This is a genomic window from Winogradskyella litoriviva (assembly GCF_013249065.1).
Lineage (GTDB): Bacteria > Bacteroidota > Bacteroidia > Flavobacteriales > Flavobacteriaceae > Winogradskyella > Winogradskyella litoriviva.
In genome coordinates, this window is sequence record NZ_JABRWQ010000001.1 from 1 (window position 1) to 115,343 (window position 115,343).

At 32.6% G+C, this 115,343-nt stretch carries 96 protein-coding genes and 1 tRNA gene (1 of these 97 running past the window's edge); 38 read left to right on the forward strand and 59 right to left on the reverse strand.

The features are described 5' to 3' along the window. Positions 1-454 precede the first annotated feature (454 nt). The 5 genes from HNV10_RS00005 to HNV10_RS00025 form a co-directional block, all read right to left on the reverse strand. Complete coding sequence (locus HNV10_RS00005; protein ID WP_173299287.1) at positions 455-2,422, reverse strand: putative porin; 1,968 nt, start codon at positions 2,420-2,422, stop codon at positions 455-457. Positions 2,423-2,557: 135 nt separating this feature from the next. After that, complete coding sequence (locus HNV10_RS00010; RefSeq protein WP_173299288.1) at positions 2,558-4,510, reverse strand: S8 family serine peptidase; 1,953 nt, start codon at positions 4,508-4,510, stop codon at positions 2,558-2,560. Positions 4,511-4,635: 125 nt separating this feature from the next. Next, entirely contained in the window at positions 4,636-5,364 is a 729-nt protein-coding gene (locus HNV10_RS00015; RefSeq protein ID WP_173299289.1) for a hypothetical protein, read from the reverse strand. A gap of 15 nt (positions 5,365-5,379) precedes the next feature. Further along, positions 5,380-6,897, reverse strand: a complete 1,518-nt coding sequence (locus HNV10_RS00020) for a RagB/SusD family nutrient uptake outer membrane protein (RefSeq protein ID WP_173299290.1) — start codon at positions 6,895-6,897, stop codon at positions 5,380-5,382. Positions 6,898-6,909: 12 nt separating this feature from the next. Continuing rightward, positions 6,910-10,185 carry a SusC/RagA family TonB-linked outer membrane protein gene (locus tag HNV10_RS00025; protein WP_173299291.1) on the reverse strand — a complete coding sequence of 1,092 codons (3,276 nt, stop codon included), beginning with the start codon at positions 10,183-10,185 and terminating at the stop codon, positions 6,910-6,912. Between the two features lie 214 nt (positions 10,186-10,399). On the opposite strand from HNV10_RS00025, the gene HNV10_RS00030 reads away from it, so the two are divergent. The 5 genes from HNV10_RS00030 to HNV10_RS00050 all read left to right on the forward strand — a co-directional run bounded on the left by HNV10_RS00030 (position 10,400) and on the right by HNV10_RS00050 (position 15,929). Continuing rightward, the gene (locus HNV10_RS00030) at positions 10,400-11,002 is read left to right on the forward strand and encodes a ribonuclease HII (protein ID WP_173299292.1); all 603 of its coding nucleotides are present in this window, start codon (positions 10,400-10,402) and stop codon (positions 11,000-11,002) included. 35 nt (positions 11,003-11,037) lie between these two features. Then, positions 11,038-13,398, forward strand: coding sequence for a ribonuclease HII (locus HNV10_RS00035; RefSeq protein ID WP_173299293.1), 2,361 nt, complete (start codon positions 11,038-11,040; stop codon positions 13,396-13,398). Positions 13,399-13,487: 89 nt separating this feature from the next. Continuing rightward, a complete protein-coding gene (locus HNV10_RS00040) occupies positions 13,488-14,537 on the forward strand; it encodes a nucleoid-associated protein (protein WP_173299294.1) in 1,050 nt (349 codons plus the stop codon). Positions 14,538-14,600: 63 nt separating this feature from the next. Next, positions 14,601-15,044 (forward strand): hypothetical protein, encoded by a 444-nt coding sequence (locus HNV10_RS00045; RefSeq protein WP_173299295.1) that lies wholly within the window; start codon positions 14,601-14,603, stop codon positions 15,042-15,044. A gap of 144 nt (positions 15,045-15,188) precedes the next feature. After that, a complete protein-coding gene (locus HNV10_RS00050; RefSeq protein WP_173299296.1) occupies positions 15,189-15,929 on the forward strand; it encodes a YoaK family protein in 741 nt (246 codons plus the stop codon). Positions 15,930-15,947: 18 nt separating this feature from the next. On the opposite strand, the gene lipB is transcribed toward HNV10_RS00050, so the two are convergent. Genes lipB through HNV10_RS00065 form a run of 3 tightly spaced genes read right to left on the reverse strand, consistent with a single transcriptional unit; the run spans position 15,948 to position 17,657 of the window. Then, positions 15,948-16,646: a lipoyl(octanoyl) transferase LipB gene (gene lipB / locus HNV10_RS00055; RefSeq protein WP_173299297.1), complete on the reverse strand. Its 699-nt coding sequence runs from the start codon at positions 16,644-16,646 to the stop codon at positions 15,948-15,950. Continuing rightward, positions 16,639-17,445 (reverse strand): hypothetical protein, encoded by an 807-nt coding sequence (locus HNV10_RS00060; protein WP_173299298.1) that lies wholly within the window; start codon positions 17,443-17,445, stop codon positions 16,639-16,641. The genes lipB and HNV10_RS00060 overlap by 8 nt, the downstream gene beginning before the upstream one ends. 53 nt (positions 17,446-17,498) lie before the next feature. Beyond that, positions 17,499-17,657, reverse strand: a complete 159-nt coding sequence (locus HNV10_RS00065; protein WP_173299299.1) for a YqaE/Pmp3 family membrane protein — start codon at positions 17,655-17,657, stop codon at positions 17,499-17,501. Positions 17,658-17,767: 110 nt separating this feature from the next. Between HNV10_RS00065 and HNV10_RS00070 the strand changes: the two genes are divergently transcribed. The 6 genes from HNV10_RS00070 to HNV10_RS00095 all read left to right on the forward strand — a co-directional run bounded on the left by HNV10_RS00070 (position 17,768) and on the right by HNV10_RS00095 (position 26,044). Then, a complete protein-coding gene (locus HNV10_RS00070; protein ID WP_173299300.1) occupies positions 17,768-18,826 on the forward strand; it encodes a LuxR C-terminal-related transcriptional regulator in 1,059 nt (352 codons plus the stop codon). 109 nt (positions 18,827-18,935) lie between these two features. After that, positions 18,936-19,343, forward strand: a complete 408-nt coding sequence (locus tag HNV10_RS00075; RefSeq protein WP_173299301.1) for a DUF1573 domain-containing protein — start codon at positions 18,936-18,938, stop codon at positions 19,341-19,343. A 109-nt stretch (positions 19,344-19,452) separates the two neighbouring features. After that, on the forward strand, positions 19,453-21,141 hold the full coding sequence (gene lysS / locus HNV10_RS00080; RefSeq protein WP_173299302.1) for a lysine--tRNA ligase: 1,689 nt from the start codon (positions 19,453-19,455) through the stop codon (positions 21,139-21,141). 130 nt (positions 21,142-21,271) lie between these two features. After that, positions 21,272-22,393, forward strand: coding sequence for a T9SS type A sorting domain-containing protein (locus tag HNV10_RS00085; protein ID WP_173299303.1), 1,122 nt, complete (start codon positions 21,272-21,274; stop codon positions 22,391-22,393). Positions 22,394-22,469: 76 nt separating this feature from the next. Then, positions 22,470-23,465, forward strand: coding sequence for a hypothetical protein (locus HNV10_RS00090; RefSeq protein ID WP_194240995.1), 996 nt, complete (start codon positions 22,470-22,472; stop codon positions 23,463-23,465). Positions 23,466-23,557: 92 nt separating this feature from the next. Further along, on the forward strand, positions 23,558-26,044 hold the full coding sequence (locus HNV10_RS00095; protein ID WP_241695432.1) for a zinc-dependent metalloprotease: 2,487 nt from the start codon (positions 23,558-23,560) through the stop codon (positions 26,042-26,044). A 74-nt stretch (positions 26,045-26,118) separates the two neighbouring features. On the opposite strand, the gene HNV10_RS00100 is transcribed toward HNV10_RS00095, so the two are convergent. From HNV10_RS00100 to yiaA, 3 genes are all read right to left on the reverse strand, one after another. Beyond that, positions 26,119-26,691, reverse strand: a complete 573-nt coding sequence (locus HNV10_RS00100) for a GDYXXLXY domain-containing protein (RefSeq protein WP_173299304.1) — start codon at positions 26,689-26,691, stop codon at positions 26,119-26,121. A gap of 10 nt (positions 26,692-26,701) precedes the next feature. After that, a complete protein-coding gene (locus HNV10_RS00105; protein ID WP_173299305.1) occupies positions 26,702-27,997 on the reverse strand; it encodes a DUF2157 domain-containing protein in 1,296 nt (431 codons plus the stop codon). A gap of 95 nt (positions 27,998-28,092) precedes the next feature. Continuing rightward, on the reverse strand, positions 28,093-28,584 hold the full coding sequence (yiaA, locus tag HNV10_RS00110) for an inner membrane protein YiaA (RefSeq protein ID WP_173299306.1): 492 nt from the start codon (positions 28,582-28,584) through the stop codon (positions 28,093-28,095). A gap of 151 nt (positions 28,585-28,735) precedes the next feature. Between yiaA and HNV10_RS00115 the strand changes: the two genes are divergently transcribed. From HNV10_RS00115 to HNV10_RS00125, 3 genes are all read left to right on the forward strand, one after another. Continuing rightward, entirely contained in the window at positions 28,736-30,232 is a 1,497-nt protein-coding gene (locus tag HNV10_RS00115; RefSeq protein ID WP_173299307.1) for a hypothetical protein, read from the forward strand. A gap of 89 nt (positions 30,233-30,321) precedes the next feature. Beyond that, entirely contained in the window at positions 30,322-30,768 is a 447-nt protein-coding gene (locus HNV10_RS00120) for a hypothetical protein (protein ID WP_173299308.1), read from the forward strand. 100 nt (positions 30,769-30,868) lie between these two features. Continuing rightward, positions 30,869-31,210: a hypothetical protein gene (locus HNV10_RS00125; RefSeq protein ID WP_173299309.1), complete on the forward strand. Its 342-nt coding sequence runs from the start codon at positions 30,869-30,871 to the stop codon at positions 31,208-31,210. Between the two features lie 54 nt (positions 31,211-31,264). Here the strand turns inward: HNV10_RS00125 and hemL are convergent, their stop codons facing one another. From hemL to HNV10_RS00140, 3 genes are read right to left on the reverse strand one after another with little or no spacing between them, the layout of a single operon-like run. Beyond that, the gene (gene hemL / locus HNV10_RS00130; protein WP_173299310.1) at positions 31,265-32,551 is read right to left on the reverse strand and encodes a glutamate-1-semialdehyde 2,1-aminomutase; all 1,287 of its coding nucleotides are present in this window, start codon (positions 32,549-32,551) and stop codon (positions 31,265-31,267) included. Between the two features lie 3 nt (positions 32,552-32,554). Further along, the gene (locus HNV10_RS00135) at positions 32,555-33,394 is read right to left on the reverse strand and encodes a glucosaminidase domain-containing protein (RefSeq protein WP_173299311.1); all 840 of its coding nucleotides are present in this window, start codon (positions 33,392-33,394) and stop codon (positions 32,555-32,557) included. A 1-nt stretch (position 33,395) separates the two neighbouring features. Continuing rightward, positions 33,396-34,313, reverse strand: coding sequence for a 1-aminocyclopropane-1-carboxylate deaminase/D-cysteine desulfhydrase (locus HNV10_RS00140; RefSeq protein WP_394353340.1), 918 nt, complete (start codon positions 34,311-34,313; stop codon positions 33,396-33,398). Between the two features lie 233 nt (positions 34,314-34,546). Here HNV10_RS00140 and HNV10_RS00145 point away from each other — a divergent pair, with 233 nt between their 5' ends. From HNV10_RS00145 to HNV10_RS00170, 6 genes are all read left to right on the forward strand, one after another. Further along, entirely contained in the window at positions 34,547-38,626 is a 4,080-nt protein-coding gene (locus HNV10_RS00145; RefSeq protein ID WP_173299312.1) for a T9SS type A sorting domain-containing protein, read from the forward strand. A gap of 368 nt (positions 38,627-38,994) precedes the next feature. After that, a complete protein-coding gene (locus HNV10_RS00150) occupies positions 38,995-39,156 on the forward strand; it encodes a DUF5522 domain-containing protein (protein WP_173299313.1) in 162 nt (53 codons plus the stop codon). Continuing rightward, positions 39,156-41,156 carry a urocanate hydratase gene (locus HNV10_RS00155; RefSeq protein ID WP_173299314.1) on the forward strand — a complete coding sequence of 667 codons (2,001 nt, stop codon included), beginning with the start codon at positions 39,156-39,158 and terminating at the stop codon, positions 41,154-41,156. The genes HNV10_RS00150 and HNV10_RS00155 overlap by 1 nt, the downstream gene beginning before the upstream one ends. Positions 41,157-41,173: 17 nt before the next feature. After that, a complete protein-coding gene (locus tag HNV10_RS00160; RefSeq protein ID WP_173299315.1) occupies positions 41,174-41,725 on the forward strand; it encodes a DUF4136 domain-containing protein in 552 nt (183 codons plus the stop codon). A gap of 123 nt (positions 41,726-41,848) precedes the next feature. Continuing rightward, a complete protein-coding gene (locus tag HNV10_RS00165; protein ID WP_173299316.1) occupies positions 41,849-43,525 on the forward strand; it encodes a SulP family inorganic anion transporter in 1,677 nt (558 codons plus the stop codon). Between the two features lie 121 nt (positions 43,526-43,646). Next, entirely contained in the window at positions 43,647-43,838 is a 192-nt protein-coding gene (locus tag HNV10_RS00170) for a cold-shock protein (protein ID WP_020895249.1), read from the forward strand. 61 nt (positions 43,839-43,899) lie between these two features. Here the strand turns inward: HNV10_RS00170 and HNV10_RS00175 are convergent, their stop codons facing one another. The 3 genes from HNV10_RS00175 to HNV10_RS00185 all read right to left on the reverse strand — a co-directional run bounded on the left by HNV10_RS00175 (position 43,900) and on the right by HNV10_RS00185 (position 48,822). Next, on the reverse strand, positions 43,900-45,987 hold the full coding sequence (locus tag HNV10_RS00175; protein ID WP_173299317.1) for an alpha-ketoacid dehydrogenase subunit alpha/beta: 2,088 nt from the start codon (positions 45,985-45,987) through the stop codon (positions 43,900-43,902). 395 nt (positions 45,988-46,382) lie between these two features. Next, a complete protein-coding gene (locus HNV10_RS00180; RefSeq protein ID WP_173299318.1) occupies positions 46,383-47,450 on the reverse strand; it encodes a branched-chain amino acid aminotransferase in 1,068 nt (355 codons plus the stop codon). Between the two features lie 88 nt (positions 47,451-47,538). Next, positions 47,539-48,822: a dihydrolipoamide acetyltransferase family protein gene (locus HNV10_RS00185; protein WP_241695434.1), complete on the reverse strand. Its 1,284-nt coding sequence runs from the start codon at positions 48,820-48,822 to the stop codon at positions 47,539-47,541. A 194-nt stretch (positions 48,823-49,016) separates the two neighbouring features. On the opposite strand from HNV10_RS00185, the gene HNV10_RS00190 reads away from it, so the two are divergent. Continuing rightward, on the forward strand, positions 49,017-49,493 hold the full coding sequence (locus tag HNV10_RS00190) for an Lrp/AsnC family transcriptional regulator (RefSeq protein ID WP_173299319.1): 477 nt from the start codon (positions 49,017-49,019) through the stop codon (positions 49,491-49,493). 112 nt (positions 49,494-49,605) lie between these two features. On the opposite strand, the gene HNV10_RS00195 is transcribed toward HNV10_RS00190, so the two are convergent. From HNV10_RS00195 to HNV10_RS00265, 15 genes are all read right to left on the reverse strand, one after another. Beyond that, positions 49,606-50,202, reverse strand: coding sequence for an acyltransferase (locus HNV10_RS00195; protein WP_173299320.1), 597 nt, complete (start codon positions 50,200-50,202; stop codon positions 49,606-49,608). Positions 50,203-50,322: 120 nt separating this feature from the next. After that, on the reverse strand, positions 50,323-51,075 hold the full coding sequence (locus tag HNV10_RS00200) for an enoyl-CoA hydratase/isomerase family protein (RefSeq protein ID WP_173299321.1): 753 nt from the start codon (positions 51,073-51,075) through the stop codon (positions 50,323-50,325). Next, positions 51,072-52,577: a serine hydrolase domain-containing protein gene (locus HNV10_RS00205; RefSeq protein WP_173299322.1), complete on the reverse strand. Its 1,506-nt coding sequence runs from the start codon at positions 52,575-52,577 to the stop codon at positions 51,072-51,074. The genes HNV10_RS00200 and HNV10_RS00205 overlap by 4 nt, the downstream gene beginning before the upstream one ends. Positions 52,578-52,593: 16 nt before the next feature. Beyond that, the gene (gene paaZ / locus HNV10_RS00210; RefSeq protein ID WP_173299323.1) at positions 52,594-55,131 is read right to left on the reverse strand and encodes a phenylacetic acid degradation bifunctional protein PaaZ; all 2,538 of its coding nucleotides are present in this window, start codon (positions 55,129-55,131) and stop codon (positions 52,594-52,596) included. Positions 55,132-55,366: 235 nt separating this feature from the next. Beyond that, on the reverse strand, positions 55,367-56,578 hold the full coding sequence (pcaF, locus tag HNV10_RS00215; protein WP_173299324.1) for a 3-oxoadipyl-CoA thiolase: 1,212 nt from the start codon (positions 56,576-56,578) through the stop codon (positions 55,367-55,369). 208 nt (positions 56,579-56,786) lie between these two features. Next, entirely contained in the window at positions 56,787-57,191 is a 405-nt protein-coding gene (locus HNV10_RS00220; protein ID WP_173299325.1) for a hotdog fold thioesterase, read from the reverse strand. Beyond that, entirely contained in the window at positions 57,192-58,346 is a 1,155-nt protein-coding gene (locus tag HNV10_RS00225; protein WP_173299326.1) for a 3-hydroxyacyl-CoA dehydrogenase NAD-binding domain-containing protein, read from the reverse strand. 93 nt (positions 58,347-58,439) lie between these two features. Further along, positions 58,440-59,375 (reverse strand): threonine ammonia-lyase, encoded by a 936-nt coding sequence (locus tag HNV10_RS00230; protein WP_173299327.1) that lies wholly within the window; start codon positions 59,373-59,375, stop codon positions 58,440-58,442. 57 nt (positions 59,376-59,432) lie between these two features. After that, complete coding sequence (locus HNV10_RS00235) at positions 59,433-60,212, reverse strand: enoyl-CoA hydratase-related protein (RefSeq protein ID WP_173299328.1); 780 nt, start codon at positions 60,210-60,212, stop codon at positions 59,433-59,435. A gap of 162 nt (positions 60,213-60,374) precedes the next feature. Then, positions 60,375-60,929, reverse strand: coding sequence for a 1,2-phenylacetyl-CoA epoxidase subunit PaaD (paaD, locus tag HNV10_RS00240; protein WP_241695435.1), 555 nt, complete (start codon positions 60,927-60,929; stop codon positions 60,375-60,377). A 36-nt stretch (positions 60,930-60,965) separates the two neighbouring features. Further along, positions 60,966-61,718 carry a 1,2-phenylacetyl-CoA epoxidase subunit PaaC gene (gene paaC, locus HNV10_RS00245; protein WP_173299329.1) on the reverse strand — a complete coding sequence of 251 codons (753 nt, stop codon included), beginning with the start codon at positions 61,716-61,718 and terminating at the stop codon, positions 60,966-60,968. Positions 61,719-61,887: 169 nt separating this feature from the next. Beyond that, positions 61,888-62,175, reverse strand: coding sequence for a 1,2-phenylacetyl-CoA epoxidase subunit PaaB (gene paaB / locus HNV10_RS00250; RefSeq protein ID WP_173280079.1), 288 nt, complete (start codon positions 62,173-62,175; stop codon positions 61,888-61,890). A gap of 273 nt (positions 62,176-62,448) precedes the next feature. Continuing rightward, positions 62,449-63,405 (reverse strand): 1,2-phenylacetyl-CoA epoxidase subunit PaaA, encoded by a 957-nt coding sequence (paaA, locus tag HNV10_RS00255; RefSeq protein ID WP_173299330.1) that lies wholly within the window; start codon positions 63,403-63,405, stop codon positions 62,449-62,451. A 60-nt stretch (positions 63,406-63,465) separates the two neighbouring features. Further along, positions 63,466-64,539 (reverse strand): FAD-binding oxidoreductase, encoded by a 1,074-nt coding sequence (locus HNV10_RS00260; protein WP_173299331.1) that lies wholly within the window; start codon positions 64,537-64,539, stop codon positions 63,466-63,468. A gap of 106 nt (positions 64,540-64,645) precedes the next feature. Beyond that, a complete protein-coding gene (locus HNV10_RS00265) occupies positions 64,646-65,215 on the reverse strand; it encodes a TetR/AcrR family transcriptional regulator (RefSeq protein WP_173299332.1) in 570 nt (189 codons plus the stop codon). Between the two features lie 111 nt (positions 65,216-65,326). Here HNV10_RS00265 and HNV10_RS00270 point away from each other — a divergent pair, with 111 nt between their 5' ends. After that, a complete protein-coding gene (locus HNV10_RS00270) occupies positions 65,327-65,635 on the forward strand; it encodes a rhodanese-like domain-containing protein (RefSeq protein WP_173299333.1) in 309 nt (102 codons plus the stop codon). A gap of 3 nt (positions 65,636-65,638) precedes the next feature. Here HNV10_RS00270 and HNV10_RS00275 read toward each other — a convergent pair whose 3' ends face one another. Then, complete coding sequence (locus HNV10_RS00275; protein WP_173299334.1) at positions 65,639-66,262, reverse strand: DUF4230 domain-containing protein; 624 nt, start codon at positions 66,260-66,262, stop codon at positions 65,639-65,641. Positions 66,263-66,507: 245 nt separating this feature from the next. Here HNV10_RS00275 and HNV10_RS00280 point away from each other — a divergent pair, with 245 nt between their 5' ends. The 3 genes from HNV10_RS00280 (at position 66,508) to HNV10_RS00290 (ending at position 69,862) form a co-directional block, all read left to right on the forward strand. After that, the gene (locus HNV10_RS00280; protein ID WP_173299335.1) at positions 66,508-67,266 is read left to right on the forward strand and encodes a hypothetical protein; all 759 of its coding nucleotides are present in this window, start codon (positions 66,508-66,510) and stop codon (positions 67,264-67,266) included. Positions 67,267-67,583: 317 nt separating this feature from the next. Next, a complete protein-coding gene (locus HNV10_RS00285; protein ID WP_173299336.1) occupies positions 67,584-68,555 on the forward strand; it encodes a hypothetical protein in 972 nt (323 codons plus the stop codon). 488 nt (positions 68,556-69,043) lie between these two features. Further along, entirely contained in the window at positions 69,044-69,862 is an 819-nt protein-coding gene (locus HNV10_RS00290; RefSeq protein WP_173299337.1) for a hypothetical protein, read from the forward strand. Between the two features lie 16 nt (positions 69,863-69,878). On the opposite strand, the gene gldC is transcribed toward HNV10_RS00290, so the two are convergent. Together gldC and gldB are read right to left on the reverse strand one after the other, a co-directional pair. Beyond that, positions 69,879-70,214 (reverse strand): gliding motility protein GldC, encoded by a 336-nt coding sequence (gldC, locus tag HNV10_RS00295; protein ID WP_173299338.1) that lies wholly within the window; start codon positions 70,212-70,214, stop codon positions 69,879-69,881. Continuing rightward, positions 70,214-71,176: a gliding motility lipoprotein GldB gene (gene gldB, locus HNV10_RS00300; RefSeq protein WP_173299339.1), complete on the reverse strand. Its 963-nt coding sequence runs from the start codon at positions 71,174-71,176 to the stop codon at positions 70,214-70,216. Before gldB ends, gldC begins: the two co-directional genes overlap by 1 nt. Before the next feature lie 85 nt (positions 71,177-71,261). On the opposite strand from gldB, the gene nadE reads away from it, so the two are divergent. Then, positions 71,262-72,050 (forward strand): NAD(+) synthase, encoded by a 789-nt coding sequence (gene nadE, locus HNV10_RS00305; RefSeq protein ID WP_173299340.1) that lies wholly within the window; start codon positions 71,262-71,264, stop codon positions 72,048-72,050. A 135-nt stretch (positions 72,051-72,185) separates the two neighbouring features. After that, positions 72,186-72,815 (forward strand): response regulator, encoded by a 630-nt coding sequence (locus tag HNV10_RS00310; protein WP_173299341.1) that lies wholly within the window; start codon positions 72,186-72,188, stop codon positions 72,813-72,815. A gap of 65 nt (positions 72,816-72,880) precedes the next feature. Here HNV10_RS00310 and dnaG read toward each other — a convergent pair whose 3' ends face one another. Then, entirely contained in the window at positions 72,881-74,845 is a 1,965-nt protein-coding gene (gene dnaG, locus HNV10_RS00315) for a DNA primase (protein WP_173299342.1), read from the reverse strand. A 125-nt stretch (positions 74,846-74,970) separates the two neighbouring features. On the opposite strand from dnaG, the gene HNV10_RS00320 reads away from it, so the two are divergent. After that, positions 74,971-76,065, forward strand: coding sequence for a DUF748 domain-containing protein (locus tag HNV10_RS00320; RefSeq protein WP_173299343.1), 1,095 nt, complete (start codon positions 74,971-74,973; stop codon positions 76,063-76,065). A 59-nt stretch (positions 76,066-76,124) separates the two neighbouring features. Here HNV10_RS00320 and HNV10_RS00325 read toward each other — a convergent pair whose 3' ends face one another. The 4 genes from HNV10_RS00325 to HNV10_RS00340 all read right to left on the reverse strand — a co-directional run bounded on the left by HNV10_RS00325 (position 76,125) and on the right by HNV10_RS00340 (position 79,732). Continuing rightward, positions 76,125-77,225 carry a hypothetical protein gene (locus HNV10_RS00325; RefSeq protein WP_173299344.1) on the reverse strand — a complete coding sequence of 367 codons (1,101 nt, stop codon included), beginning with the start codon at positions 77,223-77,225 and terminating at the stop codon, positions 76,125-76,127. A gap of 62 nt (positions 77,226-77,287) precedes the next feature. Further along, positions 77,288-78,070 (reverse strand): hypothetical protein, encoded by a 783-nt coding sequence (locus tag HNV10_RS00330; RefSeq protein ID WP_173299345.1) that lies wholly within the window; start codon positions 78,068-78,070, stop codon positions 77,288-77,290. After that, on the reverse strand, positions 78,057-78,620 hold the full coding sequence (locus tag HNV10_RS00335; protein WP_173299346.1) for an RNA polymerase sigma factor: 564 nt from the start codon (positions 78,618-78,620) through the stop codon (positions 78,057-78,059). Before HNV10_RS00335 ends, HNV10_RS00330 begins: the two co-directional genes overlap by 14 nt. 134 nt (positions 78,621-78,754) lie before the next feature. Then, complete coding sequence (locus tag HNV10_RS00340) at positions 78,755-79,732, reverse strand: polyprenyl synthetase family protein (RefSeq protein WP_173299347.1); 978 nt, start codon at positions 79,730-79,732, stop codon at positions 78,755-78,757. A gap of 130 nt (positions 79,733-79,862) precedes the next feature. Between HNV10_RS00340 and HNV10_RS00345 the strand changes: the two genes are divergently transcribed. The 4 genes from HNV10_RS00345 (at position 79,863) to HNV10_RS00360 (ending at position 86,364) form a co-directional block, all read left to right on the forward strand. After that, a complete protein-coding gene (locus HNV10_RS00345; protein WP_173299348.1) occupies positions 79,863-81,323 on the forward strand; it encodes a T9SS type A sorting domain-containing protein in 1,461 nt (486 codons plus the stop codon). 211 nt (positions 81,324-81,534) lie between these two features. After that, a complete protein-coding gene (locus tag HNV10_RS00350; RefSeq protein WP_173299349.1) occupies positions 81,535-83,124 on the forward strand; it encodes an FMN-binding glutamate synthase family protein in 1,590 nt (529 codons plus the stop codon). A gap of 109 nt (positions 83,125-83,233) precedes the next feature. Continuing rightward, complete coding sequence (locus tag HNV10_RS00355) at positions 83,234-85,474, forward strand: FUSC family protein (RefSeq protein WP_317166870.1); 2,241 nt, start codon at positions 83,234-83,236, stop codon at positions 85,472-85,474. 5 nt (positions 85,475-85,479) lie between these two features. Beyond that, positions 85,480-86,364: an SdiA-regulated domain-containing protein gene (locus tag HNV10_RS00360; RefSeq protein ID WP_173299350.1), complete on the forward strand. Its 885-nt coding sequence runs from the start codon at positions 85,480-85,482 to the stop codon at positions 86,362-86,364. Between the two features lie 106 nt (positions 86,365-86,470). Here the strand turns inward: HNV10_RS00360 and HNV10_RS00365 are convergent. The 15 genes from HNV10_RS00365 to mraZ form a co-directional block, all read right to left on the reverse strand. Next, positions 86,471-86,544: transfer RNA gene (locus HNV10_RS00365), tRNA-Arg, on the reverse strand. A 32-nt stretch (positions 86,545-86,576) separates the two neighbouring features. Further along, complete coding sequence (locus HNV10_RS00370) at positions 86,577-87,026, reverse strand: GatB/YqeY domain-containing protein (RefSeq protein ID WP_173299351.1); 450 nt, start codon at positions 87,024-87,026, stop codon at positions 86,577-86,579. 163 nt (positions 87,027-87,189) lie between these two features. Next, entirely contained in the window at positions 87,190-89,136 is a 1,947-nt protein-coding gene (gene ftsZ / locus HNV10_RS00375; RefSeq protein WP_173299352.1) for a cell division protein FtsZ, read from the reverse strand. A 60-nt stretch (positions 89,137-89,196) separates the two neighbouring features. Beyond that, entirely contained in the window at positions 89,197-90,528 is a 1,332-nt protein-coding gene (gene ftsA / locus HNV10_RS00380; RefSeq protein ID WP_173299353.1) for a cell division protein FtsA, read from the reverse strand. Between the two features lie 3 nt (positions 90,529-90,531). Continuing rightward, positions 90,532-91,254, reverse strand: coding sequence for a cell division protein FtsQ/DivIB (locus tag HNV10_RS00385; RefSeq protein WP_194240996.1), 723 nt, complete (start codon positions 91,252-91,254; stop codon positions 90,532-90,534). After that, positions 91,241-92,647: a UDP-N-acetylmuramate--L-alanine ligase gene (gene murC / locus HNV10_RS00390; RefSeq protein ID WP_173299354.1), complete on the reverse strand. Its 1,407-nt coding sequence runs from the start codon at positions 92,645-92,647 to the stop codon at positions 91,241-91,243. The genes HNV10_RS00385 and murC overlap by 14 nt, the downstream gene beginning before the upstream one ends. Before the next feature lie 64 nt (positions 92,648-92,711). Continuing rightward, a complete protein-coding gene (murG, locus tag HNV10_RS00395) occupies positions 92,712-93,812 on the reverse strand; it encodes an undecaprenyldiphospho-muramoylpentapeptide beta-N-acetylglucosaminyltransferase (RefSeq protein ID WP_173299355.1) in 1,101 nt (366 codons plus the stop codon). A 184-nt stretch (positions 93,813-93,996) separates the two neighbouring features. Next, the gene (locus HNV10_RS00400; protein ID WP_173299356.1) at positions 93,997-95,184 is read right to left on the reverse strand and encodes an FtsW/RodA/SpoVE family cell cycle protein; all 1,188 of its coding nucleotides are present in this window, start codon (positions 95,182-95,184) and stop codon (positions 93,997-93,999) included. Between the two features lie 172 nt (positions 95,185-95,356). Next, entirely contained in the window at positions 95,357-96,754 is a 1,398-nt protein-coding gene (gene murD / locus HNV10_RS00405; protein ID WP_173299357.1) for a UDP-N-acetylmuramoyl-L-alanine--D-glutamate ligase, read from the reverse strand. A 93-nt stretch (positions 96,755-96,847) separates the two neighbouring features. Beyond that, the gene (mraY, locus tag HNV10_RS00410; RefSeq protein ID WP_173299358.1) at positions 96,848-98,089 is read right to left on the reverse strand and encodes a phospho-N-acetylmuramoyl-pentapeptide-transferase; all 1,242 of its coding nucleotides are present in this window, start codon (positions 98,087-98,089) and stop codon (positions 96,848-96,850) included. Positions 98,090-98,151: 62 nt separating this feature from the next. Then, positions 98,152-99,615, reverse strand: coding sequence for a UDP-N-acetylmuramoyl-L-alanyl-D-glutamate--2,6-diaminopimelate ligase (locus HNV10_RS00415; RefSeq protein WP_173299359.1), 1,464 nt, complete (start codon positions 99,613-99,615; stop codon positions 98,152-98,154). Continuing rightward, the gene (locus HNV10_RS00420) at positions 99,612-101,624 is read right to left on the reverse strand and encodes a penicillin-binding protein (RefSeq protein ID WP_173299360.1); all 2,013 of its coding nucleotides are present in this window, start codon (positions 101,622-101,624) and stop codon (positions 99,612-99,614) included. The genes HNV10_RS00415 and HNV10_RS00420 overlap by 4 nt, the downstream gene beginning before the upstream one ends. A gap of 10 nt (positions 101,625-101,634) precedes the next feature. After that, complete coding sequence (locus HNV10_RS00425) at positions 101,635-101,958, reverse strand: FtsL-like putative cell division protein (RefSeq protein WP_173299361.1); 324 nt, start codon at positions 101,956-101,958, stop codon at positions 101,635-101,637. Positions 101,959-101,986: 28 nt separating this feature from the next. Continuing rightward, positions 101,987-102,883 (reverse strand): 16S rRNA (cytosine(1402)-N(4))-methyltransferase RsmH, encoded by an 897-nt coding sequence (gene rsmH, locus HNV10_RS00430; RefSeq protein ID WP_173299362.1) that lies wholly within the window; start codon positions 102,881-102,883, stop codon positions 101,987-101,989. Then, positions 102,870-103,340: a division/cell wall cluster transcriptional repressor MraZ gene (mraZ, locus tag HNV10_RS00435; RefSeq protein ID WP_173299363.1), complete on the reverse strand. Its 471-nt coding sequence runs from the start codon at positions 103,338-103,340 to the stop codon at positions 102,870-102,872. The genes rsmH and mraZ overlap by 14 nt, the downstream gene beginning before the upstream one ends. 286 nt (positions 103,341-103,626) lie before the next feature. Here mraZ and HNV10_RS00440 point away from each other — a divergent pair, with 286 nt between their 5' ends. After that, positions 103,627-104,391: an alpha/beta fold hydrolase gene (locus HNV10_RS00440; protein ID WP_173299364.1), complete on the forward strand. Its 765-nt coding sequence runs from the start codon at positions 103,627-103,629 to the stop codon at positions 104,389-104,391. A 143-nt stretch (positions 104,392-104,534) separates the two neighbouring features. Continuing rightward, positions 104,535-105,149 (forward strand): ribosome biogenesis GTP-binding protein YihA/YsxC, encoded by a 615-nt coding sequence (gene yihA / locus HNV10_RS00445; protein WP_173299365.1) that lies wholly within the window; start codon positions 104,535-104,537, stop codon positions 105,147-105,149. Here yihA and HNV10_RS00450 read toward each other — a convergent pair. Further along, entirely contained in the window at positions 105,146-106,240 is a 1,095-nt protein-coding gene (locus tag HNV10_RS00450) for an ABC transporter permease (protein ID WP_173299366.1), read from the reverse strand. The genes yihA and HNV10_RS00450 overlap by 4 nt on opposite strands. A 5-nt stretch (positions 106,241-106,245) precedes the next feature. Then, positions 106,246-108,411 (reverse strand): carboxy terminal-processing peptidase, encoded by a 2,166-nt coding sequence (locus HNV10_RS00455; protein WP_173299367.1) that lies wholly within the window; start codon positions 108,409-108,411, stop codon positions 106,246-106,248. A 253-nt stretch (positions 108,412-108,664) separates the two neighbouring features. Between HNV10_RS00455 and surE the strand changes: the two genes are divergently transcribed. Genes surE through HNV10_RS00475 form a run of 4 tightly spaced genes read left to right on the forward strand, consistent with a single transcriptional unit; the run spans position 108,665 to position 113,168 of the window. Beyond that, the gene (surE, locus tag HNV10_RS00460) at positions 108,665-109,438 is read left to right on the forward strand and encodes a 5'/3'-nucleotidase SurE (RefSeq protein WP_173299368.1); all 774 of its coding nucleotides are present in this window, start codon (positions 108,665-108,667) and stop codon (positions 109,436-109,438) included. 17 nt (positions 109,439-109,455) lie between these two features. Next, a complete protein-coding gene (gene lpxB / locus HNV10_RS00465; protein WP_173299369.1) occupies positions 109,456-110,577 on the forward strand; it encodes a lipid-A-disaccharide synthase in 1,122 nt (373 codons plus the stop codon). An 18-nt stretch (positions 110,578-110,595) separates the two neighbouring features. Continuing rightward, on the forward strand, positions 110,596-111,105 hold the full coding sequence (locus tag HNV10_RS00470; RefSeq protein WP_173299370.1) for a C40 family peptidase: 510 nt from the start codon (positions 110,596-110,598) through the stop codon (positions 111,103-111,105). Positions 111,106-111,137: 32 nt separating this feature from the next. Then, positions 111,138-113,168 (forward strand): ComEC/Rec2 family competence protein, encoded by a 2,031-nt coding sequence (locus HNV10_RS00475; protein ID WP_173299371.1) that lies wholly within the window; start codon positions 111,138-111,140, stop codon positions 113,166-113,168. Positions 113,169-113,173: 5 nt separating this feature from the next. Here HNV10_RS00475 and HNV10_RS00480 read toward each other — a convergent pair whose 3' ends face one another. Then, positions 113,174-113,725 carry a thioredoxin family protein gene (locus HNV10_RS00480; protein WP_173299372.1) on the reverse strand — a complete coding sequence of 184 codons (552 nt, stop codon included), beginning with the start codon at positions 113,723-113,725 and terminating at the stop codon, positions 113,174-113,176. 84 nt (positions 113,726-113,809) lie between these two features. Further along, positions 113,810-115,343, reverse strand: partial view of a peptide MFS transporter gene (locus HNV10_RS00485; protein WP_173299373.1) — the 3' portion only. The gene runs 242 nt beyond the window's last position; only the last 1,534 of its 1,776 coding nucleotides appear in the window; its start codon lies off the right edge, out of view; it ends in the stop codon at positions 113,810-113,812.

Here is a 115,343-nt window from a genome sequence, read left to right on the forward strand (position 1 = left end):
GACTCGTTGTCTTTGTTTCGGGGTGCAAATATAAAACCCTTTTTTAATCCCACAACTACTTTTTTAATTTTATTTCTGCCTTTTTTTTAATACCCTTGAAACCACATACATATGAATGCGTTTTTTTCTAAAATACAGTAATTTCTATTACTCATCTGTACTAACTAATAATGAAATCATCAAATTTGTACTCTGCAAACAATACGAGAATAACATAATTAACATTACAAGGACTAAATAAAAGTATACATAGATTATCTACTAACTATACATAATGAATGACGCAGTGATACTATAGCATGCCTTACTCTAAATAACTAATGATTTAAATAATACAAGAATAATAAGTTTATCGCCATAACTGATATTGCAGCATCATGTTTTGAGTCTTAATATAGTATGCTAAAGACATATAATTATATTTCTATAACGTATAACAGGCAAATAAACTATATTACAGAAAGAAATCCCACACTAATCCAAATCGAATAGCGAAGTCTCTATATGGCTGATTAGGAGCGGAAAAATAATTATAACCCGTCATGGATGAATTAAAATGTTCCAATTTAAAAAATATACGTGTCTGCCTAACCTTTGCATTAATAAAAAAATCAAATCTCGGAAATCCACCTAACTCAGTTTCATTCTGTGTATAGAATTCCGCCAACAAAGGATCATAACCATTCATATTATATTTTGTAAAATAATTGAAAGTTACACCTGTTTGTAGCTTTAATGACTTTTTAAATAACTCATCAGTATAATAAAGTGTATTTCTAGTTATAACGGACGGGATGTTGAGAACATCTTCATCACTTACAACATTTTGATACATCAATGTATTATCTAATGCAAACTTTCCCGCTTTAAATTCTTTCTGGAACTTAACTCTAAAATATTGAAGTGGATTAGTATATTGTTTCGGCACAATATTATTGAAATCAACTATTGTTCCTTCATTATTAAAATACGTATAATTATCTATATTAGAAATATCTAAACTTGCATTTATCAAACTTTTTGAATACAAATTAAACCTTACTTGTTGTGTATTTACATTCTTAAAACGATCAACATTATTCCAATTATACTTGACATAATCACTTTGATATAATAGATAGTTATAATTTGGTAATCTCGTATTAATATATATACCACCTAATAGAGTTAAATCTTCATTCAATTTAAAACTTACTGTTCCATTTAAATAACTCCCAACAAATGTGTCTGAAAGATTAATTCCACCTTTACCAGAAATATTAAACCCTTTCAATTTTTTATTATATTCACCATCTAATCCAAAAAAATTGGCCTTCAATCTATTCGGTATTGTTTCACCTGACACCAACACAATTCCATTATATCCATAATTAATATCATTATAATTAAGGGCTAATTGAAGCTGTCCGATTAAATTATTGGAATATTTTAATCCCATAGAAGTATTAAAATACTCTAAAGTTACCTTGTCATTAATACTACTACTAAAATAATCACCAAAAAAATCACTTGCTGCTGATGTTTGAGTATATTGAAAATATTTGTCTTCGAATAAAACTTTATTAAAAATTATAAGATTATCATTGTTAATAGAATCATTCTTCTTTATTAAGTTATAAGAATGTTCAAAATAAAAACGTTTGCCTTTTAATATATTCTCAGCATTTTCAAAATTTGGATCAAATACAGATCTATCAATGAACTCTACATTTCCTGAAGTAAAATCTTCTAAATCCTCAGTTTGTAATCCACCATTTTCTTGATTTAATAGGTCTTGCATTACAATATAGCCTAGTGCATTATAACGTTTGTTTTTGGTTTTATAATTTGAAGTGAATCGAAAATTACCAGTACTCGTTAGTGCATTTTGATAATTACCTAAAGATCTAAGTCCCTTATATGCAATGGAGAAATTAAATTGCTTCGTTAAATTAATAGTAAAAAATGCATCTAAGACCTGTCCTTGCTCAAATGCCGTTTTATATGTTAACCGTGTCCAAGGTGTTGCTACTTCATAAAATTTTATATCATCATGCTCTAAATAATTAAAATGTCTTGATCTTGCACCGAATAATGGAATCATAGCATTATCTGCAGAATTAAAACTTAATGTGTTGTAAGTTTGTCCAATATTAGCAAATGGCATTAAACCGAAATTATCTTTTTGCAGGTAATTAAATTTATATTCTTTTTTTATTGAAATGGTAGTATCTATCTCTGTAGAATCTATGACATGATTAAATTCTACATACATATCTATAGTGGCTAATTTTTCGAAACCTTTTAATCTATTTGTTGAAGTAGAATCATTTTCTGAAGTATTACCACCCTTTGGCAGGTTTCTACCATTTAGTTTAGTTTGGGAAACTAAACTCGAGGTAATCAAACCGAAAAACAATATGCTAAAAAATCTAATATGCATTTATATAGTTCTAAATTTCAAACAAAGTAAACTCTATTTTATTGTATCTATGCACAATATTACAATTTAGTTAACATAAAAAAGACCAACAAGTATTTTTGTTGATCTTTAATATCACTGTTGAATAAATCTTATTTATTCTATTATAATTTTTTGAGAGGTTTTGTTATTTCCTTGAGTAATATTAACAATGTAAATCCCAGATTCAACTTCTCCTAAATTAATAGCAGCATTAAACTGTGTTGAGTTTTTAGAATATGTATTTTTATAAACAATACGTCCTCTTGTATCAATTACACTTACCTTTACACTATTATCAATGTTATTACCAAAATTAATAGTGAAATCACCTTTATTTGGATTAGGATAAATCACTAAATCTTCAGACAATGTGTTTTCATTTGTACTTAATGAAAGATTATTACCAGTAACTATGAGTGAATAGTCTTGAGTTTGAGGACCAAAAACAGGTATAGCGGTTCCTTTTAACGTCCCTTTATGTGTTACTGTTAATGTATAAACACCTGCAGTTGGTGCGTCAATCTCAATTTTTTCAACGTTATCTACTGTGTTATCTCCTTTGGAATTAGAAAAGCCTGTTGAAGAAGAATAATCTAATTTCCATGGGAAATATGTTGTACCATCTTTTGTTAATCTTAAATCTAAATCATTTACTAACCTAGGCGTAGCATCATTCAAAGTCCCATTAGAAATACTGTTGGCTGGCATATCTGTCCAACATAAAGTAGCAATTAATTTATCACCAGCTTGAGCGGAAAATGTATAAGTATACGTTTGATTTTGTGCCATATTTAATTCACTAATAACAGCATTGCTATTAGAAGCATCTAATATAGCTTCAGCCGAAGTTTTGGCATCTAAAAATCCCCATCCAAAAATAGGGTCAGGTCCCATTGTAGCAATATCATCAATAGAAGTATGACAAACCAAACCCTTTAAAGTCGAAGAGTTCATATAAGCGTTATTTAATTGAAAATAGTACTCTTGTAAAAGTAATAATGTACCAGCTGTATTAGGCGATGCCATTGATGTACCAGAATAAGTTGCATAACCATCTGTAGGTATTGGAGACAGTAGATTTGAACCATCGGCAGCTATATCTGGCTTAATTCTTAAATCATCTGTTGGCCCCTGACTACTACCTGTATTAATAACTAAATTAGTTAACTCATAATTGCCACTAAAAATAGGTTGTTCTCCTGTTGTAGGATTGGCATTAGCCACAACCAAATTATTTTTAGCATTTTTATCTGTTGTTAATTTGTCATAACCAGCATACAAACCACCAGTATAACTAACTGTACCAGAATTCCCAGCGGAAGTTACAATTAAATATTGAGGATTATTTTTAGCAATATTGTCAATATCATACGAATCTTGAGTGTATGCTCCCATCCACCAGGCATCTAATGTACCTTCGTCTTGTTCTACTGGAACTCCATAAGAATGATTAGAAATTATAATTGGATTGACCGCAGCAGTGACCGCACTAACCATTTCAGCTTCATCATTAGTCCAATCATAAGATTTAATATTTACATTTGGCGCCATACCAAGAGCGTTAGGGTTAACACCTTTAGCTCCAATAGTACCTGCCACATGAGTACCATGATCGCTAAATTCAGCACCACTATCTGACAATGTAATTCTTGTAGTTGTACCAGATGCATCGGCAAATTCAGGATGCGTGTCTTGAACTATTCCACCATCCCAGACTCCAACAGTCATTCCTGTGCCATCTAAATTTAAATTTAAACTACCGCCTGGTAGTAGTTGATTAGTTTTAGTTGCTCTACCTGCTTCTAGATTATCAGTTGATTTATAAATTGGTCGATTATCCACTATATCGTAAAGACGAGAGAACTTTAATTCATCCTTGTTAGTAATAACTGTATTAGGATTTAAAAGTAAATAAGATTGAATCCTAGCCAATCTGTTTTGCTCTTGTTGTTCTAACTCTTTTAATAGTTCCTTATTAGCATTTGTAAGATTATTGTTTTCTGAATTTTGCCCATGTGCAAAACTGCATATTGTTAAAAACGCAACTGACAGTAAAAAGTGCTTCATTTTTCTTTTTTATTAAATTTTTAATGCAATATACGGCAATTTTAATTTAATCCATAAACTATAAAACAATAAAAAACCACCTAATAAAAATTAGGTGGTTTAGATATAATTAAAAACTTTAATTATTAATTAATAGTAAAAGTAGCTGATGAATTTGAACCAGCTAATGTTGTTTCAGCCACTAATACACCATCAGCAGTTGAAACCGAGAACGTAGGTCCTCCATCACCATAAGAATCATAAACTACAATCCCGTATTCACCAGATTCTAAACAGAAGTTAAAAGACAATTCAGCAAAATCATCAGCAGGGTTAGCATACGGTCCGCCCGAACCAATTAAAGTTGCTCCACCTGTTAAACTATACATTTCCCATGTAGTTTCATCTGGCCAAGTATCTAAAGTTAGAAAAAGCGTTGTAACTGTATTTAAACATTCCTCAGTAAAATTGATAGTTAAATCATTACCGAAAGAAATTCCAACTTCTTCTTCAAAACTTAATACTAAAGTTTGATTTACATACTCTAAAGCTTCATCATCTGTTACGGTTACAGAAATTGTTCCAACATTACTATTTGCCGGAATCGTCACTGTACTAGGTACAGTATAAGAAGCAGCTAAAGTAGAAGACTCATCAACTGACACAGTATAGGTTCTATCTGTCCCAGAAACTTCACTTGCAGCTACAGTAACATCAATTGTTTCCGTAGCATTCTTTACAATTTCTATAACCTTTGGAGTTGGCTCAAATCCAACATGGTTAGATAATTTTGACTCCAAAATGTCATCTTGACTACAGTTCGTAAACAAACTAGATATAGCCAAAATGGTAAATATTTTTAAATAATTTTTCATAATACTAATTCAAATTTAATTTTGTACCGTAATAGCAGGATTATTATTCAACTCAGATTGTGGTATTTCAGGAGAAACATTATCTGCATCATATACTACGGTTGCACCTGGCTGAAAAGCGTGGTTTGTACCTCTAGTAATAGTTGCTTGATTACGTTTCAACGCAAAATAAGATTTACCTTCACCCCACATTTCTATACGCGTTTGTAAGTAAATAAAATCTAATAAATCCTGTCCAGTTAAAGGATCAACTAAAGCGGCAGCTTCCGTTGCACCCATTCTAATATTTAATAAATCTTTTAATCTAGTTTTCGCAGTCGTCTCATCACCAGTTTTAGCAGATGACTCAGCACTTAATAGATAAAACTCCTCAACTCTCATATAAACATAATCAGTAGTCATAGGATTTTGTGAAAACACTTGTCTACTAGGAGCAAAAAACTTGTTAATTGGCATTAAATGATTAGTTTCAGTAGGAGAATCTAAAAATTGTTGCTTTCTAATATCATTGTCTGGAATTTGAGCAAATAAAGCATCATCTATAGCTTTTCTATCTCCTGCAGCAGCATAACTATAAGAGTATAAATCAACTATTCCCCACCAACTAACTAAACCTATACCTAAATCTGCAGTAAGATCATAACCCCACATCCAAGCGCTTGAATTTACATCATTAAAACCAGACCCACTTCCAGGATAAGCCAACTCACCAGCTGTAAGCATAGAATACTCACCACTATTCACAATAGACTCAGATACAATTTTTGCATTTGGATAATCTCCCATTGCAGCATATGTATAAGCTAAAAGTCCTTGAGCTACTGACTTATTAATATAGTGTTTTAATGGTCTATTAAAACCATCTAACAACTCTACCGCACTAGTTAAGTCTGATAAAATTAAATCATAAACCTGTGAAGCTGGTACTTTAGCAAAACTAGTATCTTCAGGATCCGACGTGTAAAAAGGTAAAATCTCTTGATTAGGATCATATCCTCTTTGGAAAATCTGAGCTAAATAAAAATAACCATAAGCTCTTAACGCTTTAGATTGTCCTAAAATATATTTAGCTTCATCAGTTTCAGGTACAGCATCTTCTCCACCAGACTGAGCAATCAATAAATTAGCGGTATTAAGCACTCTATAAAGGTAATTCCACATTATTTCATTCTCATCGTCAGAAAAATTCGTAGTAAATACCATATTAGAGGTTCCTGCATACCAACTATATGTATTAGTAGACAATGCCATATCACCACAAAGCATATCTGTCCATACATCAATACCTTTATGTCCAATATCATAATGTCTTCCTGCATCATCACCTAGTGCGCCAAAACGTTGTATCATAAAGGAATAAATACCATTTAAAGATCCCTCTACCAAAGCAGGGTTTACTTCAATATTATCTGCAAAATCTGCATCTGTTAATTCAGATGTATCTCTTTGCGGTTCTAAAAAATCATCTCCACAACTCAGTGTGAAGGATGCTATTGCAAGTGCAAAAGCATAAAATAAAACATTTCTTTTCATCATTTCTTTTTTTTAAAATTGAATTTTTAATCCTAAACTATAAACTGTCATAGGTGGATATCTATAAATACTTGAATTTCCTGATTCTGAAGTTGCTGGATTAAAACCATCTCTATGAGTAAACAACAATAAATTGTCACCAGAAACATATACATTCAACCTAGAAATACCAGTATCTTTAAGTGCATTTTCTGTTAATGTGTAACCAAGTTGCAAATTGTTTAAAGATAAATAATCTGCTTTAGTTAAAAATCTTGAAGACGTTGAATCAAAATTAGCATCAGCACTATAATCGTCAGAAAGTCTAGGGATATTAGTTATATCACCAGGCTGTTGCCATCTATCTCTTACATCAGTATGCCAGTTATCAGAACCAACTTTACCATTACCCATTAAAGATCTATAATTAGAGTCATAAGCATAACCACCAATACTATAAGAAAACTGTGTTGCTAAACTAAAGTTTTTATAACCTAAATTTAATCTAAATGCACCTCTTAACTTAGGGATAGAACTTTTACCAATATACTTTTGCGTAGCTTCAGAATATACAGTAGTTGTTGTTTTATTTACGTTAGCATTCGCATTAGCTGCTTTGTAAAGAACCATATTAGTAATGGCAACATCTGTTGCTTCATTATAAATTCCATTACCATCAATATCGTCATAATACAAATTCCAAAGTCCAGAACCATTAGCGGCATCAACACCTGCCCACTCACGAGTAAAGAAGTCATAAACAGACTTACCTTCAGAGATTGCAAAAATACTACCACCTCTATCATCAAAAATCTTAACCTCACCAGTAATTTGGTCTATAGGCATTTCGGTAATTTCATTACTTAACATTTCTCCATTTACACCAAGACTTAAGCTAAAGTCACCACTGTTCTTAGGTTGTATAATATTAGCATTAATATCAAATTCTAAACCTTTGTTTGTTAACTTACCGTCATTAATGAAAGAAGATATAAATCCACTAGAACCAGGTAAACTTTGTTCAAAAAATAGATTTTCAGTATTAGCTATATAATAATCAACATTAACATCTAAAGTATTGTTAAACCATGTACTTTCAAATCCAAATGAAGTTATTTTCTTAGTCTCCCAAGTTAAGTCTGGGTTTGATCTCTCAGTATCTGGTGTAAATGAATACTCATCAGTGTTACCAATACCAAATATTTGCCAACCGTAACGTAGTCTATCTCCTTGATCTCCTATGACACCATAACTACCTTTAAGTTTAAAATAATCTATTGCATTTACTGAAGACATAAAATCTTCTTTACTCATTATCCATCCTGCACCAACAGACCAGAATGTTCCCCACTTATCATTTATAAAACGAGATGACCCATCACGTCTAATAGATGCCGTTAAATAATACTTATCATCTAGATCATAATTCATCTGACCAAAATAACTTTCTAACGTCCAACGAAGAGAATAAGAACCAGGCTTACCGATAGTAGTTGTATATTGATCCAAATCTAAAGTATTAGGCAATATAGCTCTACTTTTGTAAGCATACATTCTATTAAACTCATAAGAAGTTGCTTCATGAGCACCAAAAACTTCTAATGAGTGCTTATCATTAGCACCAAATGATGTTTTATACCTTAATAAGGTAAGAAAGTTATCATTAGTTCTAGTACTGATTCGCTTGAATAAACGACCATAAATATCTTCTGCAGCAGCAGCACCATAGTAAGGGTTGTCTCTATCACTATAATCAAAATTCTCCCTTTGCGTACCATATCTATTTTCTAAAGTTAAACCTTTAGCTAAATCGATATTAAAATAAACGTTACCAAACAAACTGTTATCATAACTTCTAGTTAGATTGTATGTTGCATCGGCAATACCGTTAGTTGCTGTAGAGAATCTTCTAGAGTTATCTCCTATACCATTGTTAAATTGGTTATCACCATAATCAAACTGAGATCCTCCAAAAATTGGATCATAAATTTTATTTCCATCTTGGTCTCTAAGAAAAATAGAATAAATTCTTGGAGAGGCATTAGCCATTAAAAAGATACTACCTGTATCGGTAGTCTGACCATTTTGCGTTGTTCTAGAACCTGTGTAAGTAACATTTGCTCCTACTTTTAACCAATCGTTAACTTCGTGATCCACATTAATTCTACCTGTATATCTTCTAAAGTCAGAATTTATTCCCGCCCCATCATCATTAAGAAAACCTAAAGACGTTGAATACGTAGTAGTTTCGTTACCACCAGACATTGAAATATTAGCCTCTTGTCTATAACCAGTACGAAAAGCATAATCCGCCCAGTTTTCAGGAGTATATCTTCTAGTAACACCAGAATTAAACTCTCCTGTCGTAGGGTTTATTAATTGGCTACCAGCAGTATCCCATAAATTATAATAAGGACTTATTCCATTAGTAGCATCAAACAAGTTATTACTTGCATATTGTGCAGGGTTAGAATTCCCACTTAACATAGCGTTAGTTCTAACAGCATCCCAAGAAAGTTCAATATACTCTTCTGGAGACTCAATTACATCATAAGTTGGTAATGAAAAAGAAGATACACTCGTTTTAAAATCAACATCTATAAACGATTTTGTTTTACTCCCTTTATTAGTTGTAATCAAAACTACACCATTTGCTCCTCTAGAACCATAAATTGATGTTGCAGCAGCATCTTTCAAAATAATTAAACTTTTAATATCATTTTGATTAATTGCATTAATTTGACCACCGTAAGGCACACCATCAACTACATATAATGGATCTCTATTACCATTTACTGATCCAAAACCTCTAATTCTAATAGTGGCACTTGTACCTGGCTGACCAGTTGTCTGAATAACGTTTACACCAGCTGCTTCCCCTCTTAATGCCTGAGAAACATTTGAAAACGTTTTAGCTTCAATTTCTTCAACATCAACTGTTGCCGCAGAACCTGTAAAAGCCTCCTTAGTTGTAGTACCATAACCTACAACTACAACTTCATCAAGTGCATTAGCATCTTCTAAAGCAACATTATAAGTGCTACCAGCACCTATTGTAACTTCTCCAGGCGTCATACCTACGTAAGAAATCACTAAAACATCTCCTTGATTAACTTTGATAGTAAATTTACCATCAAAATCTGTTTGTTGACCCTTTGAGGTCCCTTTTACAATTACACTAGCACCAGGAAGGGGTAAACCATCTGACTTCGTTGTAACTGTACCTGTGACAGTTTTCTCTTGTGCAAAAGAAAATTGCATCACGAACGCCATAAAAAGCGTTAATAACCATGTTAATTTTAATTTCATAAAACAATTATTTGAGTTAGTCTAGTTGCAAACATCTTAATTAAATATTAAATAAGCAAGGCTTTTTGCTAAAAAAATGTTAACATCGTTACGATATTGACAACAATCGATAACATCTAACTTTTGTATGGTTTTGCGGGTTAACTCATTAGTTAGATGTAAAAAGTGTAAAAGGGTTGCGTTAAAATTTTAACTTTGTTCAAAATTTAACATTTTGAGTTTAAAAATTAGTTATTCTTCTTTTGATTTTGAATGTGGAACAGATGAAGCTGGCAGAGGTTGTTTAGCTGGTCCTGTGACCGCAGCTGCAGTAATTTTGCCTTTAGATTTTAAAAATGAAATTTTAAACGACTCTAAACAACTCTCAGAGAAAAAACGATATTTACTCAGACCAATTATTGAAAATGAAAGTATCTGCGTAGGCATACACCATATTTTTGAATCTGAAATTGACACCATTAATATATTAAACGCTTCTATAAAAGCCATGCATGGCTCTATTTCTCAGCTAAAACCAATACCTCAACACATTATAGTAGATGGAAACAGGTTTAAGGCCTATAAAACAATTCCGCATCAAACTATTATTAAAGGTGATAGTAAATATTTAAGTATTGCAGCTGCTTCAATATTAGCAAAAACTTATAGAGACGACTATATGGAGAAAATACATGAGGAATTCCCCATGTACAACTGGAAACAAAACAAAGGCTATCCAACAAAAGAACATCGAGAAGCCATAAAAGAATACGGAATAACTAAATATCACAGAAAATCATTTAGATTATTACCCGAGCAATACAAATTGGATATATAACTTTTTATATTTGTAGTCTAATTTATTCTACATACATGAAACAGCTTGGTTTGCTATCTATTTTTTTGTTATTATTTTTAGGTTGTCAAAAAGACTACAATAAAACCAAGAACGCATATCAATTTATTCCAAATGGCTCGCAAACTGTTATACAAATCAATGAGCTTAGTGATTTTATAAATAGCTTAACCAACAACGACATCCTTTCTAACATTTATGATGACCAAATAAAAACAGTCTCTAAAACCCTTAAAAATTTAAATACAACTAAACAAGTTTATATTGCATTTACAGATTCTAGTAATTCCAATTATTTAATTCTAACTAAAAATGACAGTGCTTTGTTTGTTGTTGATAGTCTTAAAAATTACACTTCAGAAACATTATTAAACTCTAAAACGGAAAAAACTACAATTGATTCTACCACACTATACCATAATATAATTGGTAACACCTTTGTTGCATCAAATAACTTAAAACTGCTAAAGTCTATAAATTCTGAAAACGAAAACTTAGAACTCTCTAAATTAATAGAGACTGCAGACCGTAAATCGGTTGCTTCAGTAATATTTAAAAATAATACGCCTAATTATTCAAAATTATTGTTTACTAATATTAATAATAAGGACAACGCTAATCTAACCTTATTAGATTTTAACCAATTTGGCAAAAAACTCAGCTATAATGGTTTACTTACAACTAAAGATTCTAGCGTCAATTATCTTAATAGTTTTAAAAATACAATTCCACAAAAAACAAACAGCTTATCAATAGCACCGCAGACAACAAGTACATTATTAAGTATCGCCTTTGATGATTTTAAAGTATTTAAAAAAAACCTTGATAGCTTAAATAAAAAGACAGAAGAGCCAACTATCTCATACTTAAATTTAACCAATGAAATAGCATTAATAGATAACGCAATGGTACTTCATTCTTTAGACCCAAATCTAATTTTAGAATCCATTGAAGATAAAACTTTCAGTGAATCATTTAGAGATATTGACATTTATGAATATAATACACCCGAAATTTTCTCATCGCACTTAGAACCTTTTATAACATTTGAAGATGCTAACTATTTTTCTTTATTCAAAGACTTTATAATTTTTACACCTACACCAGATATTCTAAAATCTATTTTGACGGATGCCTTAAACGAAAACACGCTAGCAAAATCCGACGGTTTTATTACAATAAATGAGAATCTTAGCGATGAAGCTTCAGTATTTATATTTAAAGACTCAAAAGGTCTCACCAATGTTATGGGAAAAACCATGACAGGTTACAATGCAAATGCGGTTCAATTTATAAATGATAATAACTACACACACATTAATGGAATAATTCAAAAGTATAAGAAACGTGCAACATCCAATTCAGTAACAGAAGCCTTTACCACACAACTTGAAGCTTCTATTATAACTTCACCACAAACCGTAAAAAATCACATTACCAATGCTCAAGATATTGTAGTACAAGACCTTAATAACATCCTATATCTCGTTTCTAACTCTGGAAACATATTATGGAAAAAGCAACTACAAGGTAAAGTGCTTGGACAAATTGAGCAAATTGACATCTTCAAAAACGGAAGATTACAACTTGCCTTTGCAACAGAAAATAAAGTATATGTTTTAGACAGAAATGGAAATGACGTTAGTCCATTTCCTATGAGCTTCAATGATAAAATCACACAACCTTTATCCGTTTTTGATTATGATAAGAAAAAAGATTATAGACTTTTAGTAACCCAAGGGAATAATCTTTTAATGTATAACGCAAAAGGAAAACCTGTAAAGGGTTTTAAGTACAGCGGTAATTCTGCCATAAAAACACAACCAAAACACTACAGACTTGGAACAAAAGATTATATCGTTTTTGGAGCAGGCGAAAGTTTACAAATATTAAACAGACAAGGCAGCATAAGAGTTAACGTTAAAGATAAAATAAGATTTGCTGATAATGAGGTGTATCTATATCAAAATAAATTCACAACAACAAATACGTTAGGACAACTGGTTCAAATAGATACACGCGGAAAAGTAAACGTAACAAATCTTAATTTAACAGACAAACATAAGATTTTCACCACAAGTAAAACCTTAGTTAGTTTAAGAGAAAATCAACTTAAAATAAAATCTAGAATTTTAGATTTAGATTTTGGAGAATACACAGCTCCAAAAATTTTCTACTTAAATGATAAAATTTATGTAACCACAACAGATTTACAATCTAAAAAAGTTTATTTATTTGATAGCCAAGCAAAACCTATACCCAATTTCCCAGTATTTGGTACAGCACCAGCAGAACTTCAAAAATTAGATAATGAAAAAGGATTGGAACTAATTACCCAGAGCGACGATAACACAATTGTGGTGTATAAAATTCATTGAATAAAAACTTATTAAACTAGATTTTATAACTTTAAAATCTTATACTTTGTAATATTAAAAAACTTACATAGTAAGCCTAATTTTTCCTTATGATAAAAAGACATAAAGCATCAATCAAAAGTTGCATTATCCACAAAGTTGGAAATAAATTTAACGGTACTAAAAATGCATTTTCCGATGCAATTGTCCATTTTGATGAAGCGACATACAATTTAATGTTACCCTATCTCTTAAAACCATTTGTAAGTGTTGCAGAAAACTATAGATTTCATCATCACAGTGACGTTGGACTCAATGAAATTAACACCTACAGTGAGCAACTATTTAAAGATGATGTAGATTTTGTAGACATCTCTAAACATATTGTAACACACTTATTTGAGCAAAGTAATTCTGCACAAATTAAAACTGGAGACGTCCTTATTTGTCATTTTGAAAATATTCAATATGAAGATTTTTTTACAGACGCGATTGGCATCTTTAAAATTGAAAATAAAACCGAATTTTTTCAAACCTATTTAGAAGATAACAACTACGACATTTTAGTGCAAAAAGGCATTCAAGCAAAGAAAGTAGATAAGGGTTGTTTAATATTAAATACCTCTGACATGGAAGGCAAAATAGTCTTTAGTGTAGACAATAATACATACGATACGCAATACTGGATTAAAAGCTTCTTGAACATTAGATATCCAGACGATAGCAACCAACATACCAAAAATTGCATTGAATTATGCAGAGAGTTTTCTAAAGAAGTATTACAACCTAATTTTGGCGGCCAAGAGCAGAGTAATTTTTTAGCAAAAACGGTAGACTTTTTCAAAGAAAATGAAATCGTAAACATTGAAACTTTTAAAGAAGAAGTTTTTGATGAAGAAGACCATATTCAAATGTTTGAAGATTATAAAAAAAATTACGAAACAGACAATAAAGTTCTCATTAGAAACCAGTTTGATGTTTCTGAAATTGCACTAAAAAAGCAAAAACAAAAGATTAAAACAGAGATAAAATTAGACACCAATATTCAAATAAAACTAGATGTTGATGCACCAGATGCTTCTGCAGAATATCTAGAGCGTGGCTATGATGAAGAAAAGAAAATGCATTTCTACAAAGTGTTTTTTAATGATGAAACGTAATTTATCATCTAGAGGCAGTAATTATTCTTAAATTGTAAAGCAAATTAAAAAACAAACAAGAAAATGACCATAAAGAACTTAATTCTTACATTCCTATTCTCTGCCATAAGCATTAGTTTATTTGCACAAGAAAAACACCTCAAAACCGTTAAAGAAACTCAAGAACTATCAGACAAGGTGGTTTCATTGTTTTATCAAAACAAAATAACTGAAGCTTTTGATGCTTTAATTCCATATTGGCCAATGCCAGAAAACGAATTAATGGCTATTGAAGAGAAAACAATAAAATACCTTAACATCATAGAGCAAAGATTTGGCGAATCTATTGGAAACGTTAAAGTTAAAAATGAAACAATATCAGATATTGCAATTAGGGAAACTTATTTAATAAGATATAATAGTAGCGCCATTAGATTAATATTCACCTATTACAAAAATGATAATGGTTGGATTGTAAATGCCTTTAAATGGGATGATTCATTTTCTGAAGAATTTAAAGAAAACTAATATTATTTTTGTCGAATACATTGCTTTTGTTACACTATAAAAGATTCAAAATTAAACCATTACATGCACTTCATTGTCTTAATCTAAAACCTCATTATTAATAAAGGTTAAGATTGTTATCCATCCATACAAAATGTAAACACAATGTTTAGACACCAAGGTAAAAGCAGAACCTTAAAGCACAATCTGCAAATTGCAACAATACTATCCTTTGTTGCTGGTATAGTAAATGTTACAGGATTTTTAGCTTTCAGCCAATTAACAACGAATGTTACAGGTCATTTTGCGCTGTTTATAAGTGATGTTGCCAATTTTGAATTCTGGAAAGGAACTGTATATTTCCTATATATTTTTTCCTTTTTATTTGGCTCTTTTTTATCTAGTTTTTTAATTGAAAAATTTAGAGATAATAAAAAACTAAATGTGTTTTTTCTACCAACACTAATTGAATGTCTAATTTTAACATCAATTGGTCTATTTACAAATTTAGCAGAAACTCAATATTCAGACCTGATTGTGTGCTCGCTATTATTTGCCATGGGACTTCAAAACTCTTTAGTAACAAAAATTTCTAATGCTGTGGTAAGAACAACGCATTTAACAGGCTTATTCACCGATTTAGGGATTGAACTTTCACAATTATTCTTTCCTAAAACCCACCCAAATACAAAACACATAAAATCTACTATTAAACTTAGGATATATATTATTTGTTTCTTTTTTCTTGGTGGATTTATTGGTGGATTTCTATACTCGAGATTAGACTTTAAACTATATACGCTAATAATTGGAGCAATATTTTTACTTGCCAGTTTATTTTATGACGACATGAGGTATAGTTTAATTAGAACTAAAAGAAGATATAACCAAAGGAAAAATTATTAGGCTCTTATATTGCTTAATCTAGACAAATTCAGCTTCAAACAATACCTCAAAGTGCTTTAAAATCTTAGCTTTTACTTCGTCCTCATTAACTAAATCAACCTTTAATTCATTATTTAAAGTGGTCACTGCTTTTCCACGAATGCCACATGGAATAATATTATCAAAATAACCCAAATCTGCATTGACATTTAGCGCAAAACCATGCATAGTTACCCATCGACTTGCTCTTACTCCCATGGCACATATTTTTCGAGCAAAAGGTGTCCCAACATCTAACCAAACACCCGTTTCTCCAGGACTACGTTCTGTTTTTAAACCATATTCGGCCAAAGTAAGAATAATAACTTCTTCTAAAAATCGTAAGTATTTATGTATGTCGGTAAAAAAATTATCTAAATCTAAAATAGGATAACCAACAATTTGACCTGGACCATGGTAAGTAATATCTCCTCCTCTATTAATCTTATAAAAGGTAGCTCCTTTTTCGGCTAGTTGCGCCTCAGAAAGCAGTAGATTTGACAAATCGCCACTTTTTCCTAATGTATAAACATGTGGATGCTCTACAAACAGAAAATGATTATCGGTTATTAAACCAGCATCTTCCCTTCTGTTTTTAATTTTTGTATCTAAAATGGCTTTAAAAAGAGTTTCTTGGTAATCCCAAGTTTCTTTAAAATCTTTTGTTCCTAAATCTTTTAATTGAACGGTTTTATTCATCTACAAACTCTACATTTACATCTAATAACATCGGATTTTTTAAGTATTCTATCCAATTTGTTTTATAAGTCACTGTTTTTCTATCCTCAGAAAACTCAACATTCTCAATAGAAATAGTTTTTACAGCTTTAGGGAAAGTCAATTTTACGTTATAAAAAGCATTTTCAAAATAATCTAAAAACTCTTGGTTACTTTCATCTTCCTCATTAAACAACTTTTCTACAGACTCATCTCCATCTCCTTCCAAAACAGATACTTCTGTAACTCTACTAAATCCTGTATCGGTTAAAATATAACCCGTTTTATTATTTTCACTACCAAAGAAATTTCCTAATGGTGAATTTTCCTTCATAGAATCCATTTGATCTCCTTGAGAATTTAAGCTTTGCGCATTTCTAATTTTTTCATTAATATCTTTTAACTCTTCAATTGAATTAAAATTGAGACCAACTCCCATGTTCATAACACCTTCTTCTTCATTCATGTGCATATTCATAAACATATTTTTAACGGCTTCTAAAGCTAATTGCTTCTCTTTAGGCAGAGCTGCAACACTATCTTTATAAGTTTCCATAATGTCGGCAAAAACTATTGTAGTGTCCATTACTTTATTATCTTTTTCCTTTTCAGAATCAGCAGTATTTCCACCCATGGCTTGGGTCATGGCTTTTACAGCATCTCCCATTTCGTAAGTTATTAAAAACTGACCTGATCCATTTTCATTAAAAACAATTGATTCTGTAACATTACAACTTGTAAAAAATGCTATACAAGATATTAGTAAAATTATTTTTTTCATAATCAGAAACTTTATAGATTAATAAGATACAAAGGTAACGAAAAAGTAGGTTTTTAACGTTCTGGATTATTTAGAATAACCAATGCGGCAATTACGCCAGGAACCCATCCAAAAATCCATAAAATGAATGTAATTAGAATAGATCCACAACCTTTATCAAAAACCGCTAAAGGTGGAAATATAATGGAAAGAATAACACGCCAGATACTCATAGTTTATTTAATGATTTGATGTATAAATAGGACGTATCTTTATTTAAAATGTTACACTTTTTGTGAATTCCTCTCATTGAAATCAAAATAAAATTATGTAGTTTCGTTCTATGCGAATAAAAATTCTTCTCGTCTTTTTAGCCATATCTTCGGTTTGTAAGGCTCAATATTCTTTTTCGGGTTATACAAATCCAGAAGAATGGGATCGCTCTGTCTACCTCTCAATTGTAGAAGATTACAGAAAAATGTCTGGTGTCTATTCAGAACAAATCATTGCAAAAACAGTTGCAGATTCTACTGGTTATTTTGAATTTAAAGGCAATATTCTAGACAATGAAAACCGAATTTATCGCATACACGTAGATCGTTGTTCAGATATTCAACAAGAAATTAATCACTTTAATGGTCATTGTAGTGATAGCGAAGCACTTTTATTTATAGCTAAAAACACAGACTCTTTAAAACTACCGTTTTCTTTTGAAGACCAAGTATTTTGCCAAATAGAATCTAACAATCCAAAAGCCAGTGCATTTATAAAAATAGATTCATTAAAAAACGATATGCGTTTTGCTTATGGCGAATTTAGAAGCGAAGCGAACCGTAAACTGAATAACAAAAAGTGGTTTAAAACACTTCAAAACTTTGGAGAATCCTTAGACGAACCATTAGCAGAACTTTATATCTACACATATTTATCTGATAGAAGTAGTGACTTACATAGCTATTATGTAGAGGACTTAAAACGAAACAACTATTACGATAATCTTAAATTAAGATTACAAAACACTTACCCTAATGCAACATATACCAAGCAATATATTAACGAATTAGAAGCTGATCGATATATGTTAGCGGCTGCAAACGGAAAATACGCATATAATAATTGGAGTTTTTTACTTTATGCTTTTTTAGGACTTTCAGTATTAACAAACATTTACTTCTTTTATCAATCTTGGAAACGAAATTCTTCTAAAATTGAAGAATTAAAATCAAAATTATCGAAACAAGAACAAGTGGTTTTAGAGCATTTGTTATTAGATAAAACAAATAAAGATATTGCAGAAGCACTGTTTTTAAGTGTTAGTACTGTAAAAACACACACTAATAACATCTATAAAAAATTAAATGTGCAATCTCGAGACGATACAAAATCCCTGTTTAACAAGTAGTTAAAAAATTAGAACCAGGTACTAGTACCAATTTCCAACCATTGTTTTTTAGTATTTTCATTAAATTCCTAGATGTTTGCTTTCATATAAATCATAAAAACATTTTATCATGAAACGAACATTTAACATTGCAATCTTATTAGTTTTAACGCTAAGTTTTTTTAGCGTAGCACCAACCGAATATGGTAAATACAGTACCAAAGTCGCCATTGTAAAATTTAAAACCGAAGTTATAGACTACGGAACAATTACCCAACATTCAGATGGCACAAGACTTTTCTTATTCACAAATACAGGTGATGAGCCATTATTAATCACAAAGGTAAAAACAAGTTGCGGTTGCACAGTTCCAAGTTATTCAAAAGCACCTATCCAGCCAGGAGAAACTGGAGAATTAAGTATAAAATACGATACAAAAAGACTTGGCGCTTTTATTAAAACAATAACAGTAACTTCAAATTCAGAAGGAGGAAATAAAATTCTGAAAATTAAAGGTAAGATTGTTGCTGCAAAATAAGAGGTTAATTAACAAACTTAAAACTGCTAGGTCTCAATAAAACTTAGCAGTTTTCTTTGTTTTGTACTTAAAAGAAATAACGTAATTTTGCACTTCAAAAATAATAAGAATGCAACTTTCAGAACAAGAATTGGTAAGACGCCAAAAGTTAGAAAAGCTTAGAGCTTTAGGGATTAACCCTTATCCAGCGGATTTATTTCCCGTTAATCATACTTCTAAACAGATAAAATCTGACTTCGAAGAAGGTAAACAGGTAATCATTGCTGGTCGTTTAATGGCAATTAACATTCAAGGAAAAGCATCTTTTGCGCAATTGCAAGATAGCGAAGGTCGTATTCAAGTCTATTTTAATAGAGACGAAATCTGCGAAGGAGAAGACAAATCATTATACAATGATGTGTTTAAAAAATTACTAGATTTAGGTGATTTTGTTGGTATAGAAGGTACACTTTTCACAACGCAAGTTGGTGAAAAAACGGTTATGGTTAAAGATTTTAAACTCTTAAGCAAAGCTCTAAAACCATTACCAATACCAAAACAAAAAGACGGCAAAACCTATGATGCGTTTACCGATCCAGAACAAAGATATAGACAACGATATGCTGATTTAGTGGTAAATCCGCATGTAAAAGAAGTATTTATAAAGCGTACAAAATTGTTTAATGCCATGCGTCAGTTTTTTAATGATGCTGGTTATTTTGAAGTTGAAACGCCAGTTTTACAGCCTATTCCTGGAGGTGCAGCTGCTCGCCCATTTATTACTCACCATAACAGTTTAGACATTCCATTGTACATGAGAATTGCTAACGAGCTATACCTAAAACGATTAATCGTTGGTGGTTTTGATGGTGTTTATGAGTTTTCTAAAAACTTCAGAAATGAAGGTATGGATAGAACGCATAATCCGGAGTTTACAGCCATGGAAATCTATGTATCGTACAAAGATTACAACTGGATGATGGATTTCTGCGAGCAACTTTTAGAACATTGTGCAATTGCCGTTAATGGAACTTCTGAAGCTACTTTTGGAGAACACAAAATAAACTTTAAAGCACCATATAAGCGTATTACCATGCGCGATTCTATATTAGAATTCACTGGTTTTGATATTTACAATAAGTCTGAAGACGAAATAAGAGCAGCTGCAAAAGGCATGCATATTGAAGTTGATGAGACTATGGGTAAAGGGAAATTAATTGATGAAATTTTTGGTGAAAAATGTGAAGGCAACTACATACAACCAACCTTCATTACAGATTACCCTAAAGAAATGAGTCCTTTATGTAAAGAACATAGAGAAAACCCAGAATTAACTGAGCGTTTTGAGCTTATGGTTTGTGGTAAGGAAATTGCAAATGCATACTCTGAGCTTAACGACCCAATTGATCAGCGCGAACGTTTTGAGCATCAATTAAAACTAGCTCAAAAAGGTGATGACGAAGCTACTGAGTTTATAGATCACGACTTTTTACGTGCGCTAGAATACGGAATGCCTCCAACATCTGGAATGGGAATTGGTATGGATCGTCTAATTATGTTCTTAACCAATAACCAAAGTATACAAGAAGTATTATTCTTTCCACAGATGCGACCAGAAAAGAAAAAGGTAGACTTAAGCGATAATGAAAAAGCAATTCTTGAGGTTTTAAAAACTGAAAAACGAATGGATTTAGTAGCCTTAAAATCGCAATCTGGTTTAAGTAATAAAGGTTGGGACAAAGGGATTAAAGGCTTAGGCAAACACGGCTTAACTAAAGTTGAAAAAACCGATGATGGTTTGTTTGTAGAGTTAGTATAATCTACATTATATAATATTCTTAAGAAAAGGAATTATCAATTGGTAGTTCCTTTTTTTTTTAGGATTCAACCTATAATCTTAGTATATTTATTACCAACACTTTACATACCCAACTTCAATAACATAAAGTATGGTAAAAAACTACGTAACATTCGGCTTATTATTCTTTTTCGCATTAATCTTAAACTCACAGAACATCACAGGTAATTGGAACGTGATTTCTTTGGAATCTAACGGAAACACCATTAGTTTACCAGCAACTGTTACAACGCCTCCAAACATTAATTTTGATGTTTTTGATGCCAGTCCACCAGCAGGACCATACGATCCGTATTGGGGAAGGTATATTAACGGTAACGGTATTTGCAACTCATTTACGTCTTATTTCCATGAATTCACAACAGAATTTATTACGCTTATCCCTTATTTTGACTCAACGGATAATACCTGTACAACCACAGAAGAAACTGATTTCGAAAATTTATTCTTTGCAATTTTACAGCAGCCTGGTAGTTTAACTTATACATTTTCAAATAATTTATACAACCTAAGTTTCACCAATAGTCTAGGTGAGGTTATATACTTAGGACGGGAAAACGCTACGACCAACGTTTTAAGTGGCGAATGGTTTATACATTCCATTTGGGAATATGATCTTTTATTTGAAAACACTTTTGACCCAAGTTTAAGTATTACTTTTTCTGATGAAATTATAAACGGACAAAGTAACGTTTATGGCAGTTCAACTTGTAATGGATTCAATGCTTCATATAATAATCCCATACAGACCAATTCTATAGTTATAAGAAATATAGGTTGGACACTTTTAACTTGTAACACTACGGATGAGCAATATTTTGAATCCTCATACGCGTATTTTTTCCATAGATATAACGAGGATATTTATACATTTGAAATTGTAGGCACTGGCTCTGACTCCATATTATATCTTCATAATGGCTACTTAAGTACAATTACTTATGGTAGACAAGCCTTGTCAATTGAAGAAAATTTAAAACTAACAACCAAATTAGTAACCGATTCTGCAAACAACCAATTACATATTATTTCAGATACTATTTTAGAAAATTCTGAATATGCTATTTATGATGTTTCTGGCAGACAGATTAAATCTAATTATTTAGACACTTCCAATCGAATAGATTTAATAAATATATCCTCAGGAATTTATGTATTAACCATTAAAAATTCTAAAAATCAGTTAGAAAGTTTCAAATTTATAAAAGGTTGAGTTTCTTTTCAAAACGCTTAAAATTTATAGAATTATATCTTTTTTGTACATTAGCCACAAACCTGAACCTCAACCTATGCCTATTCAATTCAAAAATTTATTTAGTCTTCTAGTTGTTTTAGTATTTTTATTTTCATGTGAGGAAGACGACGCTATAACACCTGTTGTAACACCAGATGTGGTTGCTGAGTTTAAAACCAACTTATCTGAACTTAATCTTTTTGAAGGTAACCTAAATGAATTAGTCATATCCGAAAAAGCCTTTGAGTATAATATTAACACAACACTTTTTTCAGATTACGCACACAAACAACGGATTATTGCATTACCAGAAGGTACAAGTCTTCAATATAATGGAGACGGCTTACCAATCTTTCCGGATAATACAGTCATCGCAAAGACCTTTTATTACAATGTAGATGAACGCGATTTAACTTTAGGAAAAACCATCATTGAAACACGTATTCTTATAAAAATAAATAACAATTGGGAAACAGGAAATTATGTATGGAACGAAACGCAAACTGATGCTATTTTAGATTCTGAAGGCAGTACAGTGCCAATTACTTGGATTGATACAGACGGAAACGCCAACCCAACATCTTATAAAATTCCATCTAGTACAGACTGTTATACTTGCCACAGTAATAGCGATAGAATTTTACCAATAGGTCCAAAGTTAAGGTCTATGAATTTTAATGTAAACGGCGTAAATCAATTAGAACAATTTATAAATAACCAACAATTAACAGGTGTAATGAGTAGTAGTTCTGTTAGAAGTTTACCAAATTGGGAAGACCCCTCTCTTAGTTTAGAAACCAGAGCTAGAGCATACATAGATATTAATTGTGCCCATTGCCATATACCAGGTGGCACATGTGCAGATGAGTCTACACTAAATTTAGCTTTTGAAACCACATTAGAAGATAGTAAAATCTTAGAGCAGGTTGCGCTTATTGATTATAGAATTTCATTTTTCTTAGAAGGCATAAGCATGCCATACATCGGAACCTCTATGCGACATACAGAAGGTTTAGATTTAGTTCAAAGTTACTTAAACACCCTTAATTAATAGGCGTTAAATAAATACTAAAATCGGTTTTAAATTTAACAGATTCTTAATAGAATCCGTATTTTCATCCAAATTAATTAAAACCGACTAATTTGAAACATTTATCTATCAAACTACTCTTTGTAGTTTCTGCTTTTTTGGCATTTTCTTGCTCTACTGCAAAAAAAGCCGGAAAATCTAAAAAAGATGCCACAGCAATGGCAAAACCACCAGCAAAAAAACCTGGTAAAAACGACCCAAAACCTTATAACAAAGTCATTACTAAAGATGCAAAAAGTGATGCAGGTTTATTTACAGTTCATACTGTAGACGATAAATTTTATTACGAAATTCCAGATTCTCTGTTTAACCGTGAAATGTTGATGGTAACTCGTATTTCTAAAACTGCTGCTGGACTTGGATTTGGTGGAGGTAAACAAAATGAACAAGTTTTACGCTGGGAGAAAAAAGGCAAAAAGATTGTATTAAGAGTAGTATCTTACAATGTTGTAGCTGCAGATTCGCTTCCGGTTAAAGAAGCTGTTATGAATTCTAACTTCGAGCCTGTTCTATTTACTTTTCCTATTGCTGCATTTAGCAAAGATTCGTCAAATGTGGTAATTGACGCTACACCTCTATTTGAAAAGGATGTAAAGTCTTTAGGCTTACCACAATTTAGAAGAACACCATACAAAGTATCGCGTTTAGAAAGTGATAAATCATTTATTGAAACTATAAAAAGTTACCCTAGAAATATTGAAGCAAGACACGTAAAAACTTATGCTTCAGGAAGACCACCGTCAAATTCTAGTACAGGATCAATTTCTATTGAAATTAATAACTCAATGATTTTGTTACCAGACAACCCAATGAAACGTCGTTATTTTGATGAACGCGTTGGATGGTTTACCAGCAACCAAACAGATTACGGTTTAGAAGACCAAAAGAGTAAATCTGTAGTGTTTTTAGATCGTTGGAGATTAGAAGTTAAAGACGAGGATATTGAAAAATTTAAGCGTGGTGAACTAGTAGTTCCAAAAAAACAAATTGTTTATTACATTGATAGAGCTACACCAGAAAAATGGAGAAAATACTTAAAACAAGGTATTGAAGATTGGCAAGTTGCATTTGAAGCAGCAGGATTTAAAGATGCTATTATAGCTATGGATCCACCAACTGTAGAAGAAGACCCAGAATGGAGCCCAGAAGATGTTCGTTATTCTGTAGTACGTTATTTAGCGTCACCTATTCCTAATGCAAATGGACCACACGTAAGTGACCCAAGAACAGGAGAAATTTTAGAAAGTGACATCAATTGGTACCACAATGTAATGTCTTTATTACGCGGCTGGTTCTTTGTACAAACAGCAGCTATAAATCCAGATGCGCAGAGTCCTCAATTTAAGGATGAAGTTATGGGACGTTTAATTCGTTTTGTATCTGCTCACGAGGTTGGACACACCTTAGGTTTACCTCATAATATGGGAAGTAGTGTTGCCTACCCAGTTGAGAAATTAAGAGATGCGGAGTTTACTCAAAAAAATGGTACAGCACCATCTATTATGGATTATGCACGCTTTAATTATGTTGCACAACCAGGTGATGAAGGTGTTGCATTAATGCCAGACATTGGTACTTATGATAAGTATGCAATTGCTTGGGGTTACAGACCTATTTTAGACAAAACTGCTGAAGAAGAAAAACCAATTCTTAACCAGTGGATTATGGACCATGCAGGAGACCCAATGTACCGATTTGGTCACCAACAAGTTGGTGATATCCACGATCCAAGTTCTCAAACTGAAGATTTAGGTGACGATGCTATGTTAGCAAGTGAATACGGAATTAAAAACTTAAAACGTATTGTACCAAACTTAATAGAATGGACTACAGAAGCTGGCGAAGATTATGATGATTTAGAAGAAATGTATGGTCACGTAGTATCACAGTTTAACCGTTACATGGGACATGTTGCTAATAATATTGGTGGTGTTTATGAGATGTATAAAACTGCAGACCAAGAAGGTGCCGTTTATACCGCAGTACCAAAAGAACACCAGAAGAGAGCAATGGCCTTTTTACAAGAAAATATATTTGATACACCAACATGGTTATTAGATAAAACTATTTTTGACCGTATAGAATATTCTGGCTCTGTTGAGCGTATTAGAGCTTTACAAGCAAGAACATTGAATACTGTTTTAAGCTTAGGAAAAATGCAGCGATTAACAGAAGCTTATACTTATGACAATAAAGCTTATGCTTTAACAGATATGATGAAGGATCTTAGAACTGGTATTTGGAGCGAGTTAAGAACTGGTAAAAAAATAGATACATACCGTCGTAATTTGCAACGTGCTCACATTGACAGATTAGAGTTCTTAATGAACGCAGAGAATCAAAGAAAAGCACCAAATTTTGGAGGCTACCAAAAATCTACTGCTGTTAACACAAGTCAATCTGATATTAAAGCGGTTGTAAGAGCAGAATTAAAAACATTGCGCAGCCAATTACGTAATGCACGTGGAGGTGATTCTATGAGCAGAATACATATTGCTGATGCCATTGAAAGAATTAATCTTATTTTAGACCCTAAATAATTTTAGTTCCATATTGAAATACAAAAAGGCTTCAAGTTATCTTGAAGCCTTTTTTATTATTAAAACATTGCCTATTAATTTTCAGTTTCCTGTTCAATATAATAATGAATAGATTTATCATTGATATAAACATCTTTTAAGACTGCATCACCATTTTTAATCGCAACCAAAGCATATGTAACACTTAAAGAATCATTTCTTCTGTTGTATTTTCTATAGACATCTTCTGCTGGTTTTGCTTTAGTTTCTTCCATATAATATCGGTCAAAAGGCAAATTGAAATGCACCACTTTAGAGTAACTATCAAAATAATCTACTTCTACCTCAATATAATCCTCCTTAAGGTTTTCTTCGGACTTAGTTATACGTTTCACTTTCGCGTAGCCCAAGCTATCATTCTCTATAGCAATGAACACCTTATCTTTTCGTTGCCAAGTTGAATCTTCGGTTTGTAATGAGCGTAATTCATAATTCAGTGTTACATATTTCCCTCTAAAGGGATCATTAGGATCAATAGGCTGCGTTTTAAACTTATAGACGGTTCCTGTTTTAAGAACATCTTCTTTATCATAAATCATTTTTGCAGGCACTAATAATTGTATCAGTACTACTGCCATAAATATTAAAAATACATATATAGTTTTCATGTGTTAGATTTTAATTAATGTTTAGATGTTTTTTAGATTTTTGCTTTTTCAACATCATATAATTGGTTATAAAAAACCCAAGTCCTACTGCTACAAACAGTGCTCCTCTTAAAACAAAACTCATTTCTGTATCAAAAAAACGACACACAATAGCTGTTGCAATAATTAACAATCCATAATTTAGAATACTAAACCTTGATGCCTCTGCGCCTAATTTAACAGCGAATACTCCAAAAATTAGAATAATTAAATTAGTAGCAATTGTGCCTAATTTTGCATTTTTGCTTCCAACCGCAAATACAATTAAGAATAAAATAAATACAAACTGAAACACATTGAATTTAGGCGGATTCTTTTGCAAACGAGAATAAATTAATAAAGCTATAGCGGCTAAAAACAAACTTGCAGAAACCATCATTTCTTGAGAATTAAGATTTATTAGTTCTCTTTCAATCTCTTTCCAAATCATATTAAAACTTAATATCATTAGAATAACTATAGAACCCAAAGAACCAATTACTACAAAACTATTCCGTCTTAGTTTATGATTACTAAATACATTGAGTTGTCCTAAATTATAATACAATCCAAATAACATGGCATACATCACAAATCCTAATGACCAATCATTTTCTATAAATGCGCCTAATACAATAATTAAGCTTATTGCATACAACCAATTTAAAATTGCAGTTGCATTTGCTTTTACAGAATCCCTTAAAGCCTTAACATAAAAAGGAATTGTTGCTAATAGTAATAAGACATATAACCAAGGTGCATCACTGCCGTTTCCATAACTATAACCTAATTCACAAGCATAATAAGTTGAAAAAACTACAACTAACATAGCTACAGCTTTAGAGTTAAGCACATAAATTAAAGGAAGGCCTAATACAGTCCAGGTTAATAAATAACTACTTAAGTCACCAGGAATATTATAGACCTGACTCACCAAAGCAATTGAGGCTCCTATTGCAAAAAATAGAAATGTACCAGAAGACTCTTTCCAAGCCTGACTTTTCTTTTTAAGAATTGAATAACCCGAAACAATTTGCCCTAATACCAATGGAAAAAATGCAAACATCGTTTTTATGGATCTAGAAAAGTCGTCCCAATTATGAGCTAAGATTAATATAATACCTAAACCTACTAATGAAGAACCTAAAATGCCGAAAATAGTAAATAAAGGATTAGAATGGCTATTAGATTTAGATTCGTAATAATCAGAAATTTTTAATGCAACATCATGAGAAATTACATTATGATCTATAAGTTCTGTTAAGTCGTTTTTTAGTTTCGATTTCATAAGCTTTATATTTTATAAACTAGTTAATTTAAAACCTCACAACAATTTACAAATAGTTGTGAGGTTTGAGGTTATTAACTAACCCATCATCAAAACTAATCTTCGTCTGTTTTTGTTTCTAATTCGTTATTAATGTAAGCTACATCTCGCGTGTTTTTTTGTACAGCAATAGCTGCAAATAAACTTAAGATAAATGACATGGCGTAGAACCCTTTTTCACTTAACTCTAAGGTAGCATTCCAAAGTCCAATTGCTAATAAAACAATAGCCGCGATTGACGTAAACCAACTAATACCAAAATACATTTCGGTGACTTGTATACCTTCTAATTTATCTCTAACCGCTTTTTGGACTGAGATAACAGAAAATAAACCAAATAATAAGATGGTAAAATAATAGCCTTTTTCGTTGAGCTGTATTGTTGCGTTCCAAAGTCCAACACAATAAGCAACCATACCTATTAGTAAGGCAGACCATGATGCTCCAATAAAAGCAGGTGTAGGTTTATGATTATACATTTTCTTTTCTTTCTTTTTAGATTTTACGTTTTCTTCGTCTTTTAACGAAACTGTTGTTTGATAATTCATAATGTTTTGTTTTAATGATTATGATGCAAATTTCAGATAAAGAACAAGGTTCTGAAAACCACAATTTCATAAAAACTGACGATATAATTTTAAAATAATATTCAAATTACTTTATATTTAAGGCTATATTATAATAATTACTGACGAACAAATGATTGAAATAAATTCTATTATTAGTACATTTTCTTCGGAAGAGCATCAGAAATTTGTAAATTATCTTCAACAAAAGAACAAACGGAAGGACACTAAAAACGTTCAATTGTTTAAGTTAATTGCTGCTGGTATTGAAGACTCAAAATCTATTTGTAAAAAACTTTACAATACAGAAAAGAGTAATGCCTACCATGCACTTAGAAAACGATTGTTTCAATCGTTAATAGATTTTACCGCTAATAAAAATCTTGAAGACGAAAACTCAGTAGATATGCAAATTGTTAAATACATTTTAGCGTCGCGTACATTTTTACTTCAAAATAATTTTAAAATAGCCTATAAAATATTGGACAAAGCAGAACGCTTAGCCGATGAGCACTTATTGTTTCCTATGCTAAATGAGATCTACCATACTAAAATTCAATATGCTTCAAATTATCCTAAAATTGATTTAAATGAATTAATACTAAAACAAAAAGAGAACCAAAAGAAACATCAACTAGAAGACCAACTTAATATTGTATATGCCAAACTAAAATCAGTTTTAAATGAAATCACTTATCAAGGAAAAGTGATTGACTTTGAAGTAGAATTAGAAAAAATTCTCACAGAACACAACATAAAATTAGACTCCTCTTTGTCTTTTAAATCTTTGTATCAAATATTAGCAATTGCCCATTTCTCTGCATTAGTAACAACTAAATACTATAAAATTGAAGATTTTGTTTTAAAAAGCTACAATACTTTAAAGCTAAAAAAAGAAACAGACAAACAATTATTTTATCAAATACATATTGTATACATAATAGCTAACACACTATTTAGAAACAAAAATTTTGAGTCATCATTACTTTACATTAAAGAAATGGAACAATTGATGCAATCAAAACAACGCTATTATTACAAGCGTTTTATCTTAAAAAAAACTCTGGTAGAAGTTTTAAATCTCAATTATACCAACAGACAAGATGAAGCGATTTTATTAACCGAAAACATTTTACAAAAGAAGAATAACGACATAGAAACCTTACTAGATCTTCAGTTAACTTGTTTTATGTTCTATTTTCAAAAAGGCAACTATGATAAAGCCAAATCAATTTCTTCAAAATTTTACCATACTGACCAATGGTATAAAGAAAAAGCTGGCCTAGATTGGGTAATTAAAAAAAACGTAGCTGAACTCTTATTGTATATTGAACTACAGGAAGACGATTTATTCTTTTCGAGATTAAAAAGCTTTAGAAGAAGTTACACTAGCTACCTAAACCAAATTGAACAGACTAGAATTCTAACATTTTTAAAATTTGCAGAACAATATTATTTAAATCCAGAAAGTATAACCACTGAAGCTTTTAAAATACAATTAGAAAAATCCTTTGAGTGGATTACTATTCTTGAAGAAGACATCTTTGTAATCAGTTTTTATGCATGGTTAAAAAGTAAGATAAATCAAACAGATTTATACCAGACTACACTTCAACTTCTTAATCTGTAATGTTAAAATTCTTGTTAAAAATAAACTATCCATTAAACGTTATAACATTTAGATTGTCTAAACCCATATAACATAAAAACTTAAACAAAATGAAAAAATTATTAATTATTGCAATAGCATTAGTAACCTTTACTGGTTTTGCTCAACGAGAAGGACGTAAAGGTATGGACAAAGAAAACAGATCGGAGTTAAGAAAAGATATGACTCCAGAGGACATTGCAGATTTAAAATCTAAAAAGCTAACACTAAAATTAGATTTAACAGACAAACAACAAAAAGAAGTTAAAGCATTAATTTTAGATCAAGCCACAAAAAGAGAAAAATTCAGAAACGAACGTAAAGCAAAAGCTGAAGAGCAAAAAGAAAAGCCATCTAAGGAAGAATTTGTAAAAATGCAAAACCAAAGATTGGATGAGCAGATTGAAATGAAGCGTAAAATGAAAAATATTCTAACTGCAGAACAATACGCTAAGTTTGAAAAAATGAAGCCTCAGAAAAATAAAAAAGGAAGAAAAAACCATAAAGACCGTAAGTAAAAAAGATTTTTTTACAATAAAAAGTATCGCTTAGTCGATACTTTTTTATTTTATTGAATAAAATTGTTACTTTAGTGACCAATTTATTAAATAATCCATAATGAAAAAGGTAATTACTCTATGTTTATTTGCGTTTGCAATGTTAATTGGCAGCCAAACTTTGGTTGCACAAAACAGCAAATTAGAAACAATGAAAGAAATAAATGCTGAAGCTGCTAAAAAAACTGAAACTTTAAGGAAATATGTAAAATTCGATAACGATCAACGTGACGAAGTTTATGAAGCATTAAAACTTTACGGACAAAGCAGAGCTAATCTAGAAGGTAAAGATATTACTGATGAAGAGGATGCTAAAATAGAGAAACAATTAGATGATAAAATTAAATCTATTTTATCAGAACAACAATATGAGTCGTATAAAGCTTACGTCTTAGAAAACTAAAAAAAAGCCTCACAAATGTGAGGCTTTTTTTATTCCAATATTTTATATTTCAATCTACAAAGTCTGCGCTATTACCTCAACTGCTGCAATAGTTTCATTTAAATCTTCATATGTTAAAGCATCTGTAATAAACCAAGTTTCAAATGCGCTCGGAGCAATGTAAATGCCATGATTTAACATACCATGAAAAAATTTCTTAAAGGTTTCATTATTACCTTTAGCAGCTGAATCAAAATCTACAACTGCGCCTTCAGAAAAATGTACTGAAATCATAGAACCTATTCTATTAATAGTGTGTACTACATTATTCTTATTAAGAGCATCAGTAATTCCGTTATGTAAATATTTAGTCTTCTCTTCTAGCCTATTCATTAATCCTTTATCAGCATTCACTTCTTTTAGCATCGCTAAACCAGCAGCCATTGCTAATGGATTACCACTTAAAGTTCCGGCTTGGTATACAGGTCCTTGAGGAGCTAAATAGTCCATTATTTCATTTCTTGCAGCAAAAGCACCAACAGGCAATCCACCACCAACTACTTTACCAAAACAAACAATATCTGCATTAACACCTTTTAGTTCTTGTACACCTCCTTTTGCCAACCTAAAACCAGTCATTACCTCATCAAAAATTAACAAGATATCATTAGCATTGCAAACTAATCTTAAATTCTCTAGAAACCCATCAACTGGAGGAATACAACCCATATTACCAGCAACTGGTTCAATAATAATTGCAGCTATTTTTCCTTTGTTAGCTTCAATAAGTGCTTTTACGTTCTCTATATCATTATATCTTGCAAGTAAGGTATCTTTGGCTGTCCCTTCGGTAACACCAGGACTATTAGGTGTTCCAAAAGTAATTGCACCACTTCCTGCAGCAATTAAAAATGAATCACTATGACCATGATAACAGCCTGCAAATTTTATAATTTTATCTTTATTGGTAAATCCTCTTGCTAATCTAATAGCACTCATACAAGCTTCTGTTCCAGAATTTACAAAACGTATTTTATCTATATTAGGCACCATAGAAACCGCTAATTCAGCTATTTCTGTTTCTATTGCTGTTGGCATTCCAAAAGAAGTACCTTGCTTTGTTTTTTCTATAACAGCATCAACAACAGGAGGAAATGCATGACCCAACAACATTGGTCCCCAAGAATTTATATAATCTATAAAACGATTTCCGTCTTCATCATAAACATAAGCACCTTTTGCAGATTTAGCAAAAAGCGGAGTTCCACCTACAGCATTAAACGCTCTAACTGGTGAATTCACACCTCCTGGAATCACCTTTTTTGCTTCAGTAAATAAAGCACTACTTCTTTGATATAACATATTTTAATTAGGAATAATAAGTTGTTGACCTACAGAAAGATCATTAGATTTTAAATTATTTTTATCCTTAATGGCCTCAACAGATGTTTTATATAATCTTGAAAGTGAATACAAAGTATCACCTTTAGCTACAATGTGCTTTTTTAAAGTCACTGTCTTTTTTCTACCTTCAATTATAGTGGTAGAACTTCTTTTTCTTTTAGAATTAGTTTTACCTAAAACTTCAGCATCATATTTATAAAGTTCATAACGCTCAATTAAACTAATTAACTTTTGAGGATATTTTCTATCTGTGGCATAACCAGCAGCTCGTAAACCTTTTGCCCAACCTTTATAATCATCAGGCTTTAATTCAAATAGACTTGCATAGCGTTTCCTTCCTGTTAAAAACTCAGAATGATCCTCATAAGACATTTCTACCTTTTTGTACTTTCTGAAACATTCTTGTGAGCGATCGTCATCATGATATATCTTAGCACCTCTCCATCCATGGCACTTTATTCCAAAATGATTATTTGCCTTTACTGCTAATCGTCCTTTACCTACACCAGATTCTAAAACACCTTGTGCAAGGGTAATACTAGCCGGAATTTTATGATTCTGCATATTGTTTTTTGCGATATGCGCATATTGATCTATATAAATTTCTACAGCATTTCTAGGCCCTTTTTCTTTTTGGACAACAGGTTTTTCATTTACTTCAAATTGTTTCTCAGTATTTGATTCTTTTTCTACAATTACCTTTTTAGTTGTTGTTTCTTTCTTTTTAGTAACAATACCTTTTTTAGGACCACAGCTATACGCAGCGAGTATAATTACTAAAATAATATATTTAAATCTCATTCTATATTTCTATTAAAGGTTGGCCTTTTCGCTTCAACATTTCATTCATACCAGTAACTCCCTGTAAACCTCCTGTATGGATTGCTAGTATTTTAGAATTTTTAGAAAAAAACCCTTTATTTATTAAATCAAATATACCAAACATCATTTTTCCTGTGTAAACAGGGTCTAATGGAATATTGTGATTTCTTTTAAACTTATTTATAAACGAAATTAATTCAGGCTTTATTTTACCATAACCACCAAAATGATAGTCAGTTATTAATTTCCAATTATTTTGATTTGCAAATTTACAAATATCTTGTTGTAAAAAATCACCTTTTAATGCCGGAAAACCTAATATTTTTTGATGACTTTTAGAATTATTTATTAAACCAGAAATAGTACCTCCAGTTCCTACTGCGCAACAGATAAAATCATAATGATAATCTTCTTTAACCAAAATTTCTTCGCAACCTTTTATTGCAAGATTATTAGTACCTCCTTCTGGCACTAAATAAAACTCACCAAATTCAGTTCTTAATAGATTAATAAAATCTTGGCTTGTTTTCTGTCTATATGCAGCTCTCGAAACAAATTTAAATTCCATTCCGCAACTTTTAGCAAAAGTTAATGTTGGATTTAAAACCTGCATTGTTTCTAACTCATTCCCTCTAATAACCCCTATAGTTCTAAAACCATAAGATTTACCAGCAAAAGCAACTGCAGCTATATGATTTGAAAACGCACCTCCAAAAGTTAAAAGAGAAGTAGCACCTATTTCTTTTGCTCTTATTAAGTTATACTTTAATTTCCTGTATTTATTACCTGAAATAAATGGATGAATCAAATCTTCTCGTTTTATAACGACCTCAATAGAACCATCTAATTCTATCTTCTGATTTTCGACATTATAATTGATTAATTCTGTATTTTTCACAAAGACAAATATCGTATTTTAATCTTAATCTACCTATTTTTGAAAGTCAATTCGTACAAATTACAGTTTATCGATGTTTTTTGTCGTTTTATCGGTAAAAAATTATTTTTTATTCATATTTTTTATTACGTTTGACAAATTATTAAACACAATTAGTCCAAATTAATTAAAGATTTTAGCAACTAGTAAGACACTTAAAAAGTGATTTTATAGTTTTAAAAAACCTACTTATTATGAAGAATACTTTACATTCTCAGCAATTTATTAAGTTTAAGTCATATATAATCGCTTCCAAGAAACCATTACTTTTATTGGTTTTTTTATCATTTTTATTGAATAGTAATTTAGCATATGCTCAATTGCCTTTATTTGATAATTTTGAATCTGGCTGGGGAAATTGGAACGATGGAGGGAACGATTGCGCTAGAGTTACAAGCACACTTCTTAACGGCAATAGTAACGTTAGACTTAGGGATAATTCCGGTACTAATTCTTCAATGTACAGTGATAACGTCAACTTAACACCATATTCATCAGTTACATTTAGTTTTCTTTTTTATGCAAACAGCATGGAAAACGGAGAAAACTTCTATTTAGAATATAACGACGGAACTGGCTATACAACTATTGCTAATTATATTCGTGGCACAGATTTTAATAACGGAACCGTATATAATGAAACGATTACATTAACCTCAGGAGCTTATACTTTTAGTACAAATTCGAGATTTAGAATAGTTTGTGATGCTTCTGCTAATAATGACCAAATTTATATTGATGACATTAATATAACAGGAAGTGGAGTGACTAGCGGACCTCCTAACGATTCATGTACAGATGCAATTGAATTAACTCCAAGTATAACATGTAGCTCCACAACAGGCACAACAGTTGGCGCAACGCAATCTCTATCTGGCTGCGCTGGTGCTGCAGATGACGATGTCTGGTATTCTTTTGTTGCAACATCAACAGACCACACTATTACAGTTGAAGCAGGAACGATAAATGATATAGTTTTTCAAGTTTTTTCTGGTGGCTGTGGAGGAAGCTCTATAATTTGTAGAGACGGTACAGGAGGAGGATCAACAGAAACTACAACACTAACGGGACTTTCTATAGGAACTGAATATCATATTAGAGTTTATAGTTATTTTAGTGGCTCAGGTCAAACTGGAACTTTTGATATATGTGTTGAAGAACTACCAGTCACTAATCCACCACCTCCAAATGATGATTGTGCTAATGCTATATCGCTCACACCTTCTTTTATTTGTAATCCAGTAACAGGAACTACAATTGGAGGAACGCAGTCTTTCACAGGCTGTTCAGGCACAGCAGATGATGATGTTTGGTACTCTTTTGTAGCAACTAGACCTGAGCATGTAATAACAGTAGAGGCCATATCAATTAACAACATAGCTTTTGAAGTTTTTGTTGGAGGCTGTACTGGATCAGGAACCTCATTGGCTTGCGTGAATAATACTCTAAATTCAGCTCCTGAAACAACAACATTAACAGCACTTAATGTAGGAACCACATATCATGTGAGAGTTTATAGCAGACAGAATATTACCGCAGATAACGGGACTTTTACTATATGTATACAAGAAACATGTCAAATAACTACAGATTTAGGCACGGCTAGCTTAGCATGTCCATCGGTAAACGCAGGAGGTTTGGGGTCATCTGGCTCAGATGTTAATATAAATTGTTCCGTTGGAAGTACTATTCTAGAAGCTAGTTATTTAGAGTTAGGAGAAACATCAAGTTATAATGTTGAACCAATTGACTATAATCCACCTTATCAATTTGGATGCTTAGAGTATCCTGTAAGTGTTAATGTAGATGATGTTTTTTCACCTAAAATTAATTTACCTTTTAATTTTTGCTTTTATGGAAATACTTATGACTCTTGCGTTATAGGGTCTAACGGTGTTGTTTCATTTGATGCCGATAGACTACAAAACACGAATTCTGGATGGGCAATTACTCAAATCATTCCTAACTCAAGAAACGCCTCTAGTTACGATTTTGGAGCTAGACATTATTATTATGGACCTTCAGTATATGGTGTTCACCATGATGTTGACCCAAGTAAAGGAGGAGAAATAGGTTATCAATTGATTACATTAGATACTGGATGTCAAGCGTTAGTTACAGCCTGGAAAGATGTACCTATGTACGCTGACAATTCTAAATTATATACAGGAATGATGGTTTTCTATGAAGACACAAACATTATAGAAGTATATATACAAGAAAAAAATATTGATGGAAATTCATGGAATTCAGAAAGAGCTGTGGTAGGTATCCAAGGAGATTCTAATACAGCCACTGTAGCACCTGGAAGAAACTCCAATAATACAAGTTGGACTGCAACAAATGAAGCCTGGAGATTTACACCTTCTGGAAATTCTATTACAACTCTAAAATGGTACGAAAACTCAATTTCTGCAGCAAATGAAATAATTGACCCAGATAATGATGGACAAATTGAAGTGAGTCCTTTAGAAACTACAACTTATTATGCCGAAGTAACATATAATTTATGTAGTGGAGCAACATTAGTAGAATTAGATCCAACAACTGTAACTGTTGAAGGCAAGAAAACATGGAATGGCTCACAAAGCACTGCCTGGGAAAACGCAAATAACTGGACTCCTGTAGGAGTCCCAGTTGACACAAACTGTATTACAATACCTGACACAGCAAACGACCCAATAATGTTAAGTTCTACAGACGGCTATGGTTATAATTTAACAATTGAAGATGGTGCAACTTTAACTCAGCAGTCAGATGCTTCTTTAACAATTGAAGATGTTATTGCTATTGAACCAATGGGAGATTTACAAGTGAATACTGGCGCAAGTATTATTCAAATAATTGATGTTAATACTAATAAAAATACTGGTGACGCAAAAGTACGACGTAAGGTTGATGGTATTAACAATTTTGATTATGTTTATTGGTCATCTCCAGTCGATGTATTTGATGTAGAAGACATATCTCCAGGCACACCAAGTTTCGCTATTTACAAATGGATACCAACCGTAGCCAATGGAACCGCAGGTAATCATGGTAATTGGACAAACACCTTAGAAGACATGAGCCTAGGTAAAGGCTATATTGTTAGAGGTTTAACTGGAACTTCAATATCTAATACAGCGGAATTTATAGGCACATTAAATAATGGTAAAATTTCTTTACCAATAACTCGTGGAACTTATACTGGCGCAAATTATGCAGGTATTGGAAATACGGCTACCGATGAAGATGACAACTGGAATTTATTAGGTAACCCTTATCCTTCTGCCATATCCCTTAATGATTTTGTTTTAGCTAATCCTGCTATAGATGGTACATTATATTTTTGGCAACACCTTACACCAGCAAGTAGTGCTATCGACGATCCTTTTTATAACGGTTATGTTTATAATTATTCCGATAGCGAATATTTAGCAGCAAACAGTTTAGGTTCAACTCCTCCTGGCTTTAATGATTATATCGCAGCAGGACAAGGATTCTTTGCATTAATGTTAGATTCTGCACCAACAAATAGTAGTGTTACTTTTAGTAATACAATGAGAGGAAATTTCGCAAATGATGGATTCTACAGAAGCACAACAGTTACGGAAGACAAACATCGTATTTGGTTAGATTTAGTGAATGAAGATAACACCGCATTATCTACTTTAATTGGATTTACAAATGGTGCAACTGATGGTATAGACAGATTATATGATGGATATTTAATGAACCAAACAGGTAATCAATTTTATTCTTTAGCTAGCGATGAAAAATTAACTATACAAGGAAAAGGCCTTCCTTTTGTTGAAACAGAAACAATTCCATTAGGTTACAAGACAAACAATTCTGGAACGTTCACAATTTCAATTAATAAGTTAGATGGTTTATTTGCAAATGCAAGTCAAAATATTTTCCTAGAAGATACAGAACTGAATATTATACATAATTTAAGAACTAGTCAATACGTATTTAATACTGACGAAGGTGTTTTTAATAATCGATTCATTTTAAGATTCACTACGCAATCATTAAGTATAAAGGATCAAGAGATAGTTTCTGACTTAGAAATCAGAACTTTTAATGAAAGCGTTAATGCGACGTCACAATTAAGCACTATAAAATCATTTGAATTATTTGATGTAACAGGAAGAGTGATTCATAAAAATCTAAATGTAAATAATTCGGATTACAGGTTCCCAACAAATAATTTAAGTATAGGAACATACTTTGTAAAAGTGTCTTTAGAAACCGGAGCCATAGCAACAAAAAAAGTAATAATTAATTAAAGAAATTTAAAAAATTTAGATAAGGCCTTGATTTTAGATAATCAAGGTCTTTTTCATTTGTATAAGCTTCACGCTCAAACGAAATATTTCTATAGGCTAAACTCCAGTTTCTATATTTTACGAGTCGAATTAAAAATTCTAAAATATAAATAACAAAAAAGGGAATAATAAGCAATTCTAATTGTTGCCTAAGATGGATTTTTTCATGATTTAACAGTATTTCATTTCCCTTTAAACCTTTCGACTTTAAAAACATAAAAGGAAAAATAGTTATTCCAACATAACCTCTTGGAACAATATATTTAGAAATTAAGATCATAATTTATTCGTTTCAAAAATCACACCAAATTACATTATCTTTGTTTTATATGAAGAATTACGTCCCAATTGAAGATGGAGACTACTATCTCACACCAGAAGGATATCGTTGCTTTACAGAACAATATCATCTAAAGCGCGGCTATTGTTGCGAAAGTGGTTGTAGACATTGCCCATATGGATTCAATAAAAATACATTAAAAAAAAAGTAATGCAAGTATCAAAATTATCATTTAAAGATCAAATTCTAGAAGGCATTCCTAATATATTACCAGAACCAAAACCTTATGACACATCTATAAATCATGCTCCAAAACGTAAAGCAATTTTAACCAATGAAGAAGAAAAATTGGCATTAAAAAATGCGTTACGCTATTTTGATAAGAAGAATCATAAAACACTAATTTCTGAATTTAAAGATGAATTAAATACTTACGGTCGTATATACATGTATCGCCTGCGACCAGATTACAAAATGTACGCTAGACCAATAGAAGAATATCCTGCTAAATCTAAGCAAGCTGCAGCAATTATGTTAATGATTCAGAACAACCTAGATTATGCAGTAGCGCAACATCCTCACGAATTAATTACATATGGCGGGAATGGTGCTGTTTTCTCAAATTGGGCACAATATCGCTTAACTATGAAATATTTAGCGGAAATGAATAATGAGCAAACCTTAGTGATGTATTCTGGTCATCCAATGGGCTTATTTCCATCTCATAAAGAAGCACCAAGGGTTGTAGTAACTAACGGAATGATGATACCAAACTACTCCAAACCCGACGATTGGGAAAAATTTAATGCTTTAGGTGTTACTCAATATGGGCAAATGACAGCAGGAAGTTATATGTATATTGGACCTCAAGGCATTGTACATGGCACTACGATAACGGTTCTAAATGGTTTTAGAAGAATTCAAAAAGTGCCCAAAGGAAATCTATTTGTTACTTCTGGACTTGGCGGAATGTCTGGAGCACAACCAAAAGCAGGAAATATTGCTGGATGCATTACTGTTTGTGCAGAAGTAAATCCAAAAATCGCTCAGGTTAGATTAGACCAAGGTTGGATAGACGAAAAAATCACAGATTTAGATAAACTGGTAGAAAGAGTTCGCAAAGCAAAAGTTGAACAAGAAACAATTTCCATAGCTTATTTAGGAAACATTGTAGATGTATGGGAGAAATTTGACGAAGAGAATGTTCATATCGATTTAGGTAGTGACCAAACTTCGCTGCATAACCCATGGGCTGGAGGATATTACCCTGTTGATATTTCTTTTGAAGATGCCAACATTATGATGGCTAATAAGCCTAAATTATTCAAAGAAAAAGTTCAAGAAACACTACGTAGACATGCAGATGCTATTAATAAACATACCGCAAAAGGCACCTATTTTTTTGATTATGGAAATGCATTCTTATTAGAAGCATCTCGTGCAGGAGCAAATATTATGGCAGATAATGGAGTTGACTTTAAATATCCGAGTTATGTACAAGATATTATGGGACCTATGTGCTTTGATTATGGTTTTGGGCCATTCCGATGGGTTTGCGCGTCTGGTAAATCTGAAGATTTAGAAAAAACTGATAAAATAGCTTGTGATGTTTTAGAAGGAATTATGAAAAATTCCCCTGAAGAGATTAAACAACAAATGGCTGATAACATTCAATGGATTAAAGGCGCTCAAGAAAATAAACTAGTAGTCGGTTCGCAAGCAAGAATACTGTACGCTGATGCCGAAGGTCGAATGAAAATTGCTCAAGCATTCAATGAAGCTATTGAAAATAATGAAATAGGATATGTTATTCTTGGTCGCGATCACCACGACGTTTCTGGTACAGATTCACCATACAGAGAAACGAGCAATATTTATGATGGATCTAAATTCACAGCAGATATGGCAATCCAAAACGTTATTGGAGATAGTTTTAGAGGTGCTACGTGGGTCAGTATTCATAATGGAGGTGGTGTTGGCTGGGGAGAAGTTATTAATGGTGGTTTTGGTATGGTTCTTGATGGTAGTATAGAATCATCAAAGCGTTTAAAACAAATGCTTTTTTGGGATGTTAATAATGGGATTTCTAGGCGAAGTTGGGCTAGAAATGAAGGTGCTATTTTTGCCATTAAACGCGCTATGGAATTAGAACCAAATTTAAAAATAACATTACCAAATATCGTAGATGACAATTTATTAAACGAAGTTTAACTAAAAACAAAACCATTATGAACAAACTACTCAAATTTACTCCAATATTACTTTTACTAGTAATATTATCATCTTGTAGCTCAGTTAGAGTTGCGGCAGATTACGACAGAGAAACAAATTTTGACAATTACAAAACCTTCGCGTTCTTTAAACCTGGAATTGATAAGGCAGAAATAAATGATATTGATAAAAGACGAATACTAAGAGCTATTGAGGCAGAATTAATGGCTAAAGGTTACACCAAATCCGAAAATCCAGATATGCTTGTAAGCATATTCACCAAATCTAACCAACGCGTAGATGTTTACAACAATGCTTGGGGCTATGGAGCTTGGGGTTGGGGAGGTTATGGTGGTTGGGGCTGGCGTACTGGTTGGAACAATAACCAAGTATCAACTTCAACTGAAGGCGTTTTGTATATCGACTTAATAAATGCTGACAAAAAAGAATTAATTTGGCAAGGATCTGGAACTGGAAATCTTGAAATGAGAAATATAGAAAAGAAAGAAGCGCGTATCAAAGAATTTGTATCGAAGATGTTGATGCAATTTCCTCCAGGAGTAAAATAATAAGCACCTTAATATAATTTCAAAGCACTAGTGGTTAAACTAGTGCTTTTCTATTTCCTATACTATTTGATTAGGCTTTAAATCTAAATAATATATCTTTGCCGACTTTTAAGTACAATTATTATGATACTAGGCCAAACAACCAAAAATAACTTTACCCAAAACCCTAAGAACGATATTCTTTCAGGATTAACTGTAGCTTTAGCATTAGTGCCAGAAGCAGTAGCATTTGCTTTTGTTGCAGGTGTTGACCCATTAGTTGGATTGTATGGTGCTTTTATGATGGGCATTGTAACTGCTCTTTTTGGTGGACGACCAGGTATGATTTCTGGTGCAACAGGAGCTATGGCTGTGGTTATGGTACACCTTATACAAAAAGGAAATGAAGTTGGCTTAGGATTAGAAACACCAATTGAAAACCTAGGTCTCCAATGGCTATTTATCACATTACTATTTGTTGGTGCTATTCAAATTTTGGCAGGTGTTTTTAAACTAGGAAAATTTGTTCGTTTAATACCGCATCCTGTTATGATGGGATTTGTAAATGGTCTTGCAATAGTGATTTTCCTTTCACAATTAGGGTTATTTCCAAATGCAGTTCCAAAAGATATTTCCGTTTTAAACAATACTTCCGAATGGTTTTCGGCATTGTTTTCTAATACAACGTTTTGGAAAATGATTGGATTCATAGCCTTAACAATGGGTATAATGTATGGTTTACCTAAACTTACTAAAAAGATTCCAGCGGCATTAGTTGCAATAGTTGTGGTAGCATGTATTACTATATTTGGTGGTATAGAAGTAAGTACTGTTGGTTCATTTATCGCTGAAGGTGGTGGAAAAGGGTTAGAAGGAGGTTTACCAACTTTTCAAGATCAAATATTTAGTTTATTTGGCACATTAGCTGGGCATTGGGATATAATTATTTCTACAGCATTCATTTTAGCAGCTGTTGGTCTAATTGAGTCATTAATGACATTAAATTTGATTGATGACATGACAGAAACTAGAGGAAATGGAAACCGAGAATGTATTGCACAAGGTGGTGCCAATATGCTTAATGGATTGTTTGGAGGAATGGGAGGTTGCGCCATGATTGGTCAATCCATAATCAATGTAGATTCTGGTGGACGTGGACGTTTATCTGGTGCTATAGCAGCCATTGCATTACTCTGTTTTGTTTTGTTTGGTGCACCTTTAATAGAACAAATTCCAATCGCTGCATTAGTCGGTGTAATGTTTATGGTTGTTATTGGGACATTTGCATGGAGTAGCTTTAGAATTATTAGAAAAATACCATTATCGGATGCTATAGTTTTAATAGCGGTTTCTGCAATTACTGTTTGGAAAGATTTAGCTGTCGCTGTTATAGCTGGAGTTATTATTTCTGCATTGGTATTTGCTTGGAAAAACGCTACTATGATTAGAGCACGAAAACGTATTCAAGCTGATGGTACAAAAACGTATGAAATTTGGGGACCTTTGTTTTTTGGTTCTATTCAGAATTTCAATTCAAAATTCGATGTTAAAAACGACCCTCAGAATGTTGAAATAGATTTTGTTGAATCTCGTGTTGGCGACCATTCTGCCTTAGAAGCTATTTTTAATTTAGTTGAAAAATATGAAGCTGAAGGAAAATCTATTAAATTGAAGCATCTTAGTGAGGACTGTAAAATACTTTTAAGAAAAGCTAATCCAAAATTTGAAGAGGTAATTATTGAGGCTATTGATGACCCTCGATATCATTTAGCCGCAGATCCAGAAAAATTCACTAAGCCTTTATCTGAATATAACATGTAATTTTACGCTTATATATCCTAAGGATTAGGTCTTTACCTCAAAGTTTTAAATTAAGCTTATTAAAATAATTGACTTTCAACTAATTAGACTACCTTTGACACTTAATTTAATATATTTTAATATGAGTACTGGTACAGTAAAATTTTTTAATGACTCTAAAGGTTTTGGATTCATAACAGAAGAAGGAAACAACAAAGAGCATTTTGTACACATTTCTGGTTTAGTCGATGAGATTAGAGAAGGAGACAATGTAGAATTCGATTTAGCAGAAGGAAAAAAGGGATTAAATGCAGTAAATGTAAAAGTTATATAAGTATATACCTTACAATCTTTTTAAGAATAAAGCCTATCTTTTGGATAGGCTTTTTTTATGACTAATAATTAATTAACTGTTCTATTTTAGCTTTCACCTTTTCTGTTGAAGGAATCATGGTTTCTTCTAAGATTGAATTTAATGGAATCGCTGGCATATTCTCACTACCAATCGTCATAACTGGTGCATCCAAGTATTTAAAGCATTCTTCTTGAATTTTTCCTGCTAACGCTCTTGCAAAACTATTATTCGAAGGTTCTTCAGTTACCACTAGACACTTACCTGTTTTCTTGACAGATTTCATTATCGAATCTTCATCTAAAGGAAATAAAGTTCGTAAATCAATCACTTCAATTTGGTCTTGCATTCCTAATTCTTCTGAAGCATTCATTGCCCAATGCACACCCATTCCATAAGTGACAATGGTCATAGTTTCAACATCATCTTGTTTCCAGATTTCTTGTAAAACCCATGCTTTACCAAAAGGTAATATATAGTCTTCACTTGGCTCAACAGACGTTGAGCCTTGCGTTCCTTTTACTTTAGACCAATACAAGCCTTTGTGTTCTAAAATGACAACCGGATTGGGATCGTAATAAGCAGCTTTCATTAAACCTTTTAAATCAGCTCCATTGCTTGGATACGCTATTTTGACTCCACGGATATTTGTAATTACAGATTCGACTGAAGATGAATGATATGGTCCTCCACTTCCATAGGCTCCAATTGGAACTCGAAGAATCATACTTACTGGCCATTTTCCATTACTTAGATAGCAACTTCTACTGACTTCTGTAAATAATTGATTTAATCCTGGCCAAATATAATCGGCAAACTGAACCTCAACAATGGGTTTTAATCCCACGGCACTCATACCAACTGTAGAACCAACAATAAAGGCTTCTTGAATTGGTGTGTTAAACACGCGATCGTCTCCAAATTTTTGAGCTAACGTTGCTGCTTCTCTAAACACACCGCCTAATCGTCCACCAACATCTTGTCCATAAAGCAAACATTCTTTATGCTTTTTCATCAGCTCCTCTACGGCGAATAAAGCACAATCTACCATTACCACTTTTTCGGCTCCTTCTGGCGAGCGCGTTCCTTTTTCTTCGGTAATTGGTGTTGGCACAAAATCGTTTGTAAATAAATCTTCAGGTTTTGGATCTTCGGCTTTTAAAGCCTTTTCAAAATCGGATTGTACTTTTGCTTTTGCAGAACTTTCTATGTTTTCAACTTCTTGTTCTGAAAATCCTACGTCTAATAATTGTTGTTTTAAAACAGGGTAAGGATCGCGCGAACGTGCTTCATCCAAATCGTCGCGATACCACTCCATTCTTACTCCAGACGTGTGGTGATTTAATAACGGTACTTTGGCATGAACCAAAAACGGTCTTCGCTCTTCACGTATAGTCTTTATTACTTTTTCTAATGCTTCATAGCTTTCAGTGAAGTTTGCACCATCGATGGAAATAGCTTCTAAACCATGAAATCCTGCCGCATATTCTGCTGCATTTTGGGCTCTAGTTTCGGCTTCATTAGCCGAAATATCCCAACCGTTATCTTGTATTAAATATAAAATAGGCATTTGCTTTAAAGCTGCCATTTGGAAAGCCTCTGCTATTTCTCCTTCGGTTACTGAGGCGTCACCTAAACTACAAACTACAAGCCCATCCTCAGTCCTTCCCAAAGGGAAGGAAGCCACATCCTGATTACTCGTAACTGGATTTTTCAAACCTTGCTTTTCTAAATATTGCAGTCCCATTGCAACACCTGTTGCTGGAATGGCTTGCATACCTGTTGCTGAGGATTGATGTGGGATTTTGGGTTTATCATCATCCTTTAAACTTGGATGCGAATAATAGGTTCTTCCACCAGAAAACAGATCGTCTTTTTTGGCTAATAATTGCAACATTAAATCGTATGGCTCTAAACCGAAAGACAATAACATGGCGTCATCTCTGTAATATGGAAAGGCATAATCTTGAGGCAATAATTGCAATCCTAATGCAATTTGAATGGCTTCGTGTCCTCGAGATGTTGCGTGAACATATTTTGAAACTTGCTTAAAATTAGCTTCGTATAATTCTGTCATAGCTTTTGCTGTACAGAGTTTTGAAAATCCTTTTTTTAGTGTTTCTTTTTTCATCTATGTTGACCGTAAAAGCGGTTATTTTTTGTCATTCCTGCGTAGGCAGGAATCTATTTTTAAAATTCTCTAATATTTTGGATTCCTGCCTTCGCAGGAATGACAAACTTAAATTTTATTATTACTAAGAGTTTCACAGAGATTTTTCCCTTTGCTCTGTATGACAACTCTACGTCAGTTCGAGTGAAATTGCCTTTTCTGCAATTTTGTATCGAGAACTTTTTGATTAGCTTCTCAATACAATTTGCTCATGCTTCACAAATCGCTCGAAGTGACGTTATTTTCTGTTGGACCGTTACTTCTGCGTTAGCGATTGATGTGGCATCCTTTTTTGCCATTAAAAGCAAAAAAGATATAACGGAAAGCGCGACCCTTGTGGTAACGCCCAAATTATTTTAAACTAATTCGTTCTCTACTTTAACCATCCAATTAAATTTATCTTCAATCTTACCTGTTTTTATGGCGTTAAGAGTGTTATTCACCTCTAATCCAACAGGATGTTTATCTGAAACATGAATGGTTTTTTCTCCCATGGCAATTTCTTGAATATAAGCAATACCAACGGCTGTTCCAGTTCCGAAGGCTTCCTCTAAAGTACCATCTATTGAAGCATCTCGTATTTCTTGAATGGTAATTGCTCTTTCTGTCACCTCGAATCCTTTATCTCTTAAAATATCGATAACACTCATTCGGGTGATGCCATCTAAAATAGAACCATCGCGTTTTGGCGTGATGAATTTTCCATTGATTTTAAAGAAGATATTCATGGTGCCAACTTCTTGAATATAATTATGCTCAACAGCATCTAACCACAATACTTGGTCGTAACCTTTAGCTTTTGCTAATTCTGTTGGACGAATGGCTGCAGCATAGTTTCCTGCGGCTTTAGCTTCTCCTGTTCCACCTGAAGCTGCACGTATATATTTGTTTTCTGCCCATAATTTTATTGGTTTACTAAAAAATGGTCCTGCTGGCGACGCCATAATTATAAACTTAAAATGTGTTGCTGCTCGCATACCTATAAACGCTTCGTCTGCATACATGAACGGTCTTAAATATAAGGCGCTTCCGTCTGTTGGTGGAATCCAATTTCGTTCTAAATCGACTAATTGTTTTAAACCTTCTACAAATAAATCTTCGGGAAAAGATGGCATTCCCATTCTATCAGCACTAAAATTTAATCGAGATGCATTTTTTGATGGTCTAAATAGCATTGGGTTTCCATTGGTATCTACAGTGGCTTTCATCCCTTCGAAAATGGCTTGTCCATAATGCAAGGCCATGGCCGCAGGATGTGTAGGTATCATTCCCATAGGTTCTATTCTTGGATTTTCCCAAACTCCATTATTATAATCGCAAATAAACATGTGGTCTGTGAAGGTTGTGCCTAATGGTATGTTGTTGAAGTCTATGTTTTTGACTTTGGATTCGGTTACTTTGGTTATTGAAATGTTGTGTTTCATAATCTTATGCCCACGAAAGTGGGTATCTCATTAATTAAACTTAATTTTTTATTATGGATTCCTGCCTTCGCTGGAATGACAAAACGATTTATATTTTTCGGTTCACATCAAATTTCTCAAAATAGTCAGCCACTTTGCGGACAAAACTGCCTCCTAAAAAGCCATCTACAACACGATGATCGAATGATAATGATAAATACATCATACTTCTAATTGCAATTTCATCTCCTTTTTCAGTAGTAATAACTTCTGGTCGTTTTTTAATTATTCCTAAAGCTAAAATGGCAACTTCTGGTTGGTTGATGATTGGTGTTCCCATAACACTGCCAAAAGTTCCTACGTTTGAAATTGTGAAGGTGCTTCCCTTAATATCGTCACCTGCTAATTTGTTTTCTCTTGCTTTTCCTGCAAGTTCATTTACGTTTTCAGCTAATGTTTTTAAATCCTTAGTATCAGCATTTTTCACTACCGGAACTATTAAGTTTCCACTTGGTAAAGCCGTTGCCATACCAATATTTATATCTTTTTTTACGATGATGTTATTACCATCAACTGATGCGTTTATATTCGGGAAATCTTTAACTGCTTTTGCGACTGCTTCTATAAATAATGGTGTGAAGGTTAAACGTTCACCGTACTTTTCTTGAAATGCATTTTTATTGGCATTTCTCCAATTAACCATATTGGTTAAATCGGCTTCAACATAAGCTGTAACGTGAGGCGATGTGTGTTTTGAATACACCATATGGTCTGCAATCATTTGGCGCATACGGTCCATTTCAATAACCTTTCCTTTGCCTTTATCGAATTGCAATTGCGGAATACGATACGCTGTTGGGTCTTTAACTACAGGTTGTGCAAATTTATATGGTCGACCATCTTCTATATATTGAAACACGTCACTTTTTCGTAATCTACCTTCGTTTCCTGATGCTGGAATTCTTGCTAATTCTTCAAAACTGATATGATGTTCTTTTGCTATTTTGATGATTAATGGTGAAAAGAAAAGAGCCCCTTCTGACTTCCCCAAAGGGGAAGAAATACTGTTGACTTCTTCTTTTTGAGAAAGGTTTAATCTTGAATTAGGTTTTTGAGCTTTTTTCTTCGGAATTGATTTTTCATTTAAAATGACAGGTTTCTTAACTGAAGATTTTACTTCTTCTGAAATTTCAAGAATTGCGATAACTTCTCCAACAGGAACAACATCTTTAGCTTGAAACAATGTTTTTATCAATGTACCAGATGCTGGTGCAGGCACTTCATTATCTACTTTGTCTGTAGCTACTTCGAGGATAATATCGCCTTCGTCAAATACATCTCCTTCAGCTACTAACCAATTGATAATAGTCCCTTCTGTTATACTTTCGCCCATTTTGGGCATTCTTAATTCAAACTTCGTCAAAATTTTTAATTTTAAAGAATTAAAGATAATTAATATGAATGTTTTCAATTGATAAAATCTTAATACATAAATTTAAACAGCAAAATTTCCTTTTAAAAACAATTAAAAAAGAAAAATCATCTATTATTTAATATATTTGATATACGAAAAAAATTATTTTTCTTATGCCACATACACTCGATAAAATAGACACACAATTATTAGCTATACTTCAAAAAAACAGTAACCGAACAACAAAGAGTATTGCTGAAGAACTCGGAATGACAACATCACCAATATTTGAACGCATTAAAAAATTGGAAAAAGAAGGCTATATAGAGAACTATGTAGCTGTATTAAATAATAAAAAAATCGGTCTAAAACTGACTGTTTTTATAGGAATTACCTTGCAAGGGCATACCCGAAGTTATTTGGAAAAATTTGTAAAGGAAATTAACAACTTTCCTGAAGTTATAGAATGCCATCGCGTCAGCGGAAACTTTGATTATTTATTGAAATTGGTGGTTGAAGATATTGAAGCATATGAAACTTTTATCATTTCTAAATTGACATTGTTGCCTTATTTGGGTAATGTTCAGAGTTTGATTGCTTTATCGACGAGTAAAGAGACTAATGAGATAGATTTGAGTCGTGTGTTGTGAGTGACGTTATTGCGAAACGTTTTTCTAGCCATGGCAATCTGTCTTTTCGGATTCTTTAAACTAGTTCTTAAAACACCCCTAAAGTCCCCTCAAGGGGACAATCTACATAACATCATTTTTCAAAAGTTTCACGTAATGTCTGATAAACTTTATCTTGAACTTTCATGTTTTCTGGAACTTCACGAAGTGGTTCCACTTCTTTTAAAGTTTCATGGCAGTCTGCTGGTAATTGCTGATACAGCTGTGTGCCTTTTGTTTTCCATGCAATCATTTCATCGGTAACACCACGGATGATTTTAGCCGGATTACCAACTACTAAACTTCGATATGGAATCTTTGTTTCGGCTTTTACAAATGACATAGCTCCAACGATACATTCATCACCAATTTCGGCATCATCCATAATTACAGTATTCATTCCTATAAGACAGTTTTTGCCAAGATTAGCACCATGAATAATAGCTCCATGACCAACATGTGCACTTTCTTTAAGTGTAATCGATTTTCCTGGAAACATGTGAATGGTACAATTTTCTTGTACGTTGACGCCATCTTCTAAAATAATTTGTCCCCAATCACCACGAATTGCAGCTCCAGGACCTATGTAACAATTTTTTCCAATAATAACATTTCCAGTTACAGCTGCTAAGGGATGTACAAAACTGGATTGGTGTACTACTGGTATGTAGCCATTAAAACTGTAAATCATAAAGCAGCCCCTTTTAATTTCCCCAGAGGGAAAAAACACTTATGTGTTCTTACTGTTATATTCTTACTCATTTTTTCGTGAATTAGTTCCTTCCCTCTGGAAAGGTTAGGATGGGCTTTTTTATTTATATGTTTTTAATTTCTCTTTTGTAAAATCACTTAACACTAATCGTCCACTAGTTGCTGCGCGTTCTGCTAACAAAGTATCCCAATGGTCTGTACCTTGCCAAAATACTTTTTTCATTTCTAACATAGCTTCAGTATTATAGGTACATAAATGCTCTGCTGTTTGTTTTACAGCCTCGTCTAATTCTTCTGTTGTATCAAAAACATGTGTGTATAATCCTTTTTGTTTTGCAAATTCTGGTGAATAAAATGTGTTTGCATCTATGGCGATTTGCGACATAGCACTTAATCCCATTTTGCGCTCTATTGCTGGTCCAACTACAAATGGCCCAATACCAATATTTAGCTCACTAAGCTTAATGGCTGCAAATTTAGTTGCCATACAATAGTCGGTTGCAGCTGCTAAACCTACACCACCTCCAACGGTTTTTCCTTGTACACGTCCAATGATGAATTTTGGACATTTACGCATGGCATTTATCACATTAGCAAAACCCGAAAAGAATACTTTTCCTGTTGCTGCATCGTTGATGTTTATGAGTTCTTCGAAGCTTGCTCCTGCGCAAAAGGTTCTGTCTCCTCCACTTTTAAGGACGATTACTTTTATAGCATCATTAGTTCCTGCATCTGTTATTGTTTGTGCTAATTCTGCTAAAACATCTCCAGGTAATGAATTATGAGCAGGATGAAAAAATTCTATGTATCCTACTTCGTTTTTTATTTCTTGTTTTACGTATGGTTTTGTCATGATTTTTCTAAAATTAACTCCTCAATTTTATTAATATATTTTTTAGCGTTTTCGTTTTTAGGATCTAAAACTAAAGATTTTTTGTAGCTGTTTAACGCATTATTATAATCTTCAGTTATAAAATAGGCTTCACCTAAACTATCATAAAAATTAGCATTTTCAGGATACTCTTTTGTAAGATGCATAAAAAAGTCAACCGCTTTTTTTTGTTTATTTTCATTCAGCAATTGATATCCATAATTATTCAAGCTTCTTAAATTTATGAAATACTTTGCAGTATCTGTTTTCAACTCTCTAAATTCTTTAAAAGCATTTTCAGAATTTCTTAAAAAAGTCTGTTTCAATTTTGAAGCTAAATTAAGTTTAGGGTATTTTATTAAATCTGCTTCAATTTCGGTAAAAAACAAATTTGCCCAATCATTAAAAGCAGCGTCTGACACATTGTTGATAATTACTACAATTCCGTAATCGGAATCAGGACAAATTAACAAACCACTTTGTATACCTTTACTTGTACCAGTTTTTGAATAATAGTAACCTTCTTCTTCTCCAACACCAATATTTTGCCACAAGTAACCAATATTTTCATCGTCTTCTTTGTCTTCAAATAATGAACGTGATACTTCATTTACCCAAGGTTTATTTTTACTTTCAATAAGATATTGCATATATTTTGCCATGTCTGGCAAAGTTGAAATTGCACCACCAGCTGCACCATATAATGGACAATAATCAGTCATTGCAGGTTTACCATCACGATTTCCTTTAACTAAATTGGCTTTAAATTTTTCTGATTCGTTTAAAAATGTGTTGTTCATTCCAATCTCAGAAAGTAAATCTTTTATTTGAGTCTTAAAAGACTTTTTATTTACCTTTTCTAAAATATAAGCCAAAATTTCAGGCCCAATATTATTATACATAAACTTAGTTCCTGGCTTGTTTACGACCTCAACATTTTTTAAATCTTCTAATAAATCTTGAATCGTATACTCCGCATTTTCTTCACCGTTTTTTAATTGGTTGTAATAAGTTTGTAAACCTTTTGTTGTTTTACTTTCTAGACCTAAACTGTGAGTCAGTAAATGTTTAATTGTTATTGGTTGACCTTCAAATTCTAAATTCTTATAGTCGTCACCCAAATACTTGCGGATGTCATCGTCTAAACTAATTACACCAGACAGCACAGCTTTAGAAGCTAAGGCACCTGTGAAAGTTTTGGTAATAGATGCTATTTCATAAAGCGAACTATCACTAGGTATATTTTTTTTTCCATTTTCTATTTCGCCATAATAATTCTGATAAGTTTCACCATCTTTATAAACCGCTAATGCAATTGAATTTATGTTCCCTTTTTGCAACGTATTTTTAGCGTACCCATCTATTAATGAAGTTAATTTGCTAAAAGTTTTATCCTCGGAAATTTCAATCTTTTCCGCCGTTTCTTTTGAATTGTTACAGCTGAAAACTAAAATACTAATGATAATGAATTGAATTAATTTCATATTTCTAAATGATTTTTTAAATTAACTCGAACTGCTCGAAATGATGATTCAGATGCTTTCGTTCTAAAAGATACGCTTCATATTTATTCAATTCTCCGAAAACTAAATTCTTTAATCTAACCTCTGGATTTTCTTTATAAAATTCTAGATACTTCTTGCGTTGCTCTTTAAATTTTTCGATTGCTGTTTCTAAATCTACATGTTTTAAATCTTCTAACGTATCTTTTTCTAAATGTGGGAATTGAGAGTTTTCAGGAAACTTTCTATAATTATATAAACTATGATGCACTTTCTCTAAAATAGTTGAAGGTGTTGCAATCTCAAAATCTTGAATTTCTCCAGAAGCAATTTTATAGGTGTATTCTAAATGTTCAATCATATGTTGTGGCGTCATGATTCCCCATTTAGGTTTAGCATCTGCTTTTAAATTAGAAAGACATTCGTCAATTTTTTCTTCTGTCATTTCAATAAAAGTTTCTTGCTTTTTTTCTACCATCGTTAAAATGGTTGCAACAGCTACTAACGGACTATCTTTTTCAGTTTTCTGACTTTCTGGACGGTTTTCAAAATTAGCATCAAAAACCTCAACATGCCATTTTACAATACCACTTGGGTGTTCTGCAGAAGAAACATCTCTATCTACTTTTTCTTTACAGGTTAAACGTACATAAATGGTATCGTTATGATATAATGGTCGTAAAAAACGGATACTATCTAAACCATAATTAGCTGCTACAGGTCCTTTATTTGGATACACAAACAATCCTGCTGCTGCAGAAATAATAAAATATCCATGCGCTGTTCTCTTTTCGAAAATACTGCCATCTAACGAAGTAATATCAGTATGCGCATAAAAATGGTCCCAAGTTAAATTGGCAAAATTCTGAATGTCATTATCAGTAAGCGTACGTTTGTGGGTTTTTAGCGACATTCCTGGTTGAATATCTTCCCAATGGTATTGAAACGGATGCTTTTCTGCTTCTTTGTATTTCGCATTTTGTTGATAAATTCCAGTAATTTCGGTAATCGTAGTTGGCGAACCTTGAATGGCTGTACGTTGTAAATAATGCTTAATTCCACGCATGCCTCCCATTTCTTCGCCTCCACCAGCACGACCTGGACCACCATGTACTAAATATGGTAATGGCGAACCATGACCTGTACTTTGCTTGGCACTTTCTCTATTTAAAACTAAAATTCTACCATGATGACTTGCCGCATTTATCACATAATCTTTGGCAATTGTATCATCGTTAGTCGCGATAGAAGATACCAATGAGCCTTTACCCATTTGTGCTAAAGTAATGGCTTCATCTAAGTTTTTATAAGGCATTATGGTACTTACTGGTCCGAAAGCTTCACGTTCGTGAATGACTGTATTTTGAAATGGATTATCTGCTCGTAATAAAATCGGACTAATAAATGCACCTTTTTTGGCATCTGCTCCAATGGTATTAATTTCGTCTAAATTACCATACACAATTTGTGCTTCTTTTGACAAATCGTTGACCGAATCTCGAACTGCTTGTACTTGTTGATGACTGACTAAAGAACCCATTCTAACTTCTTTCAATCTTGGGTCTCCAATAGTTACTCTATCAAGCTGTTTTGCTAATGCAGTTTGCACATCGTCTACTAATTTCTCAGGAACAATGATTCGTCTAATGGCTGTACATTTTTGTCCAGCTTTAACCGTCATTTCTTTTCTAACTTCTTTAATAAACAAGTCGAATTCTAGTGTTCCAGGAACCGCATCTTCTCCTAAAATGGAAGCATTTAAAGAATCGGCTTCCATAGTAAAAGGCACAGATTCTTGAATTAATCTTGGATGCGCTTTTAGTAATCGTCCAGTTTGTGCAGAACCTGTAAAAGTCACTACATCTTGAGATTCTACGGTGTCTAGAATAGTTTTAACCGTTCCGTTTATGATTTGTAATGCCCCTTCTGGCAATATTCCAGAATCTATAATGGTTCTTGCAACGGCTTCTGCTAAATACGATGATGAAGGTGCAGGTAACACCACAGCAGGAACTCCTGCCATCCAGTTTACCGCACATTTTTCTAACATTCCCCAAACTGGGAAGTTAAATGCGTTGATGTGTACTGCAACGCCTTTTTTAGGCACCATAATATGATGCGCCATAAAGCGTCCTCCACGAGATAAATCGATAGCATCACCTTCAACGTGATAGGGTTGATTTGGAAACAATTTTCGTAACGACGCATTAGCAAATAAGTTCCCAAAACCACCTTCAATATCTATCCAACTGTCTACTTTGGTTGCTCCAGTTCTGTAGCTTAAATCGTAAAACGCATCTTTTCTTTTTGTAAGATATAATGCTAGTTTTTTAAGCATGTTTCCACGCTCTTGAAAGGTCATTTTACGAAGTACTTCTCCTCCTTTTGCTCGTCCGTAGTTTAAAATTTCAGGAACGTCTAATCCTTCTATTGCAACGCTAGTGAATGCTTCACCTGTTACTGCATCTAAGATTGGTGTTCCTTCTTCTTTTCCTGTTGTCCATTGTCCTTGGACGTAGTGTTCTACTTTTTTCATTTATTTCTTCTTTATGTTCATTTTGTCTTGAAACAAAACGAACCAAAAATTCAAGTTGAAATGAGGAATTTTTAAAACTTGTTCCACAGTTTTAAAACCTCAAAATGAAATCTAAATTTTTTCCAAGGATTCAAAAATTTTAAACGATTTCATTTTTTTATTCTGCATTTCAACGGTGACTATCAGCTATTTTGAGTCTAAAACCTATAACTGAATCGCCTATTTTCTAATTTCTTTATTCTACTCTTTCAATAATTGCTGCATAACCTTGTCCAACACCAATACACATGGTAACTAATGCATATTTTTTATTTTGCTCGTGTAATTCTAAAGCTGCTGAATATGCAACTCTTGCTCCTGTTACACCAAGCGGATGGCCAATTGCTATTGCTCCTCCGTTTGGATTAATTCTTGGGTCGTTATCTTCCAATCCCCAAGCACGAATGCAAGCCAATGCTTGTGCTGCAAAAGCTTCGTTAAGCTCGATAATATCTATATCATCCATGGTTAAACCTGCTTTTTCCAGTGCTTTATTTGAGGCTTGTACAGGTCCAATTCCCATGATTCTTGGCTCGACACCAACCACTGCAGAGCTTACTATTCTTGCCAATGGGTTAAGATTGTATTTTTTTACTGCATCTTCGGATGCTATGATAGTTGCTGCTGCTCCATCGTTTAATCCTGAAGAATTTCCTGCGGTTACGCTTCCGCCTTCTTTTTTAAAGGCTGCTCTTAGTTTTCCTAAAACTTCTAACGAGGTAGTTGGTTTTACAAATTCATCTTTTGAAAATTGTACTGGATCTTTTTTACGTTGTGGAATTTCTACAGTGACTATTTCTTTTGCTAAGCGACCATTTTCCTGTGCTTTGGTTGCCTTTTGTTGACTCCAAAGTGCAAATTTATCTTGGTCTTCACGAGAGATCTTATATTTTTCCACTAAGTTTTCTGCAGTCATTCCCATGCCGTCTGTACCATACATTTCTTGCATTTTCGGATTTATAAATCGCCATCCGAAAGTAGAATCATACATTTTAGAATCGCCTCCAAATGCGGATGATGGTTTTGCCATGACGTATGGTCCGCGTGTCATGTTTTCTACTCCGCCAGAAATAAACACATCTCCATCGCCAGCTTTTATGGCTCTGTTTGCGTGAATAATTGCAGATAGTCCTGAACTGCATAATCGGTTTACGGTTTCTCCAGGAACTGTAAATGGTAATCCTGCTAAAAGTGAAGACATACGCGCTATATTACGATTGTCTTCTCCTGCTTGATTTGCACAACCCATTATCACATCGTCGTATGCTTCTTTTGGAATGTTTGGGTTACGTTTTACAATTTCTTGAATTACTAATGCGCCTAAATCGTCTGTTCTAACTGCAGATAATGTGCCTTTGTAGTTTCCTATTGGTGTTCTAATTCCGTCTATTATGTATGCTTCTTTCATCTTAAATGCCTGCGAAAGCAGGTATCTTTTAATTATTACTATTCTTTTTGGCGTTACCTAAAGGTCGGGCTTTCGGCAGTCGCTTTTTTTGAGAAAAACAAAAAAGAGCTTCAACAAATGCCTCAATCCCTAACGCACTTACTTGTTATGTTTTTCCTTAGCCTAAGTTTATTTTCTTTTAACTAAGAGATTCCTGCCTTCGCAGGAATTAGTTCCAATCTTTTTGAGTTCTATAAACAACACCTTTAAAAAGCGCTACTAATTCATCTCCTCTTTTTACTTTAATAATATTGAAGCCTAATTTATTTTTTACGTTTTCTATAACAGATTCTGCGGTTAAATAATCACCTTCTTCTAAAGCCTCAATATGGTTAATGCTTGTTTCTATTGATACTGCATATTTACCATGTGTATTTGCTGCAAATCCGAATGCTGTATCCGCTAAGGAATAGCTAATACCTCCATGTGCTTTACCCATACTGTTTAGCATTTCTTTTCTTACAGTCATCGCAACTTTACATCTACCAATTTCGCATTCTAGAATTTCTATTCCTAGCCACGTGCTATACGCATCTTGGGAAAGCATTTTTTGTGGAATAGCTTCGCCTTTCATTTAAAAAAAGGTTTTATTTTCTCTGTTCATTCTACGTAATAAAGGACTACAACGGTATCTATCTTCATGGTATTCGTTATATAATTCGTCTAATTTAGACACACACCAATCGATACCTTTCTCGTCTGCCCAAGCCAATAATCCTTTAGGATAGTTGACACCTTTGGTCATAGCATTATCTATGTCTTCTGCTGAAGCAATATTTAAGAATAGTGCATCTGCTGCTTCGTTGATTAGCATGACTAAAACTCTGTTGAAAATAGTTTTAGATAATACTGCATCTTTTGTTGGTTCTGGTTTTACTGCTCCTTCAGAATAATCGTAATAACCTTTTCCTGATTTTCGTCCTAAATATCCTGCTTCACTTAATCGTTTCTGTGTAAAGCTTGGCTTGTATCTTGGGTCGAAATAAAAAGCGGTAAATACGGTTTCGGTTACTGTGTAATTGACATCGTTTCCTATAAAGTCCATCAACTCAAATGGTCCCATTCTGAAACCACCTAAACTTTTCAAACTGTAATCTATGGTTGCGAAATCTGCTAATCCTTCTTCGTAAATTCTTAGTGATTCGCCATAAAAAGGTCTTGCTACTCTGTTTACTATAAATCCTGGAGTGTCTTTAGCTACTGCTACTACTTTTTTCCAATCGGAAATCGTTTGTATTGACTTTTTAAGAACTTCTTTTGAGGTTTGGATGGCTGGAATAACTTCCACTAATTTCATTAAAGGTGCTGGATTGAAAAAATGAATTCCGACGCAGCGTTCTGGTTTTTCTAATGATGCAGCTATGGAAGCAATGGATAAACTAGACGTGTTTGAAGCGATGATACAATCGTCTGCAACATAACTTTCTAATTCTGAAAAAACTTTCTTTTTAATCTCTAAATTTTCAATTATTGCTTCAATTGTTAAGTTAGAATCTGCTAGATCCTTTAAAGTATCGACGTATGAAATATTAGATTGAATTCTGTTTTTTTCTTCAGTATCTATTCGTCCTTTTTCAATAAGACGATTTAAAATTTTCTCTAAATTTGCTTTAGCTTTATCCAATGCTGCTTGATTAGTATCGTATAATTTAACTGTACAACCAGAAGTTGCTGCGACTTGCGCGATGCCACTTCCCATGGTTCCTGAACCTATTATTCCTATGTTCATGTTTTTTACTTTTATTGTGGATTCCTGCCTTTGCAGGAATGACAAAACTGTTTCTTTTTTATAAGATCCTGAAACGAGTTCAGGATGACAAACCTAAAATGGTAGGTTTGTCACATCTACATTACCGCCAGACAAAATAATGCCGATGTTTTTATTTTTAAATTCTTCTTTGTTTTTTAAAACTGCTGCAAAAGGAACAGCGCATGAAGGTTCAATAATAATCTTCATGCGTTCCCAAATTAATTGCATAGCATTTATAATTTCATCTTCTTCAACACGAATAATCTTATCCACATATTTTTGAATAATCGGAAAATTACGATCACCTAAATGCGTTCTTAATCCATCAGCAACGGTATGAAAACTCTCGTTAGTTTCTATTTTACCTGAAATTAATGAGCGATAAGCATCATCTGCTTCCATAGGTTCTCCTCCAATCACTTTACAGTTGTTTGAAAAGTAGTGTGCTGCCAGCGCTGTGCCTGCAATTAATCCTCCTCCTCCAACTGGTGTTAAAATTAAATCTAAATTTGGTTGTTCTTCTAACAACTCAATTGCTGCTGTACTGTTTCCGTAAATGACCTCATCTTGATTTGATGGATGTAAAAATGTCGCTCCTTTTTCTTCTTTTATGCTATTAGCAGTTGCTTCTCTTGCTTGAGGTGTCGAATCACATTCTATGATTTCTCCTTCATACGTCCTAACACCATCTTTTTTGACTTGAGGTGCATTTTCTGGCATTACAATATAAGCTTTAACTCCTAGTTTTTTAGCTGCTAATGAAACTGCTTGCGCAAAATTACCAGAGGAATGTGTGACTACGCCTCGTTTCCTTTCTTCCTGAGAAAGCGATAGAATTGCGTTGGCTGCTCCACGCATTTTAAAGGCTCCCATTTTTTGGAAATTTTCACACTTAAAATACAAATTACAACCAGCTTTTTCATCTAATAATTGTGATGTTAACACAGGTGTTTTGTGAATAAATGGTTTTATTCGGTTGTGGGCTTGTATGAGAGTTTGTTTGTTCATATTTGTTCTCGATACAAAATTGCTAAAAAAAACAATTTCACTCGAACTAACGTTAATCTAGTTCCCTTTGAATTTTGGTTGACGTTTTTCTATAAATGCTGCCACGCCTTCTGCATAATCTTTGCTTTGTGCTGCTTCTATTTGTAATTTAGATTCTAAAGCTAATTGCGATTCTAAATCGTTTGTCATGGATTTATTGAATAATTCTTTAATTAAACCTAATGCTTTGGTTGGCATATTTGCTAGTTTTAAAGCTAGCTTATTAATTATTTCTTGGAATTCTTCAGTTGGAACACATTTATAAATCATTCCCATTTTCTCCGCTTCTTCAGCTCCAATTTTATCACCTAACATTGCTAGTGCTAATGCTTTTTGAAAACCAATAAGTCTTGGTAAAAAGAATGTTCCCGCACTATCTGGCACTAAACCAATTAAGCTAAAGGCTTGAATGAAGCTTACTTTTTCGTGAGCGACAACTACATCACAAGCTAAAGCGATATTGGCTCCTGCTCCTGCTGCTACACCATTGACTGCTGCAATAATTGGTTTTTTGATAGCACGAATTCTTGTGATGATTGGATTGTAATGCTCGTCTAATATTTTTTTGAATCCTGGATTTAAATCTGGATCTGTAACTTCTTTTAAATCTTGTCCAGCACAAAACGCTTTTCCGTTTCCTGTAAGCACAATTGCTCTTACTTCATCGTTTTTTTCGCAAGCGTCTAATGTATCGTGTAATAAAAATGCCATTTCACGATTGAAACTATTAAATACTTCTGTTCTATTTAGCGTGATATACGCTACTTTGTTTTCAATTTTAAGCTGAATGCTTTCCATATAATTTCTTTAATTGTGGATTCCTGCCTTCGCAGGAATGACAAAACACTGTTTTTATTTAGGTTCTCGATACAAAATTGCAAAAAAGCAATTTCACTCGAACTGACGTAACTTTCTAATTTTGATGAGATCCTGAAATCAGTTCAGGATGACAACAAGTTGTCATTTCAAACATTTAAAATAGTCAAAAGGTTCTTGGCAATCGTCACACTGAAATTGTGCTTTACATGCTGTGGAACCAAACTGACTTACTAATCTTGTATTTGTGGAACCACAATTAGTACATTTTACTAATCGTTTTCCATTTAATAGCACATCTTTATCTGCTTCTGCATTTAAAGGTGCTGCAATTCCGTAATCTTCTAATGCTTTACGACCTCTTGGTGTAATCCAATCGGTTGTCCAAGCTGGATGCAAAATCAAATCAATTTCGGATTCGTATCCTGCTTTTTTTAAAGCTGCTTTTATATCGTCTCCAATGACATCCATTGCTGGACAGCCACTATAGGTTGGTGTAATTTGAACTTTAACAATGTTATTTTCGATAACAGCAGAACGTACAACTCCCATATCCATGATGGATAATACTGGGATTTCTGGATCAGACACTTTTTCCAGAATTGGAATTAAAGACACATTTATTTCTGAAGCCCCTTCTAGCTTCCCCAAAGGGGAAGAACTCTTACTCGAATGTTGTATGTCTTTAACTTTATTCATAATCGTTTCTTCCCTTTGGGAAGATTAAGATGGGCTTTACCATTCCATATTTGGATAGGTACGTTGCATGTATTGTAAATCGCTCAATAAATATCCTAAATGTTCTGTATGAATGCCTTGTTTTCCACCTTTTTGGAAGTATTTAGATTCTGGTACTTCTAAAATAGACTCTAGCAATAAATCACTAACATTTTTATAATAGGCTTCTTTTAATTTGGTAACATCAACACCTATTCCTTCTTCAACCATTGCTTTATCTGCTTCTGTTTGATGAAACAATTCATCTGTATACGTCCACAAATCATTTATAGCTTCTTGCATTTTAGCTTTACTTTCTTCTGTTCCATCTCCTAAACGTTTTACCCAATCTGAAGAAAAACGTTCGTGATAACTCACTTCTTTTATACACTTATTAGCGATAGCTGATAAGGTTAAATCTGCACTTTTCTGTAATTCCTTTAAAAACGCTAAGTGATAAACATCGAATAAAAACTGACGTCCTAATGTGTAGGCAAAATTTGTATTAGGTTGTTCTACAAGTAATACGTTTTTATAATCGCGTTCTTTACGAAGCATTGCAATATCATCTTCTGTTCTTTCATCTCCTGCAATTTTTGCAGCATATTGAAAGTAGCTGCGTACTTGACCGAATAAGTCTAATGAAATATTTGTGCAAGCGATGTCTGTTTCTAGGCTTGGTCCATGACCTGTAAGTTCTCCTAATCTTTGACCGAGCATAAGACTGTTGTCTGCGATGCCTAGGATGTAATTGTATAAGTTTTGTTTCATCTTCAGTGCCCACGAAAGTAGGTATCTTTTTAATTACTTCTCGATACGATTTGCTCGTTCTCACAAATCACTCGAAGTGACGTTTTATTTATAGCTTTTGTAACTCTTCGACAAGCTCAGAGTGACATTTATGTTCAATTTGTGAGATTCCTTTTTTCAAAGGAATTTGTTACATATGTTTTACTTCGTCTGGTAAATCGTAAAATGTTGGATGACGATATACTTTGTCTTGAGCAGGCTCAAACATTTCGCCATTATTTTCAGGATTAGATGCTGTGATGTGCTTAGATTCTACCACCCAAATACTAACACCTTCACTTCGTCTTGTGTATACATCACGTGCATTTTCTAAAGCCATATCTTCATCTGCAGCGTGTAAACTTCCGCAGTGTCTGTGTTCTAATCCGTTTTTACTTCTTACGAAGACTTCCCATAAGGGCCAATTTTTTGTTGACATAATTTCTAATGCCTGTGAAAACAGGTATCTTGTTAATTATATTTCTTTTTTCTTTATGTTCATTTTGTCTTGAAACAAAACGAACCAAAAGTTCAAGTTGAAATGAGGAATTTTTAAAACTTCTTTTAGAGTTTTAAAACCTCAAAATGAAATCTAAATTTTTTCCAAGGCTTCAAAAATTCTTAACGATTTCATTTTTTTATTCTGCATTTCAACGTGGTGATTATTTACTAACTGATTTTTAAATCAAAAGTCATTGCCTTTTTAACTTTACTAAACTGCTTGTTTTTCTTTTCGTTCTTGTTTCTTTTCGGCGTGAGCCATTGCTGCATCTCTAATCCATTCGCCTTCTTCCCATGCATCTACTCTTGCTTTCATGCGTTCTTTGTTACAAGGTCCATGACCTTTTACAACTTGCCAGAACTCGTCCCAATCGATTGCTCCAAAATCGTAACTTTTTCTTTCTTCGTTCCATTTTAAATCTGGGTCTGGAATGGTGAGTCCAATTAATTCGGCTTGAGGTACTGTTTGATCTATAAACTGCTGACGCAAATCGTCGTTAGACTTACGTTTTAATTTCCATTTCATAGATTGTGCCGTATGCACAGAAACATCGTCTGTTGGTCCAAGCATCATTAAACTTGGCCACCACCAACGGTTTAACGCGTCTTGTGCCATTTCTTTTTGTTCTGGTGTTCCATTAGCCAATTTTATCATTATTTCATAGCCTTGACGTTGGTGAAAACTTTCTTCTTTACACACACGAATCATTGCTCTTGCATATGGTCCATAAGACGTATTACACAATGGTACTTGATTAATTATAGCTGCACCATCAACTAACCAACCAATGGCTCCCATATCTGCCCAAGTTATAGTTGGGTAATTAAAAATGGATGAATATTTTGCTTTTCCTGTATGCAATTGCTCGTACATTTCTTCTCTAGAAATCCCTAAAGTTTCGGTTGCAGAATATAAGTATAAACCATGCCCTGCTTCGTCTTGTACTTTTGCTAATAATGCGACTTTACGACGTAATGAAGGTGCTCTTGTTATCCAGTTTCCTTCAGGAAGCATTCCTACAATTTCAGAATGCGCATGCTGAGACATTTGCCTAATATGCGTTTTGCGATATTTTTCTGGCATCCAATCTTTTGGTTCGATTTTCTCGTCTCTTGCGATACGTGCTTCGAATTGTTTTTCTAAACTTTTTATTTGTTCTTCACTCATAATTTTTAGTATTTAGTGAATAGTTGTTAGTAATTATAGATTCCCACTTTCGTGGGAATGTTACACGTCGAAATCGACGATTACCTTATCTGTTGTTGGCACAGCTTGACAGCTTAATACCAAATTTTGAGATACTTCTTTATCGCTTAACGCGTAGTTTATTTTCATTTCTACGCTTCCTTCTTTGACTTCACATTTACAAGTACTGCAAACACCACCTTTACAAGCAAATGGTAAATCTGCTCCAGCTCGTAGTGCTGCATCTAAAATATTATCGTACTCTTTGGTCATTGTGAAAGCAAATTCTTTTCCTCCATCTACAATTATAACTTCAGTTCCTTCAACATCTTGTTGTGCTAAACGCTCTGCACGTTTTATATCTTCTTCCGATAAACCTGTTACGAATAACTCGAAATGCACTAATTCTTTTGGTAATCCTGCGTTTATTAAATACTCACTAACATAGTTTACCATTTTTTCTGGACCACAAAGAAACACTTCGTTTGTATCTGGAATATCTATAAATGTTTTTGTTAGCACTTGCATTTTTTCGTCATCAAAACGCCCATTAAACAACTCGATATCTCTTCGTTCTTTAGTTAAGAAATAATAGATTTCTAATCTACCGAAATATTTGTTTCTAAGCTGCTCTAGTTCTTCTTTAAAGATAATGGATTTTGCGGTTTTATTTACATAAAACAACTTACAAGTTGCATTAGGTTCTGCCGCTAAATGTGTTTTAATCATTGACAACACTGGTGTAATACCACTTCCTGCTGCAAAAAATAGATAGTTTTTTGATGATTTTGAGTTACACTCTACACCAAATGTACCACTTGGCGCCATGACTTCTAATTGGTCGCCAGCTTTTAATTTTTCGTTTATATAGGTCGAAAACTTTCCGCCAGGAATTAGCTTTACTGCTACTTGCCATTTATTATCAAGCGGACTTGAACATAATGAATAGGAACGACGGACGTCTTCTCCATTAATATCTGCTTTAAGGGTTAGATGTTGACCTTGACGGAAACGAAATTTTTCTTGTAATACAGAAGGTATATCAAAAGTTACCACAGAGGTATCTTCTGTTTCCTTATAAATGTCTTTTATTGTTAATTTATAAATATCTGCCATTAAACAGGATTATAATTAAATTATTCCGAAAACGATTTCGAAAAAATAGATTAAAAAAACTAACACTTGTTAGTTTCCATGACAAAGTTATAAAATAATATCTAAACTATTTGTTAATTCCTTTTATGAGGATTTGTGATAAGGAATGAGATAGTTCATCTAAATTGATGTCTTCCTTTTTTGGAATCCATAGATAGAGTGAACGCAAAGTGGTTAAAATTGAAAACATCATAACCTCTGGCTTAATGTTTATGATTTCTCCCGATGCTATTCCGGTTTCGAGAATTTTTCTAAAATCGTTTTCGTAATCATCTCTTAACTGCTGGTAATATTCAAGCTTTTCTTCGAGATGCATCCAATCGTTATTTAAAGATGCCATTCCGTATATATTCTGGTTAGAAATTTTAACATGAAGCTCTATAATTCTATTTAATTTACCAATGCAATTTTCATTAGAAGCCTGAATTTGCAGCATACCTTCTGTAAATTCTTCGGCAAGTGAAATAATTATGGTCTTTAAAATATCTTGTTTAGATTTTATATGATTGTAAAGACTAGCAGCCTTAATTCCCATTGCTTTGGCCAAATCTCGCATAGTGACTGCACTGTAACCCTTTTCTTTAAAAAGCTTTGCTGCTACTCTTATAATTTCTTCTTGCCTCGTTTCTATTTTCATGTTTAGCTAAAGTACTAAAATAAGAAGTTTTTATGCAACCAATTATATAATGTAACTTTGGTTACGCATTGTTCTAAATACATTATAGACTTTTGACAAAAAATAAATACTATGGGATTATTTAATGCTTTATTTGGAAAATCGACTAACAACGTTGCAGAATATATTGAAAAAGGTGCTGTGATATTAGATGTGAGAACCAAAAGCGAGTATCAAGGTGGACATATAAAAAATGCGCTCCACATTCCTGTTCAGGAATTAGGCAATAGAATTAATGAGGTTGTAAAGTTAAACAAACCTGTAATTGCATACTGTGCAAGCGGAATGCGTTCTGGTAGTGCAACAAGCTTATTAAAATCTAAAGGTGTAGATGCTATAAATGGTGGCGGAATTGGCAGTCTACAACGAAAATTGGGCTAAATCTTAATCTAAAAAATCTTCGAGATTATTAAGATGATTTAAACTTTCTATTGGCTTTTGATTATACTCTAAAGTCCAACCCAATGAATTAGTTAACATAAAGAATTTAGAAAGCTCACTGATTAAACGATTTTGAGCGTTAGATTTTAAATCTGACGCTTCAATCTTTTTCATAAGAGATTTACTAACAGTCTGTTTTATTTTATTATAGTCGCTAGCTTCAAATTGATTTAAATAATCTGCTTGTATATCGTAATATTCAAAATCTGGACTAATTTTAATTTCTTCTTCAGGAATATTTATAATCTGAAGTGTTTTAGTTGCTTCATCTATATTGTATTCAATCTTACTTAAATCATATGCTACAGTAACATCGGCATTAACTACAACTAATGCCTTTTTATCTGCAGACAGATAATCTCCAAAAATTGCTTTTGAATTTTTGTAACTAAATACTTCAGAAAAGTGCCCTTCTGTGACCACTAATTTTCCGACATTCTTAATTTGTTCTTGTATTAGAGCACTATGCTCTTCAATAACAGTTTTGTTTTCTTTTTTGTCTTCACAATACTTAAAAGTGAATAAGACAACTAATGTGATAACGACACCAAATAGTATTTTTCGCATAGGCTAATTTAACAAATTGCACTTTAATAGTCATTAATTAGGGCTTATTTAAATCTTGTTTTTTTGCTTTATATCGTAACTCTATGTGCATTAACTAAAAAAAATGCAAGATATCTTTATTATACAGAAGATTCAACACTAAGATATTAACTTAGTTATAGAATAAACTAAAAATAGAATAAACAAATATTTATGTTTTAAACATAAAATTTGAAGACGTCCCTCTAATCTCTAAAACAACTATTATGTTTAAAACTATAAGCATACTATTAATCCTACTATCAAGTATAACTTGTTATGGCCAGAAATTTACTTTAGTACAAAACACAAATCCTAAGGCCAGAGAATTAAAACATAGCTTAAACCAATCTAAAGACAGCCTATTATTAGAATGTGAACAGAAGATTATAAAAGTTGAGTTTTTTAATGAAGATTTTGACAAAATAGTAATTGTTGAAGACTTAAAAACAAAAATTTCACTTGAAGAATTCCCAATAGGTAAATTTATTATTGAAGCCCAATTGACAGATAAAATAATTCTTATTGATTTAATTAGACACGAAGAATATAAACCTAAAAACCTTACTAATATTAACGAGCCTGCTGAAGGTAAGGGAATGATGTTAGATGAAACATTGACCGTAATAAAAAACGCTCCTAACAAAAGTATTGCTTACATGCTAACACGCGATGATGCAAAACAAAAAAAAGTGTCTAATATAAAATTCTATTGGGTAATTTCTCAAACCAACAACAAAACTGGCTCCACTAAAACCATGAAGCTAGTAGACCAGAACTCTGTTGATAGATTAATTTTAAAGCACAAGGTAGAACTGAATAGTGATTGTGGCAGACTTAACGAATTAACTATTTGGGAAGTATACAATACAACGGAATTTATGGAAAACCAAGTATCCAATCCAGATTTTGTATATTCATCTACTACAGACTCCTTTAATAACATACCTTATTATTCCACCAATAATAGTGCTCAAGATTTATAATATAAACCATATTTTTAATTCTTAATAAACCTCTAAGAATTCTAACTAAGCTAATAAGTTTAATAAAAACTGCTCTTTTTTTGAGAGAAAATAGATTTTAAGGGCATCATACATCAGTAAAAACCAACGAGCATTTTACACTGGTTTTTACGCCTTACAACCTGAATATGTGTATTTTACCGATAGAAACTGGTAGACTATCTATTTTTTTACATCATTAATTTATTAACAAATACCTTTGTTATTAACTTTGAAATGCACATATTTGTCCATTATAGAGTTAAGATTGTTTCCCCAAAACAAAAACCTACTTAAACATGAAAATAATATACACAACTGTGTTCTTACTGTTGGCGTCCTTAGTTTATGGCCAAAAATCGACATTGTACCAAAATGTAAACGTAAGAGCAAAAGAACTTAAACACAACCTTAATAAAACTGGAGATAGCCTCATTTTAAAATGTGAGCGAACTATATACGAAGTCGTAATTTTTAATGATGATTTTGAGCGAGTTGTTTCCGTTAAAGATACCGAAATTACTATTCCAATAGCAGATGTACCCATTGGCAGATACATTGTTGAAGCTTTACTTAGTGACAAACTGATTGTAATTACTCTGCTACGAAACGAACCTTTTTCATTACCAGATACTGCTCCATTAATTACGGATACATCAGATTTATTTGGAACAAAAACAAAACCAAAAACTGAAGCAGTTGCAAGTGTCGAAAAACCTACGCAGCCAACTATTGAAGCCGAAATAAAAGTAACAGAAGTTGAAAAACCAGAACCAGAAGTGTCTGGGTCAGAAACAAATATATTAAAAACAGATATAGCCGTTGCCGGAAAAAAGGCCAAACCGAAGTTAACAAGAAAAGTTACTTACACAAAACCACAAAAACCAGCTGAAAGCAGCTTATCATTATTTAAGGCAGATAAAGTAGCTGCTAAAACTCAAAAAAGAAGCTCTAGAGAAGTTGATGCAGCTAGGGCTAATAGAATAGAAAGCACCTATTGGGTGGAATACAAAATTAATAATGGCCAGAGCTCACAGAAAATTCAAAAATTAGGTGACCAAGACACGGTTGATCGCATGATAAGGAAGATCGAAATTGATATGAAAACAAAAGCTGGTCGTTTAAACGAACTTATAATATGGACCGTCTATGATCCTCCAAAATTTGTAAAGCATAAGAAAGACCATAAAAACAACTTTACTTCAGTTCCTTCTGAAAGTTTTAAAATAGAACCATATTATAAAAAAGTTAATAACCCAGATAATTTATAACCCTACTTCTTTTTAAAATTATATTTTAAGACGAAATAATAAAAGCAACTGTAATTTATTGCTAATATTATTTCGTCTTTTAATTTATAAAAACAACTGCGTTTTTGATAAATTTACTATGATATTATACAATACTTTAATTCATCTTACTTTAAAAATCGATTACTAATTTTTATACATTTTCTAAATCACCTCCAATTAAAAAACTAACTGCATACGCTCATTTAAATACTAAATAACACATTCCTATTTCTTCCATAAAAAAAGGCTTTTTATATTTTAAATTTCACAGAAAAACAGCATAATCTTAATCTATATTTTCTGTATTATACCGAACACCAAAGCAGATTAACCCATAATAATGACGAGGTATCTAATTTAAAATTAAACTATAAAAAAAGCTCATAAATTTACACTTCACAACTAAACATTCTTAAAGAATTATTAGTGTGATAATTGTTTCCCCAAACAAAAAACACCTACTTATTATGAGACAATATTTCACTCTTGTGATACTATTATTGACCACTACAATTTATGGTCAGAAGTCTACGTTATACCAAAACATAAATTCTAGAGCGAAAGAACTTAAGCATAATCTTAATAAAACGGGTGACACACTAATTTTTAGTTGTGAGCGTACAATTTTTGAAGTTGTCATCTACAACGACGATTTTGAACGTGTTGTTAGAGTTAGAGGCAAGGGAGCAAAAATCCCAATAGCAGATATACCTGTAGGTAGATATCTTGTTGAAACCTTATTGAGAGACAAACTTATTGTCCTTACCTTAGTAAGAAACGAAGAAATAAAACAACAAAAACCAACTCCATTGATTACTGATGTAGCCACACCCTCAGAAATCCCAACAGTTAAGACTACTCAGCCTCAAAAATCCTTATTAAAGGAAAACAGTATTAATAAAAGTAATATCGTTGCAGCCGGTAAAAAAAAGCGACTTGTTCGTAATACGGCAATGACAGTAAAAAAGAAACCAGAAGTTAGGCGTATTAGAGAAAAGAAAGAGATTGCTACTTATTGGATTGTTTATATTATTAATAAAGGGACAAGTACTGAAAAGACACAAAAACTAGCAGATCAAGAAACCGTTGATTATTTAATACGAAAAATTAATATCGATATGAAAACATCAACAGGTCGCCAAAACGAACTCAGTATTTGGAAAGTTTATGACACTTCAGAATTTATGTTGCACAAAAGAAAAAACAAATCGGAATACATGAATATTGCTTCTGAAAGTTTTAACATGGAACCTTATTTCATCAAAGAAAACAAAACCGAATTATAGAAACTCAAAAAAATACCTATTTTTTAAGCTCTAACTTTTCAGCAAAATAATCACAAAAATCTTTCATTGTAGCAGTCATTTTCTCATCTTGAGTTGCCCTTAAAAACGTATCACTCATTGTAACTAAGGTTTGATGAAAAAACAACTTCATTTCATCCACAGGCATATCTTTGGTCCACAAATCTATTTTTAAAGTTTCTTGAGCATTACTATCCCATACAGATAGCATAACAGCTTTAGCTTCTTCATTGTTTACGCCTCCATCTTGAGCAGACCAATTAAGCTTTTCTGGCACCCGATTTTCATCGAGTTCTACATTTAATACAATCTTAGATTTTATAACTTTAGACATTATTTTCTTGGTTTAAAATTCGATTTTCTAAATATTTCTTCAGGCTCTGTTTGCATAATTTGCATTAAGTCTTTAGCTGTGTTCTCAGCATAAGCTTTTACAATCTGCCAACCTATATACTGCCCTAACCGTCCTGGTGAATCATTATCTAATTCTAGTCCAAATTTAGTGAATGGTGCATCTGCAATAAAACGACTTGGCAATTTGCCGTCTGTACTATATAATAACTCCTTTTCAATAAAATAACTCCAGATTTGACTTTCATTTGCTTCTGCCCATTTTAACTGAGCTTCAGAGTAGCCAATCTTTTCTGCATCTGTTTTAAACGGAATCATTAAATCTTTAAAATACAATAACTTTCCGAAAAAAATCATTTCATCTAACAGTGTTTTTCGTCTAGATTGAAACATATATTTTGCTGCATAACCATTTGCTACATCTGGTACAATTTGGGAGGATTTCATATTTGCAGTAATATACATGGGTATATTTTGGTAAAACTCATGGTTTGGCCCTAAATAATTATCTAACGCAATCAGCACCAAAGAATCATTAACAATTATTTTATCTCTGTAAGCGACGTCATTTGTTAAAGTAATTACTCTAGGTATTGTAAATGCTTTGTCGTAATATTTTAAATGCCGAAACAAACCGAATAAATCTTCTTTTGTTTCTTTAAAATTAGAAAACTCATTATTTACCTCTTCTAATAGTAGGTCTTGCAATGTATCGTTAATTCTATTAACCCATATAGAGTCTGGAGTATGTTTAGAAAACAGAAATGGATAAGCCATTTTTAATTGCCCCAAATCTGATGGTTTAGCTGCAGCAAATGCTCTATCAAATCGTTCTACATCAAAATCAACTTCAATTTTTGCAATTTCCTTTTCAACTTTAGACTCGTCATCACAAGAAAAAAGGAACAAACCCACTACTAATATTATAAAAAATCTTATCTGCATTTTATAAAACATTTTTAATCCTAACAGGATTGCATTATTTTTGTTGTGCAAAGGTACACTTCTTTGCAATAAAACTTCAAAAATTATGCAGACAGAAAAGATAGTAAATCATATTGTAGATTGGTTAAAGGACTATGCGACTAAGGCAGGCGTTAATGGTTTTGTTATAGGTATATCAGGAGGTATTGATTCTGCCGTTACCTCAACCTTATGTGCAAAAACTGGTTTAGATATTCTATGTATTGAAATGCCAATTCACCAAGCAGCAAGTCACGTCACTAGAGCGCAAGAACATATTGCACAGTTAAAAAAGCGTTTTCCAAATGTAAAAGACATAAGAGTTGATTTAACTCCAGTATTTGAAGAATTTAAAACGGAAATAAGTTTAGAAGGCAAACAAGCTACTGTAGATATGGCTTTAGCGAATACCAGAGCGCGTTTGCGAATGACAACGTTATACTATCACGCAGGACTTTTAGGGCTTTTAGTAGCAGGTACCGGAAATAAAGTTGAAGATTTCGGTGTAGGTTTTTATACTAAATATGGTGATGGAGGTGTGGATTTAAGTCCAATAGCAGACCTGTTAAAATCAGAAGTGTATGCACTTGGAGAATTCTTAAAAGTTCCGACATCTATTATGGAGGCAGCGCCAAGTGATGGTTTGTTTGGAGATGCACGAAGTGATGAAGACCAAATTGGAGCCTCGTACCCAGAATTAGAATGGGCAATGAAAATGAAAGACGACGGAAAAATAGCTTCTGATTTTGAAGGAAGACAACGCAAAGTTTTTGAAATTTTTACGAGATATAATAACTCTAATAAACACAAAATGATTGCCATTCCTGTTTGCGAAATTCCTAAAAATTTAAAATAAAAATTACACTAAACAGAATTAAATAGTGAATTTTATGAATTTTTAACTATTTTTACAACATTAAATCTACACATTGTATTAATAATAGCCTATTAATAGATAATAACCCTAACCTAAAAATTAAATACAATAGTAATGATACATATTTTACTTGTTGATAATCATCCCATAGTTAGAAAGGGATTAGAACTATTTTTAAACAGTAAGCCTGATCTTAAAGTTATAGGAAGTTTAGGGAGCGGAATTGAAATATTTGAATTTGTAAGACGTCATAAAGTTGATGTTATTATATCTGAAATTGACCTGCCAGAACTCAACGGAATTACAGCACTTAGAGCCATAAAAAAAGAATACAAATCTGTTAATGTTCTAATGTTTAGTCATCAACCTGAAGAAATTTATGCAATTAGTACATTAAAAGCAGGCGCTTCTGGTTATTTAAACAAAACTGCTGATATTGAAGAAATTGAAAAAGCTGTGAGAAAAATTCACAATGGTGAAACTTCATTAAGCGAAAAAATGGATAAACATTTGCGCTATGAAGATACTCGAAAAAGCAGAAGCAGAATGTTTAAAAAACTTTCTACCAGAGAAGTAGAAGTATTAAAACTGCTTTCTATTGGAAGAAAAAACAAAGAAATAGCTGAAGAGTTAGATATTAACGAAAAAACGGTAAGTACATACAAAGCACGTTTATATAAAAAACTCAACGTAACAAACATAGTAGATTTAATTCACCAAGCTAAACATCACAATTTAGCGTAGTTTAATTAAAAATCTAAATTAGATGCCACATAAAATTAATTTTATGTGGCATTTTTTTATCCTAATTAACCTATAACCTTACCTAGCTTTCTAGAAAGTAACATTTTAAGACCCAAATATTCTTTTACATCTTCCATAATGGTGCGTAAATCTGCCTCTTCCTTTAAAGTCTCATTTTTATATTGGGCAACTTTTTGATCAATTAAATAACACCGTAAACTTAATATAGTCTGACTTACTAATTGAGCCACAGAATCTCCCTTTTCCTTTGGCACAATTTGATTGCGCTCCCAATCATCTAAACTATATCTCTCGTCCTCCATTAAAATACTTGTTACAGTACTTGCAGCTTCTTGATCTAGCTGATTTACAAAATTTTTAGTCGAGAAATTTTCATCTTGATTTAGTTTATCAATTATAGAATAATAAAGTGTTTTAAATTGAGGGTTAGAAAACTGCATTTCATCCTCTTGTAAATCTAAATAGACTTTTTCAAAAACTCTAGTTTCTTGTTTTACAGGCTCTAAAACCAACTCTTTAGTCGCTTCATCCTCTTTTAACATTAAATCTTCAAATTGCTCAGTTCTATCACCATAAAGCATTAAAATCTCTATAATCTTTCGTTCTAATTCAAACTGAACATCTACTTTATTCTTTGCCTGTGGTTCGTTTTTTACAACCTGAAAGGCTTTCTGATTTTGTTGATGTGCTTTGTTGGCTTCAGCATTCTCTTTTTTATTAATCTGCGCTAAAGTACTAAACAGTACATTTTCGCTAATATCCATAATACGCGCACATTCTTGTATATAGATTTCACGTTTTATTTGATCCGGAATTTTAGCAATACTATTTACAATTTCTCTTATAGTTTCGGCTTTTTTTATTGGATCGTTATCCGCTTCTGTAACCAATAATGAGGCTTTAAACTGAATAAAATCTTTGGCATTTTTATTTAAATAATCTGTAAGTTCCTCTAAAGTATTTGATTTTGAAAAACTATCCGGATCTTCGCCATCTGGAAACGTACAAACCTTAACGTTAACGCCTTGTTCTAATATTAAATCTATACCTCTAATAGCCGCTCTTATACCTGCTGCATCACCATCAAAAAGTACCGTAATATTATTGGTAAGTCTATTAATTAATCTAATTTGATCCGATGACAAAGCCGTACCTGAGGACGAAACTACATTTTTAATACCAGTTTGATGAAACTGAATAACATCTGTATAACCCTCTACTAAATAACAATTATCTTCTTTGGCGATGCTTTGCTTAGCATGGTATAAGCCATAAAGCACTTTGCTTTTATGGTAAATTTCGCTTTCTGGAGAATTTAAGTATTTAGCGGCTTTTTTATCAGCTATTAAGATTCGTCCGCCAAAACCAAGTATTCGCCCACTCATACTATGAATAGGAAACATTACTCTGCCCTTAAATCTATCGAATCGTTTTTCACCTTTTACAATAGTTAAACCTGTCTGCTCAAGAAAATTAATATTATAACCTTTCCCCAAAGCATCATCTGTAAAAGCTTGCCACTCATCTAAGGAATAACCCAACTGAAATTTTTTAATTGTTTCTTCAGTAAAACCACGCTCTTTAAAATAACTTAAGCCTATTGCTTTTCCTTGATTTGTATTGTGCAGTATTTTCTGAAAATAGGTATTTGCGTACTCACTGACCAAATACAAGCTTTCTCTGGTATCTGCTTGTGCTTTTTCCTCGTCGGTACGTTCGGTTTCTTCTATTTCAATATTGTACTTTTTAGCTAGATATTTTATAGCTTCAGGATATGTAAAATGCTCATGCTCCATTAAAAAAGTGACTGCATTTCCGCCTTTACCACTAGAGAAGTCTTTCCAGATTTGTTTTACAGGTGACACCATAAAACTTGGCGAACGTTCCTCGCTAAACGGACTTAAACCCTTAAAATTACTTCCTGATTTTTTGAGTTGAACAAAATCGCCAATAACCTCTTCTACTCGAGCGGTTTCAAATACTTGTGCTATGGAATTTTGTGAAATCAAATTTTATAATTTATCTAGTTTGTAAATTTAAGACAAATCAACTATTCACGAAACTGCTGAATCATAAATGTTAAACATTAAATAATTACAATAGAGCATAATCGTTGTTTTATTAACTTTACAATATGAGCAAATCTTCTACCGCTATAAAAATATTCAAAAAAAAACGTTACTTAATTCCATTATTTATAATAACAATACTTATTGCTTTAAGACTTTATTTACCTAATTATGTAAAATCTAAAGTTAATGACATATTAGCTGAACTTCCTGGATATTATGGCGAAGTAGAAGAAGTAGATATTTCTTTAATACGTGGTGCATACGTAATTAAAGGTTTATATCTTAATAAAGTTAATGCTAAAACCCAAGTTCCTTTTTTAAATTTTCCACATACCGATATTTCTATAGAATGGAAGTCTTTATTTAATGGTAGAATAGTAAGTGAAATAATAATGAATAACCCAGAAGTTATTTATGTTATGGAAGATCAGCAAACCAATGGTGAAACACCAAATACTGACGATTGGACAAAAGCCTTAACAGACATAGTACCAATTGACATTAACAACTTTGAGATACACAACGGAAAATTTGCATTTGTAGAATTACAAGCTAATCCCAACATTGACCTTCACTTTAATCAATTAGAATTAATTGCTAAAAACTTAAGAAATGTATCCTCTAAAGATAGAACTTTACCATCACCAATACATGCAACTGCAACGTCTATTGGCAATGGAAAGATGACTGCAAACGGAAATATTAATCTAATTAAAGAAATACCAGATCTTAATATAGAGTTTGGATTAGAAAATGCAAATGTTACATCTTTAAATTCATTTACAAAACATTATGCTGGTATTGATTTTAAATCTGGGACTTTTGAATTATTTAGTGAAATAGCTATTGCAAATGGTTACATGAAAGGCTACATAAAACCATTGGTTACCAACTCTAAACTCATAAGTAAAGACGATCGTTTTTTAAGTATTTTATGGGAAGGTTTTGTTGGCTTTTTTAAGTTTATTTTAAAAAATCAGAAGACAGATACCTTAGCAACAAAAGTACCTATTGAAGGTGACCTAAACAATGTTGAAGCTGGTGTTTTACCAAGTGTAATTAACATTTTTGAAAACGCTTGGATTAAAGCATTTAAAAGTGCTGTAGATAATGAAATTGAATATGAGGATGCTTTTAAAGAAAAGAAAGAAGACTAAAAAAAGCCCAAATCAATAAGATAATTTAGGCTTTTCAAATTTGATTGATGATAATTTATTTAGTCCATATCAAATCGAAGTCCTACAGAAATGTTATTCTGCTCTACACTTTGATTTTTAAACAGTGGATTAAGATCGTATTTAACATACAGTGCTACTTCTCCAAGTGCTACATAACCACTTAATCCATATACAAATTCACTAACTTCAAATTGGTTACGTTGCTTATCCTTTTCATTATCTCCATTTTCTTTATATTTAATTTTTTGCATATCTCCAATATTTAATCCTGCGTAACCACCTAAACCTATTTTTAGTTTTTTATGAGTAGAATATCTAAAATAATCTTCTTTCTCTATTTTTTTAGATGGTCCAAATTCTAAATGCATCGGAAAAACCAAATTAGTTGTTCTAAATTTTATCTTTTTTGCATCTATAGGATACTCTTGTAAAGAGATATCTCCATTTGTATTTACAAAGTAATTATTATCCTTAAGCTTTAATTTATTCCATTGTATAGAGAAACCATATTTTAATCTCCAAAAATTAGTATTCTCAAAGATTCTAGTTTTCCAGGCATAACCTAATTCTATAAATCCAGATCCACCTATTTTATATGGCGTATCTTCAAAGTTTTGTCCATCGATTAAAGTATTATTAAAACCAAAAGCAAATACAAGATCTGAAGATGTTCTTAAATCATACTTTCTAGGTTTATCTTTTGAAGCTTCACCAACATATACAAATTTATCATCCTCACCAGCATCTCTACCAATTCTAAAAACAAAGCGCGAATCTTCATCTTTAGAATACTCATCGGAATCGTATCCATTTCGCTCCAATAAAGCAATTTGTTTATCAATAATAACAGTCCTATTTTCAATATTTAATACTGCCGTTTTAGCCGCTTCTTTTTTTAATGTTTCGGCTTCTGCTGCTGTTATTTCATCAGCATCTAATCTTTTGTTTATAATTTCAATTTTTAATTTTAAAATTGATTTCTCATCGTCTTCAATTTTAGCCCTTTCTACTTCTAACTGAGCAATTTTGTAATCTACCTTTTCTTTTCTAATGGAATCTAATTCTTGGGTTTGCGCTTGTAAATTTGAAAACGTAATGCTCAAAATTAAGCACACTAATAATTTTGTAATTGTAGTCATAACTGTTCGTTTTTTGATTAATGATAATTTTTGATTTGATGTATTATAAATGTATTCTCGATTTAATTATTTCGGTCTACAACCGCTGTTTTCACAGTTTTATAGCTATCCTTTAAAGCTTCAAACACCTTGGTTCTAAAAGACTGTCCCATTTCTTCCTCTACACTATTTAATAAAGCCTCTGCATCTGTAAGTTTATATGTTTCCTTCTGTAAATTTTCTTTAAACAATTCTTTACTTGCTAATTTTAATAAGGAGTCTATCTCCCTTTCACTTACTCCAGATTGCTCATCCTTTAACCCTTGTTTTGCAACAGCTAAAGCCTCTTTGATTAATGTTTTTTCAATAATATTCTGCTGTTCTATATTACTCTGGTTATTATTATTTGGCTGTGTATTTGGTTCCTTTACATTATCTTTATTAGCCAGCTTTATATTCTTTTTAGTTTTATCATTAATTACTTTTTTGTAATCTAAAATCTTTGGAGCTTCATTATTTGAAACAGCTATTTTCTCTTCTTCTACTATATTTTCTTGAGTCACCAATTCTAACGCCTTTTTAATTGGCTCTGCTTTTTCTGTTTTTAACTCTTCCTTTTTAACCTCTTCTTCAACAATTTGAGGTAGAATTTCTTCCGAATTATTATTGTTAAAAAACTGAATTGATATTGCCATCATAAGTATTAATCCTGCTGCAATACTTATCCACCAATACAATGGTTTTTTAGATTTTTTTTCGTCCTCATCTAATCGGTCAGATAATTTTGACCAAGCGTTTGATGAAGGAGACAAGGTTCGTCTCTCGAGCTTGTCTTTTATATTTTCTTCAAATTTAATTGGAGCCATAACTGCTATTATTTAATTCTTTAATTTTTTTCTGAAGCATTTGTCTTGCTTTAAACAATTGCGACTTTGAGGTGCCTTCAGAAATTTTTAATAGTTCGGCAATTTCTTGATGTTTATAACCTTCTATCGCATACATTACAAATACCATTCGGTAACCTTCTGGCAAACTATCAATGAGTAATTGTATTTCTGCAACTTCGATATTAGAATTTATATTGTTAGAAGCATCATGTTCTAAATAATCATCCTCTACAGCAAATTCTATATTCTTTTTTTTCCTTAAATACGAAATAGACTCGCGTACCATTATTCGTCTTATCCAACCTTCAAAACTACCTTCATTTTTAAATGACTTTAAATATTTAAACACTTTAAAAAAACCATTTAACATTACTTCCTCTGCCTGATACACATCTTTTATATAGTATCTGCACACGCTTAACATTTTTGGTGCATGCAACTCATATAAAACGTGTTGCGCTTCACGATTTTGTTTAGCAGCTCGTTCTATTAGTTTTTTTTCGTTTTTATGAAGTTGAATAACTTTCATGAGTTGTTTTAAGTTCTGAACACCTTAAGATTGCTTTCTATTTATAAAGACGTAATTTTGTAAATAATGGTTGCTTGGAAGGTAAAAAATAATCAAAATAAATTATAAAAAACTGAATATCAATTATTTATAATTTATTTTTTTCTTTCAATTACGTAATCTACCATAAGATTGAGCGATGCTTTGTAAGATGAATCTGGGTAATTTGCCAAAATATCTAAAGCTTCTTTTTGAAAGGCTTTCATTTTAGAAACAGCATAATCTAAACCACCATTATCTTTTACAAAATTAATCACAGCTTTAACTCTGGTTTTATCTTTATTATGATTTTTTACTGAATTGATTAACCAAGATTTCTCCTTTTTAGTGCAATTATTTAAGACATATATTAATGGTAAGGTCATTTTTTGTTCCTTAATATCAATACCAGTTGGTTTGCCAATGGATTCTTGTCCATAGTCAAATAAATCATCTTTAATCTGAAATGCCATACCTATTAACTCACCAAATTTGCGCATAGATTCTACTTCTGGAGAATTTGGCTTAACAGATGCAGCACCCAAACTGCAGCAAGCAGCGATAAGAGTTGCTGTTTTTTGTCTTATAATTTCGTAATAAACGGCTTCCGTAATATCTAGCTGTCTGGCTTTTTCAATCTGAAGTAATTCGCCCTCACTCATTTCTCTTACAGCTACCGAAATAATTTTTAGTAAATCAAAATCATTGTTATCAATGGAAAGCAACAGTCCTTTAGATAACAGAAAATCGCCTATGAGGACTGCTATTTTATTTTTCCAAAGGGCATTTATAGAGAAAAAACCTCTTCTTCTGTTACTGTCATCTACAACATCATCATGAACTAAAGTAGCTGTATGTATCAACTCTATAACCGAAGCACCTCTATAAGTACGTTCACTTACCTCACCATTATTCATCATTTTTGCTACCAAAAAAACAAACATTGGTCGCATTTGTTTTCCTTTTCGGTTAACAATATAATGTGTAATACGGTTTAATAACGCAACCTTACTTGCCATTGAAAGTTGAAACTTTTGTTCAAAAAGATCCATTTCGTAAGCTATAGGTTGTTTTATTTGTTCGGTTATCTTCATTATTGTTTTTAGAGCTGTAAAATTACAAATTCTATTAGTTTTTATATCTTAAAAATGAAATATAGCATTTTAACATTTACAGGTCAGAAATATTTGTAACTTTAGGCAATTAATCCAAAAAATAAAACACATGAAAAAAATTACTTTACTACTTACTCTTTTTTTTACTTCTTCCTTAATTTTTGGTCAAGTTGTATTAACTGAAGATTTTGAAGCTGGGACAACAATTCCTGCAGGTTGGACCAATAATGACATCGCTGGAGGTGGAGAAATATGGACAATTTCTTCTGGAGCAGACGCAATTGGTTTTACTGCTGGAAACGGATACAACTATAGCCTTGGGGAAATGGATGGAAATTTTGCCTTATTTGACAGTGACGGTTACGGAGGAACAATTGCGGAAAACGCTGCTATGGAAAGCCCTACTTTTGATTGTTCAAGCTTAGCATCAGTGACTTTAAGTTATAATCATTTTTTTACTTCAGGTTATTCTGCAGAAGGATATGTAGAAGTATCTACCGACGGAACAACTTGGACACAAGTAGCCTTTTATACTGGAGACGCTGCTGCGAATAGTTCTTTTGGTTTTGAATCAATTGACGTATCTACCGAATTGGCAGGTGCAGCTGCAGCGCAAGTAAGATTTAGATGGGTAGGAAACTATTCTTGGGCTTGGGCTTTTGATAACGTATCTGTTTTTCAATGTACGGTAGCCGCTCCTGACGCAGTTGCTACGGTAACAACACCAGCTGATGCTGCAACAGGTGTAGAGATTTTTTATGGTGCACCAGATAACTTAGGTCCTTTTGAATGGGTTGAACCTACTACAGGAGCTGCTATTGATAGCTATAATATTAATCTAGGAGAAACTGCTACAGGTGATGATATCGGTACAGTGGAAGGATTTGCTAATGGAAATTCAATAAATTTCGATTGGCAACCAAACACTACGTATTATTGGTCTATTGATGCAGTTAATTGTGCAGGTGTAACACCCGGTCCAATTTGGAGCTTTACTACTGCAGCATGTGCTGAAACAGCTGCTCCAGCTTTGGTAACTGCACCATATCCTTCGGACGCAGCTGCTGCAGTTGCTTTACAATCACCAGATTATTCAGCAGAATTTAGTTGGACTGCAGCTAACGCTGATGATACTTTTGTTTTAAATTTAGGTACAGAAAATCCACCAACACAATCATTTAACGATTTTGAAAATGGAGGAACAATTACTGGTCTAGCCTTAAGTACTACCTATTATTGGAGCGTAGATGTAATTAACTGTTTTGGTACAACAACAGGAACTGTTTGGAGTTTTACAACAGACGCAGCCTTAGGTGTTGAAGATAACTTTGACTCTATTAAAACTTTTAGTGTTTATCCTAATCCAACTTCTGGTACCTTAAATATTAAATCCGCTCAAGATGTTGATAATATTACTGTATTTAACCTATTAGGTCAAAATGTAGCTAGTTTCTCTAAAAATGAAATTACTAACTCATCAATTGATATGTCTAATTTATCAAAAGGACTGTATTTAGTAAAAATAACTTCTGGTGATAAAACTGAAACATTAAGAGTTACAAAAGAGTAAAACTTAATGATGTAATAAATTAAAAAAGCGGCAATAGCCGCTTTTTTTTATACCCTTTTAAAAAAACCTTACTATTTATTTCCGTCATTAGTATTTTCAGTTTTAGCTTTAGCTTTCTCAAATTTTAGATTCATATAATCATAATTATTACATTTACAGCAGATTTAAGCATTAGGTCTAAAATCCCATTCTTTTTATCAAAGTAAATTTTATGAAAGTACGCGAGCAGTTTATATTGATTTCTATAATAGCAGTTATAGCAATCATTGGTTTATCTTTTTTTTGGCATCCAATTTTATGGGCATTTTTATTAGTTGGTCCTCTAGTTATTATGGGATTTTTTGATATTATGCAAACTTCACATACCATAAGGCGTAACTATCCTTTATTAGGAAGATTTAGATACATGCTAGAATCTGTTAGACCAGAAATAATGCAATATTTTGTAGAAACGGACACGCAAGGAAGACCTTTAAATAGAATTTTTAGATCTTTAATTTATCGCAGAGCAAAAGGAGAAAATGACACAGAACCTTTTGGAACACAAATGGATTTATACCATTCTGGATACGAATGGTTAGAACATTCTATGTATGCAAAGAATAACCCAAAAGACATAGGTGAATTTCCTCGATTAATAATTGGCGGTAAAGATTGTAAACAACCTTACTCATCTAGCTTATTAAATATTTCTGCTATGAGCTTTGGATCACTGAGTAAAAACGCAGTACTTGCTTTAAACAAAGGTGCCAAAATGGGGAATTTTGCACACAATACAGGAGAAGGTGGTATTAGTAATTATCATTTAGAAAATGGTGGTGATTTAATTTGGCAAGTTGGTACAGGATATTTTGGCTGTAGAAAAGAAGATGGTACTTTTAACGAAGTTACCTTTAGAGAAAATGCCTTAAGACCAGAAGTAAAAATGATTGAGATTAAACTATCTCAAGGTGCTAAACCTGGACATGGAGGAATTTTACCTGCTTCTAAAAACACAGAAGAAATTGCAAAAATTAGACATGTAAAGCCAGGCATTGCTGTGCATTCTCCTCCTTCTCATTCAGCGTTTTCAAATCCAATTGAGTTTATGCATTTTATAAAAAAACTTAGAGATCTTTCAGATGGAAAACCAATAGGATTTAAATTATGTTTAGGAAGAAAACAAGAGTTTATGGATTTTTGTGAGGCTATGTTAGCTACCGGAATACTTCCAGATTTTATTACTGTAGATGGTGGTGAAGGAGGCACAGGTGCAGCACCTGTTGAATTTTCTAACTCGATGGGAATGCCGCTTCGTGAAGGTTTAATTTTTGTACACGATACTTTAGTTGGTTTCAACCTAAGAAAAGACATAAAAGTTATCGTTGCAGGAAAAATAATTACTGGTTTCCATATGGCAAGAGCTATCGCATTGGGTGCAGATGGCTGTAATAGCGCACGTGCCATGATGCTTTCTATTGGCTGTATACAAGCCTTACAATGTAATACTAATACATGTCCTGTAGGTGTTGCAACTCAAAATGCATCCTTGGTTAAAGGATTAGTTGTAGAAGATAAAGCACCAAGAGCAAACCGCTATCACGAAGCAACAATCCATAGTTTCTTAGAGTTAGTAGCTGCAGCTGGTTTAAACAGTCCTAGCGAATTAACGAGAGACCATATTAGTAAAAGATCGGGACTCTATGATGTTAAAACCTACCATGACATTTATCCTCCGATTAAGGAAGGCTCGCTATTAAATATTGATACTATTCCTGCGGACTACAAAAAATTCTTTCAAGTAACACGTATTATGAAATAAACTAAAAGACAATGTTGTATTTGGTCTTTAACTTATTTTAAATTGATCTAATTTAAACACAATTTTACATAGGTCTTAAGTTAAGTGTGCTTGTTCAAATTGTATCTTTGTGCTGAATAATAAAATACATCATCTCATTATAGATTTAATTTCAAAACACGCCAAAGAGTTATTAGAATTCTTTAAAAGCACAAGCTTTTCAAAAGCTGTATTGGTTAGTTTCGCTGTAACCACTCCAATAATTTTGGGAATTGCAACTAATCATTTAGAAATTGGGCTTGCGCTTTGTTTTGGAGCTATTTGGTGCTCACCAAGTGATGTTAGCGGAAGATTAAAACATAAGCAAATTGGTATTCTATATTCATCACTTTTGGTTGTTATAGTGAGTTTTATAGGTGGTTATCTTAAAGATTTAAATTACTTCCTTTTTCCTATTTTAGGTCTATTAACTTTTAGTATTGCTTTTATTTCAATTTACGGATTTAGAGCTTCTTTAATTAGCTTTTCTGGATTACTTGCATTAGTATTAAGCTTCGCTAACACTACAAATACACTAGAAAATTATACCTACGCTCTATTAATTGGTCTTGGTGGCATATGGTATTTATTACTTTCCACACTATGGTTTTATATTAATCCTAAAGCCCAAACCGAAGAAGCCATAATTAAAACTATTTTACTTACAGCAGATTTTATTGATATTAGAAAACAAATCATAGGAGAACAAGCTAATAGACAAAATTTACAAACTTCACTCATTAACTTACAAAGTGAACTCGCAGAACAACATGTAAGTTTGCGCGAAATATTATTATTATCTAGAAGAAGCTCTGGTAAATCTAATTATAAAAACAGACGTCTAATGGTATTTAGCCAATTAGTAGAAATCTTAGAAACTGCTAATGCAAATCCGGTAAATTACGACAAAATGGATGTCTTTTTTGAAATGCATCCGGAAACGAAAAAAAAATTTCAGAATCTCATTGCCGAATTATCTTATCAATTAAGAACTATAGCCAAAAATCTAAATCAAACTAATGAATTTTCATCAAACAAAATTCTATCTGATGCATTTAATAGTTTAGAAAAGGACATTTTAGAATTTAAAAACGAAAATAATTTTGAAGAATACGAACGTTATTTAATGCTTCAAAATTTCTTAGACTATCAAAAAAAGCAATTTGAAAAACTAAAAAAAATTAAATGGCTCTTAGGAAATCCTGAATTATCAACTGAAGATTATCATGACAACAACAAACTTAAACGGTTTATTGAAATACGAGATTATAACCCTAAAATAATACTCCGAAACTTTAGTTTTAGATCTACAATTTTTAAACATTCTTTGCGCTTATCTGTTGCTGTAATGTTAGGTTATGCTATTGGATTATTATTCGATTTTCAAAATCCGTATTGGATAATCCTTACCATAATCATTATAATGCGACCAAGTTATGGACTAACAAAAACACGGTCTAAAGACCGTATGATTGGCACACTCATTGGTGCGGTATTAGCAACCTGCTCAGTGTTTATAATTAATGATCCTTATATTTTTGGAGCGCTTGGTGTTTTATCCTTAGTCATTGCATTTTCTATGGTGCAAAAAAACTACAAAGCATCTGCAACTTTTATAACCTTAAGCGTTATATTAATTTACGCCATTTTAGAACCAAATATTTTTCAAGTAATACAATTTAGAGTAATTGATACATTAATTGGCGCAGCAATTTCATATTCCACTATGCGCTTAATCTGGCCTGCTTGGTCTATTGCAGAAATAAGCGACAATATTAAAGATAGTTTACAAGCCAACATAACTTTTTTTAAATCTATCAGTAACTTTTATCAAAAAAAAGGAGAAGTTCCGACTAGTTTAAAAATAAATAGAAAAGAAGCCTTTTTACAAATGTCTAACTTAAGTTCTGCTTTTCAGCGTATGGCTCAAGAGCCAGAATCTAAGCAAAAACATATTGATGAAATTTACGAACTTGTAGTACTTAACCATAGTTGTCTAACCTCTTTAGCTTCTTTGAGTACATACACCCAAAACAACAAAACGTCAAAAGCATCTAAAGATTTTATCTTAATTGCAGAACATATTATTAAGAATTTAGAGAAAGCTTGTGCAATGATAAAAGATGTTAACTTTAATGATTCTGAAATTAATAAATCTATCTTTATTCCAGAACCATATGATTTTCCTAAAAATTTAATAACTAGTGATAGTATATTAAAATCTGACAATGAGCTTACACACAAAGAGGCACATTTAGTTTGGGAACAACTATATTGGTTACATTCTTTGAGTGAAAAGATGCTAAAACTAACTTTTAAATTTTCGCGTTAAAATCTATGAAAAATATAAAATCAGCACTAATTATATCTGTCATAGTTATTGCAATATCTTTTTTTGCCTTTTACACTTTTACAAACCAAACACCTTTAGGTTCTAAAAAGGATATTGTTAAAGTTGAACAAAGGCTATCTTCAAAATATACTATTAAAAAAACCTTTAATTTACCTAAAATTCTAAACGAGATAAGTGGACTCGTTTGGCTCAATTATAATACGTTTGCCTGTATACAAGATGAATCTGGAACAATTTTTATATACAATACAGAAGAACACACTATTACAAATAGAATAAAATTTGCTGGTAAAGGTGATTACGAAGGACTTGCTATAAATAATTTAGACGCCTATGTTTTGCGAAGCGATGGTCTAATATATGAAGTAAAAAATTACAGCTCAGAAAATCTTGAAACCACAAAAATTAAAACCTCATTTAAAGGGTATAATAACATGGAGAGTTTAACTTTAGATAAAGAAAACAACCAGTTACTTATTACACCTAAAGATTATGATTTAGGAAAAAAACATATTAAAAGTATCTATAAAATCCCACTTACTACTAAGCTAATGGATGCCAATCCTGTTATTAATATTGATTTAAAAGCCGATATTTTAAAAGACTTTAGACGCAAAAAAATTCATGAAACTTTATGTCCATCTGATATTGCTATACACCCAAAAACTAAAGACATATATGTATTAGAAGGTAGAAATCCAAAACTCTTAATTTTGAATAATGCAGGAAAAATAAAAGATGTTTTTGAATTAGACAAACACAAATTTGCTCAACCAGAAGGTATTACATTTAGTGATGATGGTCGTTTATTTATCTCTAATGAAGCTAACAAAGAGAGAGCTAATATTCTAGAAGTAGAGTTGAAATAGCTTTACAGGATTGCTGCGCATCCTCTAAAACTCCGCTTTGAAAATAGTTTCAACAAAAAAACGCTCAAGCAAGCTTGGCGTTTTTTCTTTTGAAACTATTTATTCGTGACCTCGAGAGGATTCGAACCTCCAACCCTCAGAGCCGAAATCTGATATTCTATCCAGTTGAACTACGAGGCCTTATTTACCTAAAAAAATCAGGTATATTTCTTCTAAGTTAATTTGGATTTAACAATACTAGAAATAGTTTTACCATCAGCTTTACCTGCCAATGTTTTACTTACCATTCCCATTACCTTACCCATATCTTTCATGCCTTCTGCACCTGTGGCTGCAATTGTTTTCTCTACCTCAGCTGTAATCTCTTCTTCAGAAAGCTGCGTTGGCAAAAACTGGCTAATAATTTCTGCTTGTGCCAATTCTGGTTCAGCTAAATCATTACGATCTTGTTCTAAAAATATTGCAGCACTATCTTTTCGTTGCTTAACCATTTTTGATAAGATTTTTATTTCTTGTTCTTCGGAAATCTCTTCCTTAGACCCAGTAGCTGTTTGTGCTAATAATATTTCTGATTTTACAGCTCTTAAAGCAGCTAAAGCGGTTTGATCTTTTGCTTTCATTGCCGCCTTCATAGCAGTCATTATATCAACTTGTAAACTCATAACTTTATCCTTTTATTAAGAAGCGCAAAGATACTAAAAACTTTGGCTTGCTATACATAAACGGTATGCATTTAGCAAAGCTTAAAAAACAAAAAGCCCAAATAGCTGGAGGGACTATTTGGGCTTTAACTAAGTGTTTTTACACCATAAACATAACGCGATATTAATCCACGTTATCGTGTAAAAATGAATTATTGCTTCTTAACTGAATATCGTCGTTCTCATCAGTACCAACAGACATTCTTGAAGCTTTAGTTTCAGAAGAATGTTGAGCATCTTCTAAATTAACACCTTGTCTTTTGTAAGCAGGTTCTTTTTCAATTTCATCTATTTTAGCTGTATTAAACTTATAGTTGAAATCTTTCATTTTTCTTCTTCGCTCATCTGCACGAGCTATTAAAAGATCAGAAATCGGACTATTCATAGGATCAATTTCTTCTTCAAATATTTCCTTAGTTTCATCCATCGGAATCGTTTTCTTTTCAAAAACAATTTCCTCTTTTACTTCTGTTCTTTCTTGTTTGGTGTTTAAAGAAGATTCAAATGTTTCAAAATCATCTAAAGCATAACGTTTTTCACCTTGTTCATTAACTTCTGTAACAGAAATAATCTCAACAGGTTCATTAACCTTTATATCCTTAACATCTTCTTCTAATGTAAAGAACATCTTTTCCTCTTCGGCTTTTGGTTCTTCAACTTCTGGCTCAGTCTTTTTATTAGCTATTGGTAAATCGAAAGAAAAGGTTATTTGCTCTTCAATTGTTTCATCAATAGGTTCTTCAGCCTTATTTACAATTGGTGTAATAACAAAGTCATCTGGCTCTACTAAAGGTTCTGGTTTTGTATCTAAAACTTCATCATAAACAACATTCATGTTCTTTAAAAAATCTGTAGTAGCTATTAAATCAGTTTCGTTTTGTACTTCAGTTTTAACTTCAGCCTTAGGCTTTTCAACCTCGTCTTCTTCAATTAATGTATGACGAACAATTGGATCCTCCTTTTCAACTTCTAACACAATATCTGGAGTAATAATTGCCGGTTCTTTTTCTTTTGGACTTACTTCTGTAACCTCTTCTAAAGCATGTATTACTTTTTTAGTCTCTGTATTAGAAATTTCATTTTGCTGATCCAAATCAAATCCTGTAGCAATAATGGTTACAGAAATAGACTCTTGTAAGTCTTCATCTTCACCAACACCCATAATAATGTTAGCTCCAAATCCGGCTTCAGTTTGAATATGATCATTGATTTCACCAATCTCATCAATAGTAATTTCTTGAGAACCTGAAACGATTAGCAACAATACGTTTTTAGCTCCTGTAATTTTATTATCGTTTAGTAATGGCGAATCTAAAGCGCTCATAATAGCTTTTTGCGCTCTTGTTTGACCAGATGCTGTTGCAGAACCCATAATGGCTGTTCCACTATTGCTTAATACAGTTTTAGCATCACGTAAATCTATATTCTGTGTATAGTGATGTGTAATTACTTCTGCAATTCCTCTAGATGCGGTAGAAAGTACTTCATCTGCTTTAGAGAAACCTGCTTTAAAGCCAAGATTACCATAAACTTCACGAAGTTTATTGTTATTAATAACCACCAATGAATCTACATGAGCGCGCAATTTCTCAATACCACGTTGTGCTTGTGCATTACGCATTTTACCTTCAAACTGAAATGGCATAGTAACGATACCCACAGTAAGAATATCGAGTTCTTTTGCCATTTTTGCGATGATAGGCGCAGCACCAGTTCCTGTTCCTCCACCCATTCCTGCTGTGATAAATACCATTTTTGTATTGGTATCTAACATTCTGCGGATATCTTCTAAACTTTCTACTGCTGCTTCTTCTCCAACATCTGGATTGGCACCTGCACCTAATCCTTCTGTTAAATTAACTCCTAATTGAATTTTGTTTGGTACTCCACTGCTTTGAAGTGCCTGAGAATCTGTATTACAGATAACAAAATCAACGCCTTTGATCCCTTGCTGAAACATGTGATTTATGGCATTACTACCACCTCCACCTACACCAATTACCTTGATGACGTTAGATTGATTCTTGGGCAAATCAAATGAAATATTTCCAAATTCGTTGCTGTTACTCATTATATTATGGATTTACTATTATTCTATTATTTTATTATACTATACTGCAGATAACTAGAGCTACTCTGCATTATCTAAAAACTCTTTTACTCGTTCTGTTAATTTGTCTAAAAATGAACGGCGTTCTTTTTTTGGCTCTTCTGCTTTAACTTCTTCTTCTGGTTCTTCAATTTGCTCTGCTTCATTTTCAATTACAAAATCTTCTTCAATATGCTCCGCTTTTTTACGTTCTTGCCTTTTAAGGCCATCCATTACCAAACCAACTGCCGTTGCGTATAAAGGACTAGCAATATCTTCATCGCTATCTCCTGCCAAATGCTCATTTGGATAACCTATTCTGGTATCCATACCTGTGATATACTCAACTAATTGCTTTAAATGTTTTAATTGACTTCCACCACCTGTTAAAACTATACCACCAATTAATTTTTTCTTTTGCTCCTCGTGTCCGTAATTTTTAATTTCTACAAAAACTTGTTCTACAATTTCTACAACTCTAGCATGAATAATTTTAGACAAGTTTTTTAAGGTAATTTCTTTTGGTTCTCTTCCTCTTAATCCAGGAATAGACACAATCTCATTATCCTTATTTTCTCCTGGCCATGCAGACCCAAACTTTACTTTTAGAAGTTCTGCTTGCTTTTCAATAATTGAACAGCCTTCTTTTATATCTTCAGTTATTACATTTCCACCAAAAGGAATTACAGCTGTATGACGAATAATACCATCTTTAAACACTGCTAAATCCGTTGTTCCTCCTCCTATATCAATTAATGCAACACCAGCTTCTTTTTCTTCTCTACTTAATACTGCATTTGCAGAAGCTAAAGGTTCTAGTGTAATACCTTCTAATTCTAAACCAGAACTTTTAATACATCTACCAATATTTCTAATAGATGACACTTGACCAACTACAACATGAAAGTTAGCTTCTAGTCGACCACCATACATCCCTATTGGTTCTGTAATTTCTGCTTGACCATCAATCTTAAATTCTTGAGGTAATACATGAATAATTTCTTCACCAGGAAGCATTACTAATTTGTGTACCTGGTTGATTAATCTGTCTATGTCATCTTCATCAATAACAATATCAGAATTTGGACGTGTAATGTAATCACTATGCTGTAAACTGCGGATATGCTGACCAGCGATACCAACAGTTACTTCATTTATTTTTTCAGAAGCAGCTGCTTCAGCTTCTTGTACTGCTTGTTGTATAGATTGAATGGTTTGGGTAATATTATTTACCACACCACGATGCACACCCATACTTTTAGCTTTTCCTAAACCTAAAATCTCAACTTTATCATACTCGTTTTTGCGACCAATCATGGCCACAATTTTTGTGGTTCCTATATCTAGACCTACCGAAATGTTTTGTTTGTCCATAGTTTACTTTTTGGTGCAAATAACTTGTTTGTCAAATTTTAAATTTACTACTGCATAGCTATCTAAAATTTTGTCTTTAAAAGCTTTCTGATAAAAAGCTTTAAAATTGTTTATCTTTTTTTCGAGTTGCTTTAAAGTTCCAACATGAACTATAAAATCACTTTTTCGAATTTTAAAATCTATTGTGTTATCGTTGTTTTGACGAATCTCAATGACATATTTCTTTAAAAAATCATCTTCATCAACAGCTTTTGCGAATTGAAAGACGTTTTGAAGCTTATTTTTATCAATATTTCCAGTAACAAGTGGCACTCTTGCCGCATAATTGTAAGACAAAGGCATAAATCCACCTTCATCGTCTATATAATACGACGCATTTGTGTTCACTCTTGCGATAGGGCGTTTCTGTTCAATTTCTGCTGAAAGCCCACCATTTACTGACATAAACACTTGTGCTTCCTTTATCATTGGGTTAGAATTTAGGGCAAATTCTAATTCATTCAAATCTATAATTTCTTTAGGCTGTTTTGAAACAGGTTCTTGATTTACTATTAACAATTTACTAACATTTGTTTCTGTTATAAACAATTTGTTTTCACCTAAAAAATTAATACTAGGCTCGCCTACAATTCTATCTTTATTTCTATGATTAGAAAAAGCAAATAAAAAGCCTACTACACCAATTAAAATAATGACTTTTATATAGTTATAATTAATTTTTATCATGGAACGCTTCTTTAATAAATTTAACTTCAGCTCCAATATCTCCTGCACCAATTGTTAACACAATTTGGGCATCAGATTTCTTTATTTCACTAATTATTTCTGATTTTTGAATTCGTTTTTTATTTGGGTTTTTAATCTTTTCTAATAACCATTTTGAGGTTACACCTTCTATTGGTAATTCTCTTGCAGGATAAATGTCTAACAACAATAATTCATCGAATTTTGAAAGACTTTCTGCAAATTCATCTACAAAATCTTGTGTTCTACTAAACAAATGTGGTTGAAAAACGGCAAGCACTTTTTTGCCTGGATACATTTCTCTTATAGCTTGATGCACGGCTTTAATTTCCTCCGGATGATGCGCGTAGTCATCAATAAAAACAAAATTATCCGTTTTTATTTGATATGTAAATCTTCGTTTTACACCCTTATAAGTCTCTAATCCTATAGCCAAATCATTGATAGCACAACCGTATTCTATAGCCATTGCTAATGCCACTAGCGCGTTAGATAAATTATGTCGTCCTGGTAGACTAAATTTGAAACCTTTTTGAATGCCTTTTGGTGTTTTTACATCAAAAACATATCTACCATTTTCTATTGAAATATTCTGCGCACTATAATCTGCACCATCTTCAATACCGTAAGTAATGCCTTTTAATGGTAGACCATTTTTAACAAATAATTTTCCATCTGGTTTTATACAATCCGAAAAATCCTTGAAGGTTTTAACCAATTCATCTGCATTTCCGTAAATATCTAAATGGTCGGCATCCATTGACGTGATGCAAGCCAAATCTGGCGACAAGGTTAAAAACGAACGGTCAAATTCATCAGCTTCAACAACCGTAAGCTCTGTTCCGTTAAGAATTAAATTAGAGTTATAATTTTCACTAATTCCACCTAAAAACGCTGTAACAGGCGCATTACATGTATGTAACAAATGACCTAAAATACTAGTCGTAGTTGTTTTACCATGTGTACCAGCAACTGCCAAACAAACCGTTTGCTTTGTGATTTCACCTAAAACTGCAGAACGTTTTAAAACGTTAAAGCCATTATCTTTAAAATAATTTAATTCCGAATGACTTTTAGGAATAGCTGGCGTGTAAACAACCAATGTATTTTCAGGGTTTAAAAACTTTGAATTGATGTGCTCTATGTTATCTTCAAAATGAATTTGAACACCTAAAGCCTCAAGCACTTTAGTGATTTCAGTTGGTGTTTTATCATAACCAGCTACTTGCTTACCGTTAGCCACAAAATAACGCGCAATAGCACTCATTCCGATGCCTCCTATGCCGATGAAATAAACACTAGAAGCCCATCCCAAACCCTTCCCAAAAGGAAGAACTTTCTCACGGTTGCTAATATATTCGTTATTTATGTTCATTCTTGTCATTTCTATTTTTGACTCTTACATTTTAATGCGTCTCTGTTTCTTCCCTTTGGGAAGATTAAGATGGGCTTTTTAAAAGTTTTTCGACCTCATCCACAATATCATTTGTGGCATTAATTAGCGCTAAGGCTTCTATATTTTTACTTAATTCTTTTTGTTTTTCTTCGTTTGAAATCAATGTTGAAAATTCATTTTGAAAATCAGCATCTAAATCTTTTTCTCGTATTAAAATCGCTGCGTTTTTATCTGCAACGGATTTTGCATTTTTAGTTTGATGATCTTCCGCAACATTTGGCGACGGAATAAAAATTACCGGTTTACCAACAATGCATAATTCTGAAACCGAAATTGCTCCTGCTCTAGAAATTATAACATCTGCAGCTGCATAAGCCAAATCCATTTGATTTAAAAACGCATGTACTTGCACTCTATCTAAATCATTGTATTGCTTATACTGATCGTAATACAGTTTTCCGCATTGCCATATCACTTGGATATCTTGCGTTTCAAAAAACTCAATATTAGCTTCAATTAATTGATTGATACGTCTTGCGCCTAAACTTCCACCTAATACCAAAAGTGTTTTTTTATTATGCTTTAACGTAAAGGCATCTTTACCTTCTATCTGTTTATTTTTTACTTTTAATAAATCCTTTCGAATCGGGTTTCCTGTGAGCTTTACTTTCTCCTTCGGAAAAAATCGTTCTAAACCATCATAAGCTACACAAATAGTATTCACTTTTTTTCCAAGTAACTTATTTGTTATTCCAGGAAATGAATTCTGCTCCTGAATTAAACTCGGAATCCCTTTTGAAGAAGCTACGTACAATAATGGACCACTTGCAAAACCACCAGTTCCGATTACAGCATCTGGCTTGAATGTCTTTATGATTTTTCGAGATTTCAAAAGACTTGAAATCAATTTAAATGGAAAGGCTAAATTCTTTAACGTTAATTTTCGTTGAATTCCAGAAATCCATAAGCCTTCAATTTTATAACCAGCTTGAGGCACCTTATCCATTTCCATTCTATCTGAAGCACCAACAAAAAGAAACTCAGCATTAGGATAGCGCGACTTTAACTCGTCTGCAATAGCAACCGCAGGATAAATATGTCCTCCTGTTCCACCTCCTGATAATATGAATTTATATGACTTCAAATTTTATTTTCCTTTTATTTTTAATCGTTTTCTATAAAAATGTTTAATTATTAAAACACCCCTAAAGTCCCCTTAAGAGGACAATCACTCACTTCAAAATCAGTTTTAACTGATATCTTCTTTCTATCCTTTTAATCTTTGTTCTTGTTTCTATGTTCTAATCTCTTTTCTTTTTTGCCTCTGTCTAAATTGCTTCACTCAAAATAGCCAACGGATTATCTTCTGCATCTTCTTGTTCTTTTAATTCTTCACGTTTAGCACTTACACTAAGAATAATACCTATTGCCATACAGGTCATCCAAATTGATGTTCCACCACTACTAATTAACGGTAATGTCTGACCAGTAACTGGGAATAACTCCACAGCAACTGCCATATTTATTAAGGCCTGAAATACAATTGGCAACCCAACACCTAGCACTAATAATTTTCCGAAAATAGTATCTGATTTATGGCTAACCACCACAATTCTAAATAACAACCACATATATAAAAACAGAATAAATATGCCACCAAACAAACCGTATTCTTCAATAATTATGGCGAAAATAAAATCTGAAGACGATTGTGGTAAAAAGTTCTTTTGTATGCTTTTCCCTGGTCCTAATGGCGTAATTCCTGTTGCAATAGCAATCTTAGCTTTTTCAATTTGGTAATCCGCTTCCGTATCTTCTCCATTTGTAAAATTTTCAATTCTACTCATCCATGTATCTACTCTATTTGGCATAGCGTCTGGGAATGCTTTTGCAACTAAGATAAAAATGGCCAAAGCTGCAACACCAGATATTATCATTAACGCCAAATACTTTAATGGATAACCACCAATAAATGCCAACATCATAATCATTGTAAATATGATGGCTGTTGTTGAAAAGTTAGCAGGAAGTATTAAAATTAGAATCAGAAAGATTGGTGTCCAAAGAGGTAAAATAGTTTCCTGAAACTTTATTTCTTTGTCTCTTATTTTAGACAAATATCTTGCCACATAAACCATTAATACCACTGAGGCCAATGTTGATGTTTGAAAAGACATATTGACTATAGGAATCTGAATCCAACGACTTGCATTTGCACCATCGATAGTAGTGCCTTGAAGCATTGTTATCAGCAACAAAACAAACACAATAGGAATCATTACCATAGACAAGCCACGGAAATATTTATAAGGCACTTTGTGTACCCCAAACATAATAACAAAGCCCAATAACAAATGCATAAAGTGCTTTACCAACAAGGAAAATGTATTAGTATGCCCAGCATTAGCTAAGTTACTTGCAGCACTATAAACAGGCATAAACGAGAATATAGCCAACAACGCGACTATAGCCCAAATGGCCTTATCTCCTTTTATTTGTTTGAATATGTTTTGCATATAACAGCCCCTTTGTCTTCCAGACATTTCCCCATAAGGGGAAAATTTAATTAGTTATTTAGATACTTTTATCTACGCTTTCATTTTTTTTTGCAACACATTTTGTATTGCTCCTTAAGTTACAGTATGCCTCAACAGTTTCTTCCCCTTCGGGAAGAGTAAGATGGGCTTTTTATAAATTTCTAACCGCATTCTTAAATTGACGTCCTCTGTCTTCGTAATTTTCGAATAAATCGAAACTTGCACAAGCAGGTGACAACAATACATTATCGCCAGCATTAGCCAATTTGTATGCTATTTTTACAGCTTCATTCATATATTCAGTTTCAATAATAACATCTACCATTTTCCCAAATGCATCCATAAGTTTTGCATTATCAACTCCTAGGCAGATAATTGCTTTTACTTTTTCATTTACAAACGGAAACAACTCTTTATAATCGTTGCCTTTATCCACACCTCCAACAATCCAAACTGTAGGTGCATCCATACTTTCTAGAGCAAAATAAGTAGCATTAACATTGGTTGCCTTAGAATCGTTTATGTATTGCACTTTGTTTATTTTTAAAACATTTTCTAATCGATGCTCTACACCTTGAAAGTTCTCTAAACTTTCACGAATAGTTTGTTTTCTAATTTTAAGTAAATGCGCAACAGTAGAAGCTGCCATCGCATTCTTCACGTTGTGTTTTCCTTCTAATGCTAAATTTTTTGTTGGCATAGTGATTTTATTATTATCTATTGTTATTATTATATTGTTGTTGTCTAAATATGCGCCTTGTTCCATAACCTTAGTTAATGAAAAAGGCAGTTTTTTTGATTGAATTTGATGTGATTTCATATACTCTAAAATCACTTCATCATCTGCATCGTAAATGAAATAATCCTCTTCTGTTTGATTCTCTACCACTCTAAATTTTGAAGCGATATAGTTTTCAAACTTGTAATCGTATCTATCTAGATGGTCTGGCGTGATATTCGTTAGAATCGCAATTTTTGGTTTAAAATTGATGATATCATCCAGTTGAAAACTACTAATCTCCAAAACATAATTATCATGATTTTTTTCTAAAATTTGCTTCGCGAAACTGTCACCTATATTACCAGCTAAACCCACATCTAAATCTTGATGTAACAAGTGATGCGTTAGCGTTGCCGTTGTGGTTTTACCGTTACTTCCTGTAATTGCAACCAATGTTGCTTCTGTAAATTTTGAAGCAAATTCAATTTCTGAAACCACTGTTATTCCCGCTTCTCGAATCTGTTTTATCAAAGCCACTTTATCTGGAATACCAGGACTTTTCATGATGATGTCTGCATTCAGAATTTTTGATTCTGTATGTTGTTCATCTTCAAATTCAATCTCATTATTTAAAAGAACGTCTTTGTACTTGTCTTTAATTTTTCCTTTGTCTGATACAAAAACCTCATACCCTTTTGCTTTTCCTAAAAGCGCTGTTCCCACACCACTTTCTCCTCCGCCAAGTATTACTAATCGAAGCCCCTTCTTAAATCCTTCCCCAGAAGGGAAGGACTTCTTACTCTGCTGGTTATTTGTTGCTTCGTTCATTACTTTCCTTTTTGTCATTCCTGCGAAGGCAGGAATCTACTTTTATTCTACTCTTATTGTGGATTCCTGCCTACGAAGGAATGACAAACTCATCTATCTAATTTTCAATGTTACTATCGTTATAATCGCTAACAAGATTCCTACAATCCAAAATCGTGTTACTATCTTACTTTCGTGATAACCTGATTTTTGATAATGATGATGTAAAGGCGACATTTTAAAAATGCGTCGTCCTTCTCCAAATTTCTTTCTCGTGTATTTGAAATAACTTACTTGCATAACCACAGATAAATTTTCAGCTAGAAATATGCCGCACAGAATAGGAATTAACCATTCCTTACGTACTGCAATGGCAATTACTGCGATGATTCCACCAATAGTTAAACTACCAGTATCTCCCATAAACACTTGTGCTGGATACGTGTTATACCAAAGAAAACCAACTAATGCACCAACAAAGGCAGCTATATATATTGTGATTTCTTCAGCTCTTGGGATATACATAATATCTAAGTAACCCGAAAAAACGATGTTACTAGATACCCAAGCAAAAATCCCTAACGTCAATACAATTATAGCTGAAGTTCCTGCTGCGAGTCCATCAATTCCATCTGTTAAATTCGCGCCATTTGAAACTGCTGTTATTATAAAAATGCTGACTATTATAAATACAATCCATGTGTATTTTTCTAAGCTTGGACTTATCCATGTGATTAAATCGGAGTAATCAAACTCATTATCTTTTAAAAATGGAATCGTTGTTTTTGTGGACTTCTCCTCGGCTTTAAACAACTTAGTGGCTTGTACATTAGGATTCTCTGCTCGTAATTCATTTTGTTGAGCAATTGGCAACTTTTCCTTTAATGTTACATCTTGATGAAAATACAAGGTTAATCCGACTATAAGACCTAACCCAACTTGCCCAAGCACTTTAAATTTCCCTTTTAAACCCTCTTTATCGTTTTTGAATTTCTTGATATAATCATCAATGAACCCAATGGTTCCCATCCAAAGTGTAGTTACAATTAAAAGGATAATGTATATGTTCTCTAGTTTTGCTAATAATAACACAGGAACTAAAGTTGCTAGGATAATAATGATTCCACCCATTGTTGGTGTACCTGCTTTTTCAACTTGCCCTTCTAATCCTAAGTCTCTAATCGTCTCTCCTACTTGTTGCCTTTGTAAAAAACGAATAATTCGTTTACCAAAAATTGTAGAAATCAACAACGACAATATAATTGCCACAGCCGCTCTAAAGGTTATAAACCCAAAAAGTGAAGCTCCTGGTAATTGAAACTGTTGCTCTAAATATTCGAATAAGTAATACAGCATTATTAGTTGTTGTTTATTTTATTTTTAATACCTACAAGGTTTTTGAAACCTTGCAGGAAATACTATTTCTGTAATTGTTTTAAATAGTCTTGAACGATTTTATAATCATCAAAATCAAAGCGTTCGCCTTTAATTTCCTGGTAATTCTCATGGCCTTTTCCGGCAATTAGAATAATATCTTTTGGTCCTGCCATTTGGCAAGCTGTTTTAATCGCTTGCTTTCTATTGGTTATAGACAATGTCTTTTTAAAATTTTGAGGCTCTACGCCTTTTTCCATATCTTCAATAATCGTTTCTGGCACTTCGCTACGTGGATTATCACTAGTAAAAATGGCTTTTGTACTCAACGCTGAAGCGATATGCGCCATTTTTGGACGTTTGGTTTTATCTCTATCGCCTCCACAACCTACAACCGTAATTAATTCTTCGTTTTTAGTTCTGATATCGTTAATGGTTTGCAATACGTTTTTCAGAGCATCTGGTGTGTGTGCATAATCTACAATGGCAGTAATTTTTTCGTCTGAAATAAAATATTGAAAGCGTCCTGCTACGTTTTCAAGCTCACTAATCAATCTTAAAATCTCATCTTTTTCTAAGCCCAATAACTCGGCTGTTCCGTAAATTGCCAGAATATTGTAAGCGTTAAAACTTCCTATTAAGCGTGTCCATAATTCGTTATCATTCAACTTTAATAACAAACCACTAAATTCATTTTCTAAAATCTGCGCTCTAAAATCCGCGTAATTCTTTAAAGCGTAAGTGTATTTCTTGGCCAGCGTGTTTTGAAACATGAACAAGCCATTTTTATCATCGATGTTAGACAATGCAAATGCCTCTTTTGGCAATTGGTCAAAGAACTTTTTCTTAACATCTCTGTATTCAGCAAACGTTTCGTGATAATCTAAATGGTCGTGAGAGAGGTTTGTAAAAATTCCGCCTTCAAATTTTAAGCCTTCGGTTCTGCTTTGATGAATACCATGTGAACTCACTTCCATGAAGCAAAATTCTACACCTTCATCATTCATCATCTTCAAATATTTATTAATAGTTAAAGAATCTGGTGTGGTATGCGTTGCCTTATACATGGTATTATCCACCATAATTTTCACAGTAGACAATAAGCCAACTTTATAACCTGCTTTTTTAAATAGCTGATACAGTAAACTTGACACCGTTGTCTTTCCATTGGTTCCTGTAACACCAACCAGTTTTAAATTCTCAGACGGTTGACCATAGAAATTATTAGCCATAAAAGCCATCGCCTGATTAGAATTTGCTACTTCTATATATGTGATGTCATCTTGAAGATGTTCTGGTAACGCTTCACAAATAATGGCCGTTGCACCATCTTTAATCGCTTTCTCTATATAATTATGACCGTCTGTAATTGTCCCAGAAATAGCCACAAAAACATCATTAGTTTTTATTAGACGCGAATCGAATTCAATTTTACTAACCGTAATGCTTGTACTACCAACCACTGCGTTTATTGTAACCTTGTATAATATGTCTTTTAATACCATCATGATGCTTCTAAAATGATAGTTTGATTAGACTTTAATTTCTGATGTTTCTCTACAGACTGCTTCTTTACAATGCCACTTCCTGTTAGTTTTACACGTACATGTACTTGTAAATTTTCTAACAACGCAATAGCATCCATAGCTGGCATACCAACTACGCTTGGCATTAGTTCCTTGTATTTTTGAGCGTTATCATAATAACTTTCAAAATCTTCATTAACCAAGTTATTATTGAAATTAAGAGTTTCAACTTCATCTATAATTGGTGTATCTGTATAAATTTTTTGAGCAATTCTTTTAAAAACAGGACCTGAAACATCGGCTCCATAATACCCTACTTTTGTACTTGGTTTATGTATCACTACAATACAAGAGTACTTTGGGTTATCTGCAGGAAAATAGCCAGCAAAAGAAGACACATATTTTTTGTCTTTATACCATTTTTCTAAATCCGCATAATCCGTTCTCGCTGTTCCGGTTTTACCAGCCATAGAAAACGTTTCGGAATACATGCGTTTTCCTGTACCACGAATAACTACGTTCTTCAATATATCTTGAACCTCAGACAAGGTTTTATCTGAACATATTTTATCGATAATAACTTCTTTTTCAAAAACTTCAATATCCTTATCAAAAGACTTTACCGATTTAATAAAACGAGGCTTTATCATTTCGCCATCATTTGCAATCGCGTTATAAAACGTTAAAGTTTGCAAAGGTGTAATTGTTAAATTATAGCCATAAGCAATAGAAGGCAATGCGTTTCTACTCCAGTTTGTCGCTCCTGGTTCTGGAATATCTGGAATACCTTCTCCCATTATTGAAATATTAAGAGAATCATTAAGTTTCCAACCCTTCAAATGGTCAATAAATTTTTGTGGCTGTTTAGCATAATTATCATCTATAATTGTTGCCAAACCAATATTAGAAGACACCTCTAAAGCACGCGCTGCAGAAATTTCACCAAACCCAATACCAGAATCGGTAATATAACGACCGTAAAATTTCTTTCTACCATTTTTAGTATCTACAACTGTTGACGTATCAATAACTTTATCTTCTAAAGCTGCCATCATCGCCATAACCTTGAAGGTAGAACCAGGCTCATGAGCTTCGTAAACGGCGTAATTTCGTTTTTCGTAATAGGTGCCTTTTGAGGTTTTAGCCAAGTTAGCAATGGCTTTAACTTCGCCAGTTTTCACATCCATAACAACAACACAACCATGTTCAGCTTCGTATAATTCTAATTGCTTCAACAACGAATGGTGTGCAATATCTTGAATGTTAACATCTATAGTAGTGTACACATCATAACCATCTTTTGGCTCCACTTGGTCGTAATCTGCAATAGGTTTCCATTGTCCATTTCCTATTTTTTGTTTGCGACGCTTTCCGTTTGTCCCTCTTAAATATTTTACACCAAAAGCGCCATCTATGCCTGCTCTAGTTACATTTCCATCTTCGTCAAATCGCTCATAACCAATAGAACGCGACGCAACTCCTCCCATTGGATGCTCTCGCCTAGTAGTTTGCTCAACAATTAAACCCCCTTTAATTGCTCCGAGATTTAATAGTGGAAAATTTCGCATTCTTATATAATCTGAATAGCTAATGTTTCGAGCTAAAAGGAAATATCTGTTTTTGTTTTTTCGTGCTTTGCGAATGATGTTTTTATAATATGAAGCAGGTTTTCCTTTATAAACATGAAGCGAATCTGCCAAAGCACCAATATACTTTTCGAAAGTAGCTGACTTTGCTTGGATGGCATCAATTCTAATATCGTATTTAGGAATAGATGTTGCCAACAAACTGCCGTCCGCAGAATATACATTACCTCGATTTGCAGGAATATCAAAATCTTCTAGAGTTCTTTTCTCCGCAAGTGCTCTATATTCATCGCCCTGAACAAATTGAATATTCACAAGTTTAAACACCACAGCAATCGCGAACACAAGCAAGCAGCCTGCCACGAAATATAATCTGTGTAATATGTTTTTCTCTGTTATTGCCAAAGCCTGTTTATTATTGCTCTTGTTGCGATTTTACTATTATTTTTGTTGGTGGGTTTAAGGAAATCCCAATTCCTTTTGCTTTCATTTCTACCTCTACAAAAGATTCTTTTTTAAGCTGCATTAGCTTCCCTCTTTTATCTACAAATGCAGAGCGTAATTCTTTTACCTCATTGGTTAATTTTGCAATTTCATAAACCTTCTGGTCCGCCTTATGAGAACTAGCAATCATTATTATAGCTAAGACAGAAATTAAAATGATGATACGCCAATTTTTAAACGAATCATCACTGATTAGAAATTTCCCTCTTAGTATGTGATAAATATTTTTTCTCATTTTTACTTCCTACAAAGGCAGGAAACTTTTATAATTTTTTCGCAATTCGAAGCTTAGCACTTCTTGCTCTATTATTTATTTTTATTTCTTCTTTTGAAGGAATTATTAATCCGCCAACCTTTTTTAAAGGCACTTCAAAATTCCCAAAAACATCGCGTTCTGGCTCGCCTTCAAAAAGCCCGTTTCTAATGAATCGTTTCACCAATCTATCTTCTAAAGAATGATAGGATATAAAACTTAAGCGACCATCTGGCTTTAAGATTTCTGGCATTTGAAGCAATAATTCTTTTAATACTTCAATTTCTTGATTTACCTCAATTCTTATCGCTTGATAAATTTGAGCCAAGACTTTATTCTCTTTCTGATGATTTAGAAATTTCTTTAAAACCGTTTTTAACTGTTCACTGGTTTTAATCTCTTCTTCTTTTCTAGCTCCAACAATTACTCTCGCCATAGCAGGCGCTTGCCTTAATTCACCATATTGTAAAAGCACTGCTTTTATTTGTTCTTCTTCATACTCATTAATGACTTCAAAAGCGGAAAGTTGATTATCTTGATTCATTCGCATATCTAAATCCGCCTCAAATCTTGTTGAAAAACCACGTTCTGCAACATCAAATTGATGTGATGACACGCCAAAATCAGCTAAAACACCATCTACCTCTTTTACACCATAAAACCTTAAAAATCGTTTGATGTATCTAAAATTTTCATTGATCAGCACAAAACGGTCATCATCAATTGTGTTTTCTAGTGCATCTTTATCTTGGTCAAAAGCGTATAATTTTCCGTTTGGCCCTAAACGCGATAAGATTTCACGACTATGGCCTCCACCACCAAACGTAACATCCACATAAACACCATCTGGCTTAATTGCTAAACCATCTACGGTTTCTTTAAGTAAAACTGCATTATGATAATCCATTTTCTTCATCGTCTTGTCCCATTACCTCTTCGGCTAAATCAGCAAAATCTGAAGCCGCATCATCAATTGCTTGTTCGTATTTATCTTTATCCCAAATTTCAAGAATATTCACAGCAGAAGCCAAAACCACTTGCTTACTAATTCCGGAAAAAATGATTAAATCTTTCGGAATTAATAATCGCCCTGTACTATCTACCTCAACAATTTTAACACCAGCTGTAAAGCGTCTGATAAAATCATTGTTCTTTTTCTTAAAGCGGTTTAGCTTGTTAATCTTCTCCATCATTTTGTTCCATTCAGACATTGGATACAATTCTAAACACGGCTGAAAAACGGCACGTTTTAAAACAAAACCATCTTGCAAGGCCGACGACAACTGCTTTTTAAGCACAGCAGGTATCATTAGCCTTCCTTTGGCATCAGCTTTACATTCGTATGTTCCTATAAATGAATTCAAAAGGTTTCGTTTACCACTTTAACGATTAAGATTCAAATATATTGAAAAAATCACCACTTTTTACCACATTCTACCACATTTGTTGATAAGTTTTTGACTAAAATGATTTCCATTTATTTTAACACCAATAAATTCCACTTTTAACCAAAGAATCGAGAAGTGGGAATTATTAACAACTTCTACCCCAAAATTCTCCAGACAAATTATTTCGATATTTTTCCCATTATATTTATATTCTAAAGGATTTAGTTATATTTGTTTTTAATACCTAAGGACGAATTTGTACATGGCACACCTTTTAAAAAAAGAAAAGGATTATAGATATATTGAAGTAGGAGAAGGCACACCAATTATTGTTTTACATGGATTGATGGGTGGACTCAGTAATTTTGATGCTGTTACTAAACACTTTAGTACTCAAGGCTATAAGGTTATCATTCCGGAACTACCGATTTACACCATGTCTTTGATAAAAACTAACGTTAAAAGTTTTGCTAAATACCTCAAAGATTTCATTGAATATAAAGATCTTGATAAAGTTATTTTATTAGGAAATTCTTTAGGTGGACATATAGGCTTATACTACACAAAACTAAATCCCGAAAAAGTTAAAGCACTTATTATTACAGGAAGCTCAGGACTTTATGAAAGTGCTATGGGTGGAGGCTATACCAAACGTAGTGACTACGAGGTGATTAAGAAAAAAGCACAAGATGTTTTTTATGATCCAGCTGTTGCTACCAAAGAAATTGTTGACGAAGTGTATGAAACGGTAAATGACCGCAATAAACTGATAAAAACTTTAGCGATTGCAAAAAGCGCAATTAGACACAATATGGCTAAGGACTTACCTAATATGACTACGCCAATTTGCATTATTTGGGGTAAGAATGATAGTGTTACACCTCCTGAAGTTGCTGAAGAGTTTAATGAATTATTGCCAGATTCGGATTTGTATTGGATTGACAAATGTGGCCATGCAGCTATGATGGAACATCCCGAAGAGTTTAATACTATTTTGAATGGATGGTTGGAAAAAAGAAAGTTCTAAGCCCATCCTTAATCCTTTCCAAGAGGAAAGAAACACTGTTGTAGAAAAAAAAAGCCTAATAAAATAAATTCGCACTTTATTACGTAAAACAAAATTACCTTAAAGTATAACCTAAAAAGATTCCTGTTTTCGCAGGAAGTACTATGAAAATTAAATCAGCTGAATTTGTAGTTAGTAATTCTGAAGTAGAAAAGTGTCCTAAAAACCAACTACCAGAATACGCCTTTATTGGTCGAAGTAATGTTGGAAAATCTTCATTAATTAACATGCTTACTGACCGAAAAAGTTTAGCTAAAACCTCTGGACGACCAGGAAAAACACAACTCATTAACCATTTTTTAATCAATAAAAATTGGTACTTAGTAGATTTACCTGGTTACGGTTATGCACGTGTTTCTAAATCTTCTAAGAAGAAATTTCAGAAATTTATTACTAATTATTTTGAGCAACGTCAACAATTGGTTTCTGCATTTGTTTTGGTTGACATTAGACATAAACCTCAGCCTATAGATTTAGAGTTTATGCAATATTTGGGAGAAAGTGGGATTCCGTTTGCTATTATTTTCACCAAAGCAGATAAATTGAAACCTAAAGCCATTGAAAAACACGTGGAGGATTACTGTGAAATGTTACTTAAAACTTGGGAAGAATTACCGCCTCATTTTATTACCTCTTCTTCTAAAGGCATTGGACAAGAAGACGTTTTAGAATTTATTGGAAGCACTAATGATGAGATTGAACAACTTAAATCTAATTAAGTCTTAACATCCAAAGCATCTCTTAACGCATTACCAACCAACATAAAAGCCATTACCAGCAACATAATACAAAACCCTGGGATTAAGGCTAAATACGGTTTACCTAAAATAATATAATTGTAGTGATCTTTTATCATTGCTCCCCAACTTGCCATTGGTGGTTGTGCTCCGATCCCTAAAAAACTCAAGCCGCTTTCTATTAATATCGCAGCGGCAAAGTTAGCCGCAGAAATCACAATCAAAGGTCCAAAAATATTAGGCAATATGTGTTTTGTGATTATTCTGTAGTCATTATAACCTAAAGCTCTTGCTGCCGTTACGTATTGCATTTCTTTGGCGCTGATAATTTGTCCACGTACTACTCTTGCAACTTCTACCCACATAGTTAAACCGACTGCTATAAATACTTGCCAAAAGCCTTTTCCTAATGCCAAGGTGATAGCAATAACTAATAATAGAGTAGGAATTGACCATGTAATATTAATTATCCACATAATAAAGGCATCTACTTTTCCACCATAATAACCAGCTAAGCTTCCAAATAAAAGTCCGACGATTAATGAAATAAAAACAGCTACAAAACCAATAAAAAATGAAATTCTAGAACCTATTAACACACGACTTAAATAATCTCTTCCGTATTTATCTGTACCAAACTCAAAACTTCTAAGCTCTATATAATTTTTATAATTTGAATTTGGGAAACGTGATAAGTCAATTTGTTTTTCTAAACCTTTTAGGCCATCTGAAGCATATTCAGTATATGATAATATGTTATTATTTACTTCATAAGACTGAATAGGAATTTCGGTATCTGTATTGTTTTTTCCGAAGAATAATTTTGAGAAGAAATTTTGATTTGATTCAATTCCAGAAGGAATAGTTAGCATTTGCACATCGAAACCAGGTGATTTAGAATGAATTGACAAATGCATTTGATTTGCATTTTTTGAAGCATCTGGCGCAAACAAATAGGCGAATATTGAAATGAGTCCGATACAAACAATAATTCCCAAACTGAAAACGCCCCAAAAGTTCTTTTTAAACTTTTGAAGCGCCAATTTTGTTAGTGAATTATTCTGATAACTCATTATTACTAATCCTGTACAGAATTAATCATAGTGCTTTTAATTCCGTAAGACACTTTTAAATCGTGCAAAACATTTATTGCTTCCTCTACATAAACATCTTTTGCTAAACTTAAATGCCATCTGTCACGTTTCTCTTTTAATATAGTGTCTTTATCCATTAACTTTAATTCGTAGGGTAAAGAATTAAATGTTAAGTCCGTTTTATACTCAGAAAGCTTAGAGAACCGCTTTGCTTCTTCCTCATTAATTTGCATTTCCTTTTTGTATTCTTCATAATTTAAAGAATATGTTTCTCTATCTCTAATTTTTTTAACCCATTGTGCATTAGCATCAATCAGTTTTAGTTGCTCATTTGCTGCCATACGAGCTTTACTTTTATTTATAGTAGCTTCATAATCAAAATAATTTTGCCATTCTTTGTAATCAGCTGCATCAATTTTATCCCAAGGTAACGGGTTATCTTGATCCTTTTCTCCTATATCAATATAGCTATAACGGTCTGGAACAACCACATCACTCTTAACACCTTCTAACTGTGTAGAACCACCATTAATTCTATAGAATTTTTGAGTAGTAAATTTAAGTGCTCCCATATCTCCATTGGTATTATTTCTTACCATACGGTTTAAATCGAAAACAGTTTGTACCGTTCCTTTACCATAAGTTTGCTTACTTCCAATAATAATTCCTCGTTTATAATCTTGCATTGCTGCAGCTAAAATTTCTGAAGCTGAAGCAGATAGTTCGTTAACTAAAATTACTAAAGGACCATCCCAAACAATAGATTTATCTTTATCTCTTAATACTTCTTTAGCACTTCCGGTTTCTCTTACTTGCACAACAGGCCCTTCTTCAATAAACAAACCTGCAATATCTACCACAGTTTGTAAAGAACCGCCTCCATTATTTCGTAAGTCCATTACAAGTCCTTCAACACCTTCTTGTTTTAATCTTATAATTTCTTGTTTAATATCTGAAGCTGCATTACGTTTGTTATAGTCTTCAAAATTGATATAAAACTTTGGAAGATTAATGAGTCCAAATTTCTTTCCATCCTTTTCAACAATAGAAGATTTGGCATAAGTTTCTTCAAGCTCAACTATATCTCTTTTAATTGAAATATCTTGTATGGTTCCATCTACCTTTTTCAATGTTAAAGTTACTACAGTTCCTTTTGGTCCTTTTATAAACTTAATAGCATCATCTAAGCGCATACCTACAACGTTTAGTGCTTCTTCTTCATCTTCTTGTTTCACTTTAAGAATTTGATCACCAACTTCTAATTCATTAGCTCTCCATGCAGGTCCACCACTAATAATTTCGTTAACCATAATGCCATCGACTTTCTTCTGTAGTCTTGCTCCAATACCTTCAAATTTTCCAGAAATATCTCTATCAAAACGCTCTTTATCTTCTGGTGCAAAATAAAAAGTGTGTGGATCAAACTCTTCTACTATGGCATTGATATATACAGAAAACCAATCTTCGCGTCTTCTATCTTCTATATAATCATATAGTTCATCTAATGATTTTTTAGTTGCTTCTCTTGCATCAGATTCTAATTCTTTATTTGATTTTTTAACCTTGGCCTTTTTATTAACCGATTTTTCTTCAGAATCTGTAGATGCTTTAGAATCTAAATCTAATTGTGCAATTCCATCGTCATAATTAGCAATGGTAGAAAATTTAAGTTGAAGTCTCCAACGCTCATTCATCTCTTTCTTACTATTAACATAGGTCAGTTTCTCGTAATCCGCTGAATAATCTTCATCTACCGAAAAATCAAATGGCTTCTCTAGAATCTTAGTATAAATCACCTTTGACTCAGCTATACGTTGTAATAAACGGTTATGCGTTAGATTGAAAAAAGACAAATCATAAGCCAAAATTTCATCATCAATTTTATTTTTATATGCTTCAAATTCTTTTATATCAGAAGCATAAAAATAACGTTTAAACGGATCTATATTATCTAAATAAGATTCGAAAACATTAGATGAAAAATCATCATTTATATCTTTTGGGTCAAAATGACCTTGATCTAAAAGATACGTTATTAACTGAATTAATAATTTATCCTTGTCTGGATCCTCAAACTTTTTACTTGTAAAACTACATGAAGCAAATGCAATTAATAATGCTAGTAGTAAAAACTTATAATTCCCTCTCATTTTTTCTTTTTTATTTATTTGTAGGTAAAAATGTGTATGCCATCCTTTTTCATTCTTTAGTTGAAAACAACAATATGGCTCAATCCATTTTTATTTTTTTATTAACCTTTAATAGGTTTTCAATTTTTCACTAAAATAGAAGAAAAAACCGTGCCATAAAAAAACATGACACTAATTTTTTGTTAAACCAACAAATACAAACATAACAAACCCTTTTTTATTATTTTTACAATTCATTTAAATAAACTACCATATGCCAAAACGCCCTCTAATTTTAGTGACTAATGATGATGGTATCACAGCTCCAGGAATTAGAACCTTAATTTCTGTTATGAACACCATAGGCGATGTTGTTGTGGTTGCTCCAGACAGTCCACAAAGCGCCATGGGACATGCCATTACCATCAATTCTACTTTACACATGGAAAAAGTAACAATTGACGGCAAACAACCAGAATATAGTTGTTCTGGCACACCAGCAGATTGTGTAAAACTAGCTGTAAATGAAATTTTAGAAAGACGACCAGATATTTGTGTTTCTGGCATTAATCATGGTTCAAATTCTTCTATAAACGTTATTTATTCTGGCACAATGAGTGCAGCCTTAGAAGCTGGCATTGAAGGCATACCAGCCATTGGATTTTCACTTTTAGATTACAATTGGAATGCAAATTTTGAGCATTGCACATCTTTTATTGAAACGATAACAAGACAAGTTTTAGAACATGGCTTACCAGATGGTGTTGTTTTAAATGTTAATCTGCCGAATCTAGAAAAAAAAGCCATAAAAGGAATTAAAATCTGCCGACAAGCTAAAGCCAATTGGAAAGAAGAATTTGACAAACGCACCAACCCAATGGGACGCGATTACTACTGGTTAACAGGAAAATTTGTAAATATGGACCAAGGAGAGGACACAGATGAATGGGCTTTAAAACATGGATATGTTTCAGTTGTACCAGTACATTTTGACTTAACGGCTCATCACACCATTCAGAAACTGAATACTTGGAAACTGAATCCGTAAAAAAGACTTAAAACCACATGAAATATTATATCATTTCTGGAGAAGCTTCAGGCGATTTACATGGTTCTAACCTTATGAAAGCATTGTTTAAACAAGACAAACAAGCTGACATAAGATTTTGGGGAGGCGACCTTATGCAAAGCGTTGGAGGCGAAATGGTAATGCATTACAAGGAACGTCAATTTATGGGTTTTGCGGAAGTGATTCTAAATCTTAGAAAAGTTTTAGGACACATGAAATTTTGCAAAACTGATATTGAAAAGTTTAAACCTGATGTTATAATTTTTATTGACAATTCCGGATTTAATCTTAGAATCGCAAAATGGGCAAAAGCACTAAATTATAAAACTCATTATTACATTTCCCCTCAAGTTTGGGCCTCTAGAGCCAGTAGAGTTGAAAATATAAAACGAGATATAGATGCCATGTATTGCATTCTTCCTTTTGAAAAGGAGTTTTACAAAAAGTATGATTATGATGTTAATTTTGTTGGTCACCCTTTAATTGATGCCATTGCAGATAGACCTCAAGTTGATGAACAAAGCTTTAGAAAAGAGCATAATCTTAGCGACCAACCTATTATTGCTTTACTTCCTGGAAGTCGCAAACAAGAAATTACAAAAATGCTTGGTGTTATGCTGAGTTTGGTAGATGATTTTAAAGATTATCAGTTTGTTATTGCAGGTGCACCTAGTCAGGATTTTGAATTTTACAAAACCTTTATAAAGAAAACTAATATTAAGTTTATATCCAATAAAACTTATGATTTACTCAGTATTTCATCAGCTGCCTTAGTCACTTCTGGCACCGCAACTTTAGAAACAGCATTATTTAAAGTTCCGCAAGTTGTGTGTTATAAGGCTAGCTCTATTTCTTATCAAATTGCAAAACGAATAATTACATTAAAATATATTTCTTTGGTAAACTTAATTATGGATAAGGAAGTTGTAACGGAATTAATTCAGGGCGACTTAAACAAAAAACGACTTAAAAAAGAACTAAATGCCATTTTAAATACCGAAAAAAGAGACCAACTATTCTTAAATTATTATGAATTAGAAAAAAAACTTGGAGGACAAGGTGCTAGTGAAAATACCGCTAAGTTGATTTATGATGCTGTGAAAACAGCTGAAGACTAAAAAGAATCATTATTATAAATGAAGAGACTATTACCTTTAATATTACTACTTTTAATTGCAACTAGCTGCAAATCAAAAAAAACAGCTTCTAGTAAAAAAAGACAAACCCACAACGTTAAAGTAAAAACGACAGAAAAAGCGTCTAAAGAAGCTGAATCAATTGTGAAATATGCCAAAACTTTTGACGGTACGCGTTATAAATATGGTGGAACTACAAAAAAAGGTATGGATTGTTCCGGCTTAATTTTTACAAGTTACAAAAAACATAATGTCATCTTACCTAGAACTACATCTGGATTAAAAAGCACAGGAGATTGGATAGATGTAAAAGAAGTTAATGTTGGTGACTTGGTGTTTTTTGCTACAAAAAAGAATAGCCGTAAAGTAAATCACGTTGGCATTGTTACAAGCGTAAGAACCGGAAATGTAGAATTTATACATGCCTCTAGCAGTAGAGGTGTTATGATATCGTCGCTAGCAGAAAAGTATTGGTATTTCTCTTTTGTGCAAGCCAGACGCGTTTTGTAAACCCTTTTTTATTATATTAGTAACTCATTATCATGAAGTTACTAAATTTTACCTTTATAAAGCTGACCTTTTGCTTGGTCATCGGAATTATTTTAGCTCACTACTTAAAGCTAAATTTATATATCGTTTTATATTCTACTTTAGTTCTCGTTTCCGTAGTTGGTATTTATTCATTTCTCTTAAAATCTAAAATATATCGTTCACCACTTTTTGGAATTCTAGCCTTTTTTTCTATGGTTGGTGTTGGAATTGTCTCTTACCAACTTCAAGACGAAACTTTACACCCACAACATTATACTAACTTAGAAACATCTAAAAATTACAATTCTTATATTTTAAAAATTGAAGAACGTTTAAAACCCGATGCTTATAACGACAAATATATTGTTGCCATAACGTCAATGAATAATGCAAAAGCAACAGGTCATTTGTTGATTAATGTAAAACGCGATAGTCTCAAAGAAAAATTGAATTTAGATGATGTTTTCTATACATCCGCAGCACTTACAGAGATTCAAAAACCACTTAACCCTTATCAATTTGATTACAGTCAATATTTAGAATTACAACAGGTTTATCAACAGTTATATTTAAAACCGAATCATATCTTACAGCTTTCAAATGCTAAGACTACACTTTCTGGTTATGCTGATGCTTTGAGAACCAGGATAAATCTTAAACTAATTGAAGCTGGTTTTAAAGGTGATGAGCTTAGTATTATTAACGCCCTTTTACTTGGACAACGCCAAACCATTGATAAAACAATCTATAACAATTATGTGAATTCTGGTACAATCCACATTTTAGCCATTTCAGGTTTACATATTGGTATTATTTTATGGATTCTTAATTTTATTTTCAGACCACTACTCTATTTAAAATATGGTCATTTTTTAAGACCTTTAATTTTAGTTACAATCCTTTGGAGTTTTGCAATAATTGCAGGATTATCTCCTTCTGTAACACGAGCTGTTACTATGTTTAGTATTATTAGTATTGCCATGCACCTAAAGCGACCTACTAATATTTACAACACCTTAACACTTTCTGCTTTTGTGATTTTATTATTTAAACCTACTTTTTTATTTTCTGTAGGCTTCCAGATGAGTTATTTAGCTGTTTTAGGTATTGTTAGTGTACAACCCATTATTTATAGAATATGGAAACCTAAATATATAATTCTAGATAAATTATGGCAGATTTTTACTGTAACCTTAGCCGCACAAGCAGGTGTTGTGCCTATTAGCTTGTTCTATTTCCATCAATTTCCGGGCTTGTTTTTCATTTCTAATATTGTGGTGATTCCATTTTTAGGCGTAATTCTAGGTTTTGGATTAGTGATTATTGCACTCGCTTTAATTGGTTTTCTGCCACGACCTATTGTTTCTGTTTATAGCTATATCATTAAAAATTTAAACAATTTTATTGCTTGGGTAGCACAATTTGAAGACTTTTTATTTAGAGATATTCCGTTTACATTAACCCAAGTTCTTATTACTTATATTATAATTATTGCTATTGTACAAGTTTATAAAACTCAAAGTTTTACATGGATAGCGGCAAGTCTAGTTGCCATACTTACACTTCAAGGGGTTTACTTTTATAATAAATATCAAACTCAGAATGACGAATTCATTGTTTTCAATAAGAATCGTTTTTCTATGATTGGAATAAAAAAAAATGAAGTATTAACCGTGTTTCATAATTTAGATTCTATTCATCTCGAATCAAATCATGCTATAAAAAATTATAAAGTTGGAAAATTCATAGATGTATTAGTCAGTGATAGTTTACAATCCATTTATCAATATAAAGATAAAACTATTTTGACCATTGATAGCCTAGCGGTTTATAAGGGAATTACATTTAAGCCCAACTATATCTTATTACGAAATTCTCCAAGACTTAATTTAAATAGACTAATAGATAGTTTAAAACCACAACAAATCATTGCTGATGCCAGTAATTACAAATCTTATCTAAAACGTTGGAAGGCTACTTGTGAGCATAAAAAAATCCCTTTCCATCAAACTAGGGAAAAGGGAGCATTTATTATTAAATAATTATTTTATTCTTCAAACTCAGCTTCAAATGATTTTACATATTCGCTAAATTGCTCTTGTGTTGTCATCTCCTTATACTTATCAGTTTCAAAAACTTTTAAGTATAATTCTAACTGCTGTGGTTTTAGATAGCCTTGAATTGGTGCAATGACATTACCTTCTTCATCAAAAAACACCATGGTAGGATACGCTTTTATCTGTAAAAACCTAGAAAATTCATGTACACTATTTCTTCTATTCGCTTTTGATGCATCGTAATTTGGATTTGCATAGGTATTATCTTTATATGTAATCTCTTCGTTACCTTCTGCATTAAACTTTACAGCATAGTAATGCTCATTAATGTAAGCTGCTACATCTTCTTTTTGAAACGTATTTTTGTCTAACATTTTACAAGGTCCACACCAATTGGTATAAACATCCATAAAAATCTTTTTAGGTTCCTTCTTCTGAAGCTCTAATGCTTCTTCCATAGTTACCCAATTAATGTCTTGTGCTATTGCTGTTATTGAAAAAGCAAAAATTGCTATTAGTCCTAAAGTTATTTTTTTTATCATACTAGATTTGTTGCAAATAATGAGCCGAACTTACAAAAAATGCTCCTAAAAAGGAGCATTTTTGATATTTTTAACGGTTTCTGTTTAACGAACGCCGTGCATTAGTCGTTTTAATAATGGATGTAAAGCAAAAGAAATTAACCCTAAAACAATAGGAACTATTGTAAAAATTAAGAAGAAATAGGACAATCCATCTTCTCGCGATATTTTTTCTATATCTCCACCAATATAATGCGCCATTTTGTTTCCGATTGCAATAGCTAAATAATATACACCAAACATAAATGCCACCATCCTAGCAGGCACTAATTTACTTAAATAAGACAATCCCATTGGAGATAAACACAGCTCTCCCAATGTATGAAATAAGTAAGCCAAGACTAACCATATCATACTTAATTTTGCTGTTTCTGCACCTAGAGGAATATTTCTCGTTGCAAAAGCTAATAGTCCAAAACCAATTGCCATGATTATAAGCCCTAAACCATATTTAACTGACGCTGGAGGATTATATTTACTATCCCACCATTTTGTAAATAATGGAGCAAAAACAATAATGAATAATGAGTTAAGAATAGCGAACCAAGTTATTTCTACTTCCTTAGCTTCGGTACTAAAATTAATATAAAGCTTGTATATAACTAAAGCCCAAATTAAAATAAAACTTATAGCTAATACAATATTAGACAAGCTAATTCTTTTAAATGTTTCTTTGAACAAACTAATCAATACGTAAGTTATTATTCCTATTGGAACAACCGTTACAATTAAATCTATTATCTTAAACACCCAAGCTGCATTTCCTTCTAAAACCCTATCTGTAAAATCTCTTGTAAAAATAGGCAACGAACCTGCTGCTTGCTCAAAAGCAGCCCAAAAGAATATTGTAAATATGCAGAAAATAGTAAAAGCTATCATCCTATCTCTTACAATTTTCTCGTAACGCGGTATCCTAACTATAAGAATTACAATAAATGTAATAGCCGCAAGTAATGCAAAAAATAAGGAGTCAGTCATACCTGCTACCGTAAAATTAAAAGTATCAATATGGCCAATCTTACTTAGAGGATCATTAATAATAAAAATTAGAGCAGAAATAATAAAAACACCTATTAGAATGTAATCAATTGATAAGAAATGATTTAATTTATCACTTATCTTTTCTTTTGTAGAATCTATATCCTCTACTAGTGTGTCAATCATGTCTTTGTTTTCGTTTTTTGGCTTAGACCCAACATCTCCAAAAAGAGGCTGCGCATAGTAAAACTGCACCATACCTAAAAACATAAATATTCCTGCTAGTCCAAAACCATAACTCCAACCAACATTTTCACCTAGCCACCCACAAAGCATAATTCCTAAAAATGCGCCAGCATTTACTCCCATATAAAAAATATTATAAGCACCATCCTTTTTCTCATCATGGCCTTCATACATTTTAGAAATAATTGAAGTCATATTAGGTTTAAAAAATCCATTTCCTAAAATTAAAAAAGCGATTCCAATATATAAAAACGTAGGCGTTTCTATAGCCATAGAGGCATGACCTAAAGTCATCAACAACGCACCAATTACTACAGCCATGCGATAACCTATTTTATTATCTGCCAACCATCCT

Excerpts from the sequence above, each read along its gene's own strand:
- HNV10_RS00005 (WP_173299287.1), bottom strand. The coding sequence starts at position 2,422 with ATGCATATTAGATTTTTTAGCATATTGTTTTTCGGTTTGATTACCTCG.
- HNV10_RS00010 (WP_173299288.1), bottom strand. The coding sequence starts at position 4,510 with ATGAAGCACTTTTTACTGTCAGTTGCGTTTTTAACAATATGCAGTTTT.
- HNV10_RS00015 (WP_173299289.1), bottom strand. The coding sequence starts at position 5,364 with ATGAAAAATTATTTAAAAATATTTACCATTTTGGCTATATCTAGTTTG.
- HNV10_RS00020 (WP_173299290.1), bottom strand. The coding sequence starts at position 6,897 with ATGAAAAGAAATGTTTTATTTTATGCTTTTGCACTTGCAATAGCATCC.
- HNV10_RS00025 (WP_173299291.1), bottom strand. The coding sequence starts at position 10,185 with ATGAAATTAAAATTAACATGGTTATTAACGCTTTTTATGGCGTTCGTG.
- HNV10_RS00035 (WP_173299293.1), top strand. The coding sequence starts at position 11,038 with ATGAAACAGCTTGGTTTGCTATCTATTTTTTTGTTATTATTTTTAGGT.
- HNV10_RS00040 (WP_173299294.1), top strand. The coding sequence starts at position 13,488 with ATGATAAAAAGACATAAAGCATCAATCAAAAGTTGCATTATCCACAAA.
- HNV10_RS00045 (WP_173299295.1), top strand. The coding sequence starts at position 14,601 with ATGACCATAAAGAACTTAATTCTTACATTCCTATTCTCTGCCATAAGC.
- HNV10_RS00050 (WP_173299296.1), top strand. The coding sequence starts at position 15,189 with ATGTTTAGACACCAAGGTAAAAGCAGAACCTTAAAGCACAATCTGCAA.
- lipB (WP_173299297.1), bottom strand. The coding sequence starts at position 16,646 with ATGAATAAAACCGTTCAATTAAAAGATTTAGGAACAAAAGATTTTAAA.
- HNV10_RS00060 (WP_173299298.1), bottom strand. The coding sequence starts at position 17,445 with ATGAAAAAAATAATTTTACTAATATCTTGTATAGCATTTTTTACAAGT.
- HNV10_RS00065 (WP_173299299.1), bottom strand. The coding sequence starts at position 17,657 with ATGAGTATCTGGCGTGTTATTCTTTCCATTATATTTCCACCTTTAGCG.
- HNV10_RS00070 (WP_173299300.1), top strand. The coding sequence starts at position 17,768 with ATGCGAATAAAAATTCTTCTCGTCTTTTTAGCCATATCTTCGGTTTGT.
- HNV10_RS00075 (WP_173299301.1), top strand. The coding sequence starts at position 18,936 with ATGAAACGAACATTTAACATTGCAATCTTATTAGTTTTAACGCTAAGT.
- lysS (WP_173299302.1), top strand. The coding sequence starts at position 19,453 with ATGCAACTTTCAGAACAAGAATTGGTAAGACGCCAAAAGTTAGAAAAG.
- HNV10_RS00085 (WP_173299303.1), top strand. The coding sequence starts at position 21,272 with ATGGTAAAAAACTACGTAACATTCGGCTTATTATTCTTTTTCGCATTA.
- HNV10_RS00090 (WP_194240995.1), top strand. The coding sequence starts at position 22,470 with ATGCCTATTCAATTCAAAAATTTATTTAGTCTTCTAGTTGTTTTAGTA.
- HNV10_RS00100 (WP_173299304.1), bottom strand. The coding sequence starts at position 26,691 with ATGAAAACTATATATGTATTTTTAATATTTATGGCAGTAGTACTGATA.
- HNV10_RS00105 (WP_173299305.1), bottom strand. The coding sequence starts at position 27,997 with ATGAAATCGAAACTAAAAAACGACTTAACAGAACTTATAGATCATAAT.
- yiaA (WP_173299306.1), bottom strand. The coding sequence starts at position 28,584 with ATGAATTATCAAACAACAGTTTCGTTAAAAGACGAAGAAAACGTAAAA.
- HNV10_RS00115 (WP_173299307.1), top strand. The coding sequence starts at position 28,736 with ATGATTGAAATAAATTCTATTATTAGTACATTTTCTTCGGAAGAGCAT.
- HNV10_RS00120 (WP_173299308.1), top strand. The coding sequence starts at position 30,322 with ATGAAAAAATTATTAATTATTGCAATAGCATTAGTAACCTTTACTGGT.
- HNV10_RS00125 (WP_173299309.1), top strand. The coding sequence starts at position 30,869 with ATGAAAAAGGTAATTACTCTATGTTTATTTGCGTTTGCAATGTTAATT.
- hemL (WP_173299310.1), bottom strand. The coding sequence starts at position 32,551 with ATGTTATATCAAAGAAGTAGTGCTTTATTTACTGAAGCAAAAAAGGTG.
- HNV10_RS00135 (WP_173299311.1), bottom strand. The coding sequence starts at position 33,394 with ATGAGATTTAAATATATTATTTTAGTAATTATACTCGCTGCGTATAGC.
- HNV10_RS00145 (WP_173299312.1), top strand. The coding sequence starts at position 34,547 with ATGAAGAATACTTTACATTCTCAGCAATTTATTAAGTTTAAGTCATAT.
- HNV10_RS00150 (WP_173299313.1), top strand. The coding sequence starts at position 38,995 with ATGAAGAATTACGTCCCAATTGAAGATGGAGACTACTATCTCACACCA.
- HNV10_RS00155 (WP_173299314.1), top strand. The coding sequence starts at position 39,156 with ATGCAAGTATCAAAATTATCATTTAAAGATCAAATTCTAGAAGGCATT.
- HNV10_RS00160 (WP_173299315.1), top strand. The coding sequence starts at position 41,174 with ATGAACAAACTACTCAAATTTACTCCAATATTACTTTTACTAGTAATA.
- HNV10_RS00165 (WP_173299316.1), top strand. The coding sequence starts at position 41,849 with ATGATACTAGGCCAAACAACCAAAAATAACTTTACCCAAAACCCTAAG.
- HNV10_RS00170 (WP_020895249.1), top strand. The coding sequence starts at position 43,647 with ATGAGTACTGGTACAGTAAAATTTTTTAATGACTCTAAAGGTTTTGGA.
- HNV10_RS00175 (WP_173299317.1), bottom strand. The coding sequence starts at position 45,987 with ATGAAAAAAGAAACACTAAAAAAAGGATTTTCAAAACTCTGTACAGCA.
- HNV10_RS00180 (WP_173299318.1), bottom strand. The coding sequence starts at position 47,450 with ATGAAACACAACATTTCAATAACCAAAGTAACCGAATCCAAAGTCAAA.
- HNV10_RS00185 (WP_241695434.1), bottom strand. The coding sequence starts at position 48,822 with ATGGGCGAAAGTATAACAGAAGGGACTATTATCAATTGGTTAGTAGCT.
- HNV10_RS00190 (WP_173299319.1), top strand. The coding sequence starts at position 49,017 with ATGCCACATACACTCGATAAAATAGACACACAATTATTAGCTATACTT.
- HNV10_RS00195 (WP_173299320.1), bottom strand. The coding sequence starts at position 50,202 with ATGATTTACAGTTTTAATGGCTACATACCAGTAGTACACCAATCCAGT.
- HNV10_RS00200 (WP_173299321.1), bottom strand. The coding sequence starts at position 51,075 with ATGACAAAACCATACGTAAAACAAGAAATAAAAAACGAAGTAGGATAC.
- HNV10_RS00205 (WP_173299322.1), bottom strand. The coding sequence starts at position 52,577 with ATGAAATTAATTCAATTCATTATCATTAGTATTTTAGTTTTCAGCTGT.
- paaZ (WP_173299323.1), bottom strand. The coding sequence starts at position 55,131 with ATGAAAAAAGTAGAACACTACGTCCAAGGACAATGGACAACAGGAAAA.
- pcaF (WP_173299324.1), bottom strand. The coding sequence starts at position 56,578 with ATGAAAGAAGCATACATAATAGACGGAATTAGAACACCAATAGGAAAC.
- HNV10_RS00220 (WP_173299325.1), bottom strand. The coding sequence starts at position 57,191 with ATGAAAGGCGAAGCTATTCCACAAAAAATGCTTTCCCAAGATGCGTAT.
- HNV10_RS00225 (WP_173299326.1), bottom strand. The coding sequence starts at position 58,346 with ATGAACATAGGAATAATAGGTTCAGGAACCATGGGAAGTGGCATCGCG.
- HNV10_RS00230 (WP_173299327.1), bottom strand. The coding sequence starts at position 59,375 with ATGAACAAACAAACTCTCATACAAGCCCACAACCGAATAAAACCATTT.
- HNV10_RS00235 (WP_173299328.1), bottom strand. The coding sequence starts at position 60,212 with ATGGAAAGCATTCAGCTTAAAATTGAAAACAAAGTAGCGTATATCACG.
- paaD (WP_241695435.1), bottom strand. The coding sequence starts at position 60,929 with ATGAATAAAGTTAAAGACATACAACATTCGAGTAAGAGTTCTTCCCCT.
- paaC (WP_173299329.1), bottom strand. The coding sequence starts at position 61,718 with ATGAAACAAAACTTATACAATTACATCCTAGGCATCGCAGACAACAGT.
- paaB (WP_173280079.1), bottom strand. The coding sequence starts at position 62,175 with ATGTCAACAAAAAATTGGCCCTTATGGGAAGTCTTCGTAAGAAGTAAA.
- paaA (WP_173299330.1), bottom strand. The coding sequence starts at position 63,405 with ATGAGTGAAGAACAAATAAAAAGTTTAGAAAAACAATTCGAAGCACGT.
- HNV10_RS00260 (WP_173299331.1), bottom strand. The coding sequence starts at position 64,539 with ATGGCAGATATTTATAAATTAACAATAAAAGACATTTATAAGGAAACA.
- HNV10_RS00265 (WP_173299332.1), bottom strand. The coding sequence starts at position 65,215 with ATGAAAATAGAAACGAGGCAAGAAGAAATTATAAGAGTAGCAGCAAAG.
- HNV10_RS00270 (WP_173299333.1), top strand. The coding sequence starts at position 65,327 with ATGGGATTATTTAATGCTTTATTTGGAAAATCGACTAACAACGTTGCA.
- HNV10_RS00275 (WP_173299334.1), bottom strand. The coding sequence starts at position 66,262 with ATGCGAAAAATACTATTTGGTGTCGTTATCACATTAGTTGTCTTATTC.
- HNV10_RS00280 (WP_173299335.1), top strand. The coding sequence starts at position 66,508 with ATGTTTAAAACTATAAGCATACTATTAATCCTACTATCAAGTATAACT.
- HNV10_RS00285 (WP_173299336.1), top strand. The coding sequence starts at position 67,584 with ATGAAAATAATATACACAACTGTGTTCTTACTGTTGGCGTCCTTAGTT.
- HNV10_RS00290 (WP_173299337.1), top strand. The coding sequence starts at position 69,044 with ATGAGACAATATTTCACTCTTGTGATACTATTATTGACCACTACAATT.
- gldC (WP_173299338.1), bottom strand. The coding sequence starts at position 70,214 with ATGTCTAAAGTTATAAAATCTAAGATTGTATTAAATGTAGAACTCGAT.
- gldB (WP_173299339.1), bottom strand. The coding sequence starts at position 71,176 with ATGCAGATAAGATTTTTTATAATATTAGTAGTGGGTTTGTTCCTTTTT.
- nadE (WP_173299340.1), top strand. The coding sequence starts at position 71,262 with ATGCAGACAGAAAAGATAGTAAATCATATTGTAGATTGGTTAAAGGAC.
- HNV10_RS00310 (WP_173299341.1), top strand. The coding sequence starts at position 72,186 with ATGATACATATTTTACTTGTTGATAATCATCCCATAGTTAGAAAGGGA.
- HNV10_RS00320 (WP_173299343.1), top strand. The coding sequence starts at position 74,971 with ATGAGCAAATCTTCTACCGCTATAAAAATATTCAAAAAAAAACGTTAC.
- HNV10_RS00325 (WP_173299344.1), bottom strand. The coding sequence starts at position 77,225 with ATGACTACAATTACAAAATTATTAGTGTGCTTAATTTTGAGCATTACG.
- HNV10_RS00330 (WP_173299345.1), bottom strand. The coding sequence starts at position 78,070 with ATGGCTCCAATTAAATTTGAAGAAAATATAAAAGACAAGCTCGAGAGA.
- HNV10_RS00335 (WP_173299346.1), bottom strand. The coding sequence starts at position 78,620 with ATGAAAGTTATTCAACTTCATAAAAACGAAAAAAAACTAATAGAACGA.
- HNV10_RS00340 (WP_173299347.1), bottom strand. The coding sequence starts at position 79,732 with ATGAAGATAACCGAACAAATAAAACAACCTATAGCTTACGAAATGGAT.
- HNV10_RS00345 (WP_173299348.1), top strand. The coding sequence starts at position 79,863 with ATGAAAAAAATTACTTTACTACTTACTCTTTTTTTTACTTCTTCCTTA.
- HNV10_RS00350 (WP_173299349.1), top strand. The coding sequence starts at position 81,535 with ATGAAAGTACGCGAGCAGTTTATATTGATTTCTATAATAGCAGTTATA.
- HNV10_RS00360 (WP_173299350.1), top strand. The coding sequence starts at position 85,480 with ATGAAAAATATAAAATCAGCACTAATTATATCTGTCATAGTTATTGCA.
- HNV10_RS00370 (WP_173299351.1), bottom strand. The coding sequence starts at position 87,026 with ATGAGTTTACAAGTTGATATAATGACTGCTATGAAGGCGGCAATGAAA.
- ftsZ (WP_173299352.1), bottom strand. The coding sequence starts at position 89,136 with ATGAGTAACAGCAACGAATTTGGAAATATTTCATTTGATTTGCCCAAG.
- ftsA (WP_173299353.1), bottom strand. The coding sequence starts at position 90,528 with ATGGACAAACAAAACATTTCGGTAGGTCTAGATATAGGAACCACAAAA.
- HNV10_RS00385 (WP_194240996.1), bottom strand. The coding sequence starts at position 91,254 with ATGATAAAAATTAATTATAACTATATAAAAGTCATTATTTTAATTGGT.
- murC (WP_173299354.1), bottom strand. The coding sequence starts at position 92,647 with ATGAACATAAATAACGAATATATTAGCAACCGTGAGAAAGTTCTTCCT.
- HNV10_RS00400 (WP_173299356.1), bottom strand. The coding sequence starts at position 95,184 with ATGCAAAACATATTCAAACAAATAAAAGGAGATAAGGCCATTTGGGCT.
- murD (WP_173299357.1), bottom strand. The coding sequence starts at position 96,754 with ATGAACGAAGCAACAAATAACCAGCAGAGTAAGAAGTCCTTCCCTTCT.
- mraY (WP_173299358.1), bottom strand. The coding sequence starts at position 98,089 with ATGCTGTATTACTTATTCGAATATTTAGAGCAACAGTTTCAATTACCA.
- HNV10_RS00415 (WP_173299359.1), bottom strand. The coding sequence starts at position 99,615 with ATGATGGTATTAAAAGACATATTATACAAGGTTACAATAAACGCAGTG.
- HNV10_RS00425 (WP_173299361.1), bottom strand. The coding sequence starts at position 101,958 with ATGAGAAAAAATATTTATCACATACTAAGAGGGAAATTTCTAATCAGT.
- rsmH (WP_173299362.1), bottom strand. The coding sequence starts at position 102,883 with ATGGATTATCATAATGCAGTTTTACTTAAAGAAACCGTAGATGGTTTA.
- HNV10_RS00440 (WP_173299364.1), top strand. The coding sequence starts at position 103,627 with ATGGCACACCTTTTAAAAAAAGAAAAGGATTATAGATATATTGAAGTA.
- yihA (WP_173299365.1), top strand. The coding sequence starts at position 104,535 with ATGAAAATTAAATCAGCTGAATTTGTAGTTAGTAATTCTGAAGTAGAA.
- HNV10_RS00450 (WP_173299366.1), bottom strand. The coding sequence starts at position 106,240 with ATGAGTTATCAGAATAATTCACTAACAAAATTGGCGCTTCAAAAGTTT.
- HNV10_RS00455 (WP_173299367.1), bottom strand. The coding sequence starts at position 108,411 with ATGAGAGGGAATTATAAGTTTTTACTACTAGCATTATTAATTGCATTT.
- surE (WP_173299368.1), top strand. The coding sequence starts at position 108,665 with ATGCCAAAACGCCCTCTAATTTTAGTGACTAATGATGATGGTATCACA.
- lpxB (WP_173299369.1), top strand. The coding sequence starts at position 109,456 with ATGAAATATTATATCATTTCTGGAGAAGCTTCAGGCGATTTACATGGT.
- HNV10_RS00470 (WP_173299370.1), top strand. The coding sequence starts at position 110,596 with ATGAAGAGACTATTACCTTTAATATTACTACTTTTAATTGCAACTAGC.
- HNV10_RS00475 (WP_173299371.1), top strand. The coding sequence starts at position 111,138 with ATGAAGTTACTAAATTTTACCTTTATAAAGCTGACCTTTTGCTTGGTC.
- HNV10_RS00480 (WP_173299372.1), bottom strand. The coding sequence starts at position 113,725 with ATGATAAAAAAAATAACTTTAGGACTAATAGCAATTTTTGCTTTTTCA.